Annotated in this window: 116 protein-coding genes, 3 pseudogenes and 1 riboswitch (1 of these 120 running past the window's edge); of the genes and pseudogenes, 31 read left to right on the top strand and 88 right to left on the bottom strand. The window is 72.8% G+C overall.

Going from position 1 to position 111,755, the window contains the following annotated elements; genetic code table 11:
* Positions 1-706 carry the 5' portion of an LLM class F420-dependent oxidoreductase gene (locus Aru02nite_RS00585; RefSeq protein WP_203654004.1) on the bottom strand. The gene continues 227 nt to the left of window position 1, outside the view, so the window shows 706 of its 933 coding nt (coding positions 1-706); its start codon is at positions 704-706; its stop codon lies off the left edge, out of view.
* A gap of 165 nt (positions 707-871) precedes the next feature.
* Here Aru02nite_RS00585 and Aru02nite_RS37095 point away from each other — a divergent pair, with 165 nt between their 5' ends.
* The 3 genes from Aru02nite_RS37095 to Aru02nite_RS00575 are packed head-to-tail and all read left to right on the top strand — an operon-like array spanning position 872 to position 2,650.
* A complete protein-coding gene (locus Aru02nite_RS37095) occupies positions 872-1,006 on the top strand; it encodes a hypothetical protein (RefSeq protein ID WP_275408560.1) in 135 nt (44 codons plus the stop codon).
* 5 nt (positions 1,007-1,011) lie between these two features.
* Positions 1,012-1,821 (top strand): SAM hydrolase/SAM-dependent halogenase family protein, encoded by an 810-nt coding sequence (locus Aru02nite_RS00580; RefSeq protein ID WP_203654002.1) that lies wholly within the window; start codon positions 1,012-1,014, stop codon positions 1,819-1,821.
* A 4-nt stretch (positions 1,822-1,825) separates the two neighbouring features.
* Positions 1,826-2,650, top strand: coding sequence for a DNA-formamidopyrimidine glycosylase family protein (locus tag Aru02nite_RS00575; RefSeq protein ID WP_203654000.1), 825 nt, complete (start codon positions 1,826-1,828; stop codon positions 2,648-2,650).
* Here Aru02nite_RS00575 and Aru02nite_RS36365 read toward each other — a convergent pair whose 3' ends face one another.
* The gene (locus tag Aru02nite_RS36365) at positions 2,651-3,289 is read right to left on the bottom strand and encodes a cyclodehydratase (protein WP_239076245.1); all 639 of its coding nucleotides are present in this window, start codon (positions 3,287-3,289) and stop codon (positions 2,651-2,653) included.
* Positions 3,290-3,445: 156 nt separating this feature from the next.
* Between Aru02nite_RS36365 and Aru02nite_RS00565 the strand changes: the two genes are divergently transcribed.
* Positions 3,446-4,462 (top strand): AF_0692 family protein, encoded by a 1,017-nt coding sequence (locus Aru02nite_RS00565; protein ID WP_203653998.1) that lies wholly within the window; start codon positions 3,446-3,448, stop codon positions 4,460-4,462.
* Here Aru02nite_RS00565 and Aru02nite_RS00560 read toward each other — a convergent pair.
* The 7 genes from Aru02nite_RS00560 to rimO all read right to left on the bottom strand — a co-directional run bounded on the left by Aru02nite_RS00560 (position 4,434) and on the right by rimO (position 10,789).
* Positions 4,434-5,174 carry a rhomboid-like protein gene (locus Aru02nite_RS00560; RefSeq protein ID WP_203653996.1) on the bottom strand — a complete coding sequence of 247 codons (741 nt, stop codon included), beginning with the start codon at positions 5,172-5,174 and terminating at the stop codon, positions 4,434-4,436. The genes Aru02nite_RS00565 and Aru02nite_RS00560 overlap by 29 nt on opposite strands.
* A gap of 200 nt (positions 5,175-5,374) precedes the next feature.
* Positions 5,375-6,145, bottom strand: a complete 771-nt coding sequence (gene pspM / locus Aru02nite_RS00555) for a phage shock envelope stress response protein PspM (protein WP_203653995.1) — start codon at positions 6,143-6,145, stop codon at positions 5,375-5,377.
* A gap of 28 nt (positions 6,146-6,173) precedes the next feature.
* The gene (locus tag Aru02nite_RS00550; protein ID WP_203653994.1) at positions 6,174-7,040 is read right to left on the bottom strand and encodes a PspA/IM30 family protein; all 867 of its coding nucleotides are present in this window, start codon (positions 7,038-7,040) and stop codon (positions 6,174-6,176) included.
* 585 nt (positions 7,041-7,625) lie between these two features.
* On the bottom strand, positions 7,626-8,084 hold the full coding sequence (locus Aru02nite_RS00545) for a helix-turn-helix domain-containing protein (protein ID WP_203653993.1): 459 nt from the start codon (positions 8,082-8,084) through the stop codon (positions 7,626-7,628).
* A gap of 162 nt (positions 8,085-8,246) precedes the next feature.
* Positions 8,247-8,723, bottom strand: coding sequence for a CinA family protein (locus Aru02nite_RS00540; protein WP_203653992.1), 477 nt, complete (start codon positions 8,721-8,723; stop codon positions 8,247-8,249).
* The gene (pgsA, locus tag Aru02nite_RS00535) at positions 8,724-9,287 is read right to left on the bottom strand and encodes a CDP-diacylglycerol--glycerol-3-phosphate 3-phosphatidyltransferase (RefSeq protein WP_373324831.1); all 564 of its coding nucleotides are present in this window, start codon (positions 9,285-9,287) and stop codon (positions 8,724-8,726) included.
* 59 nt (positions 9,288-9,346) lie between these two features.
* Positions 9,347-10,789, bottom strand: coding sequence for a 30S ribosomal protein S12 methylthiotransferase RimO (gene rimO / locus Aru02nite_RS00530; protein WP_203654555.1), 1,443 nt, complete (start codon positions 10,787-10,789; stop codon positions 9,347-9,349).
* Positions 10,790-10,938: 149 nt separating this feature from the next.
* Positions 10,939-11,010, top strand: a riboswitch (guanidine-III (ykkC-III) riboswitch).
* 7 nt (positions 11,011-11,017) lie between these two features.
* Between rimO and Aru02nite_RS00525 the strand changes: the two genes are divergently transcribed.
* The gene (locus Aru02nite_RS00525; protein WP_203653990.1) at positions 11,018-11,311 is read left to right on the top strand and encodes a CBU_0592 family membrane protein; all 294 of its coding nucleotides are present in this window, start codon (positions 11,018-11,020) and stop codon (positions 11,309-11,311) included.
* Positions 11,312-11,334: 23 nt separating this feature from the next.
* Here Aru02nite_RS00525 and Aru02nite_RS00520 read toward each other — a convergent pair whose 3' ends face one another.
* Together Aru02nite_RS00520 and Aru02nite_RS00515 are read right to left on the bottom strand one after the other, a co-directional pair.
* Positions 11,335-13,785 carry a DNA translocase FtsK gene (locus Aru02nite_RS00520; RefSeq protein ID WP_203653989.1) on the bottom strand — a complete coding sequence of 817 codons (2,451 nt, stop codon included), beginning with the start codon at positions 13,783-13,785 and terminating at the stop codon, positions 11,335-11,337.
* Positions 13,786-13,854: 69 nt separating this feature from the next.
* Positions 13,855-14,208, bottom strand: a complete 354-nt coding sequence (locus Aru02nite_RS00515; RefSeq protein ID WP_203653987.1) for a DUF2784 domain-containing protein — start codon at positions 14,206-14,208, stop codon at positions 13,855-13,857.
* A gap of 67 nt (positions 14,209-14,275) precedes the next feature.
* Here Aru02nite_RS00515 and Aru02nite_RS00510 point away from each other — a divergent pair, with 67 nt between their 5' ends.
* Positions 14,276-15,298: an aspartate-semialdehyde dehydrogenase gene (locus Aru02nite_RS00510; protein ID WP_203653985.1), complete on the top strand. Its 1,023-nt coding sequence runs from the start codon at positions 14,276-14,278 to the stop codon at positions 15,296-15,298.
* 139 nt (positions 15,299-15,437) lie between these two features.
* Entirely contained in the window at positions 15,438-16,097 is a 660-nt protein-coding gene (locus Aru02nite_RS00505) for a TetR/AcrR family transcriptional regulator C-terminal domain-containing protein (RefSeq protein WP_203653979.1), read from the top strand.
* A gap of 108 nt (positions 16,098-16,205) precedes the next feature.
* On the opposite strand, the gene Aru02nite_RS00500 is transcribed toward Aru02nite_RS00505, so the two are convergent.
* The 4 genes from Aru02nite_RS00500 to thyX form a co-directional block, all read right to left on the bottom strand.
* The gene (locus Aru02nite_RS00500) at positions 16,206-16,919 is read right to left on the bottom strand and encodes a DUF1275 family protein (protein ID WP_203653978.1); all 714 of its coding nucleotides are present in this window, start codon (positions 16,917-16,919) and stop codon (positions 16,206-16,208) included.
* Positions 16,920-17,051: 132 nt separating this feature from the next.
* Positions 17,052-18,740: a ribonuclease J gene (locus Aru02nite_RS00495; protein WP_203653977.1), complete on the bottom strand. Its 1,689-nt coding sequence runs from the start codon at positions 18,738-18,740 to the stop codon at positions 17,052-17,054.
* A 111-nt stretch (positions 18,741-18,851) separates the two neighbouring features.
* On the bottom strand, positions 18,852-19,748 hold the full coding sequence (gene dapA / locus Aru02nite_RS00490) for a 4-hydroxy-tetrahydrodipicolinate synthase (RefSeq protein WP_203653975.1): 897 nt from the start codon (positions 19,746-19,748) through the stop codon (positions 18,852-18,854).
* 59 nt (positions 19,749-19,807) lie between these two features.
* Positions 19,808-20,551 carry an FAD-dependent thymidylate synthase gene (thyX, locus tag Aru02nite_RS00485; protein ID WP_203654554.1) on the bottom strand — a complete coding sequence of 248 codons (744 nt, stop codon included), beginning with the start codon at positions 20,549-20,551 and terminating at the stop codon, positions 19,808-19,810.
* 432 nt (positions 20,552-20,983) lie between these two features.
* On the opposite strand from thyX, the gene Aru02nite_RS00480 reads away from it, so the two are divergent.
* Both Aru02nite_RS00480 and Aru02nite_RS00475 read left to right on the top strand, forming a co-directional pair.
* Positions 20,984-21,469, top strand: coding sequence for a toxin-antitoxin system HicB family antitoxin (locus Aru02nite_RS00480; protein WP_203653973.1), 486 nt, complete (start codon positions 20,984-20,986; stop codon positions 21,467-21,469).
* A gap of 40 nt (positions 21,470-21,509) precedes the next feature.
* The gene (locus Aru02nite_RS00475) at positions 21,510-22,322 is read left to right on the top strand and encodes a DUF4097 family beta strand repeat-containing protein (protein WP_203653971.1); all 813 of its coding nucleotides are present in this window, start codon (positions 21,510-21,512) and stop codon (positions 22,320-22,322) included.
* Between the two features lie 54 nt (positions 22,323-22,376).
* Here Aru02nite_RS00475 and Aru02nite_RS00470 read toward each other — a convergent pair whose 3' ends face one another.
* Genes Aru02nite_RS00470 through Aru02nite_RS00460 form a run of 3 tightly spaced genes read right to left on the bottom strand, consistent with a single transcriptional unit; the run spans position 22,377 to position 24,622 of the window.
* The gene (locus Aru02nite_RS00470; RefSeq protein ID WP_203653969.1) at positions 22,377-22,940 is read right to left on the bottom strand and encodes a DUF2752 domain-containing protein; all 564 of its coding nucleotides are present in this window, start codon (positions 22,938-22,940) and stop codon (positions 22,377-22,379) included.
* The gene (locus tag Aru02nite_RS00465) at positions 22,937-24,208 is read right to left on the bottom strand and encodes a winged helix-turn-helix domain-containing protein (protein WP_203653967.1); all 1,272 of its coding nucleotides are present in this window, start codon (positions 24,206-24,208) and stop codon (positions 22,937-22,939) included. Before Aru02nite_RS00465 ends, Aru02nite_RS00470 begins: the two co-directional genes overlap by 4 nt.
* A 30-nt stretch (positions 24,209-24,238) precedes the next feature.
* Positions 24,239-24,622 (bottom strand): hypothetical protein, encoded by a 384-nt coding sequence (locus tag Aru02nite_RS00460; protein ID WP_203653965.1) that lies wholly within the window; start codon positions 24,620-24,622, stop codon positions 24,239-24,241.
* 45 nt (positions 24,623-24,667) lie between these two features.
* On the opposite strand from Aru02nite_RS00460, the gene Aru02nite_RS00455 reads away from it, so the two are divergent.
* Together Aru02nite_RS00455 and Aru02nite_RS00450 are read left to right on the top strand one after the other, a co-directional pair.
* On the top strand, positions 24,668-25,192 hold the full coding sequence (locus Aru02nite_RS00455; protein ID WP_203653963.1) for a GNAT family N-acetyltransferase: 525 nt from the start codon (positions 24,668-24,670) through the stop codon (positions 25,190-25,192).
* A gap of 43 nt (positions 25,193-25,235) precedes the next feature.
* The gene (locus Aru02nite_RS00450; RefSeq protein ID WP_203653961.1) at positions 25,236-25,817 is read left to right on the top strand and encodes a GNAT family N-acetyltransferase; all 582 of its coding nucleotides are present in this window, start codon (positions 25,236-25,238) and stop codon (positions 25,815-25,817) included.
* Between the two features lie 90 nt (positions 25,818-25,907).
* Here Aru02nite_RS00450 and dapB read toward each other — a convergent pair whose 3' ends face one another.
* The 6 genes from dapB to truB form a co-directional block, all read right to left on the bottom strand.
* Positions 25,908-26,696 (bottom strand): 4-hydroxy-tetrahydrodipicolinate reductase, encoded by a 789-nt coding sequence (dapB, locus tag Aru02nite_RS00445; RefSeq protein WP_203653959.1) that lies wholly within the window; start codon positions 26,694-26,696, stop codon positions 25,908-25,910.
* Between the two features lie 51 nt (positions 26,697-26,747).
* Positions 26,748-28,064, bottom strand: coding sequence for a M16 family metallopeptidase (locus Aru02nite_RS00440; RefSeq protein WP_203653956.1), 1,317 nt, complete (start codon positions 28,062-28,064; stop codon positions 26,748-26,750).
* A gap of 148 nt (positions 28,065-28,212) precedes the next feature.
* Positions 28,213-30,546 (bottom strand): polyribonucleotide nucleotidyltransferase, encoded by a 2,334-nt coding sequence (locus Aru02nite_RS00435; RefSeq protein ID WP_203653955.1) that lies wholly within the window; start codon positions 30,544-30,546, stop codon positions 28,213-28,215.
* A 296-nt stretch (positions 30,547-30,842) separates the two neighbouring features.
* Positions 30,843-31,112, bottom strand: coding sequence for a 30S ribosomal protein S15 (gene rpsO / locus Aru02nite_RS00430; RefSeq protein ID WP_203653954.1), 270 nt, complete (start codon positions 31,110-31,112; stop codon positions 30,843-30,845).
* 222 nt (positions 31,113-31,334) lie between these two features.
* Positions 31,335-32,267: a bifunctional riboflavin kinase/FAD synthetase gene (locus Aru02nite_RS00425; RefSeq protein WP_203653953.1), complete on the bottom strand. Its 933-nt coding sequence runs from the start codon at positions 32,265-32,267 to the stop codon at positions 31,335-31,337.
* Positions 32,268-32,338: 71 nt separating this feature from the next.
* Positions 32,339-33,232, bottom strand: coding sequence for a tRNA pseudouridine(55) synthase TruB (gene truB, locus Aru02nite_RS00420; RefSeq protein WP_203653952.1), 894 nt, complete (start codon positions 33,230-33,232; stop codon positions 32,339-32,341).
* 256 nt (positions 33,233-33,488) lie between these two features.
* On the opposite strand from truB, the gene Aru02nite_RS00415 reads away from it, so the two are divergent.
* Positions 33,489-33,635 carry a hypothetical protein gene (locus Aru02nite_RS00415; protein WP_203653951.1) on the top strand — a complete coding sequence of 49 codons (147 nt, stop codon included), beginning with the start codon at positions 33,489-33,491 and terminating at the stop codon, positions 33,633-33,635.
* Positions 33,636-33,807: 172 nt separating this feature from the next.
* Here the strand turns inward: Aru02nite_RS00415 and Aru02nite_RS00410 are convergent, their stop codons facing one another.
* Positions 33,808-35,166: an MFS transporter gene (locus Aru02nite_RS00410; protein WP_203653950.1), complete on the bottom strand. Its 1,359-nt coding sequence runs from the start codon at positions 35,164-35,166 to the stop codon at positions 33,808-33,810.
* Positions 35,167-35,345: 179 nt separating this feature from the next.
* The gene (locus Aru02nite_RS00405; protein WP_239076221.1) at positions 35,346-36,098 is read right to left on the bottom strand and encodes a GH25 family lysozyme; all 753 of its coding nucleotides are present in this window, start codon (positions 36,096-36,098) and stop codon (positions 35,346-35,348) included.
* A gap of 212 nt (positions 36,099-36,310) precedes the next feature.
* Here Aru02nite_RS00405 and Aru02nite_RS00400 point away from each other — a divergent pair, with 212 nt between their 5' ends.
* Positions 36,311-37,246 carry a hypothetical protein gene (locus tag Aru02nite_RS00400; RefSeq protein WP_203653949.1) on the top strand — a complete coding sequence of 312 codons (936 nt, stop codon included), beginning with the start codon at positions 36,311-36,313 and terminating at the stop codon, positions 37,244-37,246.
* Here Aru02nite_RS00400 and Aru02nite_RS00395 read toward each other — a convergent pair whose 3' ends face one another.
* From Aru02nite_RS00395 to rbfA, 6 genes are all read right to left on the bottom strand, one after another.
* A complete protein-coding gene (locus tag Aru02nite_RS00395) occupies positions 37,247-38,569 on the bottom strand; it encodes an MATE family efflux transporter (RefSeq protein ID WP_203653948.1) in 1,323 nt (440 codons plus the stop codon).
* A 49-nt stretch (positions 38,570-38,618) separates the two neighbouring features.
* Positions 38,619-39,380, bottom strand: coding sequence for an MBL fold metallo-hydrolase (locus Aru02nite_RS00390; RefSeq protein ID WP_239076219.1), 762 nt, complete (start codon positions 39,378-39,380; stop codon positions 38,619-38,621).
* Between the two features lie 348 nt (positions 39,381-39,728).
* Positions 39,729-39,947, bottom strand: a complete 219-nt coding sequence (locus Aru02nite_RS00385; protein WP_203653944.1) for a DUF6186 family protein — start codon at positions 39,945-39,947, stop codon at positions 39,729-39,731.
* Positions 39,944-40,348, bottom strand: coding sequence for a hypothetical protein (locus Aru02nite_RS00380; protein WP_203653942.1), 405 nt, complete (start codon positions 40,346-40,348; stop codon positions 39,944-39,946). The genes Aru02nite_RS00385 and Aru02nite_RS00380 overlap by 4 nt, the downstream gene beginning before the upstream one ends.
* Before the next feature lie 285 nt (positions 40,349-40,633).
* On the bottom strand, positions 40,634-41,638 hold the full coding sequence (locus Aru02nite_RS00375; RefSeq protein WP_203653940.1) for a DHH family phosphoesterase: 1,005 nt from the start codon (positions 41,636-41,638) through the stop codon (positions 40,634-40,636).
* Positions 41,635-42,120 (bottom strand): 30S ribosome-binding factor RbfA, encoded by a 486-nt coding sequence (gene rbfA / locus Aru02nite_RS00370; protein ID WP_203653938.1) that lies wholly within the window; start codon positions 42,118-42,120, stop codon positions 41,635-41,637. Before rbfA ends, Aru02nite_RS00375 begins: the two co-directional genes overlap by 4 nt.
* 134 nt (positions 42,121-42,254) lie before the next feature.
* Between rbfA and Aru02nite_RS00365 the strand changes: the two genes are divergently transcribed.
* Positions 42,255-42,830, top strand: a complete 576-nt coding sequence (locus Aru02nite_RS00365; protein WP_203653936.1) for a winged helix-turn-helix domain-containing protein — start codon at positions 42,255-42,257, stop codon at positions 42,828-42,830.
* Positions 42,827-44,095, top strand: coding sequence for an MFS transporter (locus tag Aru02nite_RS00360; protein WP_203653934.1), 1,269 nt, complete (start codon positions 42,827-42,829; stop codon positions 44,093-44,095). Before Aru02nite_RS00365 ends, Aru02nite_RS00360 begins: the two co-directional genes overlap by 4 nt.
* 3 nt (positions 44,096-44,098) lie before the next feature.
* Here Aru02nite_RS00360 and Aru02nite_RS00355 read toward each other — a convergent pair whose 3' ends face one another.
* Both Aru02nite_RS00355 and Aru02nite_RS00350 read right to left on the bottom strand, forming a co-directional pair.
* Positions 44,099-44,392 carry a DUF503 domain-containing protein gene (locus tag Aru02nite_RS00355; protein ID WP_203653932.1) on the bottom strand — a complete coding sequence of 98 codons (294 nt, stop codon included), beginning with the start codon at positions 44,390-44,392 and terminating at the stop codon, positions 44,099-44,101.
* 11 nt (positions 44,393-44,403) lie between these two features.
* Positions 44,404-45,432 carry a TRM11 family SAM-dependent methyltransferase gene (locus tag Aru02nite_RS00350; RefSeq protein WP_203653930.1) on the bottom strand — a complete coding sequence of 343 codons (1,029 nt, stop codon included), beginning with the start codon at positions 45,430-45,432 and terminating at the stop codon, positions 44,404-44,406.
* 100 nt (positions 45,433-45,532) lie between these two features.
* Here Aru02nite_RS00350 and Aru02nite_RS00345 point away from each other — a divergent pair, with 100 nt between their 5' ends.
* Complete coding sequence (locus tag Aru02nite_RS00345) at positions 45,533-45,853, top strand: YidH family protein (RefSeq protein WP_203653928.1); 321 nt, start codon at positions 45,533-45,535, stop codon at positions 45,851-45,853.
* Positions 45,854-45,960: 107 nt separating this feature from the next.
* Here the strand turns inward: Aru02nite_RS00345 and infB are convergent.
* The 5 genes and pseudogenes from infB to rimP form a co-directional block, all read right to left on the bottom strand.
* Positions 45,961-48,417, bottom strand: a pseudogene (gene infB / locus Aru02nite_RS00340) (translation initiation factor IF-2); the annotation flags it as partial.
* Positions 48,418-48,824: 407 nt separating this feature from the next.
* A pseudogene (locus Aru02nite_RS37515) lies at positions 48,825-48,972 on the bottom strand (translation initiation factor IF-2 N-terminal domain-containing protein); the annotation flags it as partial.
* Between the two features lie 83 nt (positions 48,973-49,055).
* Positions 49,056-49,415, bottom strand: a complete 360-nt coding sequence (locus tag Aru02nite_RS00335; protein WP_203653925.1) for a YlxR family protein — start codon at positions 49,413-49,415, stop codon at positions 49,056-49,058.
* A 149-nt stretch (positions 49,416-49,564) separates the two neighbouring features.
* Positions 49,565-50,596 carry a transcription termination factor NusA gene (nusA, locus tag Aru02nite_RS00330; protein ID WP_203653924.1) on the bottom strand — a complete coding sequence of 344 codons (1,032 nt, stop codon included), beginning with the start codon at positions 50,594-50,596 and terminating at the stop codon, positions 49,565-49,567.
* Positions 50,593-51,243: a ribosome maturation factor RimP gene (rimP, locus tag Aru02nite_RS00325; RefSeq protein WP_203653923.1), complete on the bottom strand. Its 651-nt coding sequence runs from the start codon at positions 51,241-51,243 to the stop codon at positions 50,593-50,595. The genes nusA and rimP overlap by 4 nt, the downstream gene beginning before the upstream one ends.
* Before the next feature lie 328 nt (positions 51,244-51,571).
* On the opposite strand from rimP, the gene Aru02nite_RS00320 reads away from it, so the two are divergent.
* From Aru02nite_RS00320 to Aru02nite_RS00310, 3 genes are all read left to right on the top strand, one after another.
* Positions 51,572-52,042, top strand: a complete 471-nt coding sequence (locus tag Aru02nite_RS00320; RefSeq protein ID WP_203653922.1) for a hypothetical protein — start codon at positions 51,572-51,574, stop codon at positions 52,040-52,042.
* A 61-nt stretch (positions 52,043-52,103) separates the two neighbouring features.
* Positions 52,104-52,532, top strand: coding sequence for a ferritin-like domain-containing protein (locus Aru02nite_RS00315; RefSeq protein WP_203653921.1), 429 nt, complete (start codon positions 52,104-52,106; stop codon positions 52,530-52,532).
* Between the two features lie 116 nt (positions 52,533-52,648).
* Complete coding sequence (locus Aru02nite_RS00310) at positions 52,649-53,089, top strand: PPC domain-containing DNA-binding protein (protein WP_203653920.1); 441 nt, start codon at positions 52,649-52,651, stop codon at positions 53,087-53,089.
* On the opposite strand, the gene Aru02nite_RS00305 is transcribed toward Aru02nite_RS00310, so the two are convergent.
* The 5 genes from Aru02nite_RS00305 to Aru02nite_RS00285 form a co-directional block, all read right to left on the bottom strand.
* The gene (locus Aru02nite_RS00305; protein ID WP_203653919.1) at positions 53,082-53,807 is read right to left on the bottom strand and encodes an HAD family hydrolase; all 726 of its coding nucleotides are present in this window, start codon (positions 53,805-53,807) and stop codon (positions 53,082-53,084) included. The genes Aru02nite_RS00310 and Aru02nite_RS00305 overlap by 8 nt on opposite strands.
* The gene (locus Aru02nite_RS00300) at positions 53,804-54,256 is read right to left on the bottom strand and encodes a hypothetical protein (RefSeq protein ID WP_203653917.1); all 453 of its coding nucleotides are present in this window, start codon (positions 54,254-54,256) and stop codon (positions 53,804-53,806) included. The genes Aru02nite_RS00305 and Aru02nite_RS00300 overlap by 4 nt, the downstream gene beginning before the upstream one ends.
* The gene (locus tag Aru02nite_RS00295; RefSeq protein ID WP_203653915.1) at positions 54,253-54,684 is read right to left on the bottom strand and encodes a hypothetical protein; all 432 of its coding nucleotides are present in this window, start codon (positions 54,682-54,684) and stop codon (positions 54,253-54,255) included. The genes Aru02nite_RS00300 and Aru02nite_RS00295 overlap by 4 nt, the downstream gene beginning before the upstream one ends.
* A 114-nt stretch (positions 54,685-54,798) precedes the next feature.
* Positions 54,799-55,158, bottom strand: a complete 360-nt coding sequence (locus tag Aru02nite_RS00290) for a VOC family protein (protein ID WP_203653913.1) — start codon at positions 55,156-55,158, stop codon at positions 54,799-54,801.
* Positions 55,155-55,322, bottom strand: a complete 168-nt coding sequence (locus Aru02nite_RS00285) for a ribbon-helix-helix protein, CopG family (RefSeq protein WP_203653910.1) — start codon at positions 55,320-55,322, stop codon at positions 55,155-55,157. Before Aru02nite_RS00285 ends, Aru02nite_RS00290 begins: the two co-directional genes overlap by 4 nt.
* Positions 55,323-55,421: 99 nt before the next feature.
* Here Aru02nite_RS00285 and Aru02nite_RS00280 point away from each other — a divergent pair, with 99 nt between their 5' ends.
* Positions 55,422-56,135, top strand: a complete 714-nt coding sequence (locus Aru02nite_RS00280) for a nucleotidyltransferase domain-containing protein (protein WP_203653909.1) — start codon at positions 55,422-55,424, stop codon at positions 56,133-56,135.
* 199 nt (positions 56,136-56,334) lie between these two features.
* Here Aru02nite_RS00280 and nadA read toward each other — a convergent pair whose 3' ends face one another.
* Entirely contained in the window at positions 56,335-57,300 is a 966-nt protein-coding gene (gene nadA / locus Aru02nite_RS00275) for a quinolinate synthase NadA (protein WP_203653908.1), read from the bottom strand.
* Between the two features lie 66 nt (positions 57,301-57,366).
* Here nadA and Aru02nite_RS00270 point away from each other — a divergent pair, with 66 nt between their 5' ends.
* Positions 57,367-58,056, top strand: a complete 690-nt coding sequence (locus tag Aru02nite_RS00270; RefSeq protein WP_203653907.1) for an NUDIX hydrolase — start codon at positions 57,367-57,369, stop codon at positions 58,054-58,056.
* Positions 58,057-58,315: 259 nt separating this feature from the next.
* Positions 58,316-58,561 (top strand): toll/interleukin-1 receptor domain-containing protein, encoded by a 246-nt coding sequence (locus tag Aru02nite_RS00265; protein ID WP_203653906.1) that lies wholly within the window; start codon positions 58,316-58,318, stop codon positions 58,559-58,561.
* Between the two features lie 15 nt (positions 58,562-58,576).
* Here the strand turns inward: Aru02nite_RS00265 and Aru02nite_RS00260 are convergent, their stop codons facing one another.
* The 9 genes from Aru02nite_RS00260 to Aru02nite_RS00220 form a co-directional block, all read right to left on the bottom strand.
* Positions 58,577-59,296: a VIT1/CCC1 transporter family protein gene (locus Aru02nite_RS00260; protein ID WP_275408555.1), complete on the bottom strand. Its 720-nt coding sequence runs from the start codon at positions 59,294-59,296 to the stop codon at positions 58,577-58,579.
* Complete coding sequence (gene map / locus Aru02nite_RS00255; RefSeq protein ID WP_203653905.1) at positions 59,293-60,150, bottom strand: type I methionyl aminopeptidase; 858 nt, start codon at positions 60,148-60,150, stop codon at positions 59,293-59,295. Before map ends, Aru02nite_RS00260 begins: the two co-directional genes overlap by 4 nt.
* A gap of 47 nt (positions 60,151-60,197) precedes the next feature.
* Entirely contained in the window at positions 60,198-62,297 is a 2,100-nt protein-coding gene (locus Aru02nite_RS00250) for a RecQ family ATP-dependent DNA helicase (RefSeq protein ID WP_203653903.1), read from the bottom strand.
* A gap of 123 nt (positions 62,298-62,420) precedes the next feature.
* Entirely contained in the window at positions 62,421-63,110 is a 690-nt protein-coding gene (locus tag Aru02nite_RS00245; protein ID WP_203653901.1) for a gamma-glutamyl-gamma-aminobutyrate hydrolase family protein, read from the bottom strand.
* Between the two features lie 8 nt (positions 63,111-63,118).
* Positions 63,119-63,886 carry a 3-oxoacyl-ACP reductase gene (locus Aru02nite_RS00240; protein WP_203653900.1) on the bottom strand — a complete coding sequence of 256 codons (768 nt, stop codon included), beginning with the start codon at positions 63,884-63,886 and terminating at the stop codon, positions 63,119-63,121.
* 36 nt (positions 63,887-63,922) lie between these two features.
* Complete coding sequence (locus Aru02nite_RS00235; protein ID WP_203653899.1) at positions 63,923-65,281, bottom strand: aldehyde dehydrogenase family protein; 1,359 nt, start codon at positions 65,279-65,281, stop codon at positions 63,923-63,925.
* A 152-nt stretch (positions 65,282-65,433) separates the two neighbouring features.
* Positions 65,434-66,807 carry a glutamine synthetase family protein gene (locus Aru02nite_RS00230; protein ID WP_203653898.1) on the bottom strand — a complete coding sequence of 458 codons (1,374 nt, stop codon included), beginning with the start codon at positions 66,805-66,807 and terminating at the stop codon, positions 65,434-65,436.
* 30 nt (positions 66,808-66,837) lie between these two features.
* Positions 66,838-68,355: an amino acid permease gene (locus Aru02nite_RS00225; RefSeq protein ID WP_203653897.1), complete on the bottom strand. Its 1,518-nt coding sequence runs from the start codon at positions 68,353-68,355 to the stop codon at positions 66,838-66,840.
* Between the two features lie 192 nt (positions 68,356-68,547).
* Positions 68,548-69,048, bottom strand: a complete 501-nt coding sequence (locus Aru02nite_RS00220; protein WP_203654551.1) for an amino-acid N-acetyltransferase — start codon at positions 69,046-69,048, stop codon at positions 68,548-68,550.
* A 115-nt stretch (positions 69,049-69,163) separates the two neighbouring features.
* Between Aru02nite_RS00220 and Aru02nite_RS00215 the strand changes: the two genes are divergently transcribed.
* A complete protein-coding gene (locus Aru02nite_RS00215; protein WP_203653896.1) occupies positions 69,164-70,279 on the top strand; it encodes a DUF2330 domain-containing protein in 1,116 nt (371 codons plus the stop codon).
* Between the two features lie 7 nt (positions 70,280-70,286).
* On the opposite strand, the gene Aru02nite_RS00210 is transcribed toward Aru02nite_RS00215, so the two are convergent.
* The 5 genes from Aru02nite_RS00210 to dxr all read right to left on the bottom strand — a co-directional run bounded on the left by Aru02nite_RS00210 (position 70,287) and on the right by dxr (position 75,670).
* Positions 70,287-70,817, bottom strand: coding sequence for a hypothetical protein (locus Aru02nite_RS00210; protein ID WP_203653895.1), 531 nt, complete (start codon positions 70,815-70,817; stop codon positions 70,287-70,289).
* 230 nt (positions 70,818-71,047) lie between these two features.
* A complete protein-coding gene (locus Aru02nite_RS00205; RefSeq protein ID WP_203653893.1) occupies positions 71,048-71,887 on the bottom strand; it encodes a GNAT family N-acetyltransferase in 840 nt (279 codons plus the stop codon).
* 135 nt (positions 71,888-72,022) lie between these two features.
* Complete coding sequence (gene ispG, locus Aru02nite_RS00200) at positions 72,023-73,189, bottom strand: flavodoxin-dependent (E)-4-hydroxy-3-methylbut-2-enyl-diphosphate synthase (RefSeq protein WP_203653891.1); 1,167 nt, start codon at positions 73,187-73,189, stop codon at positions 72,023-72,025.
* Positions 73,190-73,196: 7 nt separating this feature from the next.
* Entirely contained in the window at positions 73,197-74,465 is a 1,269-nt protein-coding gene (locus tag Aru02nite_RS00195) for a M50 family metallopeptidase (RefSeq protein ID WP_203653890.1), read from the bottom strand.
* Positions 74,465-75,670 carry a 1-deoxy-D-xylulose-5-phosphate reductoisomerase gene (gene dxr / locus Aru02nite_RS00190; protein ID WP_203653889.1) on the bottom strand — a complete coding sequence of 402 codons (1,206 nt, stop codon included), beginning with the start codon at positions 75,668-75,670 and terminating at the stop codon, positions 74,465-74,467. The genes Aru02nite_RS00195 and dxr overlap by 1 nt, the downstream gene beginning before the upstream one ends.
* Positions 75,671-75,952: 282 nt before the next feature.
* Here dxr and Aru02nite_RS00185 point away from each other — a divergent pair, with 282 nt between their 5' ends.
* Both Aru02nite_RS00185 and Aru02nite_RS00180 read left to right on the top strand, forming a co-directional pair.
* Positions 75,953-76,273: a DMT family transporter gene (locus Aru02nite_RS00185; RefSeq protein WP_203653888.1), complete on the top strand. Its 321-nt coding sequence runs from the start codon at positions 75,953-75,955 to the stop codon at positions 76,271-76,273.
* Positions 76,274-76,293: 20 nt separating this feature from the next.
* On the top strand, positions 76,294-76,860 hold the full coding sequence (locus Aru02nite_RS00180; RefSeq protein ID WP_203653887.1) for a TetR/AcrR family transcriptional regulator: 567 nt from the start codon (positions 76,294-76,296) through the stop codon (positions 76,858-76,860).
* A gap of 269 nt (positions 76,861-77,129) precedes the next feature.
* Here the strand turns inward: Aru02nite_RS00180 and Aru02nite_RS00175 are convergent, their stop codons facing one another.
* Positions 77,130-78,755 carry an FAD-binding oxidoreductase gene (locus tag Aru02nite_RS00175; RefSeq protein WP_203654550.1) on the bottom strand — a complete coding sequence of 542 codons (1,626 nt, stop codon included), beginning with the start codon at positions 78,753-78,755 and terminating at the stop codon, positions 77,130-77,132.
* 8 nt (positions 78,756-78,763) lie between these two features.
* Between Aru02nite_RS00175 and Aru02nite_RS00170 the strand changes: the two genes are divergently transcribed.
* Positions 78,764-79,351: a TetR/AcrR family transcriptional regulator gene (locus tag Aru02nite_RS00170; protein WP_203653886.1), complete on the top strand. Its 588-nt coding sequence runs from the start codon at positions 78,764-78,766 to the stop codon at positions 79,349-79,351.
* A gap of 17 nt (positions 79,352-79,368) precedes the next feature.
* A complete protein-coding gene (locus tag Aru02nite_RS00165) occupies positions 79,369-80,925 on the top strand; it encodes a glycerol-3-phosphate dehydrogenase/oxidase (RefSeq protein WP_203654549.1) in 1,557 nt (518 codons plus the stop codon).
* Positions 80,926-81,134: 209 nt separating this feature from the next.
* On the opposite strand, the gene Aru02nite_RS00160 is transcribed toward Aru02nite_RS00165, so the two are convergent.
* On the bottom strand, positions 81,135-82,220 hold the full coding sequence (locus Aru02nite_RS00160) for an ADP-ribosylglycohydrolase family protein (RefSeq protein WP_203653885.1): 1,086 nt from the start codon (positions 82,218-82,220) through the stop codon (positions 81,135-81,137).
* A 54-nt stretch (positions 82,221-82,274) separates the two neighbouring features.
* A complete protein-coding gene (locus tag Aru02nite_RS00155; protein WP_203653884.1) occupies positions 82,275-83,597 on the bottom strand; it encodes an MFS transporter in 1,323 nt (440 codons plus the stop codon).
* A 126-nt stretch (positions 83,598-83,723) separates the two neighbouring features.
* On the opposite strand from Aru02nite_RS00155, the gene Aru02nite_RS00150 reads away from it, so the two are divergent.
* Positions 83,724-84,158 carry a hypothetical protein gene (locus Aru02nite_RS00150; RefSeq protein WP_203653882.1) on the top strand — a complete coding sequence of 145 codons (435 nt, stop codon included), beginning with the start codon at positions 83,724-83,726 and terminating at the stop codon, positions 84,156-84,158.
* A gap of 3 nt (positions 84,159-84,161) precedes the next feature.
* Here the strand turns inward: Aru02nite_RS00150 and Aru02nite_RS00145 are convergent, their stop codons facing one another.
* Both Aru02nite_RS00145 and Aru02nite_RS00140 read right to left on the bottom strand, forming a co-directional pair.
* Positions 84,162-84,587: a VOC family protein gene (locus Aru02nite_RS00145; protein ID WP_203653880.1), complete on the bottom strand. Its 426-nt coding sequence runs from the start codon at positions 84,585-84,587 to the stop codon at positions 84,162-84,164.
* Between the two features lie 25 nt (positions 84,588-84,612).
* Positions 84,613-86,187 carry a Rieske 2Fe-2S domain-containing protein gene (locus tag Aru02nite_RS00140; RefSeq protein ID WP_203653879.1) on the bottom strand — a complete coding sequence of 525 codons (1,575 nt, stop codon included), beginning with the start codon at positions 86,185-86,187 and terminating at the stop codon, positions 84,613-84,615.
* A 234-nt stretch (positions 86,188-86,421) separates the two neighbouring features.
* On the opposite strand from Aru02nite_RS00140, the gene Aru02nite_RS00135 reads away from it, so the two are divergent.
* Complete coding sequence (locus Aru02nite_RS00135) at positions 86,422-86,646, top strand: DUF2631 domain-containing protein (protein WP_239076214.1); 225 nt, start codon at positions 86,422-86,424, stop codon at positions 86,644-86,646.
* Between the two features lie 585 nt (positions 86,647-87,231).
* Here the strand turns inward: Aru02nite_RS00135 and Aru02nite_RS00130 are convergent.
* From Aru02nite_RS00130 to Aru02nite_RS00095, 8 genes are all read right to left on the bottom strand, one after another.
* Positions 87,232-88,605: a DivIVA domain-containing protein gene (locus Aru02nite_RS00130; protein ID WP_203653877.1), complete on the bottom strand. Its 1,374-nt coding sequence runs from the start codon at positions 88,603-88,605 to the stop codon at positions 87,232-87,234.
* Positions 88,602-89,729: a dual-specificity RNA methyltransferase RlmN gene (rlmN, locus tag Aru02nite_RS00125; protein ID WP_203653876.1), complete on the bottom strand. Its 1,128-nt coding sequence runs from the start codon at positions 89,727-89,729 to the stop codon at positions 88,602-88,604. The genes Aru02nite_RS00130 and rlmN overlap by 4 nt, the downstream gene beginning before the upstream one ends.
* A gap of 66 nt (positions 89,730-89,795) precedes the next feature.
* Entirely contained in the window at positions 89,796-90,986 is a 1,191-nt protein-coding gene (locus Aru02nite_RS00120) for a phosphatidate cytidylyltransferase (protein ID WP_203653875.1), read from the bottom strand.
* Complete coding sequence (frr, locus tag Aru02nite_RS00115; RefSeq protein WP_203653874.1) at positions 90,986-91,543, bottom strand: ribosome recycling factor; 558 nt, start codon at positions 91,541-91,543, stop codon at positions 90,986-90,988. The genes Aru02nite_RS00120 and frr overlap by 1 nt, the downstream gene beginning before the upstream one ends.
* Positions 91,544-91,643: 100 nt before the next feature.
* The gene (gene pyrH, locus Aru02nite_RS00110) at positions 91,644-92,429 is read right to left on the bottom strand and encodes a UMP kinase (protein ID WP_203653872.1); all 786 of its coding nucleotides are present in this window, start codon (positions 92,427-92,429) and stop codon (positions 91,644-91,646) included.
* A 183-nt stretch (positions 92,430-92,612) separates the two neighbouring features.
* Complete coding sequence (tsf, locus tag Aru02nite_RS00105; RefSeq protein WP_203653871.1) at positions 92,613-93,431, bottom strand: translation elongation factor Ts; 819 nt, start codon at positions 93,429-93,431, stop codon at positions 92,613-92,615.
* Between the two features lie 155 nt (positions 93,432-93,586).
* A complete protein-coding gene (gene rpsB / locus Aru02nite_RS00100) occupies positions 93,587-94,471 on the bottom strand; it encodes a 30S ribosomal protein S2 (protein ID WP_203653870.1) in 885 nt (294 codons plus the stop codon).
* 261 nt (positions 94,472-94,732) lie between these two features.
* A complete protein-coding gene (locus Aru02nite_RS00095; protein WP_203653869.1) occupies positions 94,733-95,770 on the bottom strand; it encodes a hypothetical protein in 1,038 nt (345 codons plus the stop codon).
* Positions 95,771-96,329: 559 nt separating this feature from the next.
* On the opposite strand from Aru02nite_RS00095, the gene Aru02nite_RS00090 reads away from it, so the two are divergent.
* A complete protein-coding gene (locus Aru02nite_RS00090; protein WP_203653868.1) occupies positions 96,330-97,514 on the top strand; it encodes a pyridoxal phosphate-dependent aminotransferase in 1,185 nt (394 codons plus the stop codon).
* 295 nt (positions 97,515-97,809) lie between these two features.
* Positions 97,810-98,373: pseudogene (locus Aru02nite_RS00085) on the top strand (murein hydrolase activator EnvC family protein); the annotation flags it as partial.
* A gap of 27 nt (positions 98,374-98,400) precedes the next feature.
* Here Aru02nite_RS00085 and Aru02nite_RS00080 read toward each other — a convergent pair.
* The 16 genes from Aru02nite_RS00080 to Aru02nite_RS00005 form a co-directional block, all read right to left on the bottom strand.
* Complete coding sequence (locus Aru02nite_RS00080; protein ID WP_203653867.1) at positions 98,401-99,576, bottom strand: aminotransferase class V-fold PLP-dependent enzyme; 1,176 nt, start codon at positions 99,574-99,576, stop codon at positions 98,401-98,403.
* Positions 99,577-99,590: 14 nt separating this feature from the next.
* Positions 99,591-100,547: a tyrosine recombinase XerC gene (locus Aru02nite_RS00075; RefSeq protein WP_203653866.1), complete on the bottom strand. Its 957-nt coding sequence runs from the start codon at positions 100,545-100,547 to the stop codon at positions 99,591-99,593.
* Positions 100,548-101,336: 789 nt separating this feature from the next.
* Complete coding sequence (dprA, locus tag Aru02nite_RS37510; protein WP_203653864.1) at positions 101,337-103,013, bottom strand: DNA-processing protein DprA; 1,677 nt, start codon at positions 103,011-103,013, stop codon at positions 101,337-101,339.
* Positions 103,014-103,074: 61 nt separating this feature from the next.
* Positions 103,075-104,592, bottom strand: coding sequence for a YifB family Mg chelatase-like AAA ATPase (locus Aru02nite_RS00065; RefSeq protein ID WP_203653858.1), 1,518 nt, complete (start codon positions 104,590-104,592; stop codon positions 103,075-103,077).
* A gap of 1 nt (position 104,593) precedes the next feature.
* Positions 104,594-105,013 carry a YraN family protein gene (locus Aru02nite_RS00060; RefSeq protein WP_203653857.1) on the bottom strand — a complete coding sequence of 140 codons (420 nt, stop codon included), beginning with the start codon at positions 105,011-105,013 and terminating at the stop codon, positions 104,594-104,596.
* A 668-nt stretch (positions 105,014-105,681) separates the two neighbouring features.
* Positions 105,682-105,897 carry a hypothetical protein gene (locus Aru02nite_RS00055; RefSeq protein WP_203653856.1) on the bottom strand — a complete coding sequence of 72 codons (216 nt, stop codon included), beginning with the start codon at positions 105,895-105,897 and terminating at the stop codon, positions 105,682-105,684.
* Positions 105,898-105,937: 40 nt separating this feature from the next.
* Positions 105,938-106,261, bottom strand: coding sequence for a DUF2469 domain-containing protein (locus Aru02nite_RS00050; RefSeq protein ID WP_203653855.1), 324 nt, complete (start codon positions 106,259-106,261; stop codon positions 105,938-105,940).
* An 81-nt stretch (positions 106,262-106,342) separates the two neighbouring features.
* A complete protein-coding gene (locus tag Aru02nite_RS00045) occupies positions 106,343-107,068 on the bottom strand; it encodes a ribonuclease HII (RefSeq protein WP_203653854.1) in 726 nt (241 codons plus the stop codon).
* An 83-nt stretch (positions 107,069-107,151) separates the two neighbouring features.
* Positions 107,152-107,817: a signal peptidase I gene (lepB, locus tag Aru02nite_RS00040; protein ID WP_239076213.1), complete on the bottom strand. Its 666-nt coding sequence runs from the start codon at positions 107,815-107,817 to the stop codon at positions 107,152-107,154.
* A 40-nt stretch (positions 107,818-107,857) separates the two neighbouring features.
* On the bottom strand, positions 107,858-108,526 hold the full coding sequence (gene lepB / locus Aru02nite_RS00035; protein WP_203653853.1) for a signal peptidase I: 669 nt from the start codon (positions 108,524-108,526) through the stop codon (positions 107,858-107,860).
* A gap of 95 nt (positions 108,527-108,621) precedes the next feature.
* On the bottom strand, positions 108,622-108,978 hold the full coding sequence (rplS, locus tag Aru02nite_RS00030) for a 50S ribosomal protein L19 (RefSeq protein WP_203653852.1): 357 nt from the start codon (positions 108,976-108,978) through the stop codon (positions 108,622-108,624).
* 102 nt (positions 108,979-109,080) lie between these two features.
* Complete coding sequence (trmD, locus tag Aru02nite_RS00025) at positions 109,081-109,854, bottom strand: tRNA (guanosine(37)-N1)-methyltransferase TrmD (protein ID WP_203653851.1); 774 nt, start codon at positions 109,852-109,854, stop codon at positions 109,081-109,083.
* An 11-nt stretch (positions 109,855-109,865) separates the two neighbouring features.
* The gene (gene rimM, locus Aru02nite_RS00020) at positions 109,866-110,390 is read right to left on the bottom strand and encodes a ribosome maturation factor RimM (RefSeq protein WP_203653850.1); all 525 of its coding nucleotides are present in this window, start codon (positions 110,388-110,390) and stop codon (positions 109,866-109,868) included.
* Complete coding sequence (locus Aru02nite_RS00015; protein ID WP_203653849.1) at positions 110,390-110,641, bottom strand: RNA-binding protein; 252 nt, start codon at positions 110,639-110,641, stop codon at positions 110,390-110,392. The genes rimM and Aru02nite_RS00015 overlap by 1 nt, the downstream gene beginning before the upstream one ends.
* The gene (gene rpsP / locus Aru02nite_RS00010) at positions 110,622-111,086 is read right to left on the bottom strand and encodes a 30S ribosomal protein S16 (RefSeq protein ID WP_203653848.1); all 465 of its coding nucleotides are present in this window, start codon (positions 111,084-111,086) and stop codon (positions 110,622-110,624) included. The genes Aru02nite_RS00015 and rpsP overlap by 20 nt, the downstream gene beginning before the upstream one ends.
* 235 nt (positions 111,087-111,321) lie before the next feature.
* On the bottom strand, positions 111,322-111,755 hold a 434-nt coding region (locus tag Aru02nite_RS00005; protein ID WP_203653846.1), incomplete at its 5' end, for a ribonuclease FAU-1 family protein.

Below are 111,755 nucleotides of genomic sequence, written 5' to 3'. Positions count from 1 at the left end.
ACAGCACCTGGGCCGCCGAGTACACCAGGTCGGCGGGGTCGCGGCCGGCGTCCCGGCAGGCCTGCCGTACGCCGTCGAACAGCCGCCCGGTCTCGTCCGCCGCGGCGAACGGCACGTTGAACTCGTCCGCGTACGTCGCCGCCAGCGCCGGCGTGCGCCGCTTCCCGGAGCCACCGACCAGTACCGGCGGGCGCGGCGTCTGCGCCGTCCGCACCAGCCCCGGCGCGTCCGTCAGCGTGTAGTGCCGCCCCTGGTACGAGAAGGTCTTGCCGGCCGGGGTCTCCCACAGTCCGGTGACGATGGCGAGCTGCTCGGCGTACCGCTCGAAACGCTCGGCCAGCGACGGGAACGGGATCCCGTACGCCTCGTGCTCCTCGGCGTACCACCCGCTGCCGATGCCGAACTCGACGCGCCCGCCGGACATCTGGTCGACCTGCGCGACGGCCACCGCCAGCGGCCCCGGCAGCCGGAACGTCGCCGCCGACATCAGCGTGCCCAGCCGGATCCGCGACGTGTCGCGGGCCAGCCCGGCCAGCGTGATCCACGCGTCGGTCGGCCCCGGCTCGCCGCTCCCGTCGCCCATCTTCAGGTAGTGGTCGCTCCGGAAGAACGCGTCGAAACCGCAGTCCTCGGCCCGCCGCGCCACCCGCAGCAGCTCGTCGTAGGTCGCCCCCTGCTGGGGCTCGGTGAAGATCCGAAGCCGCATGATCCAACCCGTCCGTACCGGCGTCGCTGACCCGGCCGACGCTACCGCGCCGATCCGGCCGCCGCCGCGCGGTCCGGCACCCTTCCACATCCGGCGGCCTGCCACGTCATCCCGGCTGCCCCACGTCCCGACCTCGATGCGCTGCGCTTCCACCAGCGGCGCGGGATGCGCCTGATCGCCGTCGACCCGGGCGCCGTGGACCGTGCCCGCCGCCGGAAGCCGACGATCCCGACGGTCGGCGCGTACGGCATCGAGCTGCGCGACGAACCGCACCTCGAACACCGCCTCGACGTACGCTGACCGCCGTGGGAGACACCGGGTACGGCTGGATCAGCTTCACCACCGACTACGGCACGGTGGACGGGTTCGTGGCGGCGTGCAAGGGCGTCATGGCGGGCATCGCCCCCGGCGTACCGGTGCTCGACGTCACCCACCACGTGCCGCCGGGCGACGTACGGCGGGGCGCGGTGGTGCTCGCGCAGACGGTGCCGTACCTGCCGCCGTCGGTGCACCTGGCGGTGGTCGACCCGGGCGTGGGGACGACCCGGCGGGCGGTGGCGGTCGAGGCGGGCGACAGCGTTCTGGTCGGGCCGGACAACGGGCTGCTGCCGTGGGCGGCGCGGGAGCTGGGCGGCGCCCGCCGCGTCGTCGTACTCGACCGGCCGGAGTGGCATCTGGACCACGTCCGCAGCACGTTCCACGGCCGGGACGTGTTCGCGCCGGTGGCCGCGCGGCTCGCGGTCGGCCGGCACATCGCCGAGGCCGGCACGCCGCTCGACCCGGACGAGCTGGTCACCCTGCCCGAGCCGGTACTGCGCTGTGGCCACGGGTACATGGAGGTCGAGGTGTTGACGGTGGACCGGTTCGGCAACGTGCAGCTGGCGGCGGGGCCGGAGATCATGGCGGAGCTGGGCCGTACGGTGACGGTCTCGGTGGCGGCGGGCGCGACCGGTTTCCGGGTGGCGGCGGGTGACACGTTCGGGTCGGTCGACGGCGGGGATCCCGTGCTGTACCTGGATTCCGCGGACCTGGTGACGCTGGCCGTCAACGGCGGCTCCGCCGCCGAGCGGTACGCGCTGGGGCCCGGCGACGTCCTCCGGCTCTCCCCCGCGTGACGCGATGCCGGAGGGGGACACGGTCTGGCTGCACGCCCGGGATCTCGACCGGGCGCTCGCCGGTGCGACGCTGACCGGTGCCGACCTCCGGGTGCCCGCACTGTCCACAGTGGACCTGCGCGGCTGGCGGGTGGACCGCGTCGCCAGTCGTGGCAAGCATCTGCTGGTCCGGCTCGACCGCGACGGGCGCCGCTTCACCCTGCACTCGCACCTGCGGATGGACGGCCGGTGGCTGATCCGCCCCGCGGGCCGGGCGTACCGGCCGGGGCACACCGTGCGCGTCGTGCTCGCCACCGACCGCGTACTCGCCATCGGCGACCGGGTGCACGATCTCGCCCTCGTACCGACGGCGCAGGAGTCGCGGCTGGTCGGGCACCTCGGCCCGGACCTGCTCGGCGACGACTGGGATGCGGCCGAGGCGGTACGCCGGCTCGCGGCCGCTCCCGACCGGCCGATCGGCCCCGCCCTGCTCGACCAGCGCAACCTGGCCGGCATCGGCAACCTGTACAAGTCGGAGCTGGCGTTCCTGCGCGGCGTCTCTCCGTGGGCGCCGGTACGCGACGTGCCCGACCTGCCCGGGCTCGTCCGGCTCGCGCACGAGGTCCTCACCGCCAACCGGGACCGCTGGTCGCAGGTCACCACCGGCGTCGACCGCCCCGGCGAGCGCACCTTCGTGTACGGCCGGGCCCGGCGTCCCTGCCGCCGCTGCGGCACCCCGGTACGCCGGGCCGAACAGTCCGACGGCCCACCCGACGGCCGCGTCACGTACTGGTGCCCGTCGTGCCAGCCGGAGCCGCGCCGTACGGACGGGCCGCACGGCGCGGGCTGATCAGCCGATCGCGGTACTCGACAGCGTCGGGTTCGGGTCCGGGTACGCCACCGCGGAGGCGGCCACCGGGATGCCGAGCACGGTCACGTCGGCGGTGAAGGTCAGGCCGGGGTCGGAGTAGCTCGTGCCGCCGAGCCGTACGTCGATGCTGCCGGACGTGCCGGCCGTCAGGTCGAGGGTGATGGTCGGCAGCTCGAACGACGAGCCGCCGGCGATCGGTCCGGGCACGGTGAGCACGACGTTGCCGCCGTCGAGCCCGACGGTGGGCGTACCGCCGAGGTTGGCGCCGCCGGACACCGTGGCCGACACGTAGCTCGAGTTCGCCGGTACGGGCAGGAGGATCTTGACGTTCTTGATGTCCTTGACCGGGTAGCCGGACGCGTCGGTCGGCACGGTGTTCGGGGCCGGGTCGATGACGACCTGCACCGCGGAGCCGGCGGTCGCGCTCGCCGGCGCGGTCGCGTCGATGTCCTGGTCGAGCGTGCCGGTCCCGGTCTGCCCGGCCGCACTGGCCTGGAACTGGTACGCCACGGTCTGGGTCGCCGCGGACGCCGGCCCGGCGACGCCCACCACGAGCGCGAGCACGGCGCCGACGGCCAGACCGAGCGCGAGTCTCCAGCGACCACGTGATGCTCTCATCGGGTCCACCTCACTTCCGGACAACTATCGCCAACTGGTCATAATCAGAATGATTGATCATTTCCCGACAATCCAGAGTTACGCGAGAAAATGTCACGTTCATCGGAGGGTGGTCGGGGGCAGCGCGCGACGTTTGCCCCGCATTACGGTGTGCCCATGTCCACCGAGGTCGCACCGAGCACCGTCGTACCGGTCGTCCCGCGGCCCCGCCGTCGGTGGCCCGGCGCCCTGCTCGGCTTCGCCCTCTTCGCCTACGTCGCCCTGCTGTGCACCGAGTACGTCGACAGCGCGCGCCCGGCGCCGCTGCTCGGCCCCGCCGGCCTCCTCACGTACCTGCCGTACGCGGTGCTGCTCGCCGCCCTGATCGGCCGGTACGGCCCGCTCTCCGTCCGCACCCTGTACCTGGTCGGCGCGGTCGTCGGTCTCGCCGGCGAGGCGTTCGGGACGCACGCGGTGTGGGCGCGCGCCGGCGGCCCGCACCCGGTACTCCCGCCCATCGGCGGCTTCGCGCCGTGGGAGTTCGCCACCCTCGTCGGCACGTACCATCCGGTCCTCTCGGCCGTCGTGCCCGTACTGCTCGGCGCCGCGGTGTTCGGCACCCCGTACGCGGGGACGCTGCCGCGCGTCCAGCTGCGCGCCCTGCTCGTCGCGCTGCCCGTACTGACCGGGGTGTTCGCCGGGTTCGGCCACCAGGAGCCGACCGTGTTCGCGGCCGCGCTCGTCGTCAACGCCGGCACGCTGACCCTGCTCGTCGCCGCGTACTGCCGGTGGGGCGGCCCGGTCGGCCGGGTGCCGGCGCCCGTCGTGGCCGGCGCGGCGGTCGTGGCCGTCGCCTGGTCCGTCGTCGGCGCCGTACGGTACCGGCTCGACCCGGTCACCCTCGCCGGTACCGTCGCCGTCCTGCTCGTACTGCTCGCCGCCGTGGCCCGCTCGGTACGGCTCGACCGGCGGCGGCCGGCGCACACTGGCGACGCGCCCGCGTTCCGCTGGCCGGCGTACCTGGGGTATCTGGGTGGGTTCGCGGTCGTCGCCACCGCGGCCTACGCGGCGCTGATGATCACCGGCGGGCTCGGCGCCACGACCGCCGCGCTGGTCGCCCTCGTCGCGGGCGCCGCCGGCACCGGGTACCTGGCGCTCACCGTGCTCAGGGTGCTGCTTCCGCGTCGGCGGTGACCACCTCGGCGCGCCGCCGCACCGTCCGCAGCCGTACCCACGGGAGGGCGCCCGGCCACATCGTGCCGAGCACGCCGCGCCGGCGCAGCAACAGCCAGAAGCCGACCCCGACCCCCAGACACAGCAGGTGCCCGACCGCCGTCATGTCCGGGTCGGCGATCACCGGCACCGCCAACGAGACGACCGCCGTCGCGAGTACCGGCCAGCGCACCACCGTGGGCAGCAGGCCCAACATGGCGCCGATCGAGGTCATCAGCAGGTAGCTCGCGCCCACGTCCTGCTGCGACGCCTGCGCCGCGGGCAACCAGTGCAGGCCGATCCCGACCGCCACCGCGCCCTCGGTCAGCAGGCTCACCAGGACGTGCCCGGTACCGGCCACCAGCATCGTGCGCCAGCCGCCCAGCCGCCGCTCCAGCGGAGCCAACGACACCGCGAAACCCAGCGCGTACGGCAGCCAGTGCCGGCCCGGCAGCCACATCCCCGACGTGAGAAGCGCCCGTACCGGATTGCTCGTCAACTGGTCCAGATTGGTACTCGACGCGTCCAGCAACCGCTCCGCCGTGCCCGCACCGACCAGGTACAGCACGGCCGTCGTCACCAGCAGGATCGCCAGGTACGTGAAGGTCACCGGAGTACGGCGGGGGCTGGGCAACGCCGACACGGTCCACCGGACCAGACCCGCCACCGGGCGGCGCGCCGCACCCTGCCCCACCGCCACCTCCGGCCGCTCGACGCCTGCTGGTGCCAGACCCTACGAGCCGAACCGAGGTACTGGCTGTGCGCCGGCTGACGGTCAGTGACGGCGCGTGTCCGTCGACGACTGTCCCCGATCGGGCGCGCAGGGCCAACCCCGATCCCGGACACCCGGGCACACAGCGACTGTGAGAACAGACACGCAGGGGCGGCGGCGGGTCAACTCGCCGGCGCGCGCAGATCCCGCAACTCGGCCAGACCCTGCGCGAACGCGGACATCCGGTCCGCAGCCTCGGTCAGCCGGGACGACGACATGCTGTCCTCGGCGACGCCGTGCTCCGCGGCACAGGCGGCCACCGCGGCGACGAGCCGCTCGTACGTGCCGACCCCGTCGTTCAGCCGTACCAGAAGCATCGAACGCGCCTCGCCCAGCGGGGCACGCGACTCGGGGCCGGCGAAGCGCTCCGCGCGCTCCACGGTCACCACCCGACCGGCCAGCTCACGCAGCGACCGCTCGGCCACCGCGGCCTCCCGCAGCGCGTCCTCCACCTGCTCGCCCAGCGAACCGCCCAGGTCGGTCAGCGCCGACGAGGCGGCGTCCAGCCGGGCCCACGCGGGAGCGGCCGCCGACCCGCGGAACCGTCGCCGGCCCGCACGCCGGCTCACCTCGTCCACGGCCGCGCGGGCCGTCGGATTGGCCGAGAGCGCCGCCCGCATCGCCGCTCGGGCCGCCTCGGCCGGACCGACCTGCGGACGATCCGGCGGCAACGGCTGCGCCGCAAGTACGCGGTGGTCACGCCAGCGGAACACGGCCATCACCACGGCCACGCCCGCGCCGGCGGCCCAGAACGCGTCCGGCACCCCAACCCCCGCGTACGGCGTGAGGACGGCGGTGGCGCCGGTCAGCCCGGCACCGAGGACGCTCCACCGCCGGGCCGCCCGGCGGAGCCGGCGCACCCGACGGAGCCGCTGATCGCGTGTCTCCGCCATCCCCGCACCTCCACACGCCCGGGGCGGGTCAGCCCGCCGAGGCGTCCGTGTTGCCGTTCTTGTTCATGTTCTGCCGGAGCTGCTCCAGGCGCGCCACACCGGCGGTCTCGGACTGCTCGGACGCACCCGACCCCGACGGGACGGCCTTCTGCGCCGGCGCGCTGGTGAGCTGCTCGCCGGCCATGCTCGCCCGGATCTGCTCCAGACGGGCGTTGCCGGCCATGTCCAGGCTCGACTTCTGCACTTCCAGCATCCGGCCCTCGACCGAGTTCTGCGCGAGCTCGGCGCGACCCATCGCGTTCGCGTACCGACGCTCGATCTTCTCGCGCACCTCGTCCAGCGACGGCGTGTTGCCCGGCGCGGCCAGGTCGGACATGCTCTGCAGCGAGTTGGCCACCTGCTCCTGCATCTTGGCCTGTTCGAGCTGGCTGAGCAGCTTCGTCCGCTCGGCGAGCTTCTGCTTGAGCATCAGCGCGTTGTCGTCCACGGCCTTACGGGCCTGCTGCGCCGCCGCGATCGACTGGTCGTGCAGCGTCTTCAGGTCCTCCATGGACTGCTCGGCCGAGACGAGCTGCGTGGCGAACACCTGCGCGGTCTGCTCGAACTGCTGCGCCTTCGCCTCGTCCCCCTCGGCGCGGGACTTGTCCGCCATCACCAGCGCCTGCTTGGCCTGGCCCTGCAACTGCTCGACCTGCGACATCTGCCGGGACAGCTTCATTTCGAGCTGCCGCTGGTTGCCGATGACCGCGGCAGCCTGCTGCGTCAGCGCCTGGTGCTGGCGCTGCGCGTCTTCGATCGCCTGCTGGATCTGCACCTTCGGATCGGCGTACTCGTCGATCTTGGCGCCGAACAGCGCCATCAGGTATCGCCAGCCCTTGACGAACGGGTTCGCCATTGTTCGCGGTCCTCTCTGCGGCTCAGCTAGCGCCGACCTCGACGCGTTCATCCCATCGTGTCAGGCCAACGCGACGATCGTCACGCCACCCCCGGCGGGAGATTACGACACGATCGGCGCAAACCACCGGGAACCACACGCCCCGACGGACCGTCCCGAACGCCGCGGCCCGGACCGCCACCTCCCCCGGACCGTCGCTCCCCCGTCGCGGGTCTCCCCGCACGAGGTCAAGTGTGCCCGAAAGCCGTGCGCGGTGAGAGGCCCCGACCGGCTTTACGGGCAACACCCGGGTACGTCCCAGGGTGATCTCGGGGTGGACTCGCCACCCGGTACCGGGGCGCACCCGACGACCTCGACCGAGCGTACGCGGACCGTCGCGGTACGAGCGGGCGAACGATCCGGCTCGGACGGTGTGGACTACCCCGGTCGGGTCGACACGGGCATCCGCCCCGGGTACCGGACACGGCACGGTCGACTGGATCGGGCGACATGCGGAAGAGAACCCGGAAGGGTCAAGGGCCGCAGAAGAAGCCGCACGCTCGGAAGGCAGCAGACGCACGCGCGGGCCGGACGGCCCGCGGGCGGTCAGGCGGCGTAGACGACTTCCTTGTGCGGGCGGGACGGCGGGCGGACCGGACGGGTCAGCGTGGCGGTCGCCCGGCCGCGCAGCTGCACCGAGGTGCGGACCGCGGTGCCAGTGGCGACCGAGTTGGTGACCGCGCCGGGCGCCAGCGGCGCCGCCTCGGGCTCGTCCGAGCCGGCGGTCAGCGCCTCGTCGGCACCGACCGGCTGCAGCACGCCGGCCATCTCCTCGGCCAGCGCCAGCGTGTCGCTGACCTCGCGCAGCACGTCGGAGAGCTGAACGCCGAGGGCCTCGCAGATCGAGGAGAGCAGCTCGCTGGACGCCTCCTTCTGCCCGCGCTCCAGCTCGGACAGGTAGCCGAGGCTCACCTTCGCCTCGGTGGAGACGTCCCGGAGTGTCCGGTGCTGGTCGAGCCGACGCTCGCGCAGCGTGTCACCCAGGACCCTGCGCAGCAGGACCATCGCGCACCTCCTCCGGCGACCATGCACCACCCCGACGTACCGGTCCGGCGCGGTTGCCCGCTCGAACCGGGATGTTCGCCACGGTACCGCGCCGAGACGGCCGCGACACCATGGCCCACCGGGTGATGCACCACAGTACCGCGGGATGATCTCCGCGGCCCGTCAGCGCAGAGCGCTCAACAGCAACGCCAGCGCGGCGGTCACCGTACCGGCGCGGACCGCGGCACGGTCGCCCGGCAGCGCCAGCCGCTCGGCCACGTCACCGTACGGGCCCGCGAGCCCGACGTACACCGTGCCGGCGGGAGAGCCACCGTGCGGCTCCGGGCCGGCCACCCCGGTGGTACCGATGCCCCAGGTGGCGCCGCAGCGCTCACGGGCACCCCGGGCCAGCGCACGGGCCACGTCCGGGTCCACCGGGCCGCGCTCGGCGAGCAGATCCTCCGGTACTCCGGCGAGCGACGCCTTGAGGTCCACCGCGTACACGATGAGGCCGCCGCGGAGAACGGCGGAAGCGCCCGGTACGTCGACGACGGTGGCGGCGAGCTGGCCGGCGGTCAGCGACTCGGCCGTGGCGAGCGTCTCACCCCGGGCGAGGAGCGCGGACACGACCTCGGGCGCCCGTACGACGTCGGTGGTCACTCAGGTCGCCGATCCGCGACGGCGCAGGGCCACCGCACGGAACACGTAGTCGAAGCCGGTGCCGACGGTGACCAGCAGCGCGAGCAGCATGATCCAGAAACCGAGCCCGGACAGCGGATCCGGCCACGGGAACAGGTACCACGCGATCGCGACGATCTGCAGCACGGTCTTCACCTTGCCGCCGCGGCTCGCGGCGATCACGCCGTGCCGCAGCACCCAGAAGCGCAGCGCGGTCACCCCGGCCTCACGGGCCAGGATCACCGCGGTCATCCACCACGGCAGCCCCGCGTACGCGGAGAGGACGATCAGCGCGGAGCCGGTCAGCGCCTTGTCCGCGATCGGGTCGGCGACCTTGCCGAACGGGGTGACCAGGTTGCGCGACCGGGCCAGCCAGCCGTCGGCGAAGTCGGTCACGGAGGCGACGCAGAAGACCACGCACGCGGCGATCCGCCAGTCGGCGGCGACCAGGTGCGAGGCGACCGCGATCCAGACGAACACCGGGACCAGGACGATACGCAGCGCGGTCAGCGCGTTCGCCGGGTTGACCAGGGGCGCCACCGGCACTGCCTCCCGTCGTGCGGGCGGCGCCGGGGTACGCGAAGTCGCGCCGGACGCCGCCTCGGTCACCGCGGACCGCCCCGCACCGTACCGGTGGGGGCACGGTCCAGGACCGCATCGGGCACCGCGTACAGATCCACGCCGACGGAGTCGACGACCCGGGCGGACACCAGGTCTCCCGGGCGGAGCGTGTCGAGGGCGAGCGCGCCGTCCGCCGTGAGCGTCGTCGTGCCGTCGACCTCGGGGGCCTGGTGCGCGGCGCGCCCCTCGACCTCGCCGTCGTCCACGGTTTCCACCAGGACCTCGACGGTGCTGCCGACCCGGTCCTCGGCGCGCTGCGCGACCAGCTCGTCCACCAGCGAGCTGAGCCGGTTCACCCGGTCGGTCACCTCGTCCGGGTCGACCTTGCCGGTCATCGTCGCGGCCTCGGTGCCGTCCTCGTCGGAGTAGCCGAACACGCCGATCGCGTCCAGCTCGGCGCCGGTCAGGAACCGCTCCAGCTCCGCCACGTCGTCCTCGGACTCGCCGGGGAAGCCGACGATCACGTTCGTCCGGGCGCCCAGTTCGGGGGCGATGGCGCGGGCCGAGGCCAGCAGCTCCCAGAACCGCTCCGTGTTGCCGAACCGGCGCATCCGCCGCAGCACCGGCTCGCTGGCGTGCTGGAACGACAGGTCGAAGTACGGGGCGAGGCCCGGCGTGCCGGCGATGACCTCGACCAGGCCGGGGCGCATCTCGGCCGGCTGCAGGTAGCTGACCCGCACCCGGACGATCCCGGGCACCTTCGCCAGCTGCGGCAGCAGCTTCTCCAGCGCGCGCGGGTCGCCCAGGTCCTTCCCGTACGACGAGGAGTTCTCGCTGACGAGGACCAGCTCGCGGGCGCCCTGGGTGGCCAGCCACTCGGCCTCGTTGAGCACCTCGTCCGGCGTACGCGACAGGTACGCCCCGCGGAAGGACGGGATGGCGCAGAACGCGCAGCGCCGGTCGCAGCCGGACGCGAGCTTGAGCGAGGCGACGGGGCCGCGGTCCAGCCGGTACCGCAGGACCTTGAGGTGCGCGGGCGTGTGCTCGTCCCCGTCCCCGTCCCCGTGCCCCGGTACGGCGGCGCGGCTGGTGTGCCGCTCGACCGGCGTGATCGGCAGCAGGGTGCGGCGGTCGCGCGGGGTGTGCGGGGTGATCGTGCCGCCCGCGAGCACCGTGTTCAGCCGGTCCGAGATGTCCGGATAGTCGTCGAAGCCGAGTACCGCGTCGGCCTCCGGCAGGCTCTCCGCGAGCTGGTTGCCGTACCGCTCGGCCATGCAGCCGGCGGCCACCACCTTGGCGCCACCGTCACCGGCGGCCAGCAGGGTGTCGATCGAGTCCTGCTTGGCCTGCTCGACGAAACCGCAGGTGTTGACGAGGACCACGTCGGCGGCGGCGCCGTCGTCCGTGACCTGCCAACCGTCGGCGGCCAGGCGCGCGGCCAGCTCCTCGGAGTCGACCTCGTTACGGGCGCAGCCGAGCGTGAGCATGGCGACACGGCGGGGGGATTCTGCGGCGGACACGCACCGAGCCTACCGACCCGACCGGTGCCGGACACAGCACACCGGTACGGTGGCCCACCGCCGGTGAGGTTCCGCACCATTGATCACCGGCACCCGGTTGGCCGGATAGGCTCGACGTGGCGGCCGGGTCAGCCGGTCCGCACCGGACGAGCAGCGCGACGTACCCGGACGTGCAAAGACGACGCGCCACCCACCATGGCTGAGATTCTGCAGATCGTGGGCGCCGTCCTGGTGCTCACCGGCTTCTTCGGTACCCAGATCGGCGTCGTCGACGCCAAGTCGCTGGCGTACCTCGTGGTCAACGCGCTCGGATCGGGCGTACTCGCGGTGCTGGCACTGCTCGGACGGGAGTGGGGTTTCCTGCTCCTGGAAGGCGTGTGGTGCGTCGTCGCCGCCGTCTCCCTCGTCGGAGTACTCGCCAACGCCCGGCGGCGCCGACCGTACCTCTGGAAGCCGCCCGGACGGCAACGGAGTCCGCAGGCGCACTGACGCCACGTCCGCGGCGGGTGGAGTCACTCGCCCTCGCCGCGGATGCTGGCCAGCATGTCCTCCAGCTCGTCGGGCTTGATCAGTACGTCGCGGGCCTTCGACCCCTCGGACGGGCCGACCACGCCGCGGGTCTCCATCAGGTCCATCAGCCGGCCGGCCTTCGCAAAACCCACCCGCAGCTTGCGCTGAAGCATCGAGGTCGAGCCGAACTGCGACGTGACCACCAGCTCCGCCGCCTGGAGCAGCAGGTCGAGGTCGTCGCCGATGTCCTCGTCGATCTTCTTCTTGCTGTCCGTCGCCCCGACCAGTACGTCCTCGCGGAACTCCGGCTGCCGCTGGTCGATGCAGTGCCGGACCATGTCGTGGATCTCGGGCTCGGTGACCCACGCGCCCTGCAGCCGGGTCGGCTTGCTCGCTCCCATCGGCAGGAACAGACCGTCACCGCGGCCGATCAGCTTCTCCGCGCCCGGCTGGTCCAGGATGACCCGCGAGTCGGCCAGCGAACTCGTCGCGAACGCCAGCCGGGACGGCACGTTCGCCTTGATCAGGCCGGTGACCACGTCGACGCTCGGCCGCTGCGTCGCCAGTACGAGGTGGATGCCGGCGGCGCGGGCGAGCTGGGTGATGCGCACGATCGCGTCCTCGACGTCGCGCGGCGCCACCATCATCAGGTCCGCCAGCTCGTCCACGATCACCAGCAGGTACGGGTACGGCCGGTAGACGCGCTCGCTGCCGGGCGGCGCGGTGATCTCGCCGTTGCGTACCTTGCGGTTGAAGTCGTCGACGTGCCGGACGCCGGACGCGGCAAGGTCCTCGTACCGCATGTCCATCTCGCGGACCACCCAGCCGAGGGCGTCGGCCGCCTTCTTCGGGTTGGTCACGATCGGCGTGACCAGGTGCGGGATGCCCTCGTAGCTGGTCAGCTCGACCCGCTTCGGGTCGATCAGCAGCAGCCGCACCTCGTCCGGCGTGGCCCGGGACAGGATCGACACCAGCAGCGTGTTGATGCAGCTGGACTTGCCGGAACCGGTCGCGCCGGCGACCAGGATGTGCGGCATCTTGGCCAGGTTGGCCACCACGAAGCCGCCCTCGATGTCCTTGCCGAGGCCGACGACCATCGGGTGCTGGTCGGAGGTGGCGTTCCGGCTGCGCAGCACGTCGCCGAGGATGACGTCCTCGCGGTCGGTGTTCGGAATCTCCACGCCGACCGCGCTCTTGCCCGGGATCGGGCTGATGATCCGCACGTCCGGGCTCTTCACCGCGTACGCGATGTTGCGGGACAGCTGCGTGATCCGCTCGACCTTCACCCCCGGACCCAGCTCGATCTCGTACCGGGTGACGGTCGGGCCGCGGGTGAAGCCGGTGACCGCCGCGTCCACGTTGAACTGCTCGAACACACCCTGCAGGGCGGCGATGACGTCGTCGTTCGCCTTGCTGCGGGCCTTCGCCGGACCGCCCTTGCGCAGGATCTCCGGCGGCGGCAGGCGGTAGTCGCCGTCCGCCGCGGACAGCGCCATCTGTTCGGCCCGGGTCGGCGGCAGCGGGCCGTGCTCCGGCGGCGCCGGCGCCTTGCGGCGACGCTTCGGCGGCGGTGGCTCGTCGAGCATCTCGTCCAGCGGCGCCGGGATCGGCTCCGGCTCGGGCTCCTCGGCCGGCACGCTCGCCTGCCGGCGGCGGGACGGGCGGCGCAGCCGGGGCGGCGGCGCCTCCGCGGTCTCGTCCGCCTCCGGCTCGGCGTCCGTCTCCGGCGCCACCACCCGGCCGAACGCGAGGTCGCGCAGGTGCCGCAGGCGATCGGGGATCCGGTTCACCGGGGTCGCCGTCACGACCAGTACCCCGAAGACCAGCAACAGAACCAGCAGCGGTACGGCCACCCACACGGTCACCGCCTGCGCCAGCAGCCCGCCGACCAGGTCGCCGACGATACCCCCGGCGTATGCCCGGCCGTCGGCGGTGGCGGGCTGCCCGCGGAACAGGTGCAGCAGGCCCAGGGCGGACAGCAGCAGCGCGGACCAGCCGACGAGGTGCCGGCCGCGGTGCGCCGGGTCGGGCGCCTGCCGCATCACCCGGATCGCGGCGACCACCAGCAGCAGCGGGAGGGCCGCGGCGGCGGCGCCGATCACCCAGCGCACGCCGTACGCCACCCAGCCGCCGACGGGGCCGGCGGCCCGGAACCAGACCGCGACGGCGAGCACGATGCCGAACCCGAGCAGTGCCAGGCCCAGCCCGTCCCGCCGGTGCGCCGGGTCCAGCTCCCGTGCGGTCGCGGCCTGCCGCCCGACCGCGCGGGCCAGGAACCCGACGCCGCGCGCGACACCCGTGAACGCCCCGCCGGCCGCCTTCGCCGGAACCGACTTCTTTCGGCGGGCCGGCTGCTTGGCAGCCGGGCGACGCGCCGACGATCGAGCCGCCGTGCCGGTCTTCTTCTTCGCCGATGTCCGGGCACGGCTCGCAGCAGACGTACGGCCAGCCATAGCTCACCACCGTAGCCGGATGCCGCGCGAAAGCGTCGATCTGACACGAGGACGGGCCGAAAATCCACCTCAGCGACGGAGCGGTCGCAGTACGTAGAGCGTCCAGGAGGCGAGTACCAGCGCGGCCACCGCCACCTGCGCCGCCACCTCGTACCCGGTCGGGAAGACCACGCCCCGCAGGTACGCGTCGATGAAGCCGCCGGGCAGCGGGGGTTCGCCGAGCCGGGCCCGGAGGGCGTCCTGACCGGCGGTCAGCGGACACGGCAGGTGGCCCGCGACGACCGCGACCGCCCAGCCCACCGCGGCCAGGTGCGCGCCGATCGTGATCCGCCAGCGCAGCGCCAACCAGCCACCGAGCACCACGTACAGCAGGTACGCCAGGTGCACGGCGCCCAGCAGGTACGCCGCGGCTCGGACGACCACCCGTTCAGCGTATGTCGCGGCTCACCCGACCGGGACGTTCCACAGCCTCGGCGGGTAGCGTGCGCCCATGCGTATCGGGATCGTCGGAGCCACCGGACAGGTCGGCGGCGTCATGCGCCGCATCCTCGCGGAGCGGAACTTCCCCGTCGACGAACTGCGGCTGTTCGCCTCGGCCCGCTCGGCCGGGCGGACGCTGCCGTGGGCGGGTGCCGAGGTGACCATCGAGGACGCCGCCACGGCGGACTACCGCGGGCTGGACGTCGCCCTGTTCTCCGCCGGCAAGGGCGCGGCGAAGCAGCTCGCGCCCCGGGTCGCCGCCGCCGGCGCGGTCGTCGTCGACAACTCGTCGGCGTGGCGGATGGACCCCGACGTCCCGCTGGTCGTGGCCGAGGTGAACCCGAAGGCCGCGGCGAACCGGCCGCGCGGCATCATCGCCAACCCGAACTGCACGACCATGGCCGCGATGCCCGTCCTGCGCCCGCTGCACGACGAGGCCGGGCTGGTCAGCATGGTCGTCGCGACGTACCAGGCGGTGTCCGGCAGCGGCCTCGACGGCGTACGCGAGCTGGACGAGCAGGTGCGCAAGGTCGCCGACGGTGCGGCGGCGCTCACCCACGACGGTTCGGCGGTCGAGTTCCCGGCGCCGAACAAGTTCGTCCGGCCCATCGCGTTCAACGTCCTGCCGTACGCGGGATCGCTGGTCGAGGACGGGCTCGGGGAGACGGACGAGGAGCAGAAGCTCCGCAACGAGAGCCGCAAGATCCTCGCCATCCCGGGCCTCAAGGTGTCGGGCACCTGCGTCCGGGTGCCCGTGTACACCGGCCACTCGCTCCAGGTGCACGCCCGGTTCAGCGCGCCGCTGAGCGTCGAACGCGCCCGCGAGCTGCTCGCCGACGCGCCCGGCGTGGCGCTGTCCGACATCCCGACCCCGCTGGAGGCGGCCGGCGCCGACCCGAGCTTCGTCGGCCGGATCCGGCGCGACGAGACGGTCGACAACGGCCTCGCGTTCTTCGTCTCGAACGACAACCTGCGCAAGGGCGCCGCGCTCAACGCGGTCCAGATCGCCGAGCTGGTCGCCGCCGAGTCCTGACGGCCCGCTCCCCCGACGCCCCGGCCCCGTCCGCCGGGGCGTCGTCGTCTCCGCGTACGCCCGGGCTGGCCGTACCGGGCCGAATCGGGCGCCCGGTACTACCATCGCGGGCGGCACCACGACGACGCGAGGAGCACCGTTGCCGACCACGCCGACCCGTAAGCGCGCCGGGCTGAGCCGCGAGCGGGTGTTCCGCGCCGCGCTGGAGATCGCCGACGCGGACGGTGTGGAAGCGTTGTCCATGCGCAAGCTCGGCCGGGCGCTCGGCGTCGAGGCGATGTCGCTGTACCACTACGTTCCGGACAAGGCGGCCATCCTCGCCGGCATCGCCGAGGCGGTGTACGCGGAGGTCGAGCTGCCGGCCACCACACCCGACGCGCCGTGGCGTACCGGGCTGGCGGATCTGATGCGGGCGCTGCGTACCGCGCTGCTGCGGCATCCCGGCGCGCTGCCGGCGCTGGCCACCCACGAGGTCACCGGCGGCACCGGCCTCCACCTGTACGAGACGGCCCTGCGGCTGCTCGCCGACGCCGGCGTCGACCTCGTCGAGGCCCACCACGCGCTGAGCAACCTGACGACGTACACGCTGGGGCACTGCCTGGCGATCGCCGGGCGCGCGCCGTTCGGGGTGCCGGGGCCGACGCCGGGTGAACGGCGCGCCTTCGCCGCCGGACTCGACGCCGACCGGTACCCGACGGGCCGCGCCTGGCTGGCCCGGGTCGGCGAGCACGGCATCGACGCCGACGCGATGTACGAGCGGGGCCTCGCCGGCCTGCTCGCCGCCGTCCCCGGCCCCTGAGCCGGCGCCACACCACAGCGCCTCCCGGTCCTGCGCGGGGCACCGCGCCCGGCATTCCCGGCCCTGAGCGGAGACTGCGCCCCAGCGCCTCGCACGCGCCGGCGGCGGTCAGGAGCGGCGGCCGAGGACCATGGCGGCGGCGAACACCACGACGGTGAGGCCGAGCGGCAGCAGCGGCGCCGCCGGCCGGGCCGTACTGATCAGGAGGGCGCCGATCGCGGCACCGGCCAGCATCGCCGCGATCAGGGCGAGCAGCCGGGGCACCCCTTCGCGCGGTCCACCGGCGGCGAGCCGGCCGGTCACGGTGGTCAGCGTGCCCGTCAGGTACGTGGTGGAGCCGGCGGGCAGCGCCAGCGCCTGGACGGACCGGGCCTGGAACCCCATCGCCACGGCCGACACGCCGACGAGTACGGCCTGGCCGACGCCTTCGGGGCGACCGTTCGCGACGAGCCAGCCGACCCACACGAGTACCTGGAAGGCGGCCTGGACGCCGATCGCGTGCGTCACCCGGCGCGGCCACGGGTGGGTGTCGTCGGCGCGGGTGCCACCGAGGAACCGGGCCGCGACCGCGACACCCACCACGTACCCGGCGAGGGAGACGACCGAGCGGACCGCCTCGGCGCCGGCGCCGGCGCCCGCGGCCACGCCGAGCAGCACCAGGTTGCCGGTCATCACGGCGGTCAGTACCCGGCCGAGGCCGAGGTAGCTGACCGCCTCGGTGGCGCCGGCGCCGGCGGCCAGCAGTACCAGCAGAACGTCCGGCACCAGGCGCGGCCCCCGGTGCCGGACGGGTGCGTCGTCGTCGGGCTCGGCGGCATCCATCGCTGTGAGCATCCCACCGACCACGGCCGGTACGGGCCGGAACGCGAGCCCCTGTCCCCCGGCCGTTCCGCGTCCGCCGAGGGGCCCCGGGACCGGGGACCTCGCAGCCGACGGCAGAGCACGCGGCGGGCGCTAGACCTCCACCACGTTCGGTACGATCATCGGCCGCCGCCGGTACGTGTCGTTCACCCAGCGGCCGACCGAGCGCCGGACGAGCTGCTGCAACTGGTGCGGGTCGCTCACCCCGTCCTTCGCCGCCTTGTCCAGTACGTCGGTGATCAACGGGATGACCGGGTCGAACGCGGCCGGATCCTCCGAGAAACCCTTGGCGGACACGGTCGGGCCGCCGACGACCTTGCCGGTCACCGAGTCGACCACGACCGTCGCGGCGATGAAGCCGCCGTCGCCGAGGATCCGCCGCTCGGTCAGCAGGCTCTCGCCGATGTCACCGACCGCGAGACCGTCGACGTACACGTACCGGTTGGTGGTGTGGCCGACGAGGCGGGCGCGGCCGTCGATCAGGTCGACGACGTCGCCGTCCTCGCACAGCACCACGTTCGCCGCAGGTACGCCGCTCTCGACGGCCAGCCGGGCGTGCGCCCGCAGGTGCCGCCACTCGCCGTGGATCGGCAGGAAGTTGCTCGGCCGTACGACGTTGAGCAGGTACAGCAGCTCGCCGGCGGGCGCGTGGCCGGAGACGTGCACCCGCGCCACGTCCTTGTGGATCACCGTGGCGCCGGCCCGGGACAGCGCGTTGATCACCCGGTACACCGAGGTCTCGTTGCCCGGTACGAGCGACGAGGCGAGTACGACGGTGTCGCCGGACTCGATCTTGACGTGCCGGTGGTCGCCCGAGGCCATCCGGCCCAGCGCGCTCATCGGCTCGCCCTGCGAACCGGTCGACATGAACACGATCTCGTCCGCGGGAAGCTGGGTGGCCTCCTCCAGCGACACGACCAGCCCGCCCTGGATGTGCAGCAGGCCCAGGTCACGCGCGATGCCCATGTTGCGCACCATCGAACGGCCGATGAACGTGACCTTCCGGCCGTGCTCGGCCGCCGAGTCGAGTACCTGCTGGACGCGGTGCACGTGCGAGGCGAACGACGCGACGATGATCCGGCCGCGGGCGCTGCGGAAGATGCCGTCGATGACCGGGCGGATCTCCTGCTCCGAGGTGACGAAGCCGGGGATCTCCGCGTTCGTCGAGTCGGACAGCAGCATGTCGACGCCCTCGCCGCCGAGCCGGGCGAACCCGGCCAGGTCGGTGATCCGGCCGTCCAGCGGCAGCTGGTCCATCTTGAAGTCGCCGGTGTGCAGCACCGTCCCCGCGCCGGTACGCACGGCCACCGCCATGGCGTCCGGGATCGAGTGGTTCACCGCGAAGAACTCGCAGTCGAACGGCCCGAGCCGCTCGGTCTCGCCCTCCTTGACGGTCAGCGAGTACGGCGTGATGCGGCGCTCGGCCAGCTTCGCCTCGACCAGCGCGAGCGTGAACTGCGACCCGACCAGCGGGATGTCCGGCTTGCGGGCCAACAGGTACGGCACGGCGCCGATGTGGTCCTCGTGCCCGTGGGTCAGCACGATCGCCTCGATGTCGTCCAGCCGGTCGGCGATCGACGAGAAGTCCGGGAGGATCACGTCGACCCCGGGTTGGTCCACATCCGGGAACAGCACGCCGCAGTCGACGACCAGCAACCGACCCTCGTACTCGTACACGGTCATGTTGCGGCCGATCGCGCCGAGACCGCCGAGGGGGGTGATCCGCAGACAGTGTGCGGGTAGCGGAGGTGGCGGGCCCAGCTCCGGATGTGCCTGGCTCACAGGGTGTCTCCTATTCACTTCGAACCGGCGCGGCCGGTGTTGGTGCTTACGGGGTGCCGGCACGGGCGGCCGTCGGTACGGGCGGCGGCGCGGGGCCGGCCGCCCGCTCCGCTACAGCTCGATCCCGGCGGCGACGCAGTCGGCGCGCATCTGCTCGATCTGCGCCGGGGTGGCGTCGGCCTGCGGCGGCCGGACGGGACCGGACGGCAGGCCACGGACGGTCAGCGCGGCCTTCACCATGGTCACGCCCTGGGCGCGGAAGAAGCCGGTGAAGACCGGCAGCAGCCGGTGGTGCAGGGCCAGCGCACCGGCGTGGTCGCCGGCCTCGTACGCCTCGATCATCGCCTTCGTCTCGCGGCCGATCACGTGCGTCGGCGTACCGACGACGCCGACCGCGCCGACCGCGAGCAGCGGCAGGGTCAGCTTGTCCTCGCCCGAGTAGACCGCGAGGCCGCCGTGGGCGGTCACCGCGGACGTGGCCGCGATGTCGCCCTTGGCGTCCTTCACCGCCACGATGTTCGGGTGGTCGGCGAGACGCAGCAACGTCTCGGTCTCGATCGGTACGCCGGTGCGGTGCGGGATGTCGTAGAGCATCGAGGGCAGGGCGGTCGCCTCGGCGACCCGGGTGAAGTGCGCGAGCAGTCCCGCCTGCGGCGGCTTCGAGTAGTACGGGGTGACGACGAGCACGGCGTGCGCGCCGGCCTTCTCCGCCGACCGGGCGAGTTCGACGGTGTGGGCCGTGTCGTTCGTACCGACACCGGCGACGATCCGCGCCCGGTCCCCCACCGCCTCGACGACGGCGCGCAGCAGGGTCTCTTTCTCCCGGTCGCTGGTGGTCGGCGCCTCGCCGGTGGTCCCGCTGATCACCAGCCCGTCGTTGCCCTGCTCATCCACCAGGTACTCGGCGAGTCGCTGAGCGCCCTCGACGTCCAGGGAGTGGTCCGCGCGGAAGGGCGTGACCATCGCCGTCAGGAGCCGACCGAACGGTCGGCGCGGGTCGTGCGTCATGCCCTCCAACCTATCGGACGCGCCGCCTGGATCCGCCGGGATCACCCCGCGCGTGCCGCTCACCCCTCCGTCACGAACGGGCTGGTCGCGATCTCGGTACCGTCGTCGAGCGCGGAGACCGTGAAGTCGCCGAACACGTTCGGCGCGATCTGCTGGAGTTCCCGCAGGCAGGCGACGGCCAGGCCACGGATCTCGACGTCGGCGTGCTCGGACGCCCGCATCCCGACGAAGTGCCGCCAGGCCCGGTAGTTCCCGGTGACGACGATGCGGGTCTCCGTCGCGTTCGGCAGTACGGAGCGGGCCGCCTGCCGCGCCTGCTTCCGCCGCAGCGTGGCGTTCGGCACGTCGGCGAACTTCTTCTCCAACCCCTCCAACAGCTCCGTGTACAGCCGGACGGCGGCGTCGGTGCCCTCGACGAACCGCGCGTGCAGCTCGGGGTCGGCGGCGATCACGTCCGGCTCCACCACCGCGGCGGTCCGCTCCGGCACGTACCGCTGGGAGAGCTGGGAGTACGAGAAGTGGCGGTGGCGGATCAGCTCGTGGGTGAGGCTGCGGGAGATGCCGGTGAGGTAGAAGGTGACGGTGCCGTGCTCCAGTACGGACAGGTGGCCGACCTCAAGGATGTGCCGGAGGTAGCCGGCGTTCGTCGCGGTGGGCGGGTTCGGCTTGTCCCACGACTGGTAGCAGGCCCGCCCGGCGAACTCGGCGAGCGCCTGCCCGCCGTCGGCGTCGGTCTCCCAGGCCACGTCCGCCGGCGGGGCGAACTGGGTCCAGGCGATGGGCCGCACGGTGGGCGGAACGATCTCGGGCACGGTCTCCCCCTCGATGACGACGCCGCGTCGGACGACCTCGACGGTACCGGCCGGCGGGTCCGGCGCCGCCGTCGGCAACGGTGGCCGCCGCGCACCTTCGACATCGGATGCGACAGCTTCCTGACGTTGACTGACGTCGCCCTTGATGTCATAGTGGTGTCATGAACACATCACCGCTGGACCTGGAAGTCGCCCGCCGCGATCTCGGCGCCCCCGGCACCGACCCGGCCAGCCGCCGCGCCGGCCACTACCGCTGGGAGAGCTGGCTCTATGCCACGCCCGGGTCCGCCGGCGGCCGGGCATCCGCGGCCGGGCCGACCCGTCCGCCGCCCGAACGCCGACGGTGGACGCCCCGCCCGTGGGGCCGACACCGCCACCGGAGGTACGCGTCGGTTGACATCACCAAGCTGTCAGGATAGTGCCATGGACCTGAACCCTTACCTGGAAACGTTGCGGCGGGACCTGGAGGCCAGCGCGGCCCCCGGCGGCGAGGACATCAGCCGGGCCGCCGCCCTGTTGTCCGGCTCGCTGGAGGCCGCCGCGCGGCTCAGCCTGCTGGAGGCGCTGTCCGACGCCGCAGCGGAGATCACCACCAAGCTCGACAACACCTCCGTCGAGGTACGCCTGCGCGGACGTTCGGCGGACCTCGTCGTCACCGAGGGCGCGCCCGCCGCCCCGCCACCGCCGCAGCCGGCCGCCGACGCGGACACCGGTGACGTCGCCCGCATCACGCTGCGCCTGCCCGAGGGGCTGAAGTCCGCCGTGGAGCAGGCCGCGTCCGCCGAGGGCATCTCCGTCAACGCCTGGCTCGTACGCGCCATCGGCACCGCGGTGCACGGCGGCGGGAGTACGTCCGGCACCGGTCGCCGCGGCTTCGGCAAGCGGCTGACCGGCTTCGCCCAAGCCTGAACGCCGGCGCCACCGGCGCCGCATCCGAGGAGCAGAGACGATGTACGAGTTCCCGTGCGACACACCCGTGACCGCCGCGGTCCGGATCTCCGCCGGCCGGTGCGACCTCGTCGCCGAGCCGCGCGACACGGTCACCGTCGAGGTCGAGCCGCTCAACGGCAGCGACGAGCGCGCCGTCCAGGCCGCCGCCGACACCACCGTGACGATGTCCGGCGACAAGCTGCTGGTCCGTACGCCCGAGACGAGCGGCGTCGGCTGGCTGTTCGGCCGCCGGATGGCCAAACTGCGCATCACCGTGCACGTACCGACGGACTCCGCGGCCGACTTCGAGAGCGCCTCCGCCGACATGGCGGCCACCGGTCAGCTGTCCCGGCTGAGCATCAACAACGCCTCCGGCGACATCACCGTCGAACGCGTCACCGGCGACGTCACCATGAACACCGCCTCCGGCGACATCCGCGTCGGGTACGTCGGCGGCACCCTGAAGGCCAAGTCGGCCTCGGGTGACGTGACTGCCGACCGGGTGGACGGCGACGTCCAGCACCACTCCGCCAGCGGCGACACGATGCTCGGCGAGACGCACGGCGCCGTCCGGGTGCACAGCGCCTCCGGAGACCTGAGCATCGGCGCGGCCGCCGCCGGTACGGTCCGGGCCAGTACGGCCTCCGGTGACGTGCGCGTCGGCGTACCGGCGGGGACCGGGGTGTGGCTGGACCTCAACACGGCCAGCGGCAGCACCACCAGCGACCTGGCCGTACACGCCGGCCACCCGCTCGCCGGGCACAACCTGGAGCTGCGGATCAGTACCGCCAGCGGCGACATCGAGGTGCACCGGGTACCCGCGCTCGCGTGAACCCCGCCGTACGGTCCGCCGCCGACTCCGGCGGCGGGCAGGCGCCGGGCGGGCTCAGACGAACAGGTACGTGAACGGCGCCCACGGCAGGTTGCGCAGCACCGCGAACGCCAGCCAGGAGCCGAGGAACAACCCGATCGCGCCCGGCGACACCCGCAGCATCGGCATCTTTGGTTTGCCCAGCACCCGGTTCACCGTCCACGCGATGTACGCGTACACGAGGAACGGGGTGGCGAAGACGGCGAGCAGGTGGTTGCGGGCGGCCTCGGGCAGGTTGCCGTGCAGCAGGTAGAAGAAGGCGCGGGTGCCGCCGCAGCCCGGGCAGTCCAGCCCGGTCAGCGCCTTGAACGCGCAGCCGCCGGTCGGGCCGGCGTCACCGGTCGTCGGGTTGAACCGCTCCACGTACGCCACGGACAGGCCGAAGCAGGCCAGCAGCGCGAGCGGCGCCAGCCAGGCGGGCCGGGTGTACAGCGTGCGGAACAGGCGGGCGATCCGGCCGGGCGGCGGAGCCGGCGAGTATGCCGGGAGCGGCGTGGCGGGGTCGGGGGCGGCGGGGCCGGACGTGGCCGGTCCGGCCGCGGCCGGAAGGTGCGTGCCGGATTCGATCGCCGACGTCATGGCCTCCCCTTCGCCGATGGTCCGACGATACCGGACGGTCGCCCGGCCGCCGACAGCTCCCGGGCGAGCGCCGCGGCGAGGTCGCCGCGTTCCGGGGCCGCCACGCCGGACAGGCCGAGCCAGCCGGCGAGCCGGTGCAGTTCGGCGGCGAGCTCCGCCGCCACCCGGGCCGGGCCGCCTGGCGGATCCGGCTCGATCCACGCCGCCGGCACCCGCAGCACCCCGGCCGCCCGGTCGGCCTTCAGGTCGACCCGGGCCACGAGCGCGTCGTCCAGCAGGAACGGCAGCACGTAGTAGCCGAAGACACGGCGGTCGGCCGGCACGTAGATCTCGATGCGGTACGTGAAGCCGAACAGCCGCTCGGCCCGGGACCGCTCCCAGACCAGCGGATCGAACGGGCTGACCAGGGTGCGCGCCCGGATCCGGCGCGGCCGGGACGCCGCGGGGTCCAGGTACGCGGGCTGGCGCCAGCCGGTGACCCGTACGGGCTCCAGCTCGCCCGCGTCGACCAGCTCGGCGACCGCGGCCCGGGACGCCGCGGCCGGCAGCCGGAAGTAGTCGCGCAGGTCCGCCTCGGTGGCCACGCCCAGCGCCGTCGCCGCCACCCGCACCAGCCGCCGGTACGCGTCGGCCGGGTCGGGGGTCGGCGTGCCCACCACGTGCGCCGGCAGTACCCGCTCGGTCAGGTCGTAGCGCCGCTCGAAGCTGGGCAGGCGGGCGGCGGAACTGACCTCACCGCACCAGAACAGCCACTCCAGCGCGGTCTTCACGTCCGACCAGTTCCAGCCCCAGGCGGACGTGTCGCGCGGCGCGTCGTCCTGGATCTCCCGGGCGGTGACCGGGCCACGCTCGGCGACCTCGTCGCGCACCCAGGCCACGAACCCGGGACGCTCCGCGGCGAGTCGCCGCATCCCGCCCCAGGCGTGCCGCTCCGCCTCCGCCATCCGCCAGCGCAGCGCCGGTTGCAGCTCCACCGGCACCAGCGACGCCTCGTGCCCCCAGTACTCGAAGAGCTCACGCGGGGACTGGTGGGCGGCGCGGTCGAGCAGGGCCGTCGGGTACGGGCCGAGCCGCGAGTACAGCGGGAGGTAGTGGGCGCGGGCGAGGACGTTGACCGAGTCCATCTGGATCAGGCCGACGCGGCGCAGCACCCGGCGCAGGTGCCGAACGTCGGGCCGGCCGGTGGGGGCGGCGTCGGCGAAGCCCTGGGCGCCGAGCGCGATGCGGCGGGCGAGTGCGGCGGACAGGGTGGGCGGTGCAGCGGTCACGGCTCGCACCCTAACCGGGCGGTACGACAGTCAGGTCCGCATGGCACTCGGCAGGAACTGGGCACCGAACGCGATCAGGCCCATACCGAGCAGGAAGGCGACACCGGACAGGGCCCACCGGCGGGCGGTACCGAGCGACTCGGCCGCCCGGTCCGGATCGTGGCGCAGCTCGGCGAGGGCGCGCCCGGCGAACACGATGCCGCCGATCCCGAGCGCCTCACCGAGTGAGAAGACGGCGATCAGGCCGCGGGAACCGAGCAGTTCCAGGCCGACCGACCGCAGCGACAGCAGGCCCAGCGCCAGCACCGCCACCACGATCGACAGCACCAGCCACGGCACCGGTTGCGGCGGCCGCACGGGGCGGCTCTCCGCCGCCGGTACGTCCCGCTCCGTACCCCCCTCGCGGTGTGCCACCGCCCCTCCCCCCGCCGTGCCGGCCCGTCGGCGACACTGTCGGCCATGACTGACCTCAGCGTACGGCCGGCGACCGGGGCGGATCTGCCGGTCATGGCATCCGTCCGGGTACGTGCCTGGCGCTCCGCGTACCGGGAGCTGTTGCCCGCGGAGTACCTGGCGGGGCTGGATCCGGCCGAGCTGGTCGCGGGCTGGACACCGCTGCTGGACGAGCCCGAGCGGGCCACCCTGCTCGTCGCCGACCTGCCCGGCACCGGGGTCGTCGGCTTCACCAACGTCGGGCCGTACCGGCAGGACGACGGCACCCTCGACCCGGCGTACGGCGAGCTGCGGTCCTGCTACGTGGACCCCGACACCTGGCGGAACGGCGCCGGCAGCGCGCTGCTGCACGCGAGCGTCGACCTCCTGCGGGCCGCGGCGCCGCGCCCGGTACGGCTCTGGGTGGTGGTGGAGAACGACCGGGCCCGCCGCTTCTACGAACGGTTCGGCTTCGCCCCCGACGGCGCGACCGGCACGTTCGACGCGGGCGACGTGTCGCTGCGCACCGTGCGGTACGTCCTGCCGGCCTGACCCACCGGTACGGCACCGGCCGCGGTGGCCATATCGTGTGGGCATGGCGCTGGGCTACGTTCGTACGGCGCGCGAGGACGAGGCCGGCGAGATCGCCCGGATCCAGCTGGCCACCTGGCGCACCGCATTCTCCCGGATCATCCCCGAGCGGATCCTCTCCGCGCTCGACGAGTCGGTACTCGCCGACCGCTGGCGCCAGGCCGTGACCGCGCCGCCGTCGCCCGGCCACCACGTCCTCGTCGCGGTCGAGCAGGGCGAGGAGAGCAACCTCGTCGGGTTCGCCGCGATCGGGCCGGCCGACGAGTCCGCGCTCGCCCCGGAGGAGCCGGCCGACGCCCTCGGCCCACGTACCGCCGCGGTCACCGACCTGCTCGTCGAACCGCGGTGGGGCCGGCGCGGGCACGGCAGCCGGCTGCTCGCCGCCGCCGTCGACCTGTGGCGTACCGACGGGCACGAGCGGGCGGTCGCCTGGCTGTTCGACCGGGACAAGGCCGGACGCGGGCTGCTCGCCAGCGCCGGCTGGGCCACCGACGGCGCCGCCCGCGCCCTCGACATGGACGGCACCCTGGTCCGGCAGAGCCGCCTGCACGTCTCCCTCGCCGCCGACGACGAGCCCGACGCCTGACGTACCACGGCGGGTGGCGCCCGTCCCGGGTCGGCCGCGGCGCCGGGCCTGTCGATCCGGTACGCCGCCGGGGGAGGTGTCGGCGTCGGGTCAGGCGTCGAGGAGGGGGCCGAGGCCGACGGTCAGGCCGGGACGGTCGAGCACGGCGCGCACCGCCAGCAGTACACCCGGCATGAACGACGTCCGGTCGTACGAGTCGTGCCGCACGGTCAGCGTCTCCCCCGGCCCGCCGAACAGGACCTCCTGGTGGGCGACCAGACCGGCGGACCGGACCGAGTGCACGCGTACGCTGGCGACCTCGGTGCCACGCGCCCCGGGCAGCTCCGTCTCGGTCGCGTCCGGCGACGGCCTCAGTCCGGCGCGCTCCCGGGCCGCCCCGATCATCTCCGCGGTACGGATCGCGGTACCGCTCGGCGCGTCGATCTTCCGCGGGTGGTGCAGTTCCACGATCTCGGCGGACGCGAAGTACCGCGCGGCGCGCTCGGCGAACTCCATCATCAGGACCGCGCCGACCGCGAAGTTCGGCGCCACGACCACACCGACGCCCGGCCGGTCCAACAACCACTCCCGTACGGTGTCGAGGCGCTCGGCGGTGAAGCCGGACGTACCGACGACGGCGTGGATGCCGTGGCCGATGCACCAGCGCACGTTGTCCATGACCACGTCCGGCGTGGTGAAGTCGACGACCACCTGCGCGGACGCGTCGGTCAGACCCGCCAACGCGCCACCGGACCCGATCGTCGCGACCAGATCCATGTCACCGGCACCGCCGACCGCGCGGCACACCTCGGTCCCCATCCGGCCGGCGGAACCCAGCACCCCCACCCGGACCGGCTGCTCGGACCCGTTCGTCACCGACTCGCTCACCGTCTGCTCCATCGTCGCCCGCGTACTTGCGAGTGATCGTAGCGACGGGCGGCGGACCGGCGGTCAGGAGCGGCCGAGCGGACCGGTGAAGTCGTGGTCGGCGAACGGCCCGACCACCGCGAGCGACATGGTGCGCGACAACAGGTCCGCCGCCACGGCGCGGACGTCGTCGACGGTCACCGCGTCGATCCGGGCCAGCAGCTCGTCGACGCTCATCAGGTCGCCGTACAGCAGCTCGCCCTTGCCCAGCCTCGTCATCCGGGCGCCGGTGTCCTCCAGGCCGAGGACGAGCGAGCCCTTCATCATTCCCTTGCCGCGGGCCACTTCCGCCGCCGGCAGGCCGTTCTCGGCGACGCGGGCCAGCTCCTCGGCGGCCAGCGACAGCACCTCGTCGGCCTTGCCGGGCGCGCAGCCCGCGTACACGCCGAACAGGCCGGCATCGGAGAAGTGCGTGTTGAACGAGTACACCGAGTACGCCAGGCCGCGCTTCTCGCGGATCTCCTGGAACAGCCGGCTGGACATGCCGCCGCCGAGCGCCGCGTTCAGTACGCCGAGGGTGAAGCGGCGCTCGTCGCTCCGCGGGTACGCCGCGCAGCCGAGTACGAGATGGGCCTGCTCGGTGTCCTTGGCGTCGACGGCGATCCGGCCGGCGGCGGCGTTCGAGCGCGTGGCGTGCCGGGCCGGGGCCGACGGCGCACCCGCCGCCAGGTCACCGAACGCCGCGCGGACCCACTTCGTGACCTTCGCGTGGTCGAGGTTGCCGGCCGCCGCGACGACGATCGACCCGCCCGTGTACCGCCGGCGGTAGAAGTCGAGGACCTGCCGGCGGGTCATCGCCGACACCGTGTCGACCGTGCCGGACACCAGGCGCCCCAACGGATGCCCGCCGAACACCGCACCGGCGAACAGGTCGTGCACCGTGTCGGCCGGCTCGTCGTCGGTCATGGCGATCTCCTCCAGGATCACGCCACGCTCGGTCTCCACGTCCGCCGGCGCCAGCACCGACGACGTCACCAGATCACCGAGTACGTCGACCGCCATCGGCAGGTCGTCGTCCAGCACCCGCGCGTAGTAGCAGGTGTACTCCTTGGTGGTGAACGCGTTCGTCTCGCCGCCGACCGCCTCGATCTCGGCCGAGATGTCCAGCGCGCTGCGCTTCGCGGTTCCCTTGAACAGCAGGTGTTCCAGGAAGTGCGAGGCGCCCGACTGGCGCGCGGACTCGTCCCGCGAACCGACGCCGACCCACACCCCGATCGCGGCGCTGCGCGTCGCCGGCACCGACTCGGTGATGACCCGAAGGCCACCCGGCAGTACGGTCCGGCGGACCGTGCCGCCCAGCGGATCGGCCGCGAGGGTACGGGTCTGGGCTCGCTCGCTCACCGGATCTCCCGTCTGTCTGGCGTCTGGCTGGCGTCCACAAAGGAGTGTCCGCCCGCGGCGTCCGGCTCGTGCCACCGGGTACCGCCCGCCGGAACACGCCGGGGCGTCGGGTTCCGTGGAACCCGACGCCCCGGGCGCGCGGTACTCGTTACTGGTGGTGCCGGCTGCGCCGACGACGACGCTCGCCGTCCTCGCCGCGCGGCCGGTCGCCGCCCTCGCGGGGCTTGTCGCCCTCGCCCGCCGGCTCCGCCGGCTTCTCGGCAGCGGCCTCGGCCTGCTCGCCCTCCGGCTTCACCAGGTCCAGGTACACCTTGCCGCGGCCGTCGACGTCGGCGATCTCGACCTCGACCTTGTCCCCGACGTTCAGGTGGTCCTCGACCTTCTCGACGCGCTTGCCGCCACCCAGCTTCGAGATGTGCAGCAGCCCGTCCCGCCCCGGTACGAGAGAGACGAAGGCACCGAACGCGGCGGTCTTGACCACCGTGCCCAGGAACCGGTCGCCCTTCTTCGGCAGGGTCGGGTTGGCGATCGCGTTGACCCGCTCCACCGCGGCGGCGGCCGACGGGCCGTCTGCGGCACCGATGTAGATCGTGCCGTCGTCCTCGATGGACAGCTCGGCGCCGGTCTCGTCCTGGATCGCGTTGATGGTCTGGCCCTTCGGCCCGATCACCATGCCGATCTTGTCGACCGGGATCTTCACCGTCGTGACGCGCGGCGCGTAGTCGCTCATCTCGGCCGGCTGCGCGATCGCCGCGCCCATGACCTCCAGGATCGTCGCGCGGGCCTCGCGGGCCTGCTGCAGCGCCTGCGCCAGCACGTCGGACGGGATGCCGTCGAGCTTGGTGTCGAGCTGCAACGCGGTGACGAACTCGCTCGTACCGGCGACCTTGAAGTCCATGTCGCCGAACGCGTCCTCGGCGCCCAGGATGTCGGTGATGGCAAGGTATTCGGTCTTGCCGTCGACCGTGTCGGACACCAGGCCCATGGCGATGCCGGCGACCGGCGCCGCGATCGGCACACCGGCCGACATGAGGCTCATCGTGGACGCGCAGACCGAGCCCATCGAGGTCGAGCCGTTCGAGCCGAGCGCCTCGGACACCTGGCGGATCGCGTACGGGAAGTCCTCGCGCTTCGGCAGCACCGGTACGAGGGCCCGCTCGGCGAGCCGGCCGTGGCCGATCTCCCGCCGCTTCGGCGAACCGACCCGCCCGGTCTCACCGGTCGAGTACGGCGGGAAGTTGTAGTTGTGCATGTAGCGCTTGGTCTTCTCCGGCGAGAGGGTGTCCAGGCTCTGCTCCATGCGCAGCATGTTCAGCGTGGTGACGCCCATGATCTGGGTCTCGCCGCGCTCGAACAGCGCCGAACCGTGCACCCGCGGCAGGATGTGCGTCTCGGCCGACAGCGGCCGGATGTCGCGCGGGCCGCGGCCGTCGATGCGGACCTGGTCGCGCAGGATCCGCTGGCGTACCAGCTTCTTGGTGACGGCGCGGACGGCGGCGCCGATCTCCTTCTCACGGCCCTCGAAGTCCGCGCCGACCCGCTCGTACGCCAGCTCCTTGACGCGGTCCAGCTCGCCCTCACGCTCCTGCTTGCCGGCGATCTTCAGCGCCTCGGCCAGCTCGGCGGAGATGGCGGCCTCGACCGCCGCGTACACGTCGTCCTGGTAGTCCAGGAACAGCGGGAACTCGACGGTGGCCTTGCCCGCCTGGTCGGCCAGCTGCTGCTGGGCCCGGCACAGCGCGGCCAGGTGCGGCTTCGCCGCCTCCATGCCCTGCGCGACGGTCTCCTCGGTCGGCGCCGGCGCGCCGCCGCGTACCAGGTCGACGGTGTGCGGGGTGGCCTCGGCCTCGACCATCATCACGGCCACGTCGCCGTCGTCGAGCAGGCGACCCGCGATGACCATGTCGAACGTCGCGCGCTCCAGCTCCTCGTGCGTCGGGAACGCGACCCACTGGCCGTCCACGTGCGCGATGCGGGTGGCGCCGACCGGGCCGGAGAACGGCAGGCCGGACAGCTGCGTCGAGGCCGACGCGGCGTTGATCGCGACCACGTCGTACGGGTGGGCCGGGTCGAGGGACAGCACGGTCTCGACGACCTGTACCTCGTTGCGCAGGCCCTTGACGAAGCTGGGCCGCAGCGGCCGGTCGATCAGCCGGCAGGTGAGGATCGCGTCCTCGCTCGGCCGGCCCTCGCGGCGGAAGAACGAGCCGGGGATCCGGCCCACCGCGTACATCTTCTCCTCGACGTCGACGGTCAGGGGGAAGAAGTCGAACTGGTCCTTGGGGTGCTTGCCGACCGTGGTGGCGGACAGCACGACGGTGTCGCCCAGCTGGGCGAGCACGCTGCCGGCGGCCTGCTGGGCGAGCCGGCCGGTGGAGAACGTGACGGTACGCGTGCCGAAGGCGCCGTTGTCGATGACGGCCTGCGACGTGTGCGTACCCAGGTTGACGACCTCGGGCTCGTGCCCGGTGGTTTCGGTCATTACGGAAATGCTCCTAGCTGTGTCGGTCTTCCCGACAGGGCCGGCCTGACCGCGTCGACGCGGTGGGAGCTGGTCCGCGTCCGGTCTTCGATCGAAGCACCCGGCCGTCGTCTCGTACGACGCCTCGGGAGCCACTACCGAGGACCGGTGCGAAGCCCTCCTGGAGTCTGCGGCCGGCACGCGCCTGCCGGGGATGCGGGGACACCTTGCCACCCGCATCGGGCCCCGCCGCGCCGTGTCCGGCGGCCACGAGGCCGACGGGGGAACGCCGCCCCGGCGCTCCCCCGTCAACTACCTCAACGCCGCAGGCCGAGCCGCTCGATCAGCGACCGGTAGCGGGCGATGTCCTTGCGCTGCAGGTACTTCAGCAGCTTGCGGCGACGGCCGACGAGCTGCAGCAGACCACGACGGCTGTGGTGGTCGTGCTTGTGCTCCTTGAGGTGTTCGGTGAGGTCCTGGATCCGCTTGGTCAGCAGCGCGACCTGCACCTCGGGCGAACCGGTGTCGCCCTCCTCGGTGGCGTAGTCGGTGATGATCGTGCGGCGGGTCTCGACGTCGAGCGCCATGTTCTCCCTTTGGTTCCGGTTCTTCGCCTTGGTCGACGGCCCCGCCCACCCGGAACGGGTGGTACTGAGCCGGTCCCGCACCCACGGCGCCGTGCAGGCATACGGGACCACACCGCTGGACACGGTGTGCGACCCAACGGTACCAGTCGGGCCCGGGACGGCCCCGACCGGCACGCGGACCGAGCCGCCCGAACCGGGCCGGACCCGGCATCCCGCCGGTGGTCAGAGACCGAGCACCCGGCGGGTCTCCCTGGTGTCCGCCTCGATCTGCGCCACCAGCGTCTCGACCGCGTCGAACCGGCGCATCGGGCGCAGCCGGGCGATGACGTCGAGTTCGACGCGCTCGCCGTACAGATCGCCGTCGAAGTCCAGGACGTACGCCTCGACGCGGCGGTCCTTGCCGGAGAACTGCGGGTTGGTGCCGATGCTGATCGCGGCCGGCAACCGGTCGGCCGCGGCGTCCCGGCGCAGCCAGCCCGCGTACACCCCGTCGGCGGGGATCGCCGCCCGGGGCGGGCACAACACGTTCGCCGTGGGGAAGCCGAGCAGCCGGCCGCGCCGGTCACCGCGGACCACCACGCCGCCCAGCCGGTGCGGCCGACCCAGCGCCACCGCGGCCGCCCCGACGTCCCCCGCGTCGATGCACGACCGGATGTACGTCGAGGAGAAGACGGTGTCGTTGTCGGCGATCAGCGGCGCGCCCTCGACCGTGAACCCGAACTTGCGGCCCAGCTCGCCGAGCAGCGCCACGGTGCCCGCCGCCTTGTGCCCGAACCGGAAGTTCTCCCCCACCACGACGGCCGCCGCGTGCAGGTGCTCCACCAGCACGTCGTGCACGAACGTCTCCGGCGACAGCTTGCTGAACTCCACCGTGAACGGCAGCAGGCAGAACACGTCCACGCCGAGCCGCTCGACCAGCTCCGCCTTGCGGTCCGGGTCGGTCAGCACCGCCGGGTGACTGCCCGGCCGGACCACCTCGGCCGGGTGCGGGTCGAAGCTGATCACCACGCTGGCCACCCCGTACTTCCGGGCCAGTTCCACGGTGTGTTCGATGATCGCCTGGTGTCCGCGGTGCACGCCGTCGAACACCCCGATCGTGACGACGGACCGACCCCAACCGGGCGGCGCCGCGTCCACCCCTCGCCAGCGCTGCACGCGCCCTCCCCAACTCGGCGTGTCGCGGGCGGCACTCACCGCCCCGCAAACCCCTTCACGGTACTCAACGCTCAGACGAGCTCGTCGGGTGTGGTGAGCACGATCTCGGGCCTGGCGCGGCCGTCGCGTTCGGCGACGACGGCGAGCAGCCGGTCGCCCGGACCGTAGACCGCGTACGGGCCGGTGAGGCCGCTCGGCGGCAGCGGCCCACCGTGCGCGACAGTACGGGCGGCCGCGGCGTCGACCTCGCGGCCGGGCAGGATCCGCGCCGCCGCCGCGGCCATCGGCAGCGTCACCGGGTCGTCGAGATCGGCCAGCTCGTCCAGCGTGCGGGCCTCGGCCAGGGTGAACCCGCCCACCCGGGTACGCCGCAGCGCGGTCAGGTGCCCGCCCACACCGAGCGCGGCACCCAGGTCCCGCGCGATGGCCCGCACGTACGTGCCGGAGGAGCACTCGACGGTGACGTCCACGTCGAGCAGGCCGTCCGGCTCCCGGCGCATGGCGTGCACGTCCAGCCGGGACACCGTGACCGGGCGGGCCGGCAGCTCGACCGTGTCGCCCGCCCGGACCCGCTTGTACGCCCGCTCGCCGTTGATCTTGATGGCGCTCACCGCGCTCGGCACCTGCCGGATCTCGCCGGTCAGCGGAACCAGGGCCGCGCGTACCGCGTCGTCGGTGACGGCGTCGGCCGGCGCACCGCCGGTGGGCTCACCCTCCGCGTCGTCGGTGACCGTCGAACGGCCCAACCGCACCGTCGCCTCGTACGCCTTGTCGCAACCCGTCACGTACGTCAGCAGCCGGGTGGCGCGGCCGACCGCGAGCACCAGTACGCCGGTGGCCATCGGGTCCAGCGTGCCGGCGTGCCCGACCCGCCGGGTACGCGCCAGCCGGCGCAGCCGGGACACCACGTCGTGCGAGGTCATCCCCGCCGGTTTGTCGACCACCACGAAACCCGCCGTCTCCACGAGCGACGAGCTTAGAGGCCACCGCGCGGGCGCCGTCGGGCGGCGTACCGGAAGCCCGGAAACCGGTGCTGTGCAAGGGATGCAGCGGCCGGCGACGCCCCTCCGGCAGCGGTGCTCCACGTCACCGGGTCACCTGGGTCACCCGAGGCTGATTTTCCGGGCTTTCCGCGCGATAGTGGTGACGGAGGCAGTTGGCCTCCCGACCAGCCGAACACCCGACTAGGCGGGATCGGCCCGAGACCCCGAGGAGGAAGCCATGGTGTTGACAGCGCTGATTGTGGAAACCGGCATCGCCGTGATGGTGGCCGGTGGACTGGCCGCATGGTCCCGGCGGCACTTCGCTTCGCGGGGTGCCGAGCAGATCGAGATCGCCGAGCCGGCCGAGGCCACGCAGCACGCCTGACACGTCGGCGCCTGACACGTCGGGCGCCCGACCACCGGGCGGCGCCGGACCGACGACGCCCGAGGTGCACCGCCGAGCCGGGTGGCCGCATCGAAAGCCGAGCAACGACGAACGCGCCCCGCACCAGTACGGTGCGGGGCGCGTTCGGTGTCTCAGTAGGCGATCGACGCCCTCACTGGGCGACGGGGGCGAGCTGCGGCCCGACCGAGTTCTCGTTGATCTGGGCCATCGGTACCCGGGCCGTCTCCGGGATCCGGATGATCGGCACCAGCGCGATGGCCGCCGCCGCCATCAGGTAGTACGCGGGCCAGTCGTTGTTGCCGGTCTTCTCGATCAGCAGGGTGACGACCCAGCCGCAGGTACCGCCGAACAGCGACGTCGACAGGTTGTACCCGATGGCGAACGAACCGTACCGCACGCGGGTCGGGAACATCGCCGGGAACGTCGAGCCGATCACCGCGAGCATGAGTACCAGGAGCAGGGCCACGATGAGGAAGCCGACGAACAACAGCGCCACGTTCCCGGACTGCATCAGCTTCAGCGACGGCCAGCTCAGCAGCAGGAACCCGATCGCGGCGGTGAGCAGCAACGGTTTGCGGCCGACCCGGTCGGACAGCGCACCCAGCGGGGCGATCAGCGACAGCTGGATCACCTCGACCGCGATGATGATCAACGTGGACTGGGTGTCACCGATCTTCAGCGTGTTGGTGAAGTAGCTGGGCATCGTGGTCAGCAGCATGTAGTCGGCGATGTTCAGCAGGATGACGATGCCGATGAGGTTGAGGATCATCCGCCAGTTGCGCACCAGCGTCTCGACGATCGGCGCCTTCTCGGCCTTCTCCCCCGCCTTCTCCAGCCGCTGGAACTCCGGGGTGTCCTCCAGCTTGGACCGCAGGTACAGACCGATCAGGCCGAGCGGCAGCGCGATGAAGAACGGGATCCGCCAGGCCCACGACTCGATCTGGCTCGACGAGAAGCCGAGCGTCACGGCGAGCACCACGACGTTGCCCAGGATGTACCCGGAGAGCGTGCCGGCCTCCAGGAAGCTGCCGAAGAAGCCGCGTCGCCTCGTCGGCGCGTACTCGGCGATGAACGTGGCGGCGCCACCGTACTCCCCGCCCGTGGAGAAGCCCTGGATCAGCCGCAGCAGCAGGACCAGGATCGGTGCCGCGATGCCGATGCTGTACGGGCCGGAGTACGTCGGCAGGCAGCCGACGAGGAACGTACAGCCGGACATCAGCAGGATCGTGATCGCAAGGACCTTCTGCCGGCCCAGCTTGTCGCCCAACGGCCCGAAGAACGCGCCACCGAACGGCCGCACGATGAACCCCACCGCCAGCAGCGCCAGCGACTTCAACACCGCGCTGCCGCTGTCGGAGGGGAAGAAGACCGTGCCGATCGTCGCGGCGATGACGCCCGAGGTGAAGACCCCGTAGTCGTACCACTCGGTCGCGTTACCTATGGATGACGCGAGAACCGCCTTGCGGATCGTTCCCGCGTCCACAGTCGCCGCTGTCTGGGCCTGGCTCATCGTTGCCGTCGACCTCCTCGTGCCTGGCTCCACCCCGGAGGGGCGAATCAGGACCAACCACTCGTCACGGCTTCAGTTTCCAGTGCGAGAGCCCGGCAAACACGTAGTTTTCGCAGTACGGTGCGTCATTTTTTCCCAGCCCCGGCGGGGCCGTACGCGTACGGCCCCGCCGGCGCCGTTCACGCCGTGTTGTTGGCGAGGGCCAGCAACCGGTCCGCGGAACCGTTGAACACGTCCTGGTCGACGGTCGCCGGGATGCCGCCGACCGAGCCGGAGTCCGACCACTGCCAGAACGTGTACCCGCCCCAGCCTGCCGGCATGCTCGGGCTGCTCACTCCCCAGTGGGCGACCCACATCGGGTTGGTCGAGCCGAACGCGGTACTGCCGCCGGTGCACGACGACCACCACGAGGCGGTCGTGTAGATGACCGCGTCCCGACCCGTCCGCGACTTGTACGTGCCGGTGAAGTCGCTGATCCAGCTCACCATCGCCGACGGGGACAGCCCGTCGCAGTTCGCGACCTCCAGGTCGACGGCGCCGGGCAGGGTCAGGTTGTCGGCGGACCAGGCGCCGCCGTGGTCGGCGAAGTAGTTCGCCTGGTCCGCACCGGAGGAGCTGCCGGGGCGCGCGAAGTGGTACGCCCCGCGGATCACGCCGGCGTCGTGCGCGCCGACGTAGTTCGCCGCGAAGGCCGAGTCGACGACCGTGGTCCCCTCGGTCGCCTTGATGTACGCGAAGGCGATGCCGCTCGAATTCACCGCGCCCCAGTCGATCGAGCCCTGGTAGTGCGAGACGTCGACGCCGGCGAGCCCGCCGGGCGCGGCCTGGGCCGGGGCGCCCGGTCCGAACGCGGCCGCGGCGGCGACCAGCGCGCCCGCCGCCACGACCAGCATCCGCCGGGCCCACCCGGGTCTGTTGTTGGGAAGTTTCACCTTTCCTCCCGTCTTCGGGCACTAAGTGACGAAGCCCATTACAGTGCATTCGGCGCAGAAACGCCATATCGGAAGAGGAATCCACCCGCGTACCGATCCGCGCCGCTGGCCGAACGGCTGAACGATCATGGGACGACCGGCCGACCCCCGGGCCGGCCCGGCACCGAGAGAATCGCTTGCCCCCCAAGGAAAGACGCGCAGAGAGGTCCGCCGTGCCCACCGAACCCGACGACGACTGGTGGCGGCGGGCCGAACGCCGCGCCCTGCGCGCCCACCGCCGACGCAGGCTCGGCCGCGTCCTGCTCGCCCCCGTCCGGTTCGTCGTACGACCGCGCTCGCCTGGCGTCGTCGTCGCCGTCGTCGCGGTCGCCCTCCTCGCCGTCGTCGGCTGGTACCAGCGCGACGCGGTGCGCGACGCCTTCCGCCCCAACCGTTCGACCGCGTCACCCGACGTCCTGGCCGACACCGCGGGCGACCGGCCCCACGACCCGTTCGCCGGCACCCCCGCCGCCTCGTACGCGAAGGGTGCCGACGGGATCGTCGTGCCCACCGCGCACGCCACCGCCGGACTCACCGCCGCGCAGGTGGCCGCCGACCTCACGACCGTGCGTACCGCGCTGGTCCGCGGGCACCTCGAACACCGGATGCTCGTCGACCACAACGCGACCGGCCTGCTCGCACTCGTCGCGCCGGACGCGCGCGCCCAGGTACGCCGCGGAGTCACGGCCGGCTACCTCGGCGTACGGCTCGCGCCCGGCAGCACGCTCGCCACCGCGCCGCCCCGGGTACGCGGCAGCATGACCGTGCGCGCCGGTACGGACGACCGCGGTCGCCGCCTCCTCGTCGTCACCAGCAACTACGTCTGGGTGTACGCCTTCGCGAAGGCGCCGCATCCCGTCGTCCGGCACGACCACATCGAGTGGCGCTTCTACCCGCCGGGCAGCGACGTGGCCGACGGCAGCCTCGGCCTCTGGCCCGGCCGCTCGACGTACTACACGTACGGGATGGACTGCGCCGCCGCCGACCGGAACCTGCTCAAGCCGCCGCCGCAGGTCGACCCGTCCGCGGATCCGGTCGCCGACGACGAGGACCCCGACGCGCTGTACGACCCGAAGCACGACATGTCGATCAGCGACACCTGCCGCTGATCAGCGGGCGCCGGCGACGGCCCAGCGGCCGCGGACCGCGCGTACCACGATGAGGGCGAAACGGACCAGGATGAAGACGGCGAGCCCGGCCCACACCCCGCCCAACCCCAGGTCCAGCGCGTACGCCAGCCAGACGGCGGGCAGGAAGCCGCACAGCGTCGAGACGAGCGTCAGGTTCCGCAGGTAGCCGACGTCGCCGGCGCCGATCAGGACACCGTCCAGCGCGAACACGACGCCCGCGAACGGCAGCAGGCCGACGAACCACGGCCATGCCAGCATCGCCTGGTGGTGTACGGCGGCGTCGCCGGAGAACACCGCCGGCAGTACGGGGGCGCCGGCGCCGATGAGGACCGCGAGGCCGGTACCGCAGACGGCGCCGGCGAGGCCGATCCGCCGCGCGGTGTGCCTCGCCTCGGCCACCCGGCCCGCACCGAGGTCGGCGCCCACCAACGACTGCGCGGCCACGGCCACCGAGTCGAGCAGCAGGGCGCAGAAGTTCCACAGTTGCAGGGCGATCTGGTGTGCGCCGACCGACGCGGCACCGAACCGCGCGGCGACGGCCGCCGCCGAGGTGAAGCAGAGCTGCATCGACAGCGTCCGCAGGACGAGGTCGCGGCCGACGGCGAGCTGGGCGCGCAGGACGTCCGGGTGCGGGCGCAGCGCGGTCCGTTCGCTCAGCAGTGCGGCGACGAACAGCGCCGCGGACAGCGTCTGCGCGGTCACGTTCGCCATCGCCGAGCCGACCAGGCCGAGACCCGCGCCGTACACGAGGACGGGGCCGAGGGCGGCGGACAGCAGGTTCGCGCCGAGTACGAACACCAGCGGGCGGCGGGTGTCCTGTACGCCGCGCATCCAGCCGTTGCCCGCCAGCGCGAGCAGTACGCCCGGCACCCCGAACGACGCGATCCGCAGCCACTGGGCGGCACCCGCGGCGATCGCGGCACCGTCCGGGCCGTCCCCGGCGAGCAGCCGGGTCACCGGCCCGGCGAGTACCTGGGCCAGCAGCACGAACGCGACGCCGAAGCCGAGCGCCAGCCACGACGCCTGGACACCCTCGGCGACCGCACCGGGCCGGTCACCCGCCCCGTACCGCCGGGCGGCGCGGCCGGTCGTCCCGTACGCGAGGAAGTTGGCGAGGGCGGCGGCGACGGACAGGATCGTGCCACCGAGCGCGAGGCCGGCGAGCTGCACCTTGCCGAGGTGGCCGACCACGGCGGTGTCGACCAGCACGTACAGCGGCTCGGCGGCGAGCACGACGAGCGCCGGCAGGGCCAGCGTCACGATGCCGCGGGCGTCGGAACTCCGCGCCGTCAGGGTGCTCACGCGCCCATACTGGCACGGTCGGTGTAATCAGCGGAAGCCCCGACACCCGTTACGTCAGCGGGATCACGAGCCCCTCGTCCGCGAGCAGGATCTCGCCGTCGTAGCTCCCCGCCGCCTCGGCGCGGGACCGGTGCCGGTCCGCACCCGGCCAGAAATGGGTCAACAGCAGGCGATGCGCCATCGCCCGCGCCGCGAACAACCCCGCCTCCCGCGCCGTCAGGTTGTACCGCGGGGCCGGCGTCACCGTCGCCACCGGCCGGTCCTGGAACGTGGCGTCCACCGCGAACAGGTCGGCACCGGCGCCCAGATCGGCCACCTCCGCCGCCGGCCCGGTGTCCCCCGTGTACGCGAAGACCGCGCCGTCGCCCTCGACCCGTACGCCCATGTTCGGCACGTAGTGCGGCAGCGGCACCAGCGCGACGCGCAGACCGTCGAGGTCCACCACCTCACCCGCCGCGTACTCCCGCACCGTGAACGTCTCGCGCAGCGGCTCCGGCCCGCCCTCGCCTTCCAGGGCGACGAGCAGCTCGGTGAGCCCGGCCGGCAGGTACACCGGGAGCGGGGGCAGGCCGGTGCCGCGATGCCCGTAGTACCGCGCGCGGAACAGCGCGTGCAGGTCGATCCAGTGGTCCGGGTGCGCGTGCGTGACGACCACCGCGGACAGCGTCTCGACCGGTACTGCGGCCGACAGGCGGGGCGCCGTGCCGTATCCCAGGTCGACGACGAGGCGCCGACCGCCGGCTTCGACGAGGAACCCGGAACAGGCCCGGCCCGCCTCGGGCCAGGCACCGCAACTGCCCAGCACGGTCACCCGCAACGGCACCTACCAGCGGCTCTCCAGCGAACGCTGCAGCGCCCGCTGCGCCTCGCGGCGCTCCTCGTCCCGCTCCTGCTCGGTGGTCCGGTTCTGCTCGCCGCTCATGACGAACCCCCTCCGTGAAACACGATGTCGTACGCCGGCGGCCGGTGGGCGGGGATCACCCGTCTTGCCGGTCGGGCGGCACCACGGCACGGAGGGAACCGACGGATGGTCGGCTCCGGGTGAGCCGTCGGGCGCGCACCGTGGTGGCGCGCGTCCGACCTAAGTTAACGTTCATTCCACTGTGCGCCCACGAGTTCCCGCAATACGGGAAATCGCGGCGCGGTCGCGGGTGCCGGCTCAGCGGGCGAAGAAGTGGAAACCCACCCACCACCAGAAACCGAGCAGCGCCACCCGACCCAGCGGGATCCGACCCACCCGGTACCGCATGACGAAGCCGCAGATCTGCGCCAGCGTGGGCACCCGCGAGCCCTCCCGCCGGCCGACGATCTCCAGGACCCCGATCAACGCCAGAGCCAGCGCGTACGCGATGAGCGTCGCCACGCGGGTCGCGCTCATCGCCGGACCAGCGCCCAGAACCCGGTGATCCAGCCGAGGAACACCGCCGACCGCGCCCAGTAGTGCTGGAGTACGGGGTCGGCCAGGGCGGACAGGGTGGGATGGGCCGGCGTGGAGCCGAGCGCGAAGTTCACCAGTTCGAAGCTGGCGAACATCACGACCGGCACGATCCACCAGACCGCCTCCCGGCCGATGTGCCGTACGACCGGGTGGCGGACCATGCGCCGGGACACACCGAGCCAGAAGAACGCCCCACCCAACCCGATCATGGTGAGCGTGGAGCGCAACGAGAACGACGGGAACGATCCGACCAGCAGGGACGTACCGACGAAGCCGACCACGCGGGCGGGTGCGTGCCAGCGTGGCGGCGCCGTCTCGGCGACCTGTGTCTGTTGATCCACGTCTTCCGATTCTCGACCGGAGCGGGCCGCCGCGACAGCCTCTTCGTCGGATCTCACTCACCACCCGCCCCGCCGCCCGGTACCCGCGGGTCAAGCCAACACGGCTCTGGCCCAGGCCGCCGTCAGGCACGGGCCGGCGTCAGGCACGGGCCGGGGTCACGCACGGGCCGGGGTCACGCACGGGCCGGCGTCAGGCGCGGGCCGCCGTCAGCCGCGGGACGGGTCGGGCGCGGGCAGGCAGCACCGATCAGGCGCAAGCCAGCACAGGTCGGGCCCGGGCCGGCGTCAGGCGCGGGCCAGTTCGGTACGCACGGCGGCGAGGACGTCGTCGGCGCTGCCGTGGCCGGTGAAACCCGCCGCGTACCGGTGGCCGCCGCCGCCGAGGGCGACCGCCACCCGGCTCACGTCGACGCCGCCCTTGCTGCGCAGCGACACCGCCCACTCGTCGGGGCCGAGCTGCTTGGCGACGCAGGCGACCTCCGCCTCCTCCGCCGTACGCAGCACGTCGATGACGCTCTCCAGCGACTCTGGGCGCTGGCCGTGCCGGGCCAGGTCGTCGAGCGTCGCGTACGAGGCGACGAGGCCGGCGCCGGTGGTGTCGCGGGTGGCGCGGGCGAGGACCTCGCCGAGCAGGCGGACGGCGCCGAACGGACGCGTGTCGTACAGCCGGCGGCTGAGGCCGGCGTGGTCGATGCCGGTGGCGAGCAGGCGGGCGGCGAGCTCGTGCACCGACGGCGTGGTCGCCTGGTACTTGAAGGATCCGGTGTCGGTGGAGACCGCGACGTACAGGCACTCGGCGATCTCGGGGGTGAGCCGGGCGCCGAGACGGGTCAGCAACTGGTCCACGAGTACGCCGGTGGCGGCGGCGCCCGCGTCGACCAGGTTGAGCGTGCCGAACCGGGTGTTGGACGCGTGGTGGTCGAGCACCAGCGCGCGGCCGGCGGTGTCGAGCCGGTCGCGCAGGTCGCCGAGCCGGTCGGCGCTGCCCGCGTCGAACGTGACGAGCAGGTCGGGCGCGGCGTCGGCCTGGTCGGCGGGGACGAGCAGCTCGCGGCCGGGCAGGTCGGCGAGCACCCCGGACAGCTCGAACGGGCTGGGGAAGCTGGCCTGCACCGGCCGCCCGAGCTGTGCCAGGCCGAGCCCGGCGGCGAGCATCGAGCCGAGCGCGTCGCCGTCCGGGTTCAGGTGGCAGGCCAGCAGGATCGAGTCGGCCTGCCCGATGGCCTCGACGGCCGTGGCCCAGTCGGCCTCCGCGATGCCCGAGGTCGTCGTCTCCGGTGCCGCCGTCACGCCGACCCGCCGGTACGCGGGGCGTCGGTGAGGTCCGCCTCCTCGGCGGCCTCCTCGTCCTCGTCCTCGTCCACCTTGTACGGCTGGGCCTCGCCGGCGTAGTCCGCGGCGGCGGCCTGGCGCTGCACGTCGGCGTCCGCGGCGCGGGCGGCGGCCAGCAGGTCCTCGATGTGCTGCGCCTGCTCCGGTACCTCGTCGGTGACGAACGTCAGCGTCGGCGCGAACCGCAGCCCGAGCCGCTTGCCGACGATGCTGCGGAGCAGACCGTTCGCGCTGGCCAGGGCGGCGGTGGTGGCGGCCTGCTCGGTCGGGTCGCCGAGGACCGTGTAGTAGAGCGTCGCTTCGCGCAGGTCGGCGGTGATCCGGGAGTCGGTGATGGTGATCATGCCGAGCCGCGGGTCCTTGACCTGCTTGCGCAGGGCGGACGCGACCAGCTCCTTGATCCGTTCGGCGTACCGGCGCACCCGGGCGGGGTCCGTCATGATTCCTCCTGCGCTTCGTGCGAACCCTTCGACAGTACTGGGAAAGCCGGCGAACGGCCGCGTCGCCCCGGGTCATCCGTACTACATGCCAAGTACTCTTTGCAAAGAGTACTTTGGAAAGCTATGTTGGCATCATGTCGGAACCCGTCGTCGATCTCACCGATCCGCGCGCGCTGCGCGCCCTCGCCCACCCGCTGCGGCTCGCCCTCGTCGGCCTGCTGCGCCGGGAGGGCCCGCTCACCGCCACCCGCGCCGGGCAGCTGCTGGGCGAGTCGTCCGCGAGCTGCTCGTTCCACCTGCGCCAGCTCGCCAAGTACGGGCTGGTCGAGGAGGCCGGCGGCGGTACGGGGCGGCAACGGCCCTGGCAGGCCACCGCCCGCGCCACCCGCTGGCCGCACCTCGCCGACGACCCCGACCTGGCCGAGGCGTCCGGCAACCTCGACGCGGTGCTCGCCGAGCACTGGCTGCGCGGCGTGCTGCGCTGGATCGACGACCGCGAGACCGAACCGGCCGACTGGCAGCAGGCCGCGGCCCTCGGCGACGCCCTGCTCTGGCTCACCCCCGCCGAACTGTCCGAGCTGACCGGTCGCGTCGACGCCCTCTTCGCCGAGTACGCGGGGCGCGGCGAGAACGCCGAGACGCGGCCCGCCGGCGCCCGCGCCGTGTCGTACCTGCAGGTGGCCTATCCGCTGCCGGACGAGGACGCATGAGACCCGGCGGGCTGTTCGCCGGTCGGGACTTCCGCCGGCTGTGGGCCAGCCACACCGTCTCGCTGTTCGGCGACCAGGTGTCCACGCTCGCGCTGCCGCTCACCGCCGTCCTGGTACTGCGTGCCGGGCCGGGCGCGATGGGCCTGCTGACCGCCGCCGGCATGCTGCCCAGCCTGCTGTTCTCCCTGTACGCGGGCTCGTGGAGCGACCGGCACGGGCGCCGCCGCCGGACCATGCTCGTCACCGACCTGGCCCGCGCCGTGCTCCTGTGCAGCGTGCCGGTCGCCGCCCTGTTCGGCGTACTCGGCCTGCCGCAGCTGTACCTGGTGGCGTTCGGGGTGGGCGCGCTCGGGGTCTGGTTCTCCGTCGCGGACGCCAGCCTGTTCGTCGCGGTCGTCCCCACCGAGCGGTACGTCGCCGCCCAGTCCGCCATCCACGGCAGCCGCGCGTTCTCGAACCTGGCGGGTCCGAGCCTCGGCGGCATCCTCGTCCAGGTGCTCACCGCACCCTTCGCGGTACTCGTCGACGCGGCGTCGTTCCTGGTGTCCGCGGTGGCGTTGAGCGGGATCCGGGCCACCGAGCCGCCCACCGAACCGGCCCGCCGGGGCGCCGTCACCGCCGGCCTGGCGTACCTGCGGCGGTCGCCGGTGATGCGGGCGCTGCTCGCCGCGACCGCGACGGTGAACCTGTTCAACTTCATGTTCATCGCCCTGTTCACCCTGTACGCCACGCGCCAGCTCGGCATCCGTCCCGGCACCCTCGGCGTCGTCCTGGGTGCCGGCGCGGTGGGTGCGCTGCTCGGTTCCGCCGTCGCCGGCCCGCTCACCCGCCGCCTCGGTGTCGGCCCCGTCCTCGTCCTCGGTACGGTGCTGTTCCCGGCACCGCTGCTGCTCGTACCGTTGGCCGCGGGGCCCGGACCGGGCGCGGTGGGGCTGGTGTTCGGCTCGGAGTTCGGCTCCGGGCTGGGCGTGATGCTGCTGGACATCGCGATCGGCGCGGTGATGGCGGCGACCGTACCGCCGCGGCTGCGGGCCCGGGTGTCCGGCGCGTACCAGGCGGTCAACTACGGCGTACGCCCGCTCGGGTCGCTGCTCGGTGGTGCCGCCGGCAGCCTGCTCGGCCTGCGCCCCGCGCTGTGGATCGCCACCGTGGGCGCGCTGGCGGGCGTCCTGTTCCTGGTCCCCAGCCCGGTCCCCCGCCTGCGTACGCTGCCGGCCGAGCCCGACGAGGCCCCGGCCCGGCCGCCCACCGCCGCGGTCCCGTGATCGTCAGTCCTCGTCGCCGCGGACGCGCCGGCGCACGGACAGCAGCTCCAGCTCGGGGCGACCGGCGACCAAACGCTCGCAGGCGTCCAGGATCTCGGCGAGATGGCCACTGTCGCCGGACACCGCCGCCACCCCCAACTGGCTGCGGCGGTGCACGTCCTGGTCACCCACCTCGGCGACGGCCACGTCCAGCTTGCGCAGCGCGGCGACGACGGGCCGCACGTACGACCGCTTCGCCTTCAGCGAGTTGGTGCCGTCGGGCAGCAGGACGTCGAACAGCGCGGTACCGGTATACACGCCTGAGAAGACTAGTCGCGACGGGCCACGAGCAGGTCACGCACGATGGCCTGGTCCACCCGGTGCTCGAATCCCTGGTACGCCGGGCCGTCCAGCACCGTGAGCCCCGCGCCGGTGAGGATCTCGGCCAGGTCGGAACGCCGCGCCACGTGCGTGTTGAACGACAGCCCCAGCGCGCCGCCCGGCCGCAGCAGGTCGGCCCAGCTCGGCGCGGCCGCGGCGATCAGCTCCACCGGACTGCGCGACACCGTACGCCCGTGGCTGCCGTGCGCCACCCCGTACGGCGCGTCGGCCACCAGTACGTCGAAGGTGCGGTGCCGGAAGAACTGTCCGATGTGGACGGTGTCGCCGGCGATGGCGGTCAGCGTGATCAGCTCGCCCGCCTTGTACGCTTCCTTCGTCGGCGCCAGCTCCACGTCGAACCGCCGGCCGAGTACGGCCCGGTTGCGCCGGATCGGCGCACTGCGCGCCAGATGCTTGATCCGGTTCCCCCGCAGCCACGTCTTCAGGAACGCCGCGTACTGGTCGATGTCCTTGCCGTCGATGTCCACCCCGGCCACCGGCAGCCCGTACATGAGGGCCTGGTTGAGGGTGGTGCCGCGGCCGCACATCGGGTCCAGCACCCGCAGCTTGCGCGCCAGCAGGTCGCCGGGTCGGTCCGTGGACAGCGCCGTGACGTTCAGCAGGAGCTTGGTGAACTGCTCGTTCGTCTTCCCCGGGTACTTCAGGATCGTCAGCAGGTCGGACGGGAACAGGTCCAGCGGCGCCGTCGTGACCGGCCGCAGCAGGTCACCGACCCGCTCGAACATCGCGTACCGCGACGACAGGTTCGCCAGGTACGCCAGGTCGGTGTCGGTCAGCTCCGCCGCCCCGAACGTCACGTACGGCACGCCGGCGATCTCGGTCTCCGCGACGTCGGTCAGCTTGCCGCCCAGCACGGTCGCGTCGAGCACCGCCAGTTCCCGACGGGTCAACGTCACCGCCGTGCCCGAGTACACCCGGTTGAGGGACGGCAACAGCAGGATCGCGTACTCGGCCATGGCGGTGCGACGCTCCTCGCGGTCTGGGGATCGACGACGATTCTGCCAGCGCCCCCGTGATCGCGGCCCGGTGGGCGGGCCGCGATGGCAGCATGGGGCCATGCCCGACCAGTCCGCCGCCTGGCGCGACCACCTGGCCAACGAGCGCACGTACCTGTCGTGGCTGCGCTCCGCCCTCGGCGTACTGGTACTCGGACTCGCCGCGGCCAAGTTCGGCGGGCGGGGCGGACTGGAGGCCGGGGTCATCCTCACCGTCGTCGCCGTCGCCGGGCTCGTCTTCGGCGCCGTCCGCTACCGGCAGAGCCGCCGCGCGATCACCGCCGGCGAACTGCCCACCGGCAGCGGGATGGCACCGGTCGTCGCCGGCGGCATCCTGGTCCTGGCGCTGCTCGCCGCCTTCCTCGTCATCGAACTCTCCTGACCCACCCCGGTACGGACACGGCAACGGCCGGGCCCCAGCGGACCCGGCCGTTGCCGTCAGCCGTGTGCCGGGGTCCGTGGCGGTCGACCACGGACCCGTCAGCGCCGTCAGGCGCGCGGCTTCTCGCGCATCTCGAAGTTCTCGATGATGTCGCCTTCCTTGATGTCGTTGTAGCCGCTGAGCGTGATACCGCACTCGAAGCCCTCGCGGACCTCCGTCGCGTCGTCCTTCTCCCGTCGCAGCGAGGCGACGGTCAGGTTCTCCGCGACCACGGCACCGTCCCGGATGAGCCGCGCCTTCGCGTTGCGGCGCACCAGACCCGAGCGGACCATGCAGCCCGCGATGTTGCCGATCCGGCTCGACTTGAAGATCGCGCGGATCTCCGCCGTGCCGAGCTCGACCTCCTCGTACTCGGGCTTGAGCATGCCCTTGAGCGCGGCCTCGATCTCCTCGATGGCCTGGTAGATGACCGTGTAGTAACGGATCTCCACGCCCTCGCGGTCGGCCAGGTCGCGGACCTTGCCCTCGGCCCGCACGTTGAAGCCGATGATCGTCGCCGTCGAGTCGCTCGTCGCGGACGCCAGGTTGACGTCGTTCTCGGTGATCGCGCCGACGCCCCGGTGGATGATGCGCAGCTGCACCTCGTCCGGGATGTCCAGCTTGACCAGGGCGTCCTCCAACGCCTCGACCGAACCGGACACGTCGCCCTTGAGGATGAGGGCGAGGGTGGCCTTCTGGCCCTCCTTCACCTGCTCCATCAGGGTTTCCAGCGTCGCCCGACCACGCGAGTACGCGTTCGCCGCGGCGCGCTTGCGCGCCTGCCGCTGCTCGGCGATCTGCCGCGCGGTGCGGTCGTCCTCGGCCACCAGGAACGTGTCACCCGCACCCGGCACCGCGGTCAGACCCAGCACCAGCACCGGACGGGACGGACCCGCCTCGTCCACCGGCCGACCGTACTCGTCGAGCATGGCCCGGACGCGGCCGTAGCCGGAACCGGCCACGATCGACTCGCCGACCTTCAGCGTGCCCTGCTGGACCAGCACCGTCGCCACCGGACCACGGCCCTTGTCGAGGTGGCCCTCGATCGCGACACCGTGCGCCGCACCGTCGACCGGCGCCTGCAGGTTCAGCGACGCGTCCGCGGTCAACAGCACCGCTTCCAGTACGCCGTCGATGTTCAGGCGCGACTTCGCCGAGATGTCGACGAACATCGTGTCGCCGCCGTACTCCTCGGCGACCAGCCCGTACTCGGTCAGCTGCTGCCGGACCTTCGCCGGGTTGGCGCCCTCGACGTCGATCTTGTTGACCGCCACCACGATCGGCACGTCGGCCGCCTTGGCGTGGTTCAACGCCTCGATCGTCTGCGGCATCACGCCGTCGTCGGCCGCGACCACCAGGATCACGATGTCGGTGACCTGCGCACCACGGGCACGCATGGCGGTGAACGCCTCGTGGCCCGGGGTGTCGATGAAGGTCACCTTGCGCTCGATGCCCTCGTGCTCGACCTCGACCTGGTACGCCCCGATGTGCTGGGTGATGCCGCCGGCCTCACCCTCCACCACGTGCGTGGAACGGATCGCGTCCAGCAGCTTCGTCTTACCGTGGTCGACGTGACCCATCACGGTCACCACCGGCGGACGGGAGACCAGCCGCGACTCGTCCACGTCGGCCTCAAGGTCGATGTGGAACTGCGCCAGCAGCTCGCGGTCCTCGTCCTCGGGGCTCACGATCTGGACGTCGTAGCCCAGGTGCTCGCCGAGCAGCAGCAGCGTGTCGTCCGTGCAGGACTGCGTCGCCGTCACCATCTCGCCCAGGTTGAACATCTCCTGGACCAGCGAACCCGGGTTCGCGTCGATCTTCTCGGCGAAGTCCGACAGCGAGGCACCCCGCGGCAGTCGTACGGCCTGGCCGTTGCCGCGCGGCGCGCCCGAGCTCATGGTCGGGGCGGACAGGTTGTCGAACTCCTGCCTGCGCTGCTTCTTCGACTTGCGGCCCCGACTCGGGCGGCCACCCGGCCGACCGAAGGCACCACTCGTACCGCCGCGACCGCGACCGCCGCCACCGGGGCGACCGCCACCACCGCCGCCACGGAAACCGCCGCCCGCCGGGGCACCGGCACCGCCGGCACCGCCGCCACCGCGGAAGCCACCGCCACCGCCGCCACCGCCGCGGAAGCCGCCGCCCCCACCGCCGCCACCGCCGCGGAAGCCGCCACCGCCGCCGCCCGGACGACCGGCGCCGCCACCGGGACGACCGGCGCCGCCGGCACCACGGCCGCCACCCGGGCCGCCCGGACGGGCCGGGCGCTGGGACGGCATCTGCGACGGGCTGGGCCGCGGCGGCATCGACGCCGGGCTGGGCCGCGGCGGCCGGTCACCGCCACCGGCCGGACGCGGACCGCCCTGGCCGGCGGCCGGACGCTGCGCGCCGCCGCCCTGACCGATACCGAACGGGTTGTTGCCGGGGCGCGGCGCGGGCCGCTGGCCCGGACGGGGCGCGGGGCGCTGCCCCGGACGCGGAGCCGGCGCGGCGGCCGGACCCGGACGCGGACCGGGACGCGGGCCCGGACGCGTTGCGGCGCCCGTGCCGCCACCCGCCGCGGGCGGCTGCTCCTCCTGCGGCTGCGGCGCAGGAGCGGCCGCGCGTTGCCGGGCCGCCTCCTGGGCAGCCTTGACCGCGGCTTCCTGGTCCTTCTTGAGCTGCGCGGCGCGCGCTTCCGCCGCCGCCACCTCGATGTCGTGCGCGCTCGCCGGCTTGCTGGCCGGAACGGACGGACGCGGGCGCGGGCCCGGACGCGGACCCGGCTTCGGCGCCGCCGGACGGGCGGCGGCCGGCTTCGCCTCGGCGGGGGCTTCGGTCGCCTTGGCCACCGTCTGCTCCACGGCCGGCTTCGCCGGTGCGGCCTTCTTCGCCGGCTGCTTCGCCGACGCGTCCCCGCCGGACGCGCCCTTCTGCTGTTCCGCCGCGAGAACATCGCGAAGACGCCGAGCCACCGGCGCCTCGACCGTGCTCGACGCGGACTTCACGAACTCGCCCATGTCCTTCAGCTTGGCGAGCACGCTCTTGCTGTCGGTACCGAACTCTTTGGCGAGCTCATGTACGCGGGCCTTGCCTGCCACTGCACTCCTCATCTCGAGGCCGGGCGGGCAGACCCGCTCGACCTCACTCGTGCAACACCCGAAGCCTGTTCATCACAGTGACTTCATCGTGCGCTCATGTCGGTCGACCTACCTAGTTCGTTCGGGCCCGGGCCTTGCGTCCCGTGCCGTCGGCTGTTGCCACCACTGCGTGCCCCCACGTACTCCCGGACCGGCGTCGGATCGACCGGCGATCCGGCGTCGAGCCGGAGCGCCCGACCGAAGGCCCGGCGTCGCTCCGCGAGCGCGAGACATGCCGGGTCCTGGTGCAGGTGAGCACCGCGGCCCGGCAGAGTCCGTGCGGGATCTGGAACCAACCGGAGACCGGCTTCATTCCGGATCGCCACAACACGCAGCAATGCGGCGGCTGGCGCACGCTGCCGGCAACCCACGCAAGTGCGAACCGGAGACGTGCGACGTACCACGGAGAAGCTTACTCCTCGGCTTGAGAGCGGGCAGCGCCCGGTGCCTGAGTTGATCTCTTCACATCACTGCGGACCGCGTGTCACCCGCCCGTGATGGGCAGGTGACACGCAAGCCGTACGGACACGCCGGGAAGCTCCGGTTTCGCCCCTCAACGGGCGGTGTCGGCCGCCCCGACCGCACCGCCGGCGGGCTCCGGCGGTGCCGACTGGTCGGCGTCGGACCGGATGTCGATCCGCCAGCCGGTGAGCCGCGCGGCGAGCCGGGCGTTCTGCCCCTCCCGGCCGATGGCCAGCGAGAGCTGATAGTCCGGTACGACGACGCGGGCGGCGCGCGCGGCGGCGTCGATCACGTCGACCCGCAGCGCCTTCGCCGGGGACAGCGCGTTCCCGACGAACGCGGCCGGATCCTCCGACCAGTCGATGATGTCGATCTTCTCGCCGGCCAGCTCGCTCATCACCGACCGCACCCGGGCGCCCATCGGGCCGATGCACGCGCCCTTCGGGTTGACCCCGGGGACGCTCGACCGTACGGCGATCTTCGTCCGGTGGCCGGCCTCACGGGCGATCGCGCAGATCTCCACGGTGCCGTCGTTGATCTCCGGTACCTCCAGCCCGAACAGGCGCTTCACCAGGTTCGGGTGGGACCGGGACAGCGTGATCTGCGGGCCGCGCAGGCCCTTGACCACGTGCACGATCACGCACTTGATGCGCTGGCCGTGGTCGTACGACTCGCCGGGGACCTGCTCGGACGGTGGTAGCAGCGCCTCGATCTTGCCGAGGTCGACGACCACGATGCCCTTCTCGGCGCGCGCCTCGTGTGCCTGGATGACACCCGTGACGATGTCGCCCTCCTTGCCCACGTACTCCCCGTAGGTCACCTCGTCGGTGGCCTCGCGGAGCCGCTGCAGGATGACCTGCTTGGCGGTCATCGCGGCGATCCGGCCGAAGTCGTGCGGGGTGTCGTCCCACTCCCGCAGCACCGTGCCGTCCGCGTCGACCTCCTGAGCGAACACCGCGGCGATGCCGGTGCGGCGGTCGATCTCGACCCGCGCGTGCGGGTTCGCGCCCTCGGTGTGCCGGTACGCCGTCAGCAGCGCCGTCTCGATCGTGCTCAGGATCGTCTCGTAGGGAATGTCACGTTCCCGTTCGAGCGCACGGAGGGCGGCCAGGTCGATGTTCATGCCTCCTCCTTCCCTGGCTCCGGATCGTCGTCACCCTTACCACTATCGGCCCTGCCGAACTCGATCTGCACCTTCCCGGGGCCCAACTCGGCGTACCGGAGGAGGCGCGGCTCGCCGCCCACGTCCATCTCGACCCCCAAATCACCGGTACCCACCGGTGTGTCCGCGGCGGTGACCCGGCCGACCAGCGCCTCCCCGCCCACTCCGACGGCGACCAGCCGGCCGACGTTGCGCCGCCAGTGCCGCGGCTCGGTCAGCGGCCGGTCCACCCCCGGCGAGGTGACCTCCAACGTGTACGCCTCGGCGCCGAACGAGCCGCTCTCGTCCGCGCCGTCCAGCGCCGTGGAGATCCCGCGGGACAGCTCGGCGACCGCGTCGAGGCTGACGCCGTCGTCGCCGTCCACCACGATCCGTACCAGGCTGCGCCGGCCGGCCCGGGAGATCGCCAGGTCCTCCAGGTCGTACCCGGCGGCGGTGACCACCGGGGCGACGATGTCGCGCAGCTGCTCGGCATGCGCGGCGAGACTCGGGCCGGCGGGGCCGCGCGAGCGCTCGGGTGCGCCGGTCCGTCGCGGTCCACCGCGTCCGACCGGACGCTCGGGCCCGCCCCGGCCGCCGGACCCCGGCCGCTGTGCACGGGAACCCATGCCGCACCTCCCCTCTCCCCACGGCGGTCACACACCGGCGTGTCGTCCCAACCAGTACAGGCCGCGTCAGAACATCCAACGCGGCGCGGGGAGAAGCGTAACCCGCCGTAGCGAGAAAGGTCGCTCAGCCACCCGGTCGAAACCCGCCCGACCGAGCGGGGTACGGGTCAGCATGGAACGGATCGGGTGTCGCGTAGGGTTTTCACGCGGCGACCGCGGCGGTACGGGTGGCGGACGCGCGCGTGCCGGCAGTGCTCACGGTCCGGCGGGTCGGACATGCCGGCCGGGCGGGACATCGACCGGCTTCGACGCATTCGAGGATGGACGGATGGCTTCGGGATCGCTGCCGCGGCGCGGAGTGCTGCTGGGCGGGCTGGCCGCGGTCGTGACCGCCGCCGGGCTGGCCGGGTGCACGGACACGGAGAAACCACCGCCGCCCAGCCCCGTGCTGCCGGTCCTCGCCGGCAGCCGCGAGCTGGTCGCGGCGTACGACGCGGTCCTGGTCCGGCACGCCGATCTTGCCGACCGGCTGGCGGCGCTGCGGGCGGACCACCGGCGGCACGTACAGGAGCTGACGAAGCGGCTCGGCAGCGCCACGCCGAGCGCGTCGGCGAGCGCGACCCCGTCCACCCCGGTCGTACCGGACGGCGCGGATGCGGCGGTGGCGATGCTGCTGGCGGCGGAGCGGCGCGCGCAGCAGGACGGGACGACGGCGTGCCTGTCCGCGCCGGCGGAGTACGCGACGCTGTTCGGCTCGGTGGCGGCCTGCCGGGCGAGTCACGTGGCGGTCCTGTCGTGACCGCGGCACGGCCGGGCGGGCGGGCCACGACGAACGAGGTACCGACAGCCGTGGAGAGGGCATGACGACGGCGCAGCAGCAGCTGCAGGCGGCACTCGCCGCCGAGCACGCCGCGGTGTACGGCTACGACGTGCTCGGCCCGCACCTGGCCGGCGACGAGCAGACGCAGGCCCGGCAGGCGGGGCAGGCGCACCGGGACCGGCGCGACGCGCTGACCCTGCAACTCAGCCGGCAGCGGGTCACCCCGACCCCGGCCGCGCCGGCGTACGCGCTGCCGATCCGGGTGACGGATCGGGCCGACGCACTGAAACTGGCCGTACTGCTGGAGGAACGTGCCGCCGAGGTGTGGGGCGGGGCGCTGGCTGGGCTGCACGGTGCCGACCGCCGCCGCGCCCTCGCCGCCGTCACCGACTACGCGGTACGCGCGGTGCACTGGCGGCAGCGCGCCGAGATGACGCCGACGACCGTCGCATTCCCCGGAGGGAACTGACAGGAAACCTTATCTGTGGCGACCTGTCCGTTTTCACATCACGACACACTCCCACGCCCATCGTGTCCTCTCCGGCCGATACCCGATACGAATCACTCGGGTACAGGAGGTGATCGGTGCAGAGCCGGGAGATCCCGTCCGCCGAGCGACGGATGCTGGTCGTGGTGCTCCACTCCGGGGACGAGGCGGTCGAGTCCCTGACGAGCGCCGCGCGCGAACACGACATCCGCGCCGGACAACTGATCGGGGTGGGCGGCTTCGGCGACGCCACCCTCGGCTTCTTCGAACCGGACCGCCGGGACTACCGGCCGATCCCCGTACCGGGACAGTCGGAGGTGGTGTCGCTGCTCGGCGACATCGCCTGGCACGACGGCGATCCCGTCGTCCACGCGCACACCGTGCTCGGCCGGCCGGACGGCAGCACCCGCGGCGGCCACCTGCTGTCCGGCACCGTCTGGCCGACCCTCGAAGTGGTCGTCACCGACCTGTCCACCACCCTGGCGAAGCGTCAGTACGCCGAGGCGGGGGTGCCGTTGATCGACCTCGACCTCACCTGACACCCGCCGCCGGCCGGTCCGTGCCGCGCCACCCGTCGACGAGGTCGAGCAGGTCGCCGAGGCGCTGCACCACCGCGTCCGGTACGCCGTCGGTGTGGCCGCGCTGGTCGGCCGGGATGACGCTGTGCGGCACCAGTACCGTGCGCATGCCGATGCTGCCGGCACCGTGGATGTCGTCGAACGTGCGGTCGCCGACGAACACGCAGCGGTCCGGACCGGTCGCGCCGACCGCGGCCATCGCCGCCCCGAACGCCTCCGGATGCGGCTTCGTCCACGGGATCTCGCTGCTGTAGACCGCACCGTCGATCAGGTCGAGCACGCCGTCGCGCGCGAAGATCCGCTCGTGCAGCGCGCGCGGCCAGGTGGTGTTGGACAGCACGCCGATCCGCACGCCCCGCTCCCGCAACGCACGGAACAGCGGCGACACGTCCGGATCCGTGTACGTCATCGGCTCGGTCGCCGCGGCGAACGCCTCGTACGCCGCCGGGGTGGCGGGGAGGTCGGCGGCGGCGAGGATCTCGGCCAGCGTGCCGCTGCGCTGGGTCAGCCGGGACCGCTGCCAGACCGCGGCGTCGGCCGCCTCCAGCCGCAGCGCCACCGCCCCGGCGCGCCCGGCCGGCACCAGCGCCTCCGCGACGCTGAGCCAGATCCGGCCCGTCGGCGGGCACCAGGGCGTCAGCGTGCCGCCCCAGTCGAACAACACCGCATCGACCGTCATCGCTCCCCTTCCGTCCCGCGCACTGTACGACCGGGGTCCGACATCCGCCGCGCCACGTACGCGAACGCCAGCGCGACGGCGGCGACCGCGAGCAGCGTGCCGGTCAGCGCCGGGACGACCGCGTGCCGGGCGCCGTCGCCCGCCGCCGTACCGGCCAGGCCCGCGCCGAGTCCGGTACCGAGCACGTCGGCGAGCAGCGTGGCCGACGTCGCCCCGCCCGTACCGGCGCCCATCGTGGCCAGCCACAGCGCCGGGTACCCGAGGCCCATGCCGAGACCGGCGGCCAGGCACCCGGCGTACACGAAGGGTGGGGTGGTGGTGCGCAGGCCGACCAGGACGGTGCGGGCGGCGGCGGCGAGCAGCAGGCCACCGTACGTCGCCACGCGGGTCGGGGCGCGGCCGGAGTCCACGGCGCGGGCGTGCAACCAGCTGCCGGCCGACCAGGTCACGGCGCCCGCGGTGACGGCAGGCTCGCGGTACGCAGGTCGACGCGCAGCCCCGCGGTGAGCAGTACCGGGACGAGTGCCGGCAGCGCGAAGTACGCGGTGGTGAGGAGGAACGCGGCGGCCACGGTGGCGGGCAGGCCGCGGCGCACGATCCATGTCCCGGCGGGCAGCAACCGGCGCAGCGCCAGCACCCCGGCACACGCGCCGGCCACCGCCATGCCCCAGCCGTACGGTCCGGTGCGGGCGACGCCGGTCGTGAGCAGAACGGCGCCGGCGAACAGCGCGAGCGCCGCCGGTACCGGCGGGCCGGTGGCACCGCCGGCCGGCAGGGCGAGTCGGGCCAGCGGCGGCAGCGCCAACGCGACCGCCACCCCCAGGAACACCAGGTACGACAGGATCGGCGCGCGCCAGCCGACCAGGTCCGCCAGCACCGCCCCGTACGCCGGGCCGAACAGTCCGGGGACGATCCACGCCGCCGACGTGAGCGCGAAACAGGCCGCGGTGCCCGGCGAACACCGCCCGCCACCGGACCGGCGCCGCCACCGTCACGTGTACAGCGTGCGGTCGTGCTCGACGACCTGGACCGCGGCGCCGTCCGGGCCGGCGACGCGCAGCGACCGGCCGTACCCCTCGTCGAGGATGTGCGCGTCGGGGTGACCGGCGGCGTGCAGCCGGTCCCGGACCGCCTCCAGCGGCTCGTCGGCGACGAACGACAGCGCGCACTCCCCCGGCCGGCGCGGCTCGTCGGTGTGCGCCACGTCGTGCACCCCGAGCACCCCGCCGGCCGCGGCCAGCTCGACCCACCGGCCGTCCCGCCCCGACACGTCGGTACGCAGGCCGAGGACGGCGAAGAACTCCCGCGCCGCCGCCACGTCGGCGACGAACACGATCGGCATGAGCCTCACCGCGACTCCCCCGTCCGGTCCCCGTGGCGCGCCAGCCACTCGTCGAGCGCCTGCTCCACCAGCCGGGAGAGCGACACCCCGGCGTCGATCGACGCGTACTTCACGCGGCGGACGAGTGGGGACGGCAGATACACGTTGAACTGCTGTTTCGCTTCCTGCTCCACGGCTCGGATGCTAGCACGCTAGCAGGCTAGCATCCGCGCTCCGGGACGACCGTCCCCCTCGCGGCGCGCGGATCGCCCAGGACCGACAAGAATGACCGGATGACCAGCACTTCGGAGGCGGTGACCGGCTCGACCCGGTGGCGGGTGGCGCGGGCGGTCAGCGACGCGGTACGCCGGCGGTACGGCGCGCAGGTGATGGCGGTGGGGGTGCACGGCGCGCTCGCACACGGCGACGACACCGAGTACAGCGACGTCGACCTGGTGGTCGTCACGTACCAGTCGGACGCGGGGCCGGCGCCGACCCGGCGACGGGTCGACGGCGTCCTCGTCGACCTGGGCGTGATCGGCGCCGAGGAGTACCTGCAGCACGCGCGGACGTTGTCCACGTCCTGGCCCCTGGTCGCCGACCGGTACCTGACCACGAAGGCGATCCACGACCCGTACGGCTGGCACCGGGAGCTGCGCGACACGCACCTCGCGCGGCTCGCCGAGGCCGGCGGGCGCGAGTTCACCACGCTCGCGCGGGCGGCCTGGTGCGAGGCGCGCGCCCGCTACGACGAGGCCGCCGGCTACGCCGCCTGGTACGACACGGACAGCGCCGTCCTGGTGCTCTCCGAGGCGCGTACCGCCACCGCCGTCGTCCAGGGCCTGCTGCAACGCACGTACTTCCGCGGCAGTGCCGACGCCGTACGCCGGGCCGGGCTCGGCGAGGCCAGCCTGCCCGACGTCGCCGCGATGCTCGCCGGTCAGGCCGACGAACTCGCCGAGGCGGGCTGCCCGGTGGACAGCACCGTCGACAGCCTTTTCGGCTGACCGCACCGTCCCCGCGTACGGGATCGGCGCCGGGACCGGCGTACGGGATCGGCGTCCGGCTCACCCGCTCGCCGCGCCGCCGGCGTGCCGGGCGCCGCCCGATCCACCCAAATGCCCGCACCGCGGGAAGCCGCCCGGTTCACTCGCCGCGGGGATCCCACCCGGCTCGTTCACTGCACCGCGGGCGATCCCGTTCGGCTTATTCGCCGGTGCCGGGCTGCCCGATCTCGATCATGCGACGGACCGCGGCGCGCGCCCGGTCCGCCACGTCCGCCGGTACGTCGACCTCGTCGGTCCCCTCGCGCAGCGACCGCAGCAGCTTCTCCGGCGTGATCATCTTCATGTACCGGCAGGAGGCGCGCTCGTTCACCGGCTGGAAGTCGACGCCGGGCGCGGCGCGCCGCAACTGGTGCAGCATGCCGACCTCGGTGGCGACGAGGACCGCGGTGGCGCTGCTGTGCCGCGCCTCGGTGGCCATGTCCCCGGTGGACAGCACCTTCACCTTCTCCGCCGGTACGACGCCCTCACCGGCCAGGTACAGCGCGGAGGTGGCGCAGCCGCACTCGGGGTGGATGTACAGCTCGGCGCCGGGTACCTCGGCGACCCGTTCGGCGAGCTGGTCGCCGTTGATACCGGCGTGCACGTGGCACTCCCCCGCCCAGATGTGCATGTTCGTACGCCCGGTGCGGCGCTTGACGTGCGCGCCGAGGAACTGGTCCGGGCAGAACAGCACCTCCCGGTCGGCCGGGACGGACGCGACGACGTCGACCGCGTTGGACGACGTGCAGCAGATGTCCGTCTCCGCCTTCACCTCGGCCGTCGTGTTCACGTACGACACGACGACGGCACCCGGGTGTTCGGCCTTCCAGGCGCGCAGCTGGTCGGCGGTGATCGAGTCGGCGAGCGAGCAGCCGGCCGCGGCGTCCGGGATCAGTACCGTCTTGTCCGGGCTGAGGATCTTCGCGGTCTCGGCCATGAAGTGCACGCCGCAGAAGACGATCGTGCTGGCGTCGCTTTCGGCGGCGATCCGGCTCAACGCCAACGAGTCGCCGGTGTGGTGGGCGACGTCCTGGATCTCCGGCAACTGGTAGTTGTGCGCCAGGATCACCGCGTCCCGCTCGCGGGCCAGCCGGCGTACCTGCTCGGCCCATCCGCTGTCGATCATCGAACCCTCCGGGTACCGGCGTGTCGGGTCGCGCCCCCGCCAGTTTTCGCCTTATAGTCGATAACTATGTCAGCCAACGCTACCAGACCTCTCGACCACGAGGTACTGGCGGCGGTGCTGCGGGTGCGCGACGGTGTGCTGGAGGTCATGCTCTGGCAGCGCGCACTGCCCCCCGCCGCCGGCCGCTGGGCACTCCCCGGCGGCGCCCTCGGCCCCGACGAGGACGTCGCCAGCTGCGTACGCCGGCACCTCGCCGACAAGGTCGACGTGGCGCAGCTGTCCCACCTCGAACAGCTCGCCGTGTTCTCCGACCCCCACCGCGTACCCGGACGGCGCGTGGTCGCCACCGCGTTCCTCGGGCTGGTACCGACCGACGTCGACCCGTCCGTCCCCGCCGACACCGGCTGGCACGCCGCCGACAACCCGCCGCCCACAGCGTTCGACCACGACGCGATCGTCCGGCGCGGGCGCGACCGGCTCCGCGCCAAGCTGTCGTACACCAACCTCGGGTTCGCGCTCGCCCCCAGCACGTTCACCATCTCCGGGCTGCGCGAGATCTACGCCGCCGCCCTCGGCTACGACGTCGCCGCCACCAACATGCAACGGGTACTCACCCGCCGCGGCGTACTCACCCCCACCGGCGAGGCGTCCGCACCCGGCCGGGCCGGCGGCCGACCCGCCGCGCTGTACCGCTTCACCGACCGTTCGCTGCGCGTCACCGACCCCTTCGCCGTACTCCGCCCGCCGAGGCGCTGACCCCGCGTCGCCCGGAACCGGCCGACGTCCATCAGCCGACGACCGGAGTCGGCCGGCGATCGGAGCGGACCGAGGGCGCCGGATCTGCCGACGGAGCCGGATCTGCGGGCGAAGCCGGATCTGCCGACGGAGCCGCCCGACCGCGCGGCGGACGCGGACCCGAGCGCGCCGGCGCACGGAACGGGTCGGCAGATCGAACGGGCCGGGGAACGGGGCGGGTCGATGAACGGTGGAGCGGGGGCTGGGCTACCGTCGCGCCGTGGCCGACACCGTACTGCTGGTCCTGCCGGACCGGGACGACGCCGAGGAGATCGCCGACGAGCTGCGCGCCGCCGGGTACTCGCCCGCCCTGGTGCACCGCGACATGCTGCTCGGCGAGGACGACGCCGAGGACGTCGACTGGGTGGTCGAACTGACCACCGGCCCGGGCGGTACGCCCGCCGCGGACCGTACCGACGAGCTGCGCGAGCTGGCCGAGCGGTACGACGGGTTCCTCACGGCCTGACGAGCCCCCGGACCGCTACGTCGCGGCGACCCCGATCAACGCGCCGATCAGGTACGTCGCGCCGGCGGCGAGACCGCCGAGTACGAGCTGGCGGAGGCCGTTGACCAGCCAGGACCGGCCGGTGAAGCGGGCCACGAGCGCGCCCGCCGCGAACAGGCCGACCCCGCCGACCGCGAGACCCAACCAGAGCTGCGGGAACCCGAGCAGGAACGTCAGCAGCGGGAACAGCGCACCGACCGAGAAGCACACGAACGACGACACCGCGGCGAGCCACGGGCTCGGTACCTCGGTCGGGTCGATGCCCATCTCCTCCTGGGCGTGCACCCGGACGGCCTCGTCGATGTTGCGGCCGATCGCGGTCGCCACCTCGCGGGCCAGCTCCGGCGGCAGGCCGCGCCGCTCCCAGGCGGCGGCCAGCTCCTCCGCCTCCGCCTCCGGGTGCCGCAGCAGCTCGGCGCGCTCCTTGGCGACCTCGGCGGCGACCTGCTCGTTCTGCGTCCGCACCGACGTGTACTCGCCGAGCCCCATCGAGATCGCGCCCGCGACCAGCCCGGCCACGCCGGTCAGCACGATGGTGTGCCGGGACACGCCGCCACCGCCGACACCGGCGATCAGCGAGATGTTCGTGACCAGGCCGTCCATCGCGCCGAACACGGCGGCGCGCAGCCAGCCGCCGGACACGTCGGAATGGTGCCCGTGGATCTCCGCCGCGGGTCGCTCCTGCTCGACGGTCACGCGACTGTCAGGATCTCGGCGCCGTCGTCGGTGACGACGAGGGTGTGCTCGAACTGTGCCGTCCAGCGGCGGTCCTTGGTGACGACGGTCCAGCCGTCCGCCCACCCGTCGTGCTCGTACGTGCCGAGGGTGATCATCGGCTCGATCGTGAACGTCATGCCCGGCTCGATCACGACGTCCAGGTCCGGCCGGTCGTAGTGCGGCACGTACAGCCCGGAGTGGAACGACTCGCCGATGCCGTGCCCGGTGAAGTCGCGGACCACCCCGTAGCCGAAGCGCTTCGCGTACGACTCGATGACGCGGCCGACGACGTTGAGCTGGCGGCCCGGCTGCACCGCGCGGATGCCCCGCAGGGTCGCCTCGCGGGTGCGTTCCACCAGCAGCCGGGCCTCCTCCGACACCTCGCCCGCCAGGTACGTCGCGTTCGTGTCGCCGTGCACCCCGCCGATGTACGCGGTCACGTCGATGTTGACGATGTCGCCGTCCTGTACGACGGTCGAGTCGGGGATGCCGTGGCAGATCACCTCGTTCAGCGAGGTGCAGCACGACTTCGGGAAGTTCCGGTAACCCAGCGTCGACGGGTACGCCCGGTGGTCGCACAGGAACTCGTGCACCACCCGGTCGATCTCGTCGGTGGTCACGCCCGGCTTCACCGCCCGGCCGCCTTCCTCCAACGCCTGCGCGGCGATCCGGCTCGCCACCCGCATCCGCTCGACGATCTCCGGCGATTTCACCTCGGAGCCGGTGAACGGCGCGGGCGACGGCTTCCCCACGTACTCCGGGCGGGGGATGTCGGCCGGCACCTGCCGCATCGGGGACACGGTGCCGGGGGTGAGCGGAGCGCGGTCAGCCATGCCCCGAGCCTATCCGCCGGCCGTACGGGCATCCGGTGAGGCAACGCTCACCCGTCCACCGCCAGGGCGAGCGGCAACACCTCGCCTGCGCCGGCCAGTCGCAACGCACGCGCCGCGACCGTCATCGTCCAGCCGGTGCCGACCACGTCGTCGACCAGGAGTACGGGACCGTCGGACAGCCGCTCGGCCACCGCGTCCGGTACGGCGAAGGCGTCGTGCACCGCGGCGAGCCGGCGCACCGCGTTGCTGCCGGCGCCGGCACCGGGCGGCCCACCGCCGACCCGGGCCAGCTCCCCCAGGTACGGCAGGCGGCCGACCGACGAGATCCGCGCCGCCAGCGACGACACCAGCGCCGGCCGGGTCCGTGACGGCAGCGCGACCACACCCACCGGTCGGCGGTCCCAACCCCACCCGGCCAGTACGTCGACGACACCGCGGAACACCTCGTCGGTCACCTCGGCGTCCGGCGCGCCCGGCCGGAACAGCCCGCGAAGCCTTGTGCCCCAACCGATGTCGGACAGCCGGCCCAGCGCCCGGCCCGCCGCGGCCGCCTCGCCCGCCGGGATCTTCCCCGAGTGCGGGATGCCCAGCGTCGAACCGCCGGTCGGCCACATCTTCCGCGGGTCCACCACCACGCCCGGCCGGCCGAGGTGCCGCTGCGCCGCGTCCAGCGCCTCCGCCGGCAGATCCACCGGGTACCAGGGGCCGAGGCACACGTCGCAGCGCCCGCAGTCCGTCGCGTACGGGTCGTCGAGGGCCTCGCGGAGGAAGCGCAGCCGGCAGCGCGCACCGTCGCCCGCCGTACGGACGTAGTCGCGCATGGACTGCTGTTCCGCGGCACGGGCGGCGGCGATGCGGGCGTAGCGGTCCGCGTCGTACCGCCAGGGTTCGCCGGTGGCGAGCCAGCCGCCGCGGACCCGGCGGACCGCGCCGTCCACGTCGAGCACCTTGAGCATCAGCTCCAACCGGGTACGCCGCAGGTCGACGCGTGACTCCAGTGCCGGCGTCGAGGTCGGCGAGTCGGTCGACAGGGCGGCCAGCGCCGCGCGTACCTGGTCCTCGGGCGGGAACGCCAGCGACGCGAAGTACCGCCAGATGGCCTCGTCCTCGCGGCCCGGCAGCAGCAGCACGTCGGCGTGCTCGACCGCGCGACCCGCCCGACCGACCTGCTGGTAGTACGCGATGGGTGAGGCGGGGGCGCCCAGGTGCACCACGAAACCCAGGTCAGGCTTGTCGAAGCCCATGCCCAGCGCGGACGTCGCGACCAGCGCCTTCACCGTGTTGGCGAGCAGGTCCGCCTCGGCCGCGGCGCGCTCGGCCGTGTCGGTGCGCCCCGAGTACGCCACGACGGAGTGGCCGCGGTCGCGCAGGAAGTCGGCCACCTCGTCCGCGGCGGCGACGGTCAGCGTGTAGATGATCCCCGAGCCGGGCAGCTCGTCCAGGTACGCCGCGAGCCAGGCCAGCCGGTGCGCCGGCCCGGGCAGGTCGAGTACGCCGAGGCGGAGGCTGTCCCGGTCCAGCGGGCCGCGCAGCACGAGCGCGTCGCCGAGCTGCTCGGCCACGTCCGCGGTGACCCGCGCGTTCGCCGTGGCGGTCGTCGCCAGCACCGGTACGCCCGGCCGCAGTCCCGCGAGCAGCGTCGCGATCCGCCGGTAGTCGGGGCGGAAGTCGTGCCCCCAGTCCGACACGCAGTGCGCCTCGTCGACCACGAGCAGGCCGGTCGACGCCGCCAGCCCGGGCAGCACCCGGTCGCGGAAATCGGGATTGTTGAGCCGTTCCGGGCTGACCAGCAGTACGTCGACGGTGCCGGCGGCGATGTCCGCCTCGATCGCCGACCATTCCGTGACGTTCGCCGAGTTGATCGTCACGGCGCGGATCCCGGCCCCGGCCGCCGCCTCCACCTGGTTGCGCATCAGCGCGAGCAGCGGCGAGACGATCACCGTCGGGCCGGCGCCCCGCTGCCGCAGCAGCGCGGTGGCCACGAAGTACACCGCGGACTTGCCGAAGCCGGTCCGCTGCACCAGCAGCACCCGCGACCGGTCCGAGACCAGCGCGTCGACGGCGCGCCACTGGTCGTCCCGCAGCACCGCGTCCGGCCCGGCCAGCCGGCGCAGCAGCGCCTCGGCCTCGTCCCGCTCCACACCCATCCGGTATTGGTACCAGCACCCGCCGACGCTTCCGCGGAGTGTCACACCGTACCCAGCCGGGGCTCAAGTACCCAGTGGGCCTCGATCCGCCCAGCGGTGCGGAACCGCGACAGTCCACTGTGGTCAGTCGGTGGTGGCGGCGGCGACCAGCGCGGCGAAGATGTGGTCGCCGTGGATCTCCTCCGGATGCCACTGCACCCCGAGTACGAACCGGTGCGCCGGATCCTCCAGCGCCTCGATGACGCCGTCGTCGGCGAGGCCCGTCACCGTGAGCCGCCCCGGGTCCGCGACACCCTGGTGGTGGTACGTGTTGACCTCCAGCTCGCCCTCGCCGTACACGTGCTCCAGGACGCTGCCGGCGGTGAAACGGACGCCGTGCCAGCCGACCACGCCCGTCTCCGGCCGGTGCTTGTCCGAACCGATCGCCTCGGGCAGATGCTGGTGCAGCGTCCCGCCGTACGCGACGGCCATCAGCTGCATCCCCCGGCAGATGCCGAGTACCGGCAGGTCCGCCGCGAGCGCCTCGGCCAGCAGTACGAACTCGCCCTCGTCGCGCGCCGGCCGGACGTTCGTCGCCGGATGCGGCACCTGCCCGTACCGGACCGGGTCGACGTCGGCGCCGCCGGACAGCACCAGCCCGTCCAGGTGCGCGACCACGTCACCGTCCCGGGAGTCCGGCGGCAGCGTGATCACCCGCCCACCGGCCTCCTCCACCGACAGCACGTACGCGTACGGCAGGAGTGCGGCCGGCGCCTCCCACACGCCCCAGTGCGCGTGCTCCACGTTCGCCGTGATCCCGATGACCGGCCGCATGCCCCCTCCTAGATCGGCGTCACGTACGCCCCGGAGATGCCGCCGTCGACGAGGAACGTGGACGCGGTGATGAACGACGCGTCGTCGGAGGCCAGGAACGCGACCGCGGCGGCGATCTCCTCCGGCTCCGCGAACCGCCCCACCGGTACGTGCACCAGCCGGCGCGCCGCCCGTTCCGGGTCGGCCGCGAACAGCTCCTTCAGCAGCGGCGTGTTGACCGGGCCGGGGCACAGCGCGTTGACCCGCACACCCTCCCGCGCGAACTGCACACCCAGCTCGCGGGACAGCGCCAGCACCCCACCCTTGCTCGCCGTGTACGAGATCTGCGAGGTCGCCGCGCCCATCACCGCCACGAACGACGCCGTGTTGATCACCGAACCGCGCCCCTGCGCGCGCATCCGCTCGATCGCGTACTTGCTGCACAGGTACACCGAGGTGAGGTTGACCTTCTGCACCCGCTCCCAGGCGTCGAGCCCGGTGGTGAGGATCGAATCGTCCTCCGGCGGGGAGATCCCGGCGTTGTTGAACGAGATGTCCACCGAGCCGAGGTCGGTCGCGACCTTCGAGTACAACTCGCGGACGGCGGTCTCGTCGGTGACGTCGACGTGGTGGTAGACCCCGCCGGTCTCCTCCGCGACCTTCGTGCCGGCCGCGTCGTCGATGTCGACGGCGACGACCCGGGCGCCCTCGGCGGCGAACCTGCGGGCGGTCGCCAGCCCGATGCCACTGCCCGCGCCGGTGACCACGGCGACCCGGTTGAAAAGACGATCCGCCATCCGCTGTTCTCCCTACTGGTGATCCTAGTCGCGTGCTCAGGTGTCGGCGAGGAACACGTTCTTGGTCTCGGTGAAGCCGGCCAGCGCGTCCGGCCCCAGCTCGCGCCCCAGCCCGGACTCGCCGAACCCGCCGAACGGCGTCGAGTACCGCACCGACGAGTGCGAGTTGACCGACAGGTTGCCCGCGCGTACGCCCCGGGCCACCCGCAGCGCGCGGCCCACGTCCCGGGTCCAGATCGACCCGGCCAGCCCGTACGCGGTGTCGTTGGCCAGGGCGACCGCGTCGGCCTCGTCGTCGAACGGCAGGACCGACGCGACCGGGCCGAAGATCTCCTCCCGCCACGCCCTGTCCTGTGTGGACCGTCCCGCCAGCACCGTCGGCGGGTACCAGAAACCGGGGCCGTCCGGGGCATCCGCGCGCAGCAACACCTCGGCACCGTCCACATAGGACTCCACCCGGTCCCGCTGTACCGCCGAGACCAGCGGCCCCACCTGCGTGTCCGGATCCGCCGGGTCACCCACCCGCACCCCGCGCAGCGCCGGCTCCAACGCCGCCAGGAACTCCTCGTACACCGGGCGCTGCACCAGGATCCGGGTACGCGCACAGCAGTCCTGGCCCGTGTTGTCGCAGAACGACATCGGCGCGCCCGCCGCCGCCTCCGCCACGTCCGCATCCGCGAACACGATGTTCGCCGACTTGCCGCCCAACTCCAGAGTCACCCGCTTCACCTGGTCGGCACAGCCCGCCATCACCTGCTTGCCGACCCGCGTCGACCCCGTGAAACACACCTTGCGTACCGCCGGGTGCGTCACGAAACGTCGCCCCACCACCGGACCCGCCCCCGGCAGCACCGTGAACACGTGCTCCGGCAGACCCGCGTCCAACGCCAACTCGCCCAACCGCACCGCCGTCGACGGCGTCAACTCCGCCGGCTTCAGTACGACCGTGTTGCCCGCCGCCAAGGCCGGCGCGAAACCCCACGACGCGATCGGCATCGGAAAGTTCCACGGCACGATCACCCCCACCACGCCCAACGGCTCGTGGAACGTCACGTCCACCCCGCCCGCCACCGGGATCTGCCTGCCACACAAGCGTTCCGGCGCCGCCGCGAAGTAGCCGACGACATCCGCGGCGTTGCCCGCCTCCCAGCGCGCGTTGCCGATCGGATGGCCCGAGTTGCGTACCTCCAGCTCCGCCAACTCCTCGCGGTGCGCGTCGATCCGCTCCGCGAACCGGCGCAACAACCGGCCACGGTCCGCCGGCGCCACCCGCCGCCACGACTCGTACGCCACGGCCGCCCGCTCGATCGCCGCATCCGCCTCGTCCACGGACGCCAGCGGTACGGTCCCGATCCCCGTACCCGTCGCCGGGTTCAACAGCTCGACCACGGTCATGCGGACTCCAGGTGGTGACGGTGTGGGCCGCCGGTGGCGGCGATTCTCGATTGTTCCCTTGTTGAACTGTCCACTTGTTCAACTGTTGAACAGGTCAACAATTGGACAATCGATTGTGCACTTGTTGGACAGTCGGTCGCGCCATCCCACGATCACATCCGCTCGAACCCGCGGTACAGCTCCCAGTCGGTGACCGCGGCGTCGAAGGCCGCGAGTTCGACCCGTGCCGCGTTCGCGTAGTGCGCCACCACGTCGGCCCCGAACGCGGCGACCGCGACCTCGCTCCCTTCCCATCGCGACACCGCGTCCCGCAGGTTCGCCGGCACCCGTTCGCCGCCCGCCTCGTACGCGTTGCCCTGGTACGGCGCGGGCAGCGGCAGTTCGTGCTCGATCCCGTACAGGCCGGCGGCGATCATGCCGGCGACGGCGAGGTACGGGTTGACGTCGCCGCCGGGTACCCGGTTCTCGACGCGGAGCCCGGGTCCGTGGCCGACGACGCGCATGGCGCAGGTGCGGTTGTCGCGTCCCCACTGGACGGCGGTCGGCGCGAAGGATCCGTCCTGGTACCGCTTGTAGGAGTTGATGTTCGGCGCGTACAGCAGGGCGAAGTCGCGCAGGCAGTGCAGTTGGCCGGCGACGAAGTGGGTCATGAGCGGGGAGAAGCCGTGGTCGCCGTCGCCGGCGAGGACGGTGTCGCCGCTGGCGCCGCGCAGCGAGCAGTGGATGTGGCAGGAGTTGCCTTCGCGCGGGTCGGGTTTGGCCATGAACGTGAGGGAGCGGCCCTGCGCGGCGGCGATCTCCTTGGCGCCGGTCTTGTAGATGGTGTGGTTGTCGCAGGTGGTGAGCGCGTCGGCGTACCGGAAGGCGATCTCGTGCTGGCCGAGGTTGCATTCGCCCTTGGCGCTCTCGACGGTCATCCCGGCCCCCGCCATTCCGGTACGGATGGCCCGCAGCAGCGGCTCGACGCGTCCGGTACCGAGGATCGAGTAGTCCACGTTGTACTGGTTGGCCGCGGTCAGGTCGCGGTACCCGCGGCGCCAGGCGTCCTCGTAGCTGTCGTCGTAGACGCAGAACTCCAGCTCGGTCCCGACGTACGCGACGAGGTCGCGGTCGGCGAGCCGGGCGAGCTGGTCGTGCAGGATCTGGCGGGGCGCCACCGGCAGCGGCGCACCCTCCACTGTGGACAGATCGGCGAGCGCCAGCGCGGTGCCGTCCTGCCAGGGCAGCAGGCGCAGGGTCGACAGGTCCGGCGTCATGCCCATGTCGCCGTACCCGGTGTCCCAGCTCGCCAGCGCGTACCCGTCGACGGTGTTCATGTCGACGTCGACGGCGAGCAGGTACCCGCAGGCCTCGGTGCCGTGCGCGAGCACCTCGTCGACGAAGTACCGCGCGTCGAACCGCTTGCCCACCAGGCGTCCCTGCATGTCGCAGGCGGCCAGGACGACGGTGTCGACGCGCCCGTGCGCGACCTCGGCGCGCAGGGCCGGCACGGTCAGGGCAGGTTCGCGGCGTACCGGTCGGTCCATGTGCGGCTCCCTCCGCGCGGTGCGGTGAGTCTAGATCAACTCGTCGGCCACGGGTGGCGTCTCGACGCTGGCCCGCACCGCCGGCGGCCCGGTGAACCAGCGGCGCGCGGACACCAGCCACCAGCTCCCGGACAGCGCGAGCACGACGAGTACGGCGACCGGCGCGTAGTTGAACGACGAGGCGGTCACCGGCCACGCGGGCGGGAGTACGAAGAGGATGACGATCAGGACCACCCAGCACACCGCGGCCCAGCCGACGGGGCGGCTCCAGCGGCCCAGTTGCCACACCCCCGGCCGGAAGTCCGGGTTGCGCAGCCGCAGGAACACCGGCGTCACGTACGCGATGTACAGGCCGATCACGGCGATCGACGTGACCGCCAGGTACGCGGTGTAGCTCCACAACGCGGGCAGCGCGAGCAGGACGGAGCAGCCGACACAGAGCCAGACCGAGTTGGTCGGCGTACCGGTGCGGGCGTTGACGCGGCGCCACAGGCGGGACAGCGGCAGCGCACCGTCCCGACTGAACGCGAAGCTCATCCGGGAGTTCGCGGTCACCGAGGCCATCCCGCAGAAGAACTGCGCGACGACCGCGATCGACAGCAACGCGGCGCCCAGCCGGTGGCCGAGCGCGTCGATGAAGATCTGCGCCGGCGGGAAGCCCAGCGCCGTCTTCCGTTCCGGCTCGTACTGCTGGATCGCCGCGGTCACCGCCACCAGCAGCACGAACCCGGCCACCAGCGAGACGAGTACGGACAGCACGATGCCGCGGGGTGCGCTGCGGGCCGCACCGTGCGTCTCCTCCGCCACGTGCGCGCTCGCGTCGTACCCGGTGAACGTGTACTGCGCCATCAGCAACCCGAGCAGGAACGCGTACGCCCCGGCGGCCGGTCCGGTCCACCCGGTCTGGTTGACCGTACTGGTGAAGACGTCGCCGAGCGACATGTGCCGGTCCGGTACGAACGCCAGTACCGCGACGATCACCGCGACCCCGGCGAGATGCCACCAGGCGCTCACGTCCGACAGCACCTTCACCAGGTTCACGCCGAACGTGTTCAGCAGCCCGTGCACCACGATGATCGCCAGGAACACCAGGAAAGTACGGCCCGGCGTCACCGTCATCCCCACCGTCAGCGACAGGAACGCCGAGGTCGTCATCGCCGCGCCGTAGTCGATCGCCGCGGTGACCCCGACCTCGCCGAGGAAGTTGAACCAGCCCACGAACCACGCCCACGCCGCCCGGTTACGGCGGGCCAGCGCCGCGGCCCACCAGTACAGGGCGCCGGCGGTCGGGAAGACCGAGCACACCTCGGCCATCGCCAGCGCCACCAGCAGTACGGCGCCACCCACCAGCAACCAGCCGAGCGTGATGACCGCGGGTCCACCGGCCGCCATCGCGATCCCGTACGAGGTGAGGCAGCCGGCCAGGACCGAGATGATCGAGAACGAGACCGCGAAGTTCGAGAACCCGGAGAGCTTGCGGCGCAGCTCCTGCTTGTAGCCGAGCTCGGCGAGTCGGCGGCTGTCGGCGTCGGATCGGGAATCTGCCATGTGACTCCCCCTGTACCGAGACGGGGCGGACGGCACGCGTCGTCCGATGTGGCGCGATCGTCCGAGATCACCGCCGCCTTGTCAATGCCCTCGGTGCCACCGCCCCGGTGCCGCCCTGGTGCCACCGCCCGGGGCCCACCGCCCCGGTGCGACTACTGCCGCGGTGCACAGCCCCGCCGTCGGGTGCCGCCGTCAGAGGTAGCGGAGCATGCGGGTGTTCCCGAGCGTGTTCGGCTTGACCCGCTCCAGCTCCAGGAACTCGGCGACGCCCTCGTCCGCCGACCGCATCAGCTCCTGGTACACGGTGGTGTCGACGGGCGACTCCTCGATGACCCGGAACCCGTGCCGCGCAAAGAACTCCACCTCGAACGTGAGGACGAAGACCCGGCTGAGGCCGAGCGCACGGGCGTTGTCGAGCAGTTCGGTGACGATGCGCTGGCCGATCCGGTGGCCGCGCCGGGCGGGGTCGACGGCGACGGTGCGGATCTCGGCGAGATCCTCCCAGAACACGTGCAGCGCGCCGCACCCGACGACCGCGCCGTCCAGCTCCGCGACCCGGAACTCCTGGATCCCCTCGTACAGCGCGACGGCCGGCTTGACGAGCAGTCGGCGCTCCGGCGCGTACGTGTCGATGAGGGTGGCGATGGCGCGGACGTCCGCGGTACGGGCCGGGCGCAGCGCCACTTGCGGCATCACTATGCAGTCGACTGCATTCTCATCCACACCAGCAGGATACACGGCCGGCGGGAACCGCCAGCCGGTCCGGCACGTCCGACAACCGACGCCACCGCCGACCAAGGACGATGAGATGAGACGTACGCACCGGCTGGCCGCAGTCCTCGCCGCCGTACTCCTGGCCCAGCTCGGGCTCGTCGCCACCCCGGCGCTGGCCTGCGCGTGTGGCGCGATCGTCACCCCGAACCCGGACGCGCGCGTCGCCGACGAGACCTCCCTCGTCCGGTACGAGGGCGGCAGCGAGACGATCGCGATGAGCCTCACCCTGACCGCGACGCCCACGTCCGCCGCCTGGTTCCTGCCCGTACCGGCGAAGCCCACCTTCCGGCTCGCCGACACCGCACTGTTCAACCGGCTCGCGCAGGTCACCGCGCCCCGGGTCGTCGAGGAGCCGCGGCACGGAGACTGTTCCGGCGCCTGCGCAGTACCGGGGGCGGCGCGCCCGTCCCCCGACGTCCGCGTCCTGTCCCACGTCCCCGTCGGCCCGTACGACGTGGCCACGCTGGCCGCGAGCGACGGTACGGCGCTGTCGAGGTGGCTCACCGCGCACGGCTTCCACCTGTCGCCGACGCTCGCCCGCGGCGTCCGCCCGTACGCCGCCGCCCACTGGGTGTACGTCGCGGTCCGGCTCCGCCCCGCCGCCGGCCACCGCGACCTCGGTACGCAGCTGCCGCCGCTCGCGGTCACGTTCCCCAGCCGGGAACTGGTCTACCCGATGCGGCTGACGCACCTGGCCAGGAAACCCCAGACCGTCCGCCTGTACGTGCTCGCCGACCACCGGATGCGCGCCATCGGCGGCCTGCCGTCCGAGTCCGACGTCCGGTACGCCGACTGGATCGACGCTCCGACGCCGTCGACCGCGCCCACCGCCACCCCGTCCGGCGGTACGGACGGCGATCCGCTCGCGCCGTTCGTGCCGCACCGGATGTTCCTGACCCGGTTCGACCTGGTGGACCTGGCCCCGTCCGCGGTCACCGAGGACTTCCGTTTCGTCCGCGCCGCAGCCGACACCCCGCACCAGTCCGTCGTGTACTACCGCGCCGGCGGCTCCACCGGGTCGGGCAGCGACCTGCCGGACACCGACACCCTGCTGCTGGTCGCCGCCTTCACCCCCCTGGTACTCCTGCTGATCGGTGGCGCGCTGACGGCGGCGGTCCTGATCGGCCGCCGCCGTCGTCGGAGTACCTGACGTGCTGTCAGGCCGCGTTGCTGGTGGGTGCCGCGGCGTGCAGCGGCGACGCCGCCTCGGCCGCCTGCTTGCGCGTCTCGGCGTCCTCCAGCCATCGCTCGTACGTCATGCCGGCCTGGTGTGCCAGCGCGCCGACCACGGCCGGTACGAGCGGCAGTACCCAGTCGGCCACGAAGCCGTGCGCGGACATGTTCGCGACCAGTACGGCCGCGCCGGCCGCGCCACAGCCCTTGACCATGGCCCGCCACATCGCCCGTCCCGTGTCGACGATGGCCGCCTTCCGGACCGACGCCACGTCGGGGAACTCGCGCAGTGCGCGCGCGTCCCGCCGGCCGAAGTTCAGCCCGGCCACCGCCGCCGTCACGGACGTGCCGAGCACGGAGGCCCACAGTCCGCTGTGCGTCAGCAGAGCGACCAGTGCCAGGACGACCAGACCACTGCCCGCGGCGACGGCTGCCTTGATCCAGTCAGCCTTCTCGCCCGGGTACCAGTAGTACTTGGTGACGCCCTCGCCACGGGTCTTGACGATCCTCCCCATCGCGCTCACCTCGTCCGCAATCGGGTCCACGAACCATGAGTTCGTAACTCTCAGTGCTCGCCAAATTATCCCAACGTAGTCAGTGGGCTGTCACGAGTCCGACCGCGGATACGCATAAATCTGACAGAAAAATTGGACATACAAGGATTATGCCCCCAGACACGTAGTGCCGCCCATTCGCGCCAGGTGGCCGGGCGCCACCCGGCGCGGCAACCCGGCGTACAGGACGATCAGAACAGCACCGTCGCGAACGTGCCGACCGTACGGAAGCCGCACCGCTCGTACACGCGGCGGGCGGCGAGGTTGTAGTCGTTCACGTAGAGACTGACGCTCGGAGCGACGCGCGCCAGGGCGTCCGCGACCACCGCCGCCATCCCCGCGACACCCAGCCCGCGGCCCCGCCACTCCGGCGCCACCCACACGCCCTGCACCTGCGCCGTGTGCCGGGTCACCACCGCCAGCTCCGCCTTGAAGACGACCGCACCGTCCTCGAACCTCGCGTACGCCCGGCGGGCCCGCACCAGCTCGGCCACCCGCTGCCGGTACACCCGGCCGCCCGCCTCGACGATCGGCGAGACGCCGACCTCCTCGGTGTACATCGCGACCGCGGCCGGAAACAGCACGCCCACCTCGCTCGACCGCACCAGCCGTACCTCGGGGTCGGGCGCGACCGTACTCGGGCGGTCGGTCATCATCAGTGGCTGACTCGCGCGTACCTCCCGGGCCGGGGCCCAGGTCGACTGGAGTTGACCCCACAGGTCGAGGACCGCGTCGGCCGGGCCGACGATCGACGAACAGCGCCGCCCCTCGCGCTGCGCCAGCTCCGCGAAGCCGGCCACCGCGTCCGGGCCGGCACGTACCGGAATGAGGTTGGCGCCTAGCCAGCACAGCGACTCCAGGCGGCCGGGCGCGCCGTACCCGAAGACACGGGCGCCGGCCCGCCACCACGTCAGCCCACCGGCCTCGACCCGCTCGGCCACCTGCGCCGCGGCGACCGGCTCCAGATCGAGCAGTCGCTCGGCCTCGGCCCGGTCCGCATCACTCAGCAACCGGGCGGGGACCGTCAACACGTCCCGCCTCCGGGCACCCCAGCCTGCACCCCTCCAGCGTGCCAGACGACGCGGCCGGGCGGAGGCGGCATCGTGCGCCGCGCCGTCCACGTCGCCGTCGGACCTGGGCACCTGTCCGCCCCCGGCCGCCGGGCCTCAGTGCACCTCGACCGTCGGGCCCAGCCCGCGCAACTCCTCCGGCAGCTCCGCGCCGGTCTCCTCGGCGATCCGTAGCGCCTCACCGATCAGGGTCTCGACGATCTGCGACTCCGGCACGGTCTTGATGACCTCACCGCGTACGAAGATCTGGCCCTTGCCGTTGCCGGACGCCACGCCGAGGTCCGCCTCGCGCGCCTCGCCCGGGCCGTTCACCACGCAGCCCATCACGGCGACACGCAACGGTACGGGGAGGCCATCCAGACCGGCGTGCACCTCCTCGGCCAGCTTGTACACGTCGACCTGGGCGCGGCCGCAGGACGGGCAGGAGACGATCTCCAGGCCGCGCTCGCGCAGCCCCAGCGACTCCAGGATCCCGATGCCGACCTTGACCTCCTCCACCGGCGGGGCGGACAGCGACACCCGGATCGTGTCGCCGATGCCCTCGGCCAGCAGCGCGCCGAACGCCGTCGCCGACTTGATCGTGCCCTGGAATGCCGGGCCCGCCTCGGTCACGCCGAGGTGCAGCGGGTACTCGCACTGCTGCGCGAGCTGCCGGTACGCCCGGATCATGACGACCGGGTCGTGGTGCTTGACGGAGATCTTGATGTCGCGGAAGCCGTGCTCCTCGAACAGCGAGCACTCCCACAGCGCCGACTCGACCAGCGCCTCGGCCGTGGCCTTGCCGTACTTCTCCAGCAGGCGCTTGTCGAGCGAGCCGGCATTGACGCCGATCCGGATCGGGGTGCCCGCGTCGTTGGCAGCCCGGGCGATCTCGGCGACCTTGTCGTCGAACTGCTTGATGTTGCCCGGGTTGACGCGCACCGCGGCACAGCCGGCGTCGATCGCGGCGAACACGTACTTCGGCTGGAAGTGGATGTCGGCGATCACCGGGATCTGCGACTTCTTCGCGATCGCCGGCAGCGCCTCGGCGTCGTCCGCCGACGGCACCGCGACCCGGACGATCTGGCAGCCGGACGCGGTCAGCTCCGCGATCTGCTGCAGCGTGGCGTTCACGTCGGCGGTGACGGTGGTGGTCATCGACTGCACGCTGACCGGCGCGCCCCCGCCCACGGGAACGCTGCCCACCATGATCTGCCGGGACTGCCGGCGCTCCGCCAGCGGTGGCGGCGGTACCTCTGGCATGCCGAGACTGACCGTGGTCATGTACGCCTCAATTCAGGGTGACGGGATTGATGATGTCCGCGGCCACGGTGAGCACGCTCAACCCACCGAAGACGATCACGACCGCGTACGTGATCGGCATGAGCTTCAGGTAGTCGACCCGGCCCGGATCGGCGCGGCCCCGCCGGGACGCCCACCACGAGCGCAGCTTCTCGAACCACGCGATCACCACGTGCCCGCCGTCGAGGGGCAGCAGCGGAAGCAGGTTGAACACTCCGATGAACAGGTTGAGCTGGGCGAGCAGCAGCAGGAAGAACCACCACGCGTGCAGCTCGCCGGCCTGACCGCCGAGCCGGCTCGCGCCCACCACGCTGATCGGGGTGTCCGCGCTGCGCTTCTCCCCCGCCAGCGCGGTCACCAGGTTCGGGATCTTCTCCGGGATCCGGACCACGGCGTGGCCCATGCCCACCGCGGTCTGCGCGTACAGCTGGCCGGCCTGCGCGACGCCCTCGACCGGCCCGTACGACACGGTGGTGGGGATGCCCATCTGCTGCGACGTGGCCAGCGTGATGCCGAGTACCGAGACGTCGGAGTACGTCGGGTGCTCGGTGGTGCCGCCGGTCGGCCGCTGCGCGGTCACCAACGTCACCGTGGTCGTGTGTGAGCGGCCGTCCCGGATGTACGTCACCGGCACCGGCCCGGCCTTGGTGTGCTGCGTGGTGCGCACCAGGTCCTCGTACGTCGGGGTGGGCGTGCCGCCGATCTTCGTGATGGTGTCGCCGGCCTTGAGCCCGGCCGCCTTCGCGGGCCCCTTCGGGTCGGCCGGGGTGCACTTCTCCGGGTTCGCCGCGTCGTACTTGACCTGCACGCAGGCGGCGGTCTGGCCGATCTGCGCGGGCACCTTGAGCGACTGGTAGTCGGCGAGCTTCGGGTTGGGCACACCCACGAACGCGGCGGCGACCCAGAAGATCACGAACGCCAGGACGAAGTGCGTCACCGAGCCGGCGACCAGTACGATCGTGCGCTGCCAGACCGGCTTGCGCCAGAAGACCCGGTGCCGGTCCTCCGGCTTGACCTCCTCGGCCTCCTCCAGGGGCGTCATCCCGTCGATCTTCACGAACGCGCCAGCGGGAATGGCCTTCAGCCCGTACTCCACCTCGCCGCGGCGGAAGGAGAACAGGGTCGGGCCGAAGCCGATGAAGTAACGGCTGACCTTCATGCCGAAGGCGCGGGCGCTGAACATGTGCCCGGCCTCGTGCAGTGCCACCGAGACGAGGATGCCGAGGGCGAACAGGATCACGCCGATCGCGTACGCCATCAGTGTCCTCTCTTCAGGGTCGAGCAGAGCTCGCGGGCCGTCTGGCGGGCCCAGGTCTCGGCGGTGAGCACGTCATCGACGGTACCCGGTACGCCGAAGTCCGGCGCCCGATCCAGAACCGCCGCAATTGTGTCGACGATCGCAGGGAACGGCAGATCGCCTGCCAGGAACGCGGCGACACACTCCTCGTTCGCCGCGTTGAACACGGCGGGGCGGCAGCGGCCGGCCGCACCGACCTCCCGCGCCAGCCGTACCGCGGGGAACGCCTGTTCGTCGAGCGGCAGGAACTCCCACCGCTGCGCGGCGGTCCAGTCCATCGCCGGCGCCGCGTCGGGCACCCGGTCCGGCCAGCCCAGCGCCAGCGAGATCGGCAGCCGCATGTCCGGCGGGCTGACCTGCGCGATCGTCGACCCGTCGGTGAACTGCACCATCGAGTGGATGATCGACTGCGGGTGCACCACCACGTCGATCCGCTCGTACGGGATGCCGAACAGCTCGTGCGCCTCGATCACCTCAAGGCCCTTGTTCACCAGGTTGGCGCAGTTGACTGTGACGACGGGGCCCATGTCCCAGGTCGGGTGGGCGAGGGCCTGCTCGGGCGTCACGTCGACCAGCTCGTCGCGCGAGCGCCCGCGGAACGGCCCGCCGCTCGCCGTCACGACCAGCCGGGCGACCTCGTCCGCGCGGCCGGCGCGGAGGCACTGGGCGAGCGCGCTGTGCTCCGAGTCGACCGGCACCAGCTGGCCCGGCCGTGCCACCGTGCGGACCAGTTCACCGCCGGCGACCAGGGACTCCTTGTTCGCGAGCGCGACCGTACGCCCGGCGGTGAGCGCGGCCATCGTCGGACCGAGCCCGACCGACCCGGTGATCCCGTTGAGCACCAGGTCGCACGGCAGGGCGGCCAGCTCCGCCGCGGCCGACGGACCGGCCAGGATCTTCGGGATCCGGTACTGCCCGGTCGCCCACCCGCGCCGCTGCGCCTCCGCGTAGAACGCGAGCTGCAGGTCCTGGGTGACGCTGGCCCGGGCGACCGCGACCACCTCGACGGACAGCTCCAGCGCCTGTCGGGCGAGCAGCTCGACGTTGCCGCCACCACCGGCCAGGCCGATCACCCGGAAGCGGTCCGGATTGCGGCGTATCACGTCAATCGCCTGTGTGCCGATCGACCCGGTCGACCCGAGCAGCACGACCTCACGTGTCGTCATGCGCCCATTCTTCCGCACCCACCTGACGGTTCTCCGGGAGCCGGTCGGCGGGCCGGGAACGCCCACGGTTGCGGCAGGTCGGCACTGCGTCGGATCCCTTCGAACGGAGGGGTACGCACCCGCGGACGGCGTCGGCGAGCGCGCGCACAGCGTACGGTCCGCGGTCCGGGCACCGTACGCCGGCATGACCCTTACCACCTGTCCGGGACGAGAACCCCCAGCCCGGTGTACGTTCGTCCACAGCCCATTGTGGACGTCTGTACACAAGAACGGGACCGGCTCATGCCCTACGTACTGCTCGCCGCGGCCATCGCCGCCGAGATCACCGCCACCAGCCTGCTCAAGCTCTCCGCCGGGTTCACGAAGCTGTGGCCCAGCGTCGGCACCGTCCTCGGGTACCTGGTGTCGTTCGCGCTGCTGTCGCAGACGCTCAAGTCGATGCCCGTGAGCGTGGCGTACGCGATCTGGTCCGGGGCGGGGACGGCCGTCGTGGCCGCCGTCGGCATGGTGCTGCTGCACGAGCCGGTCAGCATGGTCAAGATCGGCGGCATCGCGCTGATCGTCGCCGGCGTCGTCGCGCTCAACCTCGGCGGCGGGCACTGACCTCGGGGAGACTGACCGCGATGACCACCAACCCGCGGAGTCCGGCCAACCGCCGGGGGCCGACCGATCCCGGCCGGCGCGACCGGCTCGTCGAAGCGACCATCGCCGTGATCGCCGAGCGTGGCCTCGACGGGCTCACCCACCGCGCCGTCGCGTCCGCCGCCGGCGTACCGCTCGGATCCACCACGTACCACCTGGGCAGCCGGGACGAGCTGCTGGCGACGGCGTTGCGGGCCGCGGCGGAGGCGTACAACCGGCGGTTGCGGGAGTTCCTGGACGGGCTGCCCGCGGACGCCGACCTGGCCGCGGCGCTCGCCGACATGATCACGCACGACGTCGGCCCCCACCGCGACCGCACCATCGTCGAGTACGAGCTGTACCTGGCGGCGCTGCGCCGTCCCGCGCTCCGTCCCGCCGCGACGGCCTGGATGTCGGACATCACCGCACTCATCGCCCGCCGTACTGATCCGGTGACCGCGCGGGCGGTGACCGCCGCCATCGACGGGCTGCTGCTGGAGTCCCTCGTCGCCGACCCGACGCCCACCCGGGCCGACCTCCTCCCGGTACTCCGCCGCATCCTCCCCTGACCCGGCCCGCGTCCTGATCCGCCCACGCCGCAACGATTCCGGCCCGTCGGCCAGGGCACGCCGGGCCTGATACCCCTGCGGCACAAGCGTTCCGGCCGGCGCGCGTCAGGGCACACCGGGCCCGATCCGCCTGCGGCACAAGGGTTCCGGCCGGACCAGGTCAGGGCACGCCGGCCCGGTTCGCCTTCGGGACAAGGGTTCCAGCGGGGCTGGGTCAGGTCGCGCCGGGCCTGATTCGCCTGCGGTACAAGGGTTCCGGCCGGCGCGGGTCAGGGTACGAGGGTGCCGGGGTTCATGATGCCGGTCGGGTCGAGCTCCGCCTTCGCGGCGCGCAGCAGGGCGACGCCGCGCTCCCCGATCTCGTCGGCGAGCGCCGACCGGTGGTCCACACCGACCGCGTGGTGGTGCGTCACGGTCCCGCCGTACGACTGGATCGTGGTGGTCACGGCACGTTTCGCGCGGGTCCACTGCCCGACCGGGTCGGCACGGTCGCGTACGCCGAGGACGGTGACGTACAGGGAGGCGCCGGTGCGGTACAGGTGGGAGACGTGCGTCATGACGAGGACGCGGCCCAGCTCGGCGCGCAGCGTCTCCCGGACGGCGCGGTACAGGGCGGGCAGCGCGGACCAGTCGGCGGCGGTCTCCAGCGTCTCGACGAGCAGTCCGTGGTCGAGCAGGGTGTCCCGCAGGTTCGGCGCGCCGAACCGGCCGTGCCGCCACGACGCGCCGGGCGTCCCGCCGAGCGGCACCCCGCCGTACGACTCCAGCAGCCGCGCCGCCGCGCGCCGACGGTACCGGACGAGGTGTGGTTCACCCTCCCAGCCGAGGATCGCGAGGCAGCCGGCGCCGTGTCCGCGGACCGCCAGGTACCCCCGGGCGAGGCGGGCGGCGGTCCCGCCGAGCAGGAACGTCGTGCGTGTCTCGTCCGGGTCGGACAGCCGGCAGACGTCGGGCGCCAGGCCCGGTCCGAGCCGCTGCGCCAGCGCCCGGAACGCCTCCAGTCCGGCGCCGAGCCCGGGCAGCGACCATCCCTCGTACCGGCGGGCGGCGGGGACGGGGCGGACCGTGACGGTCGCCTCGGTGATCACGCCGAGCGCGCCCTCCGAGCCGACCACCAGGTCGATCAGCCGGGGACCGGCGGCCGACGCGGGGCCCCGGCCGAGATCCAGCTCGCCGGTCGGCGTCACGCACCGCACCCGGTGCACCAGCTCGTCGATCCGCCCGTACCCGGTGGACGCCTGGCCGGCGGAACGGGTGGCGACCCAGCCGCCGAACGTCGCGTACCGGTAGCTCTGCGGAAAGTGGCCGAGGGTGAAGCCGAGCCCGCCGAGCGCCGCCTCAACCTCCGGCCCGCGCATGCCGGCGGACAGCGTCGCGGTCTGCGCCACCCGGTCGAGCGCGACGAGCCGGTCGAGCCGGGACAGGTCGAGCGCCACGGCGGCCCGCTGGTCGCCCCGGTCGGCGGCCAGCGCGCCCACCACGCTCGTGCCCCCGCCGTACGGCACGACGGCGACGCGGCGGCCGACGCAGATCCGGAGTACGTCGGCGATCTGCTCGGCGTCGGCGGGCCGCAGCACCGCGTCCGGCGCACCGCCCGCGTCGCCCGACCGGAGCCGGACCAGATCCAGGTACGCCCGGCCGGCGGCGTGCCGGATCCGTTCCGTCCGGTCCGTCGTCACGTGCTCCTCGCCCAGCGCGGCCACGAACTCGCGCCGCGCCCCGTCCGGCAGCGCCGAACCGGGCAGCGTCACGTCGGCCAGCGGTACCGGCGGGGTGGGTGCGGGCCAGGAGCCGAACAGCCGGGTCAGCTCGCGCCGGGCGGCGGCGGGCAGCGGTGGACGGGCGGCGGGTTCCCAGCCGTTCCAGGACGGCGCGCGGTCGGTCACGCGGTACAGTGTGACACATGACGTCGCTTCGTAACATCACGTCGGCGGACTCCGCCATCCTCGACGCCGCCCGGGAGTCGGTGCTCCAGGTGGGCGTGCGCCGTACCACCGCCACCGAGGTCGCCCGCCGCGCCCGGGTCAGCCGCATGACGCTGTACCGCCGGTTCGGCGACGTCCAGCAGTTGCTGGTCACGCTGCTCACCCGTGAGGTCGAGGCCATGCTCGCGGACCTCGCGCAGCAGACCGACGGCCTGCGTACGGGGCGGGAACGGGTCGTCGAACTCGCCCTGCGCGGCGTCGACCGGCTCGCCGCCGACCCGCTGCTCGGCCGGCTCGTCGAACTCGACCCCGAGCTGCTGCTGCCGTACCTGGTGGACCGGGCGGGCACCAGCCACCACGAGACGCGCGCCGCCATCGCCGCGGCACTCGCCGCCGGCCACGCCGACGGATCGGTCCGGCCGCTGGACGAGACCGCCGCGAGCTGGGTACTCGTCGTCGTCCTGCAGGGGTTCGTGTTCGCGGCCCGGATGCTCGCCGCCGAGACCGATCCGGTCGCGGTACGGGCCGAGCTGCGGCACCTGCTCGACAGGTACCTGGCGCCGTGACCGCGGCAACGTCCACAGTGGACGGTACGTGGTTGTCCGCGGCGCGGCGCGAACGCGAGCTGGCGGACGTGACGGCGGGCCGCTCCGTCGACGTGGTGGTCGTCGGCGGCGGCGTGGTCGGCGCCGGCGCCGCGCTCGACGCCGCCAGCCGCGGCCTGTCCGTCGTCCTGCTCGAACGCGGCGACCTCGCCTGCGGTACGTCCGGCGCGTCCAGCAAGCTGGTGCACGGCGGCCTGCGGTACCTGGCGGCCGGCGACGTCGAACTCGCGTGGGAGTCCGCGCGGGAACGGCAGATCCTCATGGACCGGGTGGCGCCGCACCTGGTGCGCACGCTGCCGTTCGTCACGCCGTACGGGCCGGGGTTCGCGAGCCCGCACGGCGCCCTCGCCACATTCGGTACGCACCTCGCCGACGGACTCCGCCGCGCGGCCCGCAGCCCCGGCCGGCGCCTACCCGCACCCCGGCGGATCGGCCCCGGCCGCACCCGGTACCTGACGCCCGCGCTGCGCTCCGGTGGCCTCGACGGCGCCGTCCTGCACTGGGACGGGCAGCTCGTCGACGACGCGCGGCTCGTCGTCGCCCTCGCCCGTACGGCGGCCGGGCACGGCGCGCGGATCCTCACCCGGTGCACCGTCGACTGCGTCTCCGGCGGGTGCGTCACCGCCCACGACACCCGTACCGGGGAAGGGTTCGAGGTGCGGGCCCGGGTCGTCGTCAACGCGACGGGGGTCTGGGCCGGCCACCTCGACCCGACGGTACGGCTGCGGCCCAGCAAGGGCGCGCACGTGGTGCTGCGCGCCGACACGCTCGGCGTACCGCACGCCGGGCTGAACGTCGCCGTCCCCGGCGAACGCAACCGGTACGTGATCGTGCTGCCCGAACCGGACGGCACCGTCTACGTCGGGCTGACCGACGACCCCGTCGACGGACCGGTGCCCGACGGGTGCACCGTCGCCGACACCGACGTCGACTTCCTCCTCGGCGTACTGGCGACCGCGCTGGACCGGCCGGTCGACCGCACCGCCGTCGTCGGCGGGTACGCCGGGATGCGCCCGCTGGTCGACACCGGCTCACGCCCCGGCGGTACGACGGCGGACCTGTCCCGCCGGCACGTGGTCACCGACGACGGCGACGGGCTCGTGACCGTCGTCGGCGGCAAGCTCACCACGTACCGCCGGATGGCCGCCGACGCCGTCGACCGCGCCGTCCGCCGGTACGGGCTGGCCGCCGGCCGCGGCCACAGCGCCTCCGTACCGCTCGTCGGCGCGGCACCGCCGGACGACCTGGCGACGCTTTCCGCGCCGCGCCGGCTGATCCGGCGATACGGCACGGAGGCGCCGCTCGTCGCCGCCCTCGCCGATCGCGACCCGGGACTGCTGCGGCCCGTCGCCGAAGGCGTACCGGTGCTGGGGGTGGAACTCCTGTTCGGGGCGCTGGCCGAGGGCGCGCTCGACCCCGACGACCTGCTCGCCCGGCGTACCCGGTGCGCGCTGGTCGCCGGCTGGGAGGACGCCGCCCGGCCCACCGCCGACGCCGTACTGTTCCGTGCCACCGCCCACCCCACGGCGCGCTGACCGGTCCGTACCACCGCACCCCACGGCCGACCGACCTGCGCACCATCGTCGACCGCGACACCGCTGGCCGGTTTCCCGGCCGCCGGTCGCCCCGCCGCTCTGCCGGCGTGGCCGCCAGCGACGGGTGGCCCGACGTCCGCGACCGCGCCCGCACGGCCCACAACCGCCGCCCGCTCGTCGGACCCGCGACCATCGGAGGTGCGGAAGGGTCAGGCGCCGGGGTAGCGGGTGGTCCAGCGGGTGTGCGGCCCGTGCTCGCCGTGCAGCCGGCGGCGCGCGTCGGTGAACTCCCAGACGAAGTCGTCGGCCAGCTCCCCCAGTACGCCGCGCCCCTCCACCTCGAACAGCAGCTCCGGTGGCAACGCGTCCTCGCCGTGCCAGGCGCCGAGGATGTTGCCGCAGATCGCACCGGTCGAGTCGCTGTCGCCGGAGTGTGTCACGGCCAGCGCGAGCGCGTCGGTGACCTGGTCCGGCGCGGGGTGTACGAGCGCGGCGTACACGGCGATGGCGAGCGCCTCCTCGGCGATCCAGCCGCCACCCAGGGACTCCACCGTCTCGGCGGCGACGGGGCGCTCGCGCGCGGCCCGTACCGCGGCGTCCAGGGCGGCGGTCGTCTCCTCGTGCCCGGCATGACCCACCAGTACGCGGCGGGCGCCGGCGAGCGCGGTCGGCAGGTCCTGGCCGCGTCGCAGCCCGTCGACGAGCACCGCGAACGCCCCGGCGGCGAGCTGCCCCGTCACGTGCCCGTGGGTGTACCCGGCGGCGGTGGCGGCGAGGTCGAACACGTACCCGGGGTCGCGGCCGGGCAGCAGCCCGAACGGGGCGCTGCGCATGACGGTGCCGCAGCCCTTGGAGTCGTTGGCGGCCGGCCCGTCCGTGGCGGCGCCCTTCCGGGCGCTGGTCAGCGCGGTGAGGCAGGTGGTGCCGGGCGCGCGCCGGGCGTACAGCCAGGGTTGGGCGGCGAGGACTCCGTCGGGCTGCCGTGGCGGGCCGGGCAGCGTCTGCGTGTCCAGCCACCGGTCGTACGCGCCGCGCAGCACCGCGGTGGTGAACCCGATGCCGCGGTCGGTGCGTACGCCGGCGCGGATGAGTCCCTCGACGGTGAACAGCGTCATCTGCGTGTCGTCGGTGACGGCGCCGAAACGCCCCTCGTACGGCAGGTATCCGCGGACGCCGGCGTCGCCGCACCGGGCGCGGATGTCGGCCAGCGACCGGAACTCCACCGGCGCGCCGAGCGCGTCCCCGATCGCGCCACCCAGCAGGCATCCCCGTACCCGGGACCGGAAATCGATCATCGCAGCAGGCTCTCACGTGCCGCCCGTCCCCCGCACCCCGCGGTACGGCGCGGCTCAGGCGGCGAGGTCGTTCTCCCGGGTGTCCGGGCCGAGGGACGCGCCGATCACGGTCAGCACCCCGCCGAGCGCCAGCAGCACCACCGCCGTGTACCGCGCGGGCACCAGGCTCTCCAGCCCGGCCTGGTAGAAGGCGTAGAACGCCGGCACGACCATGCCCAGGCTGTACCCCAGCCCGTAGCCGGACGCGCGCACGCCGACGCTGAACCGCTCGTTCAGGTACGTGGTGATGCAGCCCCACTGGGTGCTCATCAGCACCGTGACCAGCACGACGAGCACCAGCAGCAGCGGGAACGAGCCGACCCGGCCGGACACGACCAGCGCGTACCCGAACGGGGCGAGCACGGCGCTGGCCGCCCCGCCCACCATCAGCGTCGTACGCCGGCCGATCCGTTGCGACGCGATCCCCGAGCCCAGGTACCAGAAGGCGACGACCGCGTTGGCCACCACGAGGATCGCCGTGATCCGGGTCGAACCGAGGCCGACCGGCGACGCGAGCAGCTTCGGCAACACCGCCGTCAACATGTACGAGGTCAGCCACATGCCCGTCATGAGCACGAACACCTGCGCGAAGTTGCGCCCGGACTGGCCGGTCAGCAGTTCCTTGACGGGCGTGCGCGCCTTCTTCTCGGCGCGCTGCCACGCCTCCGACTCCGGCACCCGCTTCGCGTACCAGAGGGCGAAGGCGAGGGAGACCGCCGCGCCGATCACGAACAGCACCCGCCAGCCCCACCGCACGTACGGGCTGTCGAGGTCGCCGGCCGGGACGATCTGCAGCATCCCCAGCGTCAGCAACGAGATCGCGCAGTACGCCACCGGGAAGCCGGTGGAGATGATCCCGCCGACGAACCCCCGCCGGTACTTCGGGCTGTACTCCATCGCCAGCGGCGTCGCCGCCGTGTACTCCCCGCCCAGGAACAGTCCGTCCAGGAAGCGCAGCGCGATCAGCAGGACGACCGCCGCGATGCCGATCTGCCGGTACCCGGGCAGCGCCGCGATCAGCAGCGTCACCACGGAGAACCCGACGACCGAGAGTACGGAGATGCGGCGGCGGCCGATCCGGTCGGCGAAGTGGCCGAACAGCAGCGCACCGAGCGGCCGGCCGACCAGCGTCGCGGCGAACACGCTGGCGTCGATGATCGCCGAGGTGGTCGCGGAGACGCCGGTGGCGGCGAAGTACGCGTTGGCGGGGGCGAGCGCGATGACCGGTAGGTAGATGTCGAACAGGTCGACGAAGAAGCCGAACCAGGCGCCGAAGACGGCCCGCCGGCCCCGCGGGGACAGGCGGGTGGCGGGCACCGAACCGGTGGCGACAGACACGACGAACTCCTGAGGAGGGGGCTGTCCGGGACCGTACCCACGGGTAGGCCGGCGCACCAGCGTTGACCCACAATGTGGACCGGACCGAAACTCCCGACTCGCCGCTTTCCCCGTAGGCTGACCGGCATGACCACCACGTACCGGCTGCGCGCGAGCGGCGTCGTCGGCGTGCTCCTCCCCGTACTCGTCGGGGTGTTCGTCGGCGCCGTCGGCCTCGACGCGGTACTCCGCGCGGGCGGCCCGCTCGCCTGGACGCTGCTGGTCTTCGGCGTCGTCTGGGCGCTCGCCTGGCTGCGCCTGCCCTGGGCCGTACGGCTCGACCCGGACGCGCGCACCGTCACGTTCCTCGGACCGCTGCGCCGGACCACCATGGCCGCCGACGCGATCGGCGCCGTCGCCGGCCGCTGGACCGGCGGCACGAACCGCTGGTTCCTCGCCACCGTCTGGATCCAGCCCGCCGACCGCGTCCTCGGCTTCCCGTTCCCCGTCGGCTACCCCGACCCCGACCAGGTACGCGAGGAGCTGCTCGCGCTCAACCCCACCATCCGCACCGACACCTGACGGTCAGGTCACGCAGAACTCGTTGCCCTCCGGGTCCGCCAGTACGATCGCCCGGCCGCCCGGCTCGTCCGTCACCCACAGCCGCCGCGCGCCCGCCGCCACGAGCCTCGTCGCGTGCTCCTCCGCGCGGCGCCACGCCTCCGGACTCCGGTCGCCCTGGGTCACCTGCACGTCCAGGTGCATCCGGTTCTTCGCCGTCTTGCCCTCCGGTACGCGGAGGAACAGCAGGCGCGGGCCGGCCCGGTCCGGGTCGACGACCGCCGCGATGTCGTCGACGCTCTTCTCGATGCCCATCGCCGCACCGAACTCCTCCCACGAGGAGAAGCCGGGCGGCGGTGGCTGTTCCACGTACCCGAGGGCGAGCGCCCAGAACTCCGCCAGCCGCGCCGGCACGGCGGCGTCGAACGTCACCTGAACCTGTTCTGCCATGTCCCGACCGTAGGCCGGGTCGCGGTCAGCTCTTGTCCGCAGAAGCCTCGCGCCGGCTGGACCGGATCTCGTGCCCGACGCTGGTGATGCAGCGCCCCGACGCCAGATCGAACTTCCAGCCGTGCATCTGGCAGGTCAGCACGCCGTCCTCGATCTTGCCGAACCGGGTCAGGTCCGCCTTCAGGTGCGGGCAACGCCGCTGCACCACCCAGTCACCCAGTACGACGTCCTCGGCGTCCGGCTTCTGCTCCGCGAACCAGCCCTCGGCGTAGTTGATCCGCTCCTCGGACAGGCACTTGAAGAACGCGTACACGAACTCGTTGTACTGGCCGATCCGCGCCGCGGAGAACCGGCACGACAGGAACAGGCTGTTCACCCAGTCGACCTCGCCGATGTACAGCAGGTGCTCCACCAGGCGCCGCTCGGTACGGAACCGGTACCGGACCTTCTCCCCCGCGTACGGCCGGACCTGGCGGTCCACGAAGTCCACCACGATCGACTCGACCTGCTCGGCCTCGCCGTCGCCGTCCTTGCCGGTGACCAGGTCGAACCGGACCGGCCCGCCGATACCCTTCGCCATCTGCTCGGCCTCGACGAGGATCGGCTCGATCCGCTCCTTCATGCCGGCCAGCACGTCGATCTCCGGATGCGACCAGGACGCCTTCTCCGCCTCGATCACGACCCGCTGCCGCTCGCGGTACTCCCGCAGGTGCTGCTCCTTGTTCGCGAAGAACTCGCGGACGTCGGGCACCGGCTGGTGCACGTCGCAGCCGTCCGCGGTCAGCTCCACCTCGGTGCCGGGCAGCGGGATCACCGCGTTCTCGTACCCCAGCTCGCGCAGATGGTCCACGAACACCTGCTGGTCCGGGAAGATGTTCCCCTCGTCGCCGAAGATGTCGTTGAACTGCCACAACTCGTCGTCCAGGAAGCACGGCGGGCCCGCGATCGGGAACACCCAGCTCGCCTTCAGATCGTCGATGTAGCGCACCGTCCGGTCGAACTGCCGGGCCCGCTTCTGCTTGCCGAACGCCGTCTTCGCCGCCTGCGGCAGCTCGTAGACCATCGGGTACCAGATGGCGCCGGAGAACTGGAGCATGTGCGCGTGCACGTGGCCGAGGTCCCGGAAGACCGACAGGTCGGTGGGGCGCGCGTCGTTCTGGTTGAGCAGCCGGACCCCGTCGTACTCCACCCACAGCGACGAGTCGCCGATCGGCCCGTCCGTCGGGCTGGTCAGCGCCTGGATCATGACCTTCAGGCCACCGTCCAGCTCCATGACCTCGTCGCTGGTGGTCTCGATGAAGTTGCGGAAGCCCAGCTCCGCCAGCTCGTCCCGGAGCTCCGTCGTCGGGTACGCCGGCAGCAGCACCGTCGTCTTCTTCGAGATGCGCTCGCGCAGGTTCTTCGCGTCGAAGTGGTCCCGGTGCAGGTGCGACACGTACAGGTAGTCGGCCTGGCCGAGCCGGTCCCAGTCGAGGCCCGAGTTGTCCGGGAACGGGAACCACGACGCGAAGTACGCCGGGTTGACCCACGGGTCGCACAGGATGCTGCCGGCACCCGTCTCGATGAACATGCTCGCGTGACCGGTACCCGTCACTCGCACCGCACGGTCCTCCCGTTCGTACGACTCGTGTTCCCGCCGGCGACGCGGGCATCTCCGCCAACCGTCGACCGGGCCGACGGACGAGCCCCCAGCCTAGTGCGGACCCCGGCGCACCGGACGGCCACCCGGGTGAGCCGAAGATCGGCACGTCCCGAAGATCGGCAGGGTCTCCGCAACGTCCCGCCCGGCCTCATGCCAGACTGGGACCGTTCACGCGTCCCAGGAGGCTGTCCCGTGTCCGGATCGTCCGAGCAGATCACGTCGCCCGACCAGCGCAAGCCGATCAGCCGCAAGGCCGCCCGCGCCGGCGCGATCATCTGCGCCGCCATCTGCCTGCTGATGTTGATCGGGAACCAGCAGGGTCACGTCGAGGACGTCTTCCTGGTCGTCACCGCCGCGATCCTCGTGCTCGCCGTGGTCGTCGACTGGCTGCTGAGGAAGAACGGCTTCCGTCGCTGACCTCCCGCGGCGCATCCGCCGCCGCACCGACCACGGTCCCGGGCCACGCTCCACGGCCCGGGACCTCGTCGTCTCACGACGCAAGACCGTCCGTCAGCACCGTATGACGGCGCGGCGATGCCTGACGGCGCGGCGATGCCTGACGGCGCGGAGCCGCACCGCCTGACCGCCCGCATCAACCGGAATCATCGCGCCGTCGGCCTCCGCCGGGCCATGGCCGTACGCCGGCCGCGCCGGTCGGCCCGCAACAACTCGCAACCGGACGATCAAGCACTCTGCGCCCGCCCAGGCCGGCGTGCGGCACCTCGCGTCCGACGGCCTGACACCGTCACATCACAGCCCCGGGCCGTCGGATCCCCGGACATCCGCATGCCCGTCGACGACAATCCCCGGGTACGCCCCGGCGACAGCGCCGTACGCCTTGCGTTGGTACGTAAGCGAATGCGCGCGCATCGCGCCGAGTCGGCGCTGAGTCGGCCAGGACGTGACGGGAGGCCCGGGATGATCCCCGGGCCCTCCCGTACGACGGAACGGTGGTGACGCGCGACCGGACGATCCCGACGCTTCCCCTCGCCGGGATCCGGTTCAGCGGGCGATGCCGCGGCGGGCGAACATGTCCCGCACGTCGCGCAGCGCCCCGTCCACCTCGGCCTCGAACAGCCCGCCCTGCACCAGGCTGAACTGGCCCGGGTCGAGTTCGCTGTCGGAGACCTGCACGCTCGAACGACCCGACATGGTCGCCGCGATCGCGTCGAACAGCCGGTTCACCTGCTGCGGGTCGTACCCGCTGCCGAACCGTCGCACCTGGAACGTGCGGCGGACCTGCTCCAGGTGGTGCAGGTCGTCCGGGGTGAACGGCGAGTCGACGGCCGGGATCTCGGTCGTCATGTCGACCTTGCCGTGCCGACCCGGCTCGAAGCCCGTCTCGAACCGGTTGGCTGCCGGCTGCGGCGCCTCGTACGCCTGGTCGTAGCCGCGGTGCGGCGGCTCCGGCTCGGCGCGCCGGATCTCACCGGTCGGCTCGAACCGCGGCGGCTGCGGCTCCGGCTCGTACCGCCGGTCGTCGTAGCCCTGCGGCTCGTACCCACCGCGGGGCTGCTCGTACCGCTGCTCCGGGGCGAACCGCGGAGGCTCCGGCTCGTACCGGCTGGTGTCCTCGTACCGCTGGGATTCGCGGTCGAAGCGCCGGCCGCTCGTCTTCGGGTACTCCGGGCCGGACTCGTACCCACCGCCGACGGGCGGCAGCTTCTGGGTGAAGTCCTCCTGCTGCGGCTGCACCGGGTGGTGCGCGCCGGCGCGGCCGGTCGGCATGGGCGCACCGGACGTGGGTCGGTCCTGACCCGGCATCGGCTGCCCGGACGGTACCGACGCGGTGGCCCGACCGGGCCGGATCATCGTCGGCTCGTCCTCGCGCATCGGCCGGGGCCGGTCGTCCTGCGGATACTGCGGCCGGTCGTCGTACTGCGGACGGTCGTCGTGCGGGTACTGCGGACGGTCGTCGTACGGCGCGCGGTCGTCCTGCGGATACTGCGGGCGGTCGTCGTACGGCGCGCGGTCGTCCTGCGGATACTGCGGGCGGTCGTCCGGCGCGTACGGGTCGTGCTGCGGGACGGGGTCGTGGTGCGGGGCGCCGAAGTTCGGATCGCCCGGCGGCAGCGCGAACGCCGAACCGCCGGACGCCAGCTGCGCCGGCTCGGCCTGGACCGGGGCACCGCCGCCCTCCTCGAACGCGGCGAGCTGACGCTCCACCCGGTCGAGGTGCATGTCGACCTGCCACTCGTCGTACCCGCCGAACCGGACCCGGAAGACGAAGTCGTGGACGTCCCGCGAGGACACCGGGGCCCCGAGGGGCTGACCGGCCAGGGTGGCCTCAACGCGTTCCAGGAACTCGTCGACCTCGTCGACCTTGTAGCCACGCCGCAGCGCGCGCCGGCGGAACCGTTGACCCTGTTGACTCACTCGCCCACCTCCGCAGCCGCAAGCTGTCCACACGCACCGTCAATCTCCCGACCCCGGGTGTCCCGCACCGTCGTCGGCACACCAGCGGACCGCAACCGCCGGACGAACTCCTGTTCGACCGGCTTGGGACTCGCGTCCCACCGGCTGCCCGGCGTCGGGTTGAGCGGGATGAGGTTGACGTGTGCCAGCCGATCGGACAGCAGTCGACCCAGCAGGTCGGCCCGCCATGGCTGGTCATTCACATCCCGAATCATTGCGTACTCGATCGACACCCGCCGTCCCGTTCGCGACGCATAGTCCCATGCCGCGTCCAGTACCTCGGCGACCTTCCACCGGTTGTTCACCGGTACCAGCTCGTCGCGAAGCTCATCGTCGGGCGCGTGCAGGGAGACCGCGAGCGTGACGTTCATCTCTTCGTCGGTCAGGCGCCGGATCGCCGGTACCAGACCCACGGTGGACACGGTGACATGCCGCTGCGACAGGCCGAGCCCGGTGGGGGACGGCTCGGTGATCCTGCGCACCGCGGTGATCACCCGGTTGTAGTTGGCCAGTGGCTCGCCCATGCCCATGAACACCACACGGGACAACCGCTGCGGCGATCCGGCCAGGCCGCCGGACGCCGCGAGCCGGGCGGCGGCCACCACCTGCTCCACGATCTCGCCGGTCGACAGGTTACGGGTGAGGCCCCCCTGCCCGGTGGCACAGAACGGGCAGGCCATGCCGCAGCCGGCCTGCGAGGACACGCAGACCGTCACCCGGTCCGGGTAGCCCATCGCGACGCTCTCCACGAGCGCGCCGTCGGTCAGCCGCCAGAGCGTCTTGTGGGTGGCGCCGGCGTCCGCCGTCATCCGCCGCACCGGAGTGGCGAGGACCGGCAACAGCTCGGCGGCGAGCCGGGACCGGGCGGCGGCGGGGATGTCGGTCAGCTGTTCGGCGACGTCCGGCGCGGACGGGTCGACCAGCCGGTCGAAGTAGTGCTTGGAGAGCTGGTTGGCGCGGAACGCCGGCTCACCGAGCGCGACCACGGCGTCCCGGCGTGCCGACATGTCGAGGTCGGCGAGATGCCGGGGTGTGGGGGTGCGGCGCCGGTCGCGGGGCTCGGCGATCAAGGGCAGGGCTGTCATGACTCCGCCAGTGTCCCACGCCCACGCACGATTGCCCGCCCCGGCAGGATGTTCACCACACGCCTCTCATCCGGCCGCCGGTGCGAGCACGCTGAGCAGCGCGAACGACACCGGTACCGCGAACAGGATCGAGTCCAGCCGGTCCATCACGCCGCCGTGGCCGGGAAGCAGGTGGCCCATGTCCTTGATGCCCAGGTCGCGCTTGATCATCGACTCGACCAGATCACCCAGGACCGACGCGAGACTCACCGCCACACCGAACAACGCCCCCCACCACACCGGTACGTGGAAGAGGAGCAACAGCAGGACGGCGCCGCCGATGGCCGTCGTGACCACCGAGCCCGCGAAACCCTCCCAGGACTTGCCCGGGCTGATCCGCGGCGCCATCTTGTGCCGACCCAGGAACACGCCCACCGCGTACCCGCCGGTGTCGCTGAGGACGACCATGGCGAGGGCCGCGACGATGCGCTCGGCGCCGTCCTCCGGGCGGGCCAGCAGGGTGCCGAAGCCGGCCAGGAACGGCACGTACGCCGCGATCAGCGCCGCGGACGTCACGTCCCGCCGGAAGCCCGGCGGACCGTCCGCGAGCCGCCAGATGAGCACGGCGGTCAGGGTGAAGACCAGACCGATGGTCAGCGCCTCCAGCCCGCCGAACCAGGCGAGCCCCTGCATCGCGACCGCACCGACCAGCAGCGGTACCAGCGGTGGGCGGGTGCGCTTCTCCGGCTCGGCCGCACGACCGAACGCCCGGACCGTCTCCCAGGTGCCCACCACCACGCCGACCGCCACCACGCCCAGGAACGCCGGGCGCCAGAGGAACAGCGACGCGAGCACCACCACACCGAGACCGACGCCCACGCCGATCGCCGCCGGCAGGTTACGACCCGCCCGCGGCTTACCGGACTCCGGCGGCGCGGCGGGCGGATCCACCGGCGGCGCCGGCACCGGTACGGCCTCCGCCGGTACCGGGGCAGGCGCCGGTGGCGCGGCGTACCCGGTGGGCTCGGGCGGCCGGTCCGCGCGCACCGGCGGGACGGCCTGCTCGGCCGTCTCGTCCCAGCGCGGGCCGGCCGACTCGTCCCGTCCCGGCGCGGCGGGCTCGTCCCAGGACGGCCCGTCCCAGCGCGGTTCGGCCGGTGGGCCGGGCGCCGGTTCCGGAGGACGGCGAACCGGCCCGTCCGGGTCCGGATCGGGCGCACGGTGCCGGCCGCGCCCGCTGGGCTGCGGCTCGAAGGAGTACGGTCCGATACTCGCCATCAGACCTCGAGAAGCTCGGCTTCCTTGTGCTTCAGGATCTCGTCGACGCTCGCGATGAACCTGTGCGTCGTGTCCTCCAGATCCTTCTCCGCGCGGCGCACCTCGTCCTCGCCGGCCTCACCGTCGCGGACGATGCGGTCCAGCTCCTCCTTGGCCTTGCGGCGCACGTTGCGGATGGCGACCTTGGCGTCCTCGCCCTTGCCGCGTACCACCTTGATCATGTCGCGGCGACGCTCCTCGGTCAGCGGCGGGAAGTTGATCCGCAGCTGGGTGCCCTCGTTGTTGGGGTTGACACCGAGATCGGAGTCGCGGATCGCGCGCTCCATCACGCCGATCTGGGACGCGTCGTACGGCTTGACGATCGCCATCCGCGCCTCCGGAATGGCGATGGAGGCAAGCTGCGGCAGCGGCGTGGGCGCGCCGTAGTACTCGACGATGATCTTGGAGAACATCGCGGGGTTCGCCCGGCCGGTGCGGACCGTGGCGAAGTCCTCCTTCGCGTGGTCGATCGCCCGTTCCATCTTCTCCTCGGCTTCGAGGAGTGTGTCGTCGATCACTTCGTCGCCTCCTTAGGCGCGGTCTTGTCGGAGATTGTCGCCGACCGTGACCGGATGCGGGCCCGGACCTCGGACGGTGGAACGTACGTCGTGGCCCGCGTCAGGCGGGCTGGCCCGGCGTCAGCAGAGTGCCGATCTTCTCCCCCAGGATGGCGTGCACGACGGTGTCCGTGCCCTCCGCGCCGAACACGAGCATGGGCAGCCCGTTCTGGGCGCACATGCTGAACGCGGCGGCGTCGGCGACCGTCAGGCCGCGCTGCAACGCCTCGGCCAGGCTCATCGAGTCCACCTTCGTCGCGGTCGGGTCGATCCGCGGGTCGGCGGTGTAGACCCCGTCCACGCCGTTCTTGCTCATCAGGACCACGTCCGCCTTGATCTCCAGGGCACGCTGGGCGGCGACCGTGTCGGTCGTGAAGTACGGCATGCCGGCGCCGGCGCCGAAGATCACCACGCGGCCCTTCTCCAGGTGCCGGATCGCGCGCCGCGGAATGTACGGCTCGGCCACCTGGCCCATCGTGATCGCCGTCTGCACCCGCGTCTCGATCCCGAGCTTCTCCAGGAAGTCCTGCAACGCCAGGCAGTTCATCACCGTGCCGAGCATGCCCATGTAGTCGCCGCGGGCGCGGTCGATGCCACGCTGGTTCAGCTCCGCGCCGCGGAAGAAGTTGCCGCCACCGACGACCACCGCCACCTGCACGCCCCGCCGTACGACCTGGGCGATCTGGCGGGCGAGATCCGCGACCACGTCCGGGTCGACGCCGACCTCGCCACCGCCGAACACCTCGCCGGACAGCTTCAGGACGACCCGACGGTACCGGCCGGCGGGCGGTGTGCCCGGCTCCGACGTGTGCGCCGGTGCCGACTCCGCTGAGGTACCTGCCGCCATGTCCACTCGCCTCCGCTGCTGCCCTCGGGCTCTCGTGATGCGGTATGCACGGTACCGACCCGCTCGGCCGACGGTGACCGCTGCCCTCCCGATGAGACGCTCGACGCGTCGCCGGTCCCCCGGGTACGACACGGCGCCCCCGAACGACGGTATCCGCCGGACGGGGGCGCCGGGTGCGCCGTGTCAGGACTGGCCGACCTCGAAGCGGGCGAACTTCGAGATCGAGACGCCGGCGTCCGCCAGCACCTGCTTGACACTCTTCTTGTTCTCGGTCACGGACGCCTGGTCCAGCAGGACGAAGTCCTTGAAGTAGGCGTTGACGCGACCCTCGATGATCTTGGGCAGGGCCTGCTCCGGCTTGCCCTCCTCACGCGCGGTCTGCTCGGCGACGCGCCGCTCGTTCTCGACGACGTCGGCGGGCACCTCGTCCCGCGTCAGGTACTTCGGGCGCATGGCGGCGATCTGCATGGCCGCCGCGCGCACCGCGTCGTGGTTGTCCCCCTCGTACGTGACGAGGACGCCGACGGCCGGCGGCAGGTCGGGGCTCTTGCGGTGCATGTAGACCGCGACCGGCTCGTCCAGCACGGCGAAGCGCTTGAGGACGAGCTTCTCGCCGATCTTGGCGGCCTCCTCCTCGACCGCCTTCGCCACGGTACGGCCGTCGGGCAGCGTCGACGCGAGCAGCGCGTCCAGGTCGGCCGGACGGGTCGAGTCGGCGTGCTCGACGAGCGCCTGCGCGAACTCGATGAACGCGCCGTTCTTCGCGACGAAGTCGGTCTCGCAGTTCAGCTCCAGCAGGGTGTTGCCGGACTGGGCCACGAGCCCGTTCGCCGCGGTACGGCCGGCGCGCTTGTCGACGTCCTTGGCGCCCTTGATACGGAGCAGCTCGATGGCCTTGTCGAAGTCGCCGTCGGCCTCGGTCAGGGCCTTCTTGCTGTCCATCATGCCGGCGCCGGTGAGGTCGCGGAGTTTCTTCACGTCCGCGGCGGTGAAGTCAGCCATGGTTCTCTCTCTAGTCCCCGATGGGTCTGTGCTGTCTGAAGTGGTGGCCGGCCGGGCCGGCCGCGGCGTCGCCGACGGGACCGCCGGAACGCCGGAGCACCGGCACCCGTGGGTGCCGGTGCCCGGGTGGTTCGTACCGCCTCGATGCGCGAGGCTCAGGACTCGGCGCCAGCCTCGGCGGGCTTCTCGGCGGCCTGCTCCGGCGCCGCGGACTCGGCGGCGGCCTGCTCCGGGGCCGGCTTCTCGGCGGCCTCCGGGGTCGGGTTCTCCAGCAGCTCGCGCTCCCACTCGGCCAGCGGCTCGGCCGACGCGCCGGTCGCGGCCGGCTTCTCCGTGTCACCCAGCGCCGCACCGGCACGGGCGATCTGCCCGTCCGCGGCCGCGGTGGCGATCACCTGCGTGAGCAGCGTCGCCGAACGGATCGCGTCGTCGTTGCCCGGGATCGGGTAGTCCACCTCGTCCGGGTCGCAGTTGGTGTCCAGGATCGCGATCACCGGGATGCCCAGCTTGCGGGCCTCGTCGACGGCGATGTGCTCCTTCTTGGTGTCCACCACCCAGATCGCCGCAGGCAGCTTCTGCATGTCGCGCAGACCGCCCAGAGTGCGCTCCAGCTTGGTCTTCTCCCGCTGCAGGGACAGCCGCTCCTTCTTGGTCAGCCCCTGGTCGGCGCCGATCTGCTCGATCGACTCCAGTTCCTTCATCCGCTGCAGCCGCTTGTACACCGTGTTGAAGTTCGTGAGCATGCCACCGAGCCAGCGGTGGTTCACGTACGGCATGCCGACGCGCGTCGCCTGCTCGGCGATCGCCTCCTGCGCCTGCTTCTTCGTGCCGACGAACAGCACGTTGCCGCCGTGGGCGACGGTGCTCTTGACGAACTCGTACGCCTTCTCGATGTAGTCGAGGGTCTGGCGCAGGTCGATGATGTAGATGCCGTTGCGGTCGGTGAAGATGTACCGCTTCATCTTCGGGTTCCACCGGCGGGTCTGGTGCCCGAAGTGGACCCCGCTCTCCAGAAGCTGTCGCATCGTGACGACGGCCACCGAGATCTCCTTACATCGTGTACGGGTCCGTGCCCGTACTTCCCGGTTGTCGCGGTGACCGGTGGCCACCGCCCTGGTGCCCGTGCGTCGGCTCGGCGCCCGTGCGGACACGGGACCGGGAAGCCGACATCCACCGGATCGACCGATGGCGGACACGCGAGGTCGACCACCGCAGTGGTCGCCAAGAGGCAAGTGTACTGATGCCGCCGCGCACGCCGCGAGCGGCAGTACGCGGCGGCGGCCCGGTCGGCGCCGGCCCGGTCAGCCGGCCGCCATCGCGCCGGCCACCAGCAGGACGGTGCCCACCAGCAGGACGGCCAGCGGACGGCGGGTGAGCGCGGCGGCACCCTCGCCGGGACGTACCGCGATGTGGCCGGAGAACAGGTGGTAGAGGCCCGCGGCGAACAGCGGCACGCCAGGCAGCAGGAGCAGGCCCGACACCACGCCGGACACCACGATGCCGGACGCCGCCAGCGAACGGACCAGGACGAACACGACCGGGATCTCGAACAGCACCGCCGCCGCGGCGAGCAGCCACGCGAGCTGCGGCCGGCCACCCGCCCGGTACACGCCGTCGTCGCGCGTCGGCGCCGGCGTCGTCGGGTACGGCCCCACCGGCTCCGTGTACTGCGTCGCGTCGTGCAGCAACTCCGACAGCGGTGTACCGGGCTGCTGCTGCGCCTGCTGGGTCTGCTGGTACGGCGCGGCGGCGGGCTGGGGTTGGGGTGCCGGCTCGGCGGGCGGTTGGGGCGCCGGCTGCTGGGACGTGGGCGGCTGGGGCGGTGTCGGGGCGGGCCGCGCCGCCGGGTACGTGGCGGTCGGCTCGTCCGACACCCCCGTCGGTACGGGCGGCGCGGACGGCGACACGGGCCGGGCCGGCGGCGCCGGTGAGGTCGGCGCGGTCGGCGGGTTCGACCCCGCGTACCGGGCGCTGGACTGCTCGCCCGAGGACGGCGGGTTTGGCCTGGTGTACCGGTTGCCGGGCTGCTCGCCCGAGGACGGCGCGGTCGGTGTCGAGTACCGGGCGGACTGATCGCCCGAGGTCGGCGGGTTCGGCCGGGCACCGGGCAGGTCGTCGGCGATCAGGCGCAGCTCCTCGTCGGGCGGCGGGGCGCCCTCACGGGTACCGGACGGGGCACCGTCGGGGTAGCGCGGGATGCGCTCGGCGTACCGGCGCTCGGCGGTGCTGTCGGCGGGATAGCCCGGTCCGGCATGGGGATAGTCGGCGTTCCGGTACGCCCCGGCGGAGTAGTCCGAGGGCGGCGGATCGGCTGGTCCCTGCTGTCTGTGTGTGGCCACGTCGGGGCACGCTAGGGCACCGTCCGGCGCGACGCCAGACCGTTCGTACCGGTTGAGGGACTGCCCACGGGCGGCCGTGCGGACATGTCGGCATATCGACAGCGATCAATTACCGCGAATCTCCGCGACGGCCGACGGAGCGACCGGTTCAGCGTCCCGTGCACCCACTCGGCTTGGCACGACAAGCCCTCCCGCACGGCGCACGGCCGGCGCCCGCGGACGGCGCGGCAGCTCGGCCGGCGGACAGGGCGCGATGCGCGCGCGGACGGCGCGGCAGCTCGGCCGGCGGACAGGGCACGATGCGCCCACGGACGGCGCGGTGGCTGTGCTGGCACGTTTGCCGGAAGGCCGGCACGGTCGGCTGGCGGGCGCCGCGGCAGCCGAGGCGGGCGCTGCTGCGGGGTGGTCGGTCCTGGTGGTCGGCGACCGTCGCTCCGCGGCGATGGTGGACGCGACGTTCGTGCCGGCGGGGCGCCCGGCTGGGGTGGAGCCGCGATCGGCGAGGCGGTCCGGTGCGCGGCGGGGGTGGCGTAATGGCGGCGGCCGTAGGGTGGCGGGCATGACGACGGGTACCGATCCGCTGGTGGTGCGGATGCGCGAGTTCGGGACCACCGTGTTCGCGGAGATGTCCGCGCTCGCGGTGCGTACCGGGGCGATCAACCTGGGGCAGGGGTTCCCCGACACGGACGGACCGGCGGAGATGCTGGCGGCGGCCGAGGAGGCGCTGCGCACGGGGCACAACCAGTACCCGCCCGGTCCGGGCATTCCGGAACTGCGGGCGGCGGTCTCGGCGCAGCAGCAGCGCGACTGGGGCCTGGCGTACGACCCGGACGGGGAGGTCGTGGTGACGGCGGGGGCGACGGAAGCGGTCGCCGCGGCCATTCTCGGTTTGTGCGAGGCGGGCGACGAGGTGGTCTGCTTCGAGCCCTACTACGACTCGTACGCGGCGTCGATCGCGCTGGCGGGCGCGGTGCGGCGGCCCGTCACGCTGCGCCCGGACGGGGCGGGGTACGCGTTCGATCCGGACGAGCTGCGCGCCGCGTTCGGGCCGCGAACCCGGCTGGTGCTGGTGAACTCGCCGCACAACCCGACCGGCAAGGTGTTCACCCGCGAGGAGCTGGAGCTGATCGCGGAGCTGTGCATCGAGCACGACACGTACGCGGTGACGGACGAGGTGTACGAGCATCTGGTCTTCACCGACGCGCCGGCGCCGCACATCCCGCTCGCCGGGCTGCCCGGGATGCGCGAGCGGACCGTACGCATCTCGTCCGCCGGCAAGAGCTTCTCGTGCACCGGGTGGAAGGTCGGCTGGGCCAGCGGACCGGCCCCGCTGGTGTCCGCCGTACTGCGGGTCAAGCAGTTCCTGACGTTCGTCAACGCCGGGCCGCTCCAGCCCGCCGTCGCCGTCGCGCTGGGCCTGCCCCCGGCGTACCTGACGGGGTTGCGGGACCGGTTGCAGACGGGCCGTGACCTGCTCGCCGCCGGCCTGGCGGAGGCCGGTTTCCGCGTCTACCCGTCCGCCGCGACGTACTTCATCACGGCGGACATCACGCCGCTCGGTGGTACCGACGGCATCGAGTTCTGCCGGGCGCTGCCGGAACGGTGCGGCGTCGTCGCCGTGCCGACCCAGGTCTTCTACGACTCCGTCGAGGTCGGCCGGCGCGTCGTGCGGTTCGCCTGCTGCAAGCGGCCGGAGGTGCTCGCCGAGGCCGCCGACCGGCTGCGGACGCTCGCGCACGCGTAGCACGAACCGGCGCCGATTTCGGCTTGTCCACACCCAGAATCGGCTGTCCACAGATCGCGGTCCGGCGGTTGGCGTCCGGTTCCGGGCGAGCCACGGTGGCCGGGTGGGAACGATCATCGCGCTGACCCGGAATCCTCGTTACCGTCGACCGCACCGGCTCACCGGCTGGCTGCGACGTGCCGTCCAGCTGGTCCGGCACCGGTTCGCCCGACCGCCCTGTTGCGCCACGCCCGACGTACGCCGGGTCGCGGGCGACGAGTGGCCGTCACCACCGCGTACGCCGGGAAGGCCCCGCCTGGTCCGCACGGAGCCACCCGCCCGACGCTGGCCGGTCCGGGTCGCCGTCGCCACCGCCGCGGGCGTGGCCGTCACCGCCGCGGGAGTCGCCGTCACCGGTGGCCCCGCGCACGGCGGCCCCGAGCCCGCGCCGGAATCGACCACCGGCCCGCACACCGGCTACCGCTGGCCACTGCCCGGCACGCCGCGGGTGGTGCGCCGGTTCGACCCACCGCCGGAACGCTGGCTGCCCGGTCACCGTGGCGTCGACCTCGCCGGTACGCCAGGGGAACCCGTGCTCGCCGCCGGCGCCGGCACCGTCGTGTTCGCCGGCTCGATCGCCGGAGTCGGCGTGATCAGCATCCACCATCCCGACGGGCTGCGCACCACGTACCAGCCGGTCCGGCCGCGGGTGCACGCCGGGGACACGGTCGCCACCGGCGAACGGATCGGCACCCTCGTCGCCGGGCACCCCGGCTGCCCCGTCGCGGCCTGCCTGCACTGGGGCCTGCGCCGCGGCGCGGAGTACCTCGATCCGTTGGCACTGCTCGGTCTCGGCCCCGTACGCCTGCTCCCGCTCGACGCCGACCCGCAGTCCCGCCGTACGGTGTCAGCCGCGGCGCAGCAGTCCGGGCAGTGTCGCCGCCAGCCGCTCGTACTCCCCCGCGCGGTTGTAGACCTGCGCGCACAGGCGCAGCAGACCGGCGCCGTTCCAGAAGCTCACCGCCACATGGGTACGCAGCTCAGTGGTGATCCGTTCGCGCAGCCTGACCGCCGTGGACTCGGACGTGACGGCACCGTCCGGCAGGCGTACCACCCGCATCGCCAGCTCGGGAGCGGTCGGGACCGGTTCGGTCTCCAGCGACTCGGTGAGCAGCCGCTGCCCGTACCGGGCGAGGCGGGCATTGTGGTCACGCACCACGTCCAGGCCGAGCGTGGTCATCGTGTGGAGCCCGGCCGGAGCGGCGAGCCAGCCCGCGAGGTCCTGTGTCCCCTGGAACTCCACGCTGCGCGGAAACCCGTTCCCGTACTCCCAGGACGCCACGAGCGGCCGGACCCCGGACCGGTGCTCCGGGGCGACGACCAGCAGGCCGGTGCCGCGCGGCGCGTACGCCCACTTGTGCAGGTTGCCGAACCAGGCGTCCGCGCCGAGCGATGACACGTCGACGTCGATCATCCCGGGCACGTGCGCGGCGTCCACGGCGACGTACACGCCGCGGCGGTGCAGCTCCGTCGCGATCCGGCGGATCGGGAAGAGCTTCGCAGTCGCCGAGCTGATCTGGTCGATCACCGCGACCCGGGTCCGCTCGGTGACCGCCGCCGACACCGCCGCGACGATCTCGTCGTCCGTGGCGTCCAGCCCCACCATCGCCCGTACGAGCACCGCGCCGGTCTCCGCGCACCGCCGCTTGGCCTCGACGACCACCGCCCCGTACGCGTGGTCGGTCAGCAGGATCTCGTCACCGGGCCGCAGCGGCACCGAGCCGAGCACGATAGCGCAGGCCGCGGTCACGTTCGGTACGAGCGCGGTGCCGTCCGGATCCGCCCCGACGAACCGGGCGAGATGCCGCCGGGTGTGCGTGACACGCTCCACGACCCCCGGCGGCTTGAGGAACCGGATCGGGTCGGCCTCCTGCTCCTCCCGGAGCCGGGCGGCGGCGCGCTGGGCCGGGATCGGCAACGCCCCGAACGAACCGTGGTTGAGGTGCGCGTACGCCGGGTCGAGCGAGAACAACAGGCGCGCGCCGCGCAATGGCTCGGGCGGCTTGCCGGCAGGGATGGTCACGTCGGTCCAGCCTTTCAGGCGCGGGGGTGCGCTTGACGGTACGCGCTGCGCAACCGGTCCACCGACACGTGGGTGTACACCTGCGTCGTCGCCAACGATGCGTGCCCGAGCAGTTCCTGGACGGCACGCAGGTCCGCACCGCCGTCGAGAAGATGCGTGGCGGCCGAATGCCGCAGGGCATGCGGGGACACAGCGGGCACACCGGCCGCAGCCGCCTCGTTGGCGACGATCCGCCGCACCGCACGCGGGTCGAGCCGCCCCCCGCGTACGCCGAGCAGGAGCGCCGGCCCGCTGTGGCCGGTCACCAGCGCGGGACGCCCGGCATCCAGGTACGCGGCGACCGCCCTCTCCGCGGGCACGCCGTACGGCACCGACCGCTCCTTGCGACCCTTGCCCAGCACCCGCACCACCCGACGGCCGCGGTCGACGTCGTCGACGTCCAGGCCGCACAGCTCGCCCACCCGGATTCCCGTGCCGTACAACAGTTCCAGGGCGAGCGCGTCCCGCAACGCGACCGGATCCGTACCGGTGTCCGGCTCCCCCGTCGGAGCCTCCACCAGCGCGGCCGCCTGCTCGACCCGCAGTACGGTCGGCAGCGCGTGCTGTGCCCGGGGCACTCCCAGTTGCTGCGCGGTGTCGGCCGCGACCAGCCCGGACCGGTGCGCCCAGGCGGAGAACGTACGCACCGCCGCGGCCCGGCGCGCCAACGTGCTCCGGGCCGCGCCCGTCGTACGCATCCGGGCCAGCCAACTTCGCAGCACACCCAGGTCGAGCGCCGCGGGCAGATCCACCGCGCGCATCCGCACCGCGTGATCGAGTACCGCGACCACGTCCGCCACGTACGCCCGGGTGGTGTGCGGGGAACGGTCCCGCTCACTCGCCAGGTACCGGGCGAAACGGTCCACGGCGTCGCGGAAGGGCTCCGGCAGGCCGTCGTACCGGGACTCGGTCGATGCACCAGTGTTCCCCACCTGTCGACCGTCCGTGGCGGGGCGGCTCACCGTCAAGCCGACGCGCCGGTGTGCTGGCTCCGTACGCGGTCCTCGGGATACCGCCGGACAAGCTTCTGTGGGAACTCGGCTCAAGGCTCGTTCGTCCGAGGCCCGCGCTCGCGTGCCAGACCTGCCGCTCAGGACCGCGCTCGGGCCTGCACCGGCTCCCGGGCGCGGGGACCAGACTCGGGAGTCGCGCACAGTCCGAATCCGAGCAGTGGACCGCTAACAGCCAGGGTCCGCAGCCGGACACGGGACGGCAGACAGTCCGGATCCCTGACCAGGTTCGAGGCCGCAGTCAGCCAAGGGCCCGGATGCGGGACGGCAGACCGTCCGCCGCCCGTTGCTTGCTCGGAGCCACACACAGCCCAGGTCCCCTGCCAGGTTCGGAGCCGTACACAGCCCGGGTACGGATTCGGGACGACAGGAAGTCCGCGATCCGTTGCCAGACAACAGGGTGCCGTGCACCAGCCGCGGGGGGCCGCGTTGGGAACCGCGTCCGGTGCCGGAACCAAGAACGGTGCCGAGCGCCCGGCCGGTGTCCACGTCCGACGATGGAATTGGCTCGGTAGACCGGATCCGCGCCCAAAGCGCCGGCACTGGAGCTGGCCGCGGAACGCCGGATCCGCGCCAGGGGGACACCGCCCAGTGCGGACTCCGAGCCGAATCTCCCCGCGACCATGGCTTCTCCCGGCGGGTGCGGAGACATCGGACAGTCGGGACCACGGCAGGGCTGAGACGTACCGAGCGCGAGAGCATCGCCCGCTGTCACACCGATCCCTTGCTCGCGGAACGACGCCGCTTCACACCCGGTTTGACCACGGGCTCGCCCTCGACCCGGTCAGCGCTCCGCTGTCCAGCGGCCGGCTGGCCCTTGCCCGGACGGCCCGTACCAGGCTGGTCGGCGTCCGGCCGGTCAGCGCTCGGATGTTCCGGGCTCGGCCGGGCTTTGGTTGGGTGCGGCGCGTCCCGTTGTGGCGTAACCGATCCGGTCGCGCCCGAAGCCAGTGCGCCCACGCGCGACCCGCCCAGGTCCGGCACAGGCCGGCGCGGCACTTCGAGACCCGGATCGTCCAGTGGCGGCGGCTCCAGGTCGATGAGTTCGGTGTGCTGGTCGTCCGAGTCGGATGCCTCGTGCGGATCGTCCGGGCTCTGCGACTCCGTAGGCGAGCGCGGCGCGGCCGGCACGGGGTGCTCCGGACGGAGCCGGTACCCCGCGCCGGTGTCCTCGGCGAATCCGAGCATCACCAGCATCGGCATCGTACGGCGGACCTGGATCGGGGGTACATGCGAGTCGACGGCGATCTCCTCCACCGTCGCGGGGTCGGCCAGGGGCACGGCGTCCAGGATCCGGATCGACAACGCGTCGAGCTGATCGCGGGCTGTGCTGTCGCCGCGCGGAATCGGCGCGAGCTCTCCGATCGGACCGACCTCTTCGAGTACTTCGGAAGCGGAGCCAACCAGCCGCGCGTCGTGCTGTCTGATCAGCAGGTTCGTTCCGGTCGACATCGAGGACGTGACCGGGCCGGGCACGGCCATCAGCATCCGGCCGAGTGCGGTGGTGTGCCGCGCCGTGTTGCGGGCGCCGCTACGGGCTGACGCCTCCACGACGACCGTGCCGCGGCAGAGCGCCGCGATCACCCGGTTGCGGATGAGGAACCGGTGCCGTTGCGGCGCCGACCCCGGCGGCCATTCGCTGACCAGCAGGCCGTCGGTACCGATGCGTTCGAACAGGCTCGCGTGGCCCACCGGGTACACGATGTCGAGGCCGGAGGCAAGTACTGCGACGGTGGGTCCGCCGGCGCTCAATGCGCCGCGATGGGCGGCTCCGTCGATTCCGTACGCGCCGCCGCTCACCACTGTCCAGCCACGGTCGGCCAACCCGAACGCGAGGTCGGTGGTCACGTGGGAGCCGTAGCTGGTGGCGGCACGGGCGCCGACGATGGCGACGGAGCGTTGCACGGTCTCGGCGAGCGGCAGGTCACCGCGTACCCAGAGGCAGAGCGGCGGGTCGGTGTGGGCGTCGATCCGTGGGTCGTCGTCGACGGCGATCCGGGCGAGATCCGCCAGCTGGGTCGGCCACTCGTCGTCCTCGGGTACGACGAGGCGACAGCCCAACCGCCTGGTCTCCGCGGCCAGTTGCGCGGCCCGTTCGAGCGGGTCGGTCGCGTTGAGCCGGGCGGCGACCGCACTGCCGATCCGGTCCGGTACGGCGCCGCCGAGGATCCGGTTCAGCGCGTCGACCGGGCCGACCTCGCGTACCAGCCGGCCCAGCGTCCGGTGACCGGGCTCCACCAACCAGGTCAGCGCGACCCGGGCCAGCCGCGTCTCGTCCCAACCGAGGTCCCCGACCGCGTCGGCCGCGGACCGGTTCGGGTCGGCATCGGGCACGTTGCCGCCGGCCGGCGACGTCGGCGGCTGCGTGCGGTTGCTGGTGTCGGTCATGACTCCCCCGTCGTGGTTCGGGCAGGTTGGTGATGGTCGATGGGTTGTCGGATCCGTACGCTCACGCGGCGGTCCGGGTACGCAGGTCGACGGCCTCGGCGACATCGCCGGGATCGGGACGCTCGCGGCCGGCGAGATCGGCGATGGTCCAGGCGATCCGGAGCACCCGGTCGTACCCGCGGGCGGAGAGCGAACCGCGGTCGACCAGGTGCTCCGGTACCCGGGTCGCGGTACGTGGCAGCCGCCAGCGCGGTGTACGCAGCAGCGCGCCGGGAATGGTCGCGTTGAGTTGGTGCCCCGTACGGGCCCAACGCGACGCGGCGACGCGCCGGGCGATCGCCACCCGCTCCGCCGTTTCCGCCGACGACGCCGGATGCAGATCGTCGGCCAGCAGCTGCGCCGCGCGTACCGGGAGGAGGTCGAGTTGCAGGTCGACCCGGTCGAGCAGCGGGCCGGAGAGCCGACCCAGGTACCGCCGGCGCACGGTGGCGCTGCACAGGCAGGTGCCGTCGCGTTCGCCGCAGGGACAGGGGTTTGCGGCCAGAACGAGTTGGAAGCGTGCCGGGTAGCGGATGCTGCCGTTGGCCCGGGCCAGCATGATCTCGCCGTTCTCCAGGGGTTCGCGGAGGGCGTTGAGCACCATGGGCGCGAACTCGGGTGCCTCGTCGAGGAACAGGACCCCGTGGTGGGCGAGCGAGATCGCACCGGGCCGTGGCGTACCGCTGCCGCCGCCGACGATCGCCGCCGGGGTCGAGGTGTGGTGCGGCGACTGGTACGGCGGGTGGCGGAGCAGGTCGCCGCTGCCGGGCAGTACGCCGGCGACCGAGTGCACGGCCGTGACTTCGAGCGCCGCCGCGTCGTCCAGGTGCGGCAGGACGGACGGCAGTCTCTCGGCCAGCATCGTCTTCCCGGCACCCGGTGGCCCGAACAGTCCGAGGTTGTGGCCGCCGGCCGCGGCGATCTCGACGGCACGACGACCACGCTCCTGCCCTATCACCTCGGCCAGGTCCGGACCGGTGGCCCCGTCCTCGACGGCGGTGAGCGGATCCGGTCCGGGCAGGTCGGCCGCGCCGCGCAGGTGGTCGAGCAGCGCGGCCAGCGTGTCCACCGGCCGTACGGTGATGCCCGGTACGAGCGAGGCTTCGCGACCGTTCGCGGAGGGGACGAACAGCCGGTCGATGCCGGCACCAGCGGCGGCCATGGCCGCCGGCAGTACGCCGCGGACGGGGCGCACCCGGCCGTCCAGCCCCAGTTCACCGAGGAACGCGGCGCCGTCGGCCACACCGGCCGGTACGAGACCGGCGGCGCAGAGCACCACGACCGCCAGCGCCAGGTCGAACACCGAACCGTGTTTCGGCATGGACGCGGGCAGCAGGTTCACGGTGATGCGACGGTTCGGCCAGGTGAGGCCGGTGTTGACGGTCGCGGCCCGGACCCGTTCCTTGGCCTCGGAGAGCGACGCGTCGGGCAGCCCGGACATGGTGAGCCCCGGCAGGCCGGCCGACAGGTCGGCCTCGACCTCCACGATCCGGCCGACGAGACCGACGAGCCCCACCGACAGGACCCGCGCGTACCCCATGTCAGAACGCCGATCGCAGGTGTTCGAGCCGGACCGGGGCGTGGACCGGGGAGAGCACGCTGATCACGTCGAACCGGATCTCGCCGCCGTGCGTACCGGTGGCGGTCATCCAGCGCACTGCCAGCTCGCGGATCCGGCTCGCCTTCCCGGCACCGACCGCGGCCGACGGCGGCCCGAACCGGTCCGTCCGGCGCGTCTTCACCTCGCAGAAGACGAGGGTGGCGTCGTCCCGGGCCACGAGGTCGATCTCGCCGTACCGACATCGCCAGTTGCGCGCGAGCAGGACGTGGCCCTCGGCGGCCAGGTGGGCTGCGGCCAACCGTTCCCCGAACTCACCGAGCGCGGACCGGCGTCGGTGCTGCTCGCCGCCACCCGCCCTCGGCACGGCGGATCGGCCGGTACGGATCTGCTGGGTACTCATGGGCCACCTCCCGGGTCGCGGCAACCCTGCCGCGCCCGGACGGCCGCCGACCGGCCGACAGTGCCGATCTGTGGACAACCGAGGGGGTTGTGGACGAACTTGACAGCACGGGATCCGTCACGTCTTCACGCGCCGCCGCGCCCCGGACACCGGCCCCACCCCAGCTCAGCAGGGGGAGCCGGCGCAGTCACGACCGAGCCCTGAAAACCCGCGAAGATCAAAAAGGCGAAAAGTACCAACCGCATTCCCGCATCGAACACGGATGGCACGGCACGCGAGTCGCAACGTCGACTGCCATCCGGCAGCCCGTGGATGCGGCCGGTCCGACGCAGCGTGCAGCAGACCGGCAGGAGGCACCACGGCAGCGAGACCGCGGCCGTTCCACGGCGCCGCCGCAGCTCCGCGCCTGCGCAACCGCGCCGGAGAAGGGAGCCACCGCCACGGGTTCCCGAGAACGCGGTCCGTGCATGTACCAGTTGCCGAAGGAAACCCGGCGCCAGGCGCACAGCACAGACCTGCACGGACAGGTCTGCACGAACCGCAGACGCCCGTCACCGCCGGGTACGCGAGAAGTGCAGCGTCTAACGAGACCGCGGCTGAGGTCGGACGGAACACCGCCAGCCCGGCCAGCCACGCGTGAACGGTGCCGACCAGCGCCGGCGGGAAGGTCAGCTCTCCGGGCCGCGGGCGTTGCGGGTACGCCCGGGCAGCGGGCGCTCGGTGGTGTCGACGTCGCGCCCGCCGGGGCCGATGTCGGGGCGGTAGATGCCCTGCACGGGTTCGGCGTCCTCGCTGGTCCCGGGCATGGCGGGCGGGTTGGGGCCGGTGTCCGGCGGCATCCGGACGTGGCCCTCGGGGTCGCTGTCGTACGGTGTCTCGGTCATGTCCTGGCGACTACCCGCGGGTGGCCGGACCATTCGTGGCTCAGGTGCCGAAGCTCGCGTCGTTCGGCAGGGAGATGTCGGGCTTGTCGAGCTCCTCGATGTTGACGTCCTTGAACGTCATGACCCGCACATGCTTCACGAACCGGGCAGGACGGTACATGTCCCACACCCAGGCGTCGGTCATCTCGACCTCGAAGTACACCTCGCCATCGGTGTTGCGCACCGACAGGTCGACCGCGTTGGCCAGGTAGAACCGACGCTCGGTCTCGACCACATAGGAGAACTGGCGCACGATGTCGCGGTACTCGCGATAGAGCTGAAGCTCCATCTCCGTCTCGTACTTTTCGAGATCCTCGGCGCTCATCTGGTCCCGTCCTCCATGCCGATATTGTCGCCCACACCCGCCCGCCCACCGCGCTCGGGACGCGCCGACACCCCGACGAGATCATGCCTCGGGCGCATCGTCCGCCACCACGACGGGTGCCGTGTGCCCGGCACGCGCCGGCCGTACGCCCGGCGCGGCGCGGTCGGCGACCGCCGCGACGTTGGCGTACGACCAGCGGTGCACCGGGCACGGTCCGTGCCGACGCAGGGCCGCGGTGTGCATGGGCGTCACATAGCCCTTGTGCTCGGCGAAACCGTACGTCGGCCACTGTTCGGACAGTTCAGTCATCAGTCGGTCCCGGGTGACCTTGGCCAGCACGCTCGCGGCGGCCACGCAGGCCGCCACCTGGTCGCCCTTCCACACGGCGAGCCCCGGCACCCCGACCCCGCCCACCCGGAACCCGTCGGTCAGCACGTAGTCCGGGCCGGGGGTGAGCCGGGCCAGCGCCCGACGCATCCCGGCCAGGTTGCACACGTGCAGGCCGCGGACGTCCACCTCGTCCGGCGGGATCACCACCACCTCGTACGCAACGGCCCGCGCGACGACCTCCTCGTACACCCGCTCCCGCGCGGCGGGGGTCAGTAGCTTGGAGTCGGCCAGCCCGGGCACCTCGCCGCGCCGGCCGTCCGGCAGTATCGCCGCGGCCACCACCAGCGGGCCCGCACAGGCGCCCCGACCGGCCTCGTCGGCGCCGGCGATGTGCCGGAAACCGCGGCGCCGCAGCCCCTGCTCCAACGCGTACAGCCCGGCGCCGCGGCGGATCACCGTACGCTGTGGCGCCAACATCGAAGGCCCTCCTGTCCTGCCCGGCGGGAAGCATCCAGCCTACGGCCGACCGGCGCGGGTGCCGCGTCGAGGACCCCGCCCGGTCACGGGTCAGGTACCCCGTCGAAGGTCCTCGGTACACCGAGCCATGTCGCCCGGTCCAACGGCCAGTACAGCGCGAAGGCATCGCCGATGACCGAATCAACCGGGATGGTCGCGTTGTCGACATCTCGATCTTGTACGAAGTGTTCGCGCGAGTCGCCCGACTCGTTACGGTGGTCGCCCATCACCCACAACCGCCCCTTCGGCACCCGTACGTCGAAGGGTTCGGCGCTGGGGGCGACGTAGGTGCCGTCCGGATTGCGGTAGAGGTAGGACTTCTCGTCGAGGGCGTGCCCGTTGACCATGATCCGGTCGTTCCGGTCGCAGCACACCACGTGGTCGCCGCCGACCGCGATCACCCGCTTGATGAAGTCCTTCTCGTTCGGGTTCGTCCGCCACGACACCGGCGAACGGAACACGACGATCTCGCCGCGGTGCGGGTCGCGGAAGTCGTAGATCAGCTTGTTGACCAGGACCCGGTCGTTGATGTCGAGCGTGTGCTCCATCGAGCCCGACGGGATCCAGAACGTCTGCAACACGAACACCCGGACCGCGACGGCGACCAGGACCGCCACCACGATCAGAACCGGAAGCTCGCGCCAGAAGGAGCCACCACGCCTCGGATGCTCCGCCTGCGCTGCGTCGCGCCGCTCGTGCGTTTCGGTCACCCGGGCAGCCTACGACGTCCACCCGTCCGATCGGCGGCGGTCAGTCCGGCACCCGACGGAAGGTGTCGGGCACCGGCACCGTACGCCAGTGGCCCGGCGGCCAGGCGACGGCGACGGCGCGGCCGATCACGGCGCTGAGCGGCACCGGACCCTGACACCGCGAGTCCTGCGACACGCCGCGGTGGTCACCCAGGACGAACAACTGCCCGGCCCGCACCCGGTACGCCGGGAACCGTCTCGACCGGCACTCCCCCGGGCTCGGCGGCGCATCCACCGGCGAGTCCTCGTACACGTACGGCTCGTGCAGCGCGACGCCGTTCACCGTGACGTGCCCGCCGCGGTCGCAGCACGCCACCACGTCCCCCGGTACGCCGACGACACGCTTGACGAAGTCGTTCTCCCCCGGCGCGGCCCCGCCGACCACGGCACGGAGCAGGCGGTCCACCGGTCCGGACGAGCCGCTCGCCGTACCCTCCGGGGCCGACCAGCCGTCCACGCCGCGGAACACCACCACCTCGCCCCGCCGCGGCTCACGCCAGTGGTACGTGACCTTGTCGACCAACACCTGGTCCCCCGTACGCAGGGTCTGCTCCATCGACCCGGACGGGATCCAGAACGTCTCCACCGCGTACGTCCGGACGACCAGGGCGACCAGCACCGCCACCACGACCAGCAGCAACAGTTCCTGCCACCAGGTCAGACGACGCAAAAACCGCCGGACCGGACCTTTGGGGGTCCGTGCCCGGCGGCTCAGGCTCGGTGTCGCGTCGCCCACGCGTGGCGCCTCGCGACCCGGGTGTCGAGTCAGCTCGCGGCCGGCTCGCGCTTCTCCTTGATCTTCGCGGCCTTGCCGCGCAGGTTACGGAGGTAGTAGAGCTTCGCGCGGCGGACATCGCCGCGGGTGACGACCTCGATCTTGTCGATCACCGGGGTGTTCACCGGGAAGGTCCGCTCGACGCCGACGCCGAAGCTGACCTTGCGGACGGTGAACGTCTCGCGCAGGCCGTCGCCCTGGCGGCGGATCACGACGCCCTGGAAGACCTGGATACGGGACCGGCTGCCCTCGACGACGCGGACCGAGACCTTGACGGTGTCACCGGGGCGGAAATCCGGGACGTCGACCCGCTGCGACTGGGCGTCGAGAGTGTCCAGCGTGTTCATCGCGACTGCTTCCTCAAACTCAAGGGCGCGCGTGAGCGCCGGTGGAAGGTTCTTTACGGGGTTGCGGGCCTACCAGAGCGATCTGGCGCCTGCGGCAACCCACTACTCTGCCACACCCTCCCGAACGGGTGGACATCCACCCTGGGAGAGCGCGAGCTGGTCCGTCCGGTCCAGAGTACCGGGCGGCAGAGCGGAGAGCAGATCGGGGCGGCGCCGAGCCGTCCGAATGAGGGCCTGATCACGTCGCCAGCGGGCGATCTTCCCGTGGTCACCGGACCGCAGCACCTCCGGCACCGCGCGCCCGCGCCACTCCGCCGGCTTCGTGTACACCGGCGCCTCCAGCAGCCCGCCGGTGTGCGACTCCTCCAGCAGCGACTCGGCGTTGCCGAGTACGCCGGGCAGCAGCCGGGTGACCGCCTCGACCACGGCGAGAACCGCGACCTCGCCGCCGAACAGCACGACGTCGCCGAGCGAGACCTCGGTCACCGTCATCCGCTCGGCCGCGACGTCCAGCACCCGCTGGTCGATCCCCTCGTACCGGCCGCAGCCGAACAGCAGCCACGGCTCGGCGGCCAGCTCCGCGGCGAGCGACTGGGTCAGCGGCACCCCGGCCGGCCCCGGTACGACGAAGCGCGGCACCGGGCCGTCCGCCGGTACGAGCTGGTCGAACGCGCCGCCCCACGGCTCGGGCCGCATCACCATGCCCGGACCCCCGCCGTACGGCGTGTCGTCCACGGTGCGGTGCACGTCGACCGTCCACGTACGCAGGTCGTGCACGGTGATGTCGAGCAGCCCGTGCTGCCGCGCGCGGCCGATCAGCGACAGGTCCAGCGGCGCCAGGTACTCGGGAAAGATGGTGAGCACGTCGATCCGCACGGCGGCACTCCTTACAGATCGAGCAGGCCGTCCGGCGGGGTCAGCACGATCCGGCCGGCGGGAACGTCGATCTCGGGCACGATCGCCGACACGAACGGGACGAGCGCGTCGTGGCCGTCCGGGCACCGCACGACCAGCAGGTCGGACGCGGGCAGGTGCTCGACCCGGACCACCTCGCCCACCTCGGCGCCGTCGGCGTCCACCGCGGTGAGGCCGACGAGCTGGTGGTCGTGGAACTCGTCCGGGTCGTCGGGGTCGGTCAGCTCGGCACTGTCGACCAGCAGCGACGTGCCCCGCGCGTCCTCCGCCGCGTTCCGGTCGGTGATCTCGGCGAACGCCACGATCAGCCGGACCCGGCCCGCCGACACGGTCTGGCCCCGCGAGTACTCCACGGTGAGCGGGCCGCGCGGCGCCGGGTCGGTGTCCAGCACCGACCCGGCGGTGAACCGCTCGACGGGATCATCGGTACGCACGTCGACCAGGACCTCGCCCCGGACGCCGTGCGGGCGGACGATCCGCCCGACGGTCAGGTGCATCAGTAGCTGTCGACGATCTCGACGCGGATGCCGCGTCCGCCCACCGAGCCGATGACCTGGCGCAACGCCTTGGCAGTACGCCCGCCGCGGCCGATCACGGTACCCAGGTCGTCCGGGTGCACCCGGACCTCAAGCCGCTTCCCGCGCCGCGAGTTGACCATGCGCACCCGGACGTCGTCCGGGTGCTCCACGATCCCGCGGACCAGGTGGTCGAGGGCCGGACGCAGCACGTCAGGACTCCGTGCCGGCATCCGAACCGGCCTTCCCCTCGGTGCTCTCGGCCTTCGCCTCGTCGGCCTTCTTGGCCGGCTTCTTCTTCTCGGTCTTCGCCTCGGGCTTGCCGGCGTCGGTCAGGCCACCGGCGGCCTTGGCCTCCTCCTCGTACCGCGCCTGGCGGTCGCGCTTCGGCGCGGCCACCTTCAGCGGCTCCGGAGCCGGCAGGCCCTTGAACTTCTGCCAGTCACCGGTACGGGAGAGGATGGCGGCCACCGGCTCGCTCGGCTGCGCGCCGACGGACAGCCAGTACTGCACCCGCTCGGAGTCGACCTCGATCAGCGAGGGCTCCTCCTTCGGGTGGTACTTGCCGATCTCCTCGATGACCCGGCCGTCGCGCTTGGTGCGGGCGTCGGCCACGACGATGCGGTACTGCGGGTGACGAATCTTCCCCAGCCGCTTGAGCCGGATGCGTGCTGCCACGGTTCTCGTTCGCTCCTGTGTAGGTAGCCCCGCCGGGTACGGCCGTCGACCACGTGGGGCATGGCCGAAGGACGAGCACGGTCGAAAGCTGGTTGACTGGCGACGCGCCGGGTAGAGGGCGCCGGACACGCGCCGGTTCAGCGGTCCATTGTGCCAGACCGGCCGCTGCCCGACGAACCCGGCCGCGACGCCACCGGACGGCGCGGCACCGAGCCGTCGACGGCGTCGGCCCCGGTCAGCCCGCCGCGTGCTCGGGAGTACCGGAGGGGCGGGTCAAGGGAAGGGCCGGCGGGGCGTCCAGCGAACCGGACGGCAGGGTCGGCAACGCCCACGACGGGTCGGGACGCCAGTCGCACCACGTCCCGTCGAACGGCGGCGCGCCCGCCTCGGCCAGCGACCGCAGCCGCTCCCCCTCGGCACGTACCGCGAGCGCCTCGTCGGCGGACCAGAACGCCGGATCGCCGGTCTTGGCCGCGAACGACTCCTCGTCCTTCCAGTGCCAGACCCGGTCGGGCGCGACCCAGCCGTCCAGTTCCTGGTCGACAGCGTCGATCCCGGCCAGGTCACCGTCGGTCCGGACCACGTGCCGTTCGAGATTCACGTACCAGCCGGCGAAGGCGCCGCCGTCGGTGGTGAACCACCAGACCGAGTGGTCCCCCCCCGGGGGGG

Origin of the sequence: Actinocatenispora rupis (genome assembly GCF_016861975.1) — a bacterium.
In the GTDB taxonomy this organism is placed as follows: Bacteria; Actinomycetota; Actinomycetes; order Mycobacteriales; family Micromonosporaceae; genus Actinocatenispora; species Actinocatenispora rupis.
Note: the sequence above shows the minus strand (reverse complement) of the source record. Positions and strands in the feature narration are given on the sequence as shown.

Bases quoted from the DNA above. Each gene is read 5' to 3' on its own strand.
- rimO (WP_203654555.1), bottom strand. From the start codon at position 10,789: ATGCTCACGCTCGGCTGCGCCCGTAACGAGGTCGACTCCGAGGAGCTG.
- Aru02nite_RS00450 (WP_203653961.1), top strand. From the start codon at position 25,236: ATGGCGCTGGGCTACGTTCGTACGGCGCGCGAGGACGAGGCCGGCGAG.
- Aru02nite_RS00500 (WP_203653978.1), bottom strand. From the start codon at position 16,919: ATGGATGCCGCCGAGCCCGACGACGACGCACCCGTCCGGCACCGGGGG.
- Aru02nite_RS00215 (WP_203653896.1), top strand. From the start codon at position 69,164: ATGAGACGTACGCACCGGCTGGCCGCAGTCCTCGCCGCCGTACTCCTG.
- Aru02nite_RS00510 (WP_203653985.1), top strand. From the start codon at position 14,276: ATGCGTATCGGGATCGTCGGAGCCACCGGACAGGTCGGCGGCGTCATG.
- Aru02nite_RS00160 (WP_203653885.1), bottom strand. From the start codon at position 82,220: ATGATCGATTTCCGGTCCCGGGTACGGGGATGCCTGCTGGGTGGCGCG.
- Aru02nite_RS00415 (WP_203653951.1), top strand. From the start codon at position 33,489: ATGGTGTTGACAGCGCTGATTGTGGAAACCGGCATCGCCGTGATGGTG.
- Aru02nite_RS00455 (WP_203653963.1), top strand. From the start codon at position 24,668: ATGACTGACCTCAGCGTACGGCCGGCGACCGGGGCGGATCTGCCGGTC.
- nadA (WP_203653908.1), bottom strand. From the start codon at position 57,300: ATGATCGACAGCGGATGGGCCGAGCAGGTACGCCGGCTGGCCCGCGAG.
- Aru02nite_RS00015 (WP_203653849.1), bottom strand. From the start codon at position 110,641: ATGCCGGCACGGAGTCCTGACGTGCTGCGTCCGGCCCTCGACCACCTG.
- Aru02nite_RS00550 (WP_203653994.1), bottom strand. From the start codon at position 7,040: ATGGCGAACCCGTTCGTCAAGGGCTGGCGATACCTGATGGCGCTGTTC.
- Aru02nite_RS00565 (WP_203653998.1), top strand. From the start codon at position 3,446: ATGTCCACCGAGGTCGCACCGAGCACCGTCGTACCGGTCGTCCCGCGG.
- Aru02nite_RS00065 (WP_203653858.1), bottom strand. From the start codon at position 104,592: ATGGGGTACGCGCGGGTCCTGTCGGTGGGGCTCGTCGGTCTCGTCGGC.
- Aru02nite_RS00210 (WP_203653895.1), bottom strand. From the start codon at position 70,817: ATGGGGAGGATCGTCAAGACCCGTGGCGAGGGCGTCACCAAGTACTAC.
- Aru02nite_RS00145 (WP_203653880.1), bottom strand. From the start codon at position 84,587: ATGGCAGAACAGGTTCAGGTGACGTTCGACGCCGCCGTGCCGGCGCGG.
- pspM (WP_203653995.1), bottom strand. From the start codon at position 6,145: ATGGCGGAGACACGCGATCAGCGGCTCCGTCGGGTGCGCCGGCTCCGC.
- Aru02nite_RS00575 (WP_203654000.1), top strand. From the start codon at position 1,826: ATGCCGGAGGGGGACACGGTCTGGCTGCACGCCCGGGATCTCGACCGG.
- rplS (WP_203653852.1), bottom strand. From the start codon at position 108,978: ATGAACACGCTGGACACTCTCGACGCCCAGTCGCAGCGGGTCGACGTC.
- Aru02nite_RS00345 (WP_203653928.1), top strand. From the start codon at position 45,533: ATGCCCGACCAGTCCGCCGCCTGGCGCGACCACCTGGCCAACGAGCGC.
- Aru02nite_RS00055 (WP_203653856.1), bottom strand. From the start codon at position 105,897: ATGACCGAGACACCGTACGACAGCGACCCCGAGGGCCACGTCCGGATG.
- Aru02nite_RS00170 (WP_203653886.1), top strand. From the start codon at position 78,764: ATGACGTCGCTTCGTAACATCACGTCGGCGGACTCCGCCATCCTCGAC.
- Aru02nite_RS00185 (WP_203653888.1), top strand. From the start codon at position 75,953: ATGCCCTACGTACTGCTCGCCGCGGCCATCGCCGCCGAGATCACCGCC.
- Aru02nite_RS00435 (WP_203653955.1), bottom strand. From the start codon at position 30,546: ATGACCGAAACCACCGGGCACGAGCCCGAGGTCGTCAACCTGGGTACG.
- ispG (WP_203653891.1), bottom strand. From the start codon at position 73,189: ATGACCACGGTCAGTCTCGGCATGCCAGAGGTACCGCCGCCACCGCTG.
- rbfA (WP_203653938.1), bottom strand. From the start codon at position 42,120: ATGACGGACCCCGCCCGGGTGCGCCGGTACGCCGAACGGATCAAGGAG.
- Aru02nite_RS36365 (WP_239076245.1), bottom strand. From the start codon at position 3,289: ATGAGAGCATCACGTGGTCGCTGGAGACTCGCGCTCGGTCTGGCCGTC.
- rpsO (WP_203653954.1), bottom strand. From the start codon at position 31,112: ATGGCGCTCGACGTCGAGACCCGCCGCACGATCATCACCGACTACGCC.
- rlmN (WP_203653876.1), bottom strand. From the start codon at position 89,729: ATGACAGCCCTGCCCTTGATCGCCGAGCCCCGCGACCGGCGCCGCACC.
- Aru02nite_RS00050 (WP_203653855.1), bottom strand. From the start codon at position 106,261: ATGAGCGCCGAGGATCTCGAAAAGTACGAGACGGAGATGGAGCTTCAG.
- Aru02nite_RS00045 (WP_203653854.1), bottom strand. From the start codon at position 107,068: ATGTTGGCGCCACAGCGTACGGTGATCCGCCGCGGCGCCGGGCTGTAC.
- dxr (WP_203653889.1), bottom strand. From the start codon at position 75,670: ATGACGACACGTGAGGTCGTGCTGCTCGGGTCGACCGGGTCGATCGGC.
- Aru02nite_RS00250 (WP_203653903.1), bottom strand. From the start codon at position 62,297: ATGGGTGTGGAGCGGGACGAGGCCGAGGCGCTGCTGCGCCGGCTGGCC.
- Aru02nite_RS00475 (WP_203653971.1), top strand. From the start codon at position 21,510: ATGTACGAGTTCCCGTGCGACACACCCGTGACCGCCGCGGTCCGGATC.
- Aru02nite_RS00235 (WP_203653899.1), bottom strand. From the start codon at position 65,281: ATGACCGTGGTCGAGCTGTTGAACCCGGCGACGGGTACGGGGATCGGG.
- rimM (WP_203653850.1), bottom strand. From the start codon at position 110,390: ATGCACCTGACCGTCGGGCGGATCGTCCGCCCGCACGGCGTCCGGGGC.
- Aru02nite_RS00365 (WP_203653936.1), top strand. From the start codon at position 42,255: ATGTCGGAACCCGTCGTCGATCTCACCGATCCGCGCGCGCTGCGCGCC.
- tsf (WP_203653871.1), bottom strand. From the start codon at position 93,431: ATGGCTGACTTCACCGCCGCGGACGTGAAGAAACTCCGCGACCTCACC.
- rimP (WP_203653923.1), bottom strand. From the start codon at position 51,243: ATGGGTTCCCGTGCACAGCGGCCGGGGTCCGGCGGCCGGGGCGGGCCC.
- Aru02nite_RS00385 (WP_203653944.1), bottom strand. From the start codon at position 39,947: ATGAGCGCGACCCGCGTGGCGACGCTCATCGCGTACGCGCTGGCTCTG.
- Aru02nite_RS00270 (WP_203653907.1), top strand. From the start codon at position 57,367: ATGTCAGCCAACGCTACCAGACCTCTCGACCACGAGGTACTGGCGGCG.
- Aru02nite_RS00360 (WP_203653934.1), top strand. From the start codon at position 42,827: ATGAGACCCGGCGGGCTGTTCGCCGGTCGGGACTTCCGCCGGCTGTGG.
- dprA (WP_203653864.1), bottom strand. From the start codon at position 103,013: ATGACCGACACCAGCAACCGCACGCAGCCGCCGACGTCGCCGGCCGGC.
- Aru02nite_RS00230 (WP_203653898.1), bottom strand. From the start codon at position 66,807: ATGGACCGACCGGTACGCCGCGAACCTGCCCTGACCGTGCCGGCCCTG.
- Aru02nite_RS00120 (WP_203653875.1), bottom strand. From the start codon at position 90,986: ATGGCGAGTATCGGACCGTACTCCTTCGAGCCGCAGCCCAGCGGGCGC.
- Aru02nite_RS00480 (WP_203653973.1), top strand. From the start codon at position 20,984: ATGGACCTGAACCCTTACCTGGAAACGTTGCGGCGGGACCTGGAGGCC.
- pyrH (WP_203653872.1), bottom strand. From the start codon at position 92,429: ATGGCGGCAGGTACCTCAGCGGAGTCGGCACCGGCGCACACGTCGGAG.
- nusA (WP_203653924.1), bottom strand. From the start codon at position 50,596: ATGAACATCGACCTGGCCGCCCTCCGTGCGCTCGAACGGGAACGTGAC.
- Aru02nite_RS00520 (WP_203653989.1), bottom strand. From the start codon at position 13,785: ATGGCTGGCCGTACGTCTGCTGCGAGCCGTGCCCGGACATCGGCGAAG.
- Aru02nite_RS00350 (WP_203653930.1), bottom strand. From the start codon at position 45,432: ATGGCCGAGTACGCGATCCTGCTGTTGCCGTCCCTCAACCGGGTGTAC.
- Aru02nite_RS00220 (WP_203654551.1), bottom strand. From the start codon at position 69,048: ATGCCGCAAGTGGCGCTGCGCCCGGCCCGTACCGCGGACGTCCGCGCC.
- Aru02nite_RS00305 (WP_203653919.1), bottom strand. From the start codon at position 53,807: ATGACGGTCGATGCGGTGTTGTTCGACTGGGGCGGCACGCTGACGCCC.
- dapB (WP_203653959.1), bottom strand. From the start codon at position 26,696: ATGGAGCAGACGGTGAGCGAGTCGGTGACGAACGGGTCCGAGCAGCCG.
- Aru02nite_RS00180 (WP_203653887.1), top strand. From the start codon at position 76,294: ATGACCACCAACCCGCGGAGTCCGGCCAACCGCCGGGGGCCGACCGAT.
- Aru02nite_RS37095 (WP_275408560.1), top strand. From the start codon at position 872: ATGCGCCTGATCGCCGTCGACCCGGGCGCCGTGGACCGTGCCCGCCGC.
- Aru02nite_RS00525 (WP_203653990.1), top strand. From the start codon at position 11,018: ATGGCTGAGATTCTGCAGATCGTGGGCGCCGTCCTGGTGCTCACCGGC.
- dapA (WP_203653975.1), bottom strand. From the start codon at position 19,748: ATGACGCACGACCCGCGCCGACCGTTCGGTCGGCTCCTGACGGCGATG.
- Aru02nite_RS00410 (WP_203653950.1), bottom strand. From the start codon at position 35,166: ATGAGCCAGGCCCAGACAGCGGCGACTGTGGACGCGGGAACGATCCGC.
- Aru02nite_RS00315 (WP_203653921.1), top strand. From the start codon at position 52,104: ATGACGACGGCGCAGCAGCAGCTGCAGGCGGCACTCGCCGCCGAGCAC.
- Aru02nite_RS00545 (WP_203653993.1), bottom strand. From the start codon at position 8,084: ATGGTCCTGCTGCGCAGGGTCCTGGGTGACACGCTGCGCGAGCGTCGG.
- map (WP_203653905.1), bottom strand. From the start codon at position 60,150: ATGGCTGACCGCGCTCCGCTCACCCCCGGCACCGTGTCCCCGATGCGG.
- Aru02nite_RS00195 (WP_203653890.1), bottom strand. From the start codon at position 74,465: ATGGCGTACGCGATCGGCGTGATCCTGTTCGCCCTCGGCATCCTCGTC.
- Aru02nite_RS00320 (WP_203653922.1), top strand. From the start codon at position 51,572: ATGGCTTCGGGATCGCTGCCGCGGCGCGGAGTGCTGCTGGGCGGGCTG.
- Aru02nite_RS00470 (WP_203653969.1), bottom strand. From the start codon at position 22,940: ATGACGTCGGCGATCGAATCCGGCACGCACCTTCCGGCCGCGGCCGGA.
- Aru02nite_RS00280 (WP_203653909.1), top strand. From the start codon at position 55,422: ATGACCAGCACTTCGGAGGCGGTGACCGGCTCGACCCGGTGGCGGGTG.
- Aru02nite_RS00060 (WP_203653857.1), bottom strand. From the start codon at position 105,013: ATGAGTACCCAGCAGATCCGTACCGGCCGATCCGCCGTGCCGAGGGCG.
- Aru02nite_RS00240 (WP_203653900.1), bottom strand. From the start codon at position 63,886: ATGGCGGATCGTCTTTTCAACCGGGTCGCCGTGGTCACCGGCGCGGGC.
- Aru02nite_RS00090 (WP_203653868.1), top strand. From the start codon at position 96,330: ATGACGACGGGTACCGATCCGCTGGTGGTGCGGATGCGCGAGTTCGGG.
- Aru02nite_RS00225 (WP_203653897.1), bottom strand. From the start codon at position 68,355: ATGGCAGATTCCCGATCCGACGCCGACAGCCGCCGACTCGCCGAGCTC.
- Aru02nite_RS00150 (WP_203653882.1), top strand. From the start codon at position 83,724: ATGACCACCACGTACCGGCTGCGCGCGAGCGGCGTCGTCGGCGTGCTC.
- Aru02nite_RS00245 (WP_203653901.1), bottom strand. From the start codon at position 63,110: ATGCGGCCGGTCATCGGGATCACGGCGAACGTGGAGCACGCGCACTGG.